Source organism: Pseudomonas sp. C1C7 (genome assembly GCF_013359595.1).
Lineage (GTDB): Bacteria > Pseudomonadota > Gammaproteobacteria > Pseudomonadales > Pseudomonadaceae > Aquipseudomonas.
The window spans coordinates 56,189-158,710 of the sequence record NZ_JABFMP010000013.1 but is presented as its reverse complement, the minus strand read 5'-3'; the positions used below and the strand labels follow the sequence as shown (position 1 = coordinate 158,710).

Below are 102,522 nucleotides of genomic sequence, written 5' to 3'. Positions count from 1 at the left end.
CAAACCCGCCCCTGACAAGCCCCCATCCCACAGCGACTGGCCAGCTTCGCCCCACGCCAATCCCCATGCCCGGCAATCGCCCCGTAGGACACATCCTCACACCGACAAACCAGCGTATCCGCTCGAGCCAGATTCTTGAGCCGAGGATCAAGCGCAAACGCACGGTTCAACGCCCGCGCAAACCCCTGCCAACGCGCCCGACGCGACCACAGCTGCCGCGCCGCATCGTTGTCACCCACCGCCACAAACCCGGCGATGGCACCTTCCACCAACGCCAGCTCGCTCCCTCCAAACCCCGTACACTCACCAGCGGCAAAGTGATTGGCCCGACTCGTCGCCTGCCACTCATCGACCGCCAGCGCCGTACCGGCCAGTTCACACCCCAGCGCCTGCCCCAACTGCGTATTGGGAATCAGCCCAAACCCACAGGCCAGTCGATCACAAGCCAGCTCGACGATTTCACCGTCCGGTTGCCGCAAGCGCACGGCCTCCAGCCGTTCAATGCCCAGCGCCTCCACCACATGAGTGCCGGTTCGGTACTGACGATCAAACAAAGTGAAGGACTGCAAAAGCTTGCCCGGCCAACGCGGCAGTTGCAGGGAGAACCCGGCGACAGCAAGCGAAGAAGCCTGCTCGGCGATGCGCACCACCTGGGCACCGTTGTGTTTCGCGGTGGCCGCGCTGGCCAGCAGCAACGGCCCGCTGCCGGCAATCAACACACGCTCACCGCGCACCGGCAAGCCCCCCTTGATCAGCGCCTGAAGCCCACCAGCGCCGGTCACCCCCGGCAATGTCCAGCCGGGAAAGGGCAGCAGCAATTCGCGAGCCCCGGTACACAGAATCAACTTGTCGTAGTCGATCAACCAGCCGCGCTCGGCATCTTCCACCAGCAACTGGTTCGGCGCGCAGCAGGCGATCACCCGCGTGCCCGAATGGTGACGGACATTTCGGCAGTCGCTCAGGCGCGAGCGCATCTGTCGTGCCTGGTCCGGCAGGCTGGCCTGCGGTCCGTCGCGCCAGATCTGCCCGCCGGGCAGCGGATTGTCGTCGAGCAGCACAATCCGCGCGCCACTGGGGGCGGCGGCGAGGGCGGCGCTCATGCCGGCGGGGCCGGCACCAATGATCAGCAGGTCGGCGTATTCGTTCATGGTCGGGTCTGCACCTGCATGTCGTCCTGGCACAGGGTCTGGCAAGCCAGTCGCCTGCGGCCGTTGATGGTCACCCGGCATTCCTGGCAGATGCCCATGCCGCACAGAGGTGCGCGTCGCTGACCGCTGACCGAGGTGCGACTGCAGCCGTCACCGCCCAGGGCCAGCGCCGCGGCGACCGTTGTGCCCTCGGCCACGCGCAGGGCGCGGCCGTCCAGGATCAATTCAGGCATAGAGCGCCTCTGCGATAAAACGTTGCGGTAGATAGGGTTGCGCCGCCAGTGGTGGCGTCTCGCCGAACAATTGCGCCACCAGCAGGTCGGCCGTGCCGGGTGCCGTGGTGACCCCGAGCCCCTCATGCCCCACCGCGAGCCACAGGCCTTTGCGGTGCGGATGCTCGCCCACCAGCGGCAGGCCGTCGGGGCTGGCGGCGCGAAAACCGGTCCAGGCACGGATGCCGTTGAGCTGGGCAAGATCGGGCATGTACTCGATGGCGCGCTTGAGCATCTTCGCCAGCATCCAGCCTTCCACCTGCGGATCGGTGGTGCCGAACTGTCGCGAAGCGCCAATGAACAGTTGCCCGGTCGGGCGCGGCTGGATATTGCAGGCGGTCGACGGCCCGGTGGCGTTGTGGGCGCTGGTGACATAACCCAGTTCCACCAGGGTGTGGGTGACCTTGCCGGGGTAGCGGTCGGTGATCAGCAGATGACCTTTTTTCGGCTCGATCGGCAACTCCGGGCACAGCTCGGTGGCCTGGATACCGTTGGCGAGAATGACCACTTCAGCGCTCAACCACTGACCGTCCTCGAGGCGCACGCGATTGCCATCCACCTCACAGACCCGCGCCCGCCGTTGTTCGATGTTGCCGTTGTCGAGCATCCAGCTGGCGGTCGCCGGGGCATACAGAATGCCGTCGCCGTTGATCAACAGACCCCCTTCAAGACCTTCACGCAACGCCGGTTCACGCTCGCGCAATGCACGAGGGGCGACCAGTTCGCAGGCAACGCCCTCGGCCTTGAGGTTCAGGTATTTGCTTTCGGCCACGGCCATTTCATCGGCGTTGGCCGCCAGCCACAGGGTGCCATTGCTGCGGTAGGCGCAACCGTCGGGCAGCTCTGGCGCCTGTTCGCGCCAGCGTTGCAGCGAGTATTGACTCAAGGCCAGTTCGGCCGGGTTGTCATCGAGCACCAGCAAGTGGCCCATGCCGGCGGCCGTCGCGCCATGCCTGCCTGCGTCCAGCACCAGCACGCGCAAGCCGCGTCGGGCCAGCGCCTGGGCGCAAGCGGCGCCGATGATGCCCGCACCGATCACGATCACATCGGCCACCCGGCCCTGGTTCATGGGCGAATGCCCCAGGCGAAGGGGTCGTCCTGTTCGATGATCAGGTTGGCCTCGGCGCTGATGAAGGCACGGCCGCGAATGGTCGGGACGATGCGCTCGCCTTGCCATTCATAGGAGCCTTCGAACTCGCTGCCGATCACGCTGGCCTGGCGCCAGATCTGCCCCGGCTGCAATTTGTCGTCGGTCGCCAGGCACGCCAGTTTGGCGCTGGTGCCGGTGCCGCAAGGGGAGCGGTCGTAGGCCTTGCCGGGGCACAGCACGAAGTTGCGGCTGTCGGCCCGGTCATCGTCGGCGAACAGTTCGACATGGTCGATCAACCCGCCGTCTTCGCCACGAATGCCCTGGTCTTCCAGCGCGTGCTGCACGGCATAGGTGTAGGCGGTCAGTGCATCGAGGTTGTCGCCGGCGACCCGCAGGCCGTGCTCGGCAATCAAGAAAAACCAGTTGCCGCCCCAGGCGATGTCACCGACCACCTGGCCAATCCCCGGCACCTGCAACGCCACGGCCTTGCGATACCGATAGGCCGGCACGTTGCGCACGCTGACCGAGTGATCCGGATGAAGGGTGGCCTGCACCGTGCCCACCGGCGTTTCGATGCTGTGCACGCCTGGACCGATCTTGCCCAGATGCGCCAGCGAAGCCACCAGACCGATGGTGCCGTGGCCGCACATGCCCAGGTAGCCGGTGTTGTTGAAAAAGATCACGCCGGCACAGGCGCTCGGGTCGACCGGCTCGCACAACAGCGCGCCGACCAGTACATCGCTGCCCCGTGGTTCGAGCACGCAGGCGGCGCGCCAGTCGTCGTGTTCTTGCGCCAGGCGTTGGCGGCGCTCGGCCATGCTGCCGGTACCCAGGTCCGGAAAACCGGCGGTCACCAGGCGGGTCGGTTCGCCGCCGGTGTGGGAGTCAATCACGGTGATGCGTTTCATGAAGGCCACGTCCGTTCAGATGAGTGAACGCAAGAGTGGCCTGTGCGGGGCGTGGGCGGCTTGATGGTTTTATCCGGTGCCGATGACGAAATCGGCACAGGGCAACCCGCTGTCAGTGATGGTGGGGCAGGTGTTCGAACAGGGTTTTGCAGACACCGGCAATGTGCTCGTCGAGCAACTTCACCGCGCGGTCGACATCACCCGCGCGGCAGGCGGCGATGATCTCGCGGTGTTCGTGGTCGGCGCGTTCCTTGCCGGCCGACAGGCTCATCTGCATGCGCAGGTAACGCTCCAGCTTGTCGTTGACCGAACGGATCAGCCCCACCAGGAACGGCCGTTGCGCCGGTTCGTAGAGGCAGGCGTGCAGTTCCCAGTTCAGCTCCGCCCAGCGCCCCACGTCATCCTCGCCGACGAACTCCTGGCAGATACGCTCGGCGCGGGCGAAGGTGGCTTCGGTCATGTTCGGGATGGCCAGGCGCAGCACCTTGTCTTCGAGCAGCATGCGCACTTCGAACATCTGCGCCAGCTCCGCATCGGACACCCGCGTGACCATCGCCCCGCGATTGCGCTGGAACATCACCAGGCCCTCGGCTTCCAGGCGCTTGAGCGCTTCACGCACGGGGATCTTGCTGACGTTGAACTGGCGGGCGATGTCGTCCTGGCGAATCGGCTCGTCCTCGGCAAAATGCCCGGCGACGATGGCGTCTCGCAGGTGGCGGGTAATGATTTCCGATGTCGAGGGGGCATTGCCCAGGTCGGGAGCGTTGAACTTGGGTAGGGTCACGGCGGCGGTCGTTCGGAGTGATTTGGCGATATGGTATACGAATTTTTCCGCGTGGCTCAGGCATCTGACGCGGGTCGCTGCACAATTGGATCATTAAGTTGTCACTTTCAGTCATTGAGGCGTCCCCGGACTGCTCATAGTCTGTAACACATGACTGAGGGACGCCGCAGAGCGCCCCCACTTTTCCGTGATCGATCGTTGTGGAGCCTACCGATGACCGCCGCTCTTTATCCGAACCTGCTGGCCCCGCTGGACCTGGGTTTCACCACGCTGCGCAACCGCACCCTGATGGGTTCGATGCACACCGGCCTTGAAGAAAAACCCGGTGGTTTCGAACGCATGGCCGCTTATTTCGCCGAGCGTGCCCGTGGCGGTGTCGGCCTGATGGTCACCGGCGGTATCGGCCCGAACGACGAGGGCGGCGTGTACTCCGGCGCCGCCAAGCTGACCACCGAGGAAGAAGCGCTCAAGCATCAGATCGTGACCCGCGCGGTGCACGAGGCGGGCGGCAAGATCTGCATGCAGATTCTCCACGCCGGTCGTTATGCCTACAGCCCCAAGCAGGTCGCGCCGAGCGCCATTCAGGCGCCGATCAACCCGTTCAAGCCCAAGGAGCTGGACGAGGAAGGCATCGAGAAGCAGATCCGCGACTTCGTCACCTGCTCGACCCTGGCGCAACAGGCCGAGTATGACGGTGTGGAAATCATGGGCTCGGAAGGTTATTTCATTAACCAGTTCCTCGCCGCCCACACCAACCACCGTACCGACCGCTGGGGCGGCAGCTACGAAAACCGCATGCGCCTGCCGGTGGAAATCGTGCGCCGGGTTCGCGAAGCGGTAGGCCCGAACTTCATCATCATCTTCCGCCTGTCGATGCTCGATCTGGTGGAAGGCGGCAGCACCTGGGAAGAAATCGTGCAACTGGCCAAGGCCATCGAGCAGGCCGGTGCGACCATCATCAACACCGGTATCGGCTGGCACGAAGCGCGGATTCCGACCATCGCCACCAAGGTGCCACGCGCCGCGTTCAGCAAGGTCACGGCCAAGCTGCGTGGTGAGATAAAAATTCCACTGATCACCACCAACCGCATCAACACCCCGGAAGTGGCCGAACAGATCCTGGCCGAAGGCGATGCCGACATGGTGTCCATGGCGCGGCCGTTCCTCGCCGACGCGGACTTCGTCAACAAGGCGGCCGAAGGTCGTGCCGACGAAATCAACACCTGCATCGGCTGCAACCAGGCGTGCCTGGACCACACCTTCGGCGGCAAGTTGACCAGCTGCCTGGTGAACCCGCGGGCCTGCCACGAAACCGAGCTCAACTACCTGCCGGTACAGCAGTTGAAGAAGATCGCCGTGGTCGGCGCCGGCCCTGCGGGTCTGGCTGCCGCGACGGTGGCCGCCGAGCGTGGCCATCAGGTGACTTTGTTCGATTCGGCGAGCGAGATCGGCGGCCAGTTCAACGTCGCCAAGCGCGTGCCGGGCAAGGAAGAGTTCTACGAAACCCTGCGTTATTTCCGTCGCAAGCTGCAGACCACCAACGTCGAGCTGTGCCTGAACACTCGTGTGGATGTGGCGAAGCTGGTCGAGGGCGGCTATGACGAAATCATCCTCGCGACCGGTATTGCCCCGCGCGTGCCGGCGATTCCCGGTGTCGAACATGCCAAGGTGCTGAGCTATCTGGACGTGCTGCTCGAGCGCAAGCCGGTGGGCAAGCGCGTGGCGGTGATCGGCGCGGGCGGTATCGGTTTCGACGTCTCCGAGTTCCTCGTTCACCAGGGCCAGGCCACCAGCCTGAACCGTGATGAGTTCTGGAAGGAGTGGGGCATCGATACGCACCTGGAAGCGCGCGGCGGTGTCGCCGGGATCAAGGCGGCGCCCCATGCACCGGCCCGTGAAGTGTTCCTGCTGCAACGCAAGAAATCCAAGGTCGGCGACGGCCTGGGCAAGACCACCGGCTGGATTCACCGCACGGGCCTGAAGAACAAGCAGGTTCAGATGCTCAACAGCGTCGAGTACCTGAAGATCGATGACGACGGCCTGCACATTCGCATCGGCGAAGCGGGCGAGCCGCAGGTGCTGCCGGTGGACAACATCGTGATCTGTGCCGGGCAGGACCCGCTGCGCGAATTGCAGGAAGGCCTGGCGGCGGCAGGGCAGAACGTGCACTTGATCGGCGGCGCGGACGTGGCGGCGGAGCTGGATGCCAAGCGGGCGATCAACCAGGGGGCGCGGTTGGCGGCTGAGTTGTAATCTGCAGGTCCAGCGTGCCGATGGCCTTCGCGGGCAAGCCTCGCTCCTACAGGGTATGCGCTATCTGTAGGAGCGAGGCTTGCCCGCGAAGAGGCCCTCAAGGCTGCTAAAATGCCGGCTCCTCACCCAGAGCCGGCATCATGCTTCTCCCTCCCAACGACTGGCTCCCCCGGGCCCCCCTCGAACTTCTGCACCTCGACTGGCTCAGCGACCTCCACGTCGCCATCCTGCGCCTGGACCGGATCGACCCGCTGATCAGCGGCAACAAATGGTTCAAGCTGATCGAACACCTCAAGGCCGCCGGGCAAGCCGGTTGCGAGGGCATCATCAGTCTGGGCGGTGCCCACTCCAACCACCTTCATGCACTGGCTGCGGCGGGCAAGCGCTTCGGTTTTGCCACGGTGGGCCTGTTGCGCGGGCACCCCCAGCAAACGCCTACGGTCGAGGATTTGCAGGCGTTCGGCATGGAGCTGCACTGGCTCGGCTATGGCGGTTATCGAGCGCGACATGAGGCGGGTTTCTGGGTGCCTTGGCGTGCACGTTATCCGACCCTGTACCCCGTGCCCGAAGGCGGTGGCGGCCTCGCGGGCGCTCGCGGTTGCGTTCCATTGAAGGCGATGGTTCAGGCTCAGCTGAAGGACCTGAACTGGAGCGACTACGACGGCTGGTGGCTGGCCTGCGGCACCGGCACCACGCTTGCCGGATTGGTGCTGGCCGAAGCCGGGGAGCGGCTGGTGTACGGCGCGCTGGCGGTGCCCGACGATCATGGGGTGGCGCAGCAGGTCGAGCGGATTCTGGGGGAGGCGGGCTCGCCTCGTTCGGCTTATGAATTGATGGACGCCAGCCGGGGTGGCTTTGCCAAGGTCGATGCGCCGTTACTCGAATTCATCGATCAGACCGAACGCGCCAGCGGCATTCCCCTGGAGCCCTTGTACACCGGCAAGGCACTGCTGGCGCTCAGGCAGCAGGTCGAAGCGGGGAAGTTCGCCCGGGGAACGCGGTTGGTCTTTGTGCATACCGGTGGCTTGCAGGGGCGGCGGGGGTTATTGCCCATCAGTCAAGGCGAAACGCGCTCCATGTAATGCGGTGGCCTTAAAGCCCCACATTGATGCTTCTGGATTTCAGGAATCGCGATTCACCCGCTTGGGCATCATCCGCAACAGGGTGTTATCACCCACCACATAATGGTGATACAGCGCCGCCACCGCATGCAGGCCAATAAGCCAATAACCGATGGTGCCGGCCAGTTCATGCCATTCCTGCAGCTGTTTGGCGAACGCCTTGTCCTCGGCCACCAGCAGCGGCAGGTCGACGCCGTAGAACATCACCTGATTGCCTTTGGCGCTGGTGGTCAGCCAGCCGAGGATCGGCGTGGCGATCATGAACAGGTACAGCGCCCAGTGCATCAGTTTGGCCAATGTCGTCTGCCACTGCGGCGAGGCCGGGAAGATCTGCGGTGCGGGGCCGAAACTGCGGGCGAACAGGCGTAGCCAGACCAGGACGAACACCGTCAGGCCGAGCATGAAATGGGACTCCACGATCAAGGTTCGACCACCACTACCCTTGGGGAACATTCCGCGCAGTTCGATACAGGCGTAAACCAGCGCCAGCAGGACCAGCATCAACCAGTGCAGCGTGATCGATACGGTGCTGTAGCGTGATTCGGAGTTTTTCCAGGGCATTTCGCGCTTCCTCACAGGTCCGGTTTAGAGCCACCGTTCTTGGTCGACGGTGTGCTTTAACTGTAATCCTGTTTCAACGGCTTTGCCTTGGGCTGTTTAACGCTGAATGCTCTGTTCAGGTAATTGACAGCAAGACGCATTTCTTACTGCAGAATCTGCCGCAGGCTGCGATCTTTTAAAGGCAAAATCAAAAGATCGCAGCCTGCGGCAGCTCCTGCACAGAGCGAGGCGGTGTGCTTTCTGTAGGAGGGGATCAGCTGGACTGTGGCATCTCGCCCTTGGCCAGGCGCTGGTTGATGTCGGCGATCACGGCGGGCAGGTCGCTGATGGTGTCGATCATGTAGTGCGGGCGCGAGTCTTCGAAGAGTGTGTGGATGCGTTTGCGCTCGCTGTCCAGCGTGGCGCTGTCCAGGGCGCGGAAGCCTTCGTAGTCCAGGCCCAGGGCGTTGCCCGAGCAGATCAGGGCCACGGTCCACATGCCGGCGCGGCGACCTTCGAGAATGCCCGGTACGGTATCGTCGATCTTCACGCAGGCGGCGACGTCGTCGATGCCCAGGGCGATCACGTTGGCCAGGGCCTGGGCCGGCCATGGACGACCGTTCGGCACTTCATCGGTGGCCACCACGTGGTCGGCCACATAACCGTTGGTGGCAGCCAGAGCCACCACCTTGTCCATGACCTGTTTCGGGTAACCGGAGCAGGAACCGATCTTGATCCCTTGCTGGCGCAGGTTGGCGATGGTGTCCAGGGCGCCCGGGATCAGCGCCGAGTGCTCGGCGATTTTTTCGATCTGCAGCGGCATGAAGCGCTGGTAGATCGCGGTGACGTCATCGTCGGTCGGGGTGCGGCCGAACACCTTGCGATAACGCTCGGCGACTTCCGGCAGGTCGCACAGGGTACGGATGTGATCCCACTTGCCCATGCCCATCGGGCCACGGGCTTCTTCGATGGAAACCTGCACGTCGAACTCGGCGAAGGCTTCGACGAAGATCTGGGTAGGGGCGAAGGAACCGAAGTCGACGACGGTGCCGGCCCAGTCGAGGATGGCGGCTTGCAGTTGGGTTGGGTTGGTGTAGTTCATGGTGATCAGATCCTGTAATGGCTGACTGAATTTGGAATTCGTTTTTTTGTGGGAGCGGGCTTGCTCGCGAATGCGGTCTGACATTCAGCAATGATGTCGACTGATACGCCGCTTTCGCGGGCAAGCCTCGCTCCTACAGGGATGGCGGTGTCTTTGAATCAGATCTCGAGCACTTCCATCTCACGCAACACTTCACCGATGGCCGCGACGGCTTCGCGCATTTCGGCAGGTTGCACGTGGCCGATGCAGCCGACGCGGAAGGTTTCGACCTGGGTCAGTTTGCCGGGGTAGAGGATGTAGCCCTTGGCCTTGACCCGCTCGTAGAACTCCTTGAACTGGTAGCGCGGGTCTTTCGGGGCGTGGAAGGTGGCGATGATCGGCGCCTGGATCGCGGCCGGCAGGAAGCTGCGCAGACCCAGTTTGCCCATCTCTTCCATCAACGCCTGGCAGTTGGCGGCGTAACGCGCGTTGCGTGCCGGCAGGCCGCCTTCTTCGTTGTATTGCAGCAGGGCTTCGTGCAGCGCCGCGACCACGTGGGTCGGCGGGGTGAAGCGCCATTGGCCGGTTTTCAGCATGTAGGTGTGCTGGTCGAACAGGTCCATCGCCAGGGAATGGGAGTTGCCGGCGGCTGCCGCCAGGGATTCCTTGTTGGCGAACACGAAGCCCATGCCCGGTACGCCTTCCAGGCATTTGCCGGAGGCGGCGATCAGCGCGTCGAACGGAATCTTTTGCGCATCGACCGGCAGGGCGCCGAAGGAACTCATGGCATCGATGATCAGGCGTTTGCCGTGCTGCTGCACGACCTGGGCGATTTCCGGCAGCGGGTTGAGGATACCGGTGCTGGTTTCGCAGTGAATCAGCGCAACGTGGGTGATGCCGGCATCGGCGCGCAGCAGACGGTCGACGTCGGCGGCGGTGGTCGGTTCGTCTTCGGCGGTTTCGAAGGTGCTGAAGGCGCGACCCAGCACTTCGCAGATTTTCGCCAGGCGTTTGCCATAGGCGCCGTTGATCAGCACCAGGACCTTGCCGTCGCGGGGCACCAGGGTGCCGATCGCTGCTTCCACGGCGAAGGTGCCGCTGCCTTGCAGAGGGACGCAGTGGTGGCTGGCGGCGCCGTTGATGATCGCCAACAGTTGTTCGCACAGGCTGGCGGTCAGTTGGTTGAAGCGGTCATCCCATGAACCCCAGTCAACCATCATCGCCTGACGGGTGCGGGCGGACGTGGTCAACGGGCCGGGGGTGAGCAGGATGGGTGCGGCAATACTCATTCTCGTGTCCTCGCAATCGATGGGATGAATCGTTGGTGCCTAAATTGCAATTTGCCGAGTTATCAATCAAATTGTTTGTTGTTATGCCAGCCATCAGTAGGACTTATTCATGAATCTGTTTCAGCTGCGTGCCTTCGATGCCGTGGCCCGCGAGGGCAGTTTCACCCGCGCCGCCGCGCGCCTGTTTATCAGCCAACCAGCGGTCACCGGGCACATCAAGGCGCTGGAGGAGCACTACCAGATCACCCTGTTGCGGCGCACCGCGCGGCGGGTGGAATTGACCGAAGAGGGCACCAAACTGGCGGCCATCACCCGGGCGATGTTCGGTCTGGCCGAGGAAGCGCAGGTGATGCTGGAGGCGAACCGGCAGTTGCTCACCGGTCGCCTGGAAGTCGCCGCGGACGGCCCGCACATGGTCATGCCGATGCTGGCGAGCCTGCGCGCGCGGTATCCGGGGATCACCGTGAACCTGCGCCTGGGCAACGCCCAGGAAACCCTCGCCGCGCTGCTGTCCGAGCATGCCGACGTGGCGGTGCTGACCGAGGTCGAGCCGCGCAAGGGTCTGCATCTGCAGGCCCTGAGCGAGTCACGGATTTGCGCGCTGGTGCCGGAAAATCATCCGTGGGCGCGCAAGACCAAGGGCGTGCCGCTCAAGGAACTGGATCAGGTGATCATGGTGTTGCGTGAACCCAGCTCGATCACCCGCCGCACCTTCGACGAAGCCTGCGCCCAGGCCAGGGTGAGCCCGCGGGTGCTGCTGGAACTGGACAGCCGCGAAGCGGTGACCGAAGCGGTGGCGGCGGAGTTGGGGGTGGGCGTGGTGTCGTCGGTGGAAGTCAGCCATGACCCGCGGGTGGCGGCGGTGCCGATCATTGGCGAGGGGTTGGTGAACCGGCACATGATGGGGTGCATGGAACGGCGGCGGGATTTGCGGTTGATACAGGCGTTTTTCGGGTTGGTGCCTGGCAAGTAGACCGAGTCGCGGCCTTCGCGGGCAAGCCTCGCTCCCACAGGGTTTGTGGTGCACATAAATTTTATGAACGGCACAAAACCCCGTAGGAGCGAGGCTTGCCCGCGAAGAGGCCGGACCTGCTTAAACCAGACTCTCGCGCACCATCTGCAGAAACGTCGCCACAATCCGCCGCGAACTCTGCTCCCTCAAACACACCAGTGTCTCGGTCAAGCGCCGCTTGCAGTCGGTAATCGGCAACGCACACACCCTGGAATCCGCACCGAACTCGGCCGCCGAAACCACCCCCACGCCAATCCCCACCACCACCGCTTCGCGCGCCGCTTCCCGGCCTTCGACCTGGATCGCCGGCCTGATGCGAAACCCGGCGCCGGCCATTTCCTCTTCCAGTGTCTGGCGCGTCACCGAGCCGATTTCCCGCAGCACCAGCGGCGTGTCGTCCAGATCCGCCAGGCAGATGGATTCGCGGTCGGCCCAAGGGTGATTGCGCGAGACGAACGCCACCATCGGGTCGTTGCGCAGTGGCAGGGAGATCAGGCGTTCGTCGCTGACCTCGCGGCCCAGCAACGCCAGGTCAGCCTGATAGTTGAACAGGCGGAACAGCGATTCGTCGGTGTTGCCGGTTTCGATCTTCACGCTGATGCCCGGATATCGCTCGCAGAACCGGGCGATCTGCGGCAACACGTGCACCGGTGCATCCACCGCCAGGATCAGGCTGCCGGTCTGCAGGGCCTGGGAGTCCTGCAACAGCTCCTGGGCTTCGGCTTCGATCACGAACAGTTTCTGGGTGACGCCAAGCAGACGTTCCCCCAGATCAGTCAAACGCACCGAACGTTTGTTGCGGTGAAACAGCAGCACCCCGTAACGTTCTTCGAGTTTGCGCACCTGATCGGAGATCGCCGGTTGCGTGAGGAACAATCGCTCGGCGGCTTTGGTGAAGCTTCCGTAGACGGCCACCGCGTGGAAAGCCTTGAGCTGAGCGTGGGAAACCGACATCGAACCTCCAGTAACAAGCAGGGCTTATTTTTGAAATACGATAAATCGATTTCACTTATTAATCAGTAATTGTTTCCATCCTCTCCAGCCCCGCTGACTGGCCAGTCGAACAGCTCGGGAGCCATGAGACTGTGCGTGCAGTACGCAGGACTCATCTGACCGGTATCCGCCGAAGGGACAGGGCGATATCGCAGTGCTCAACAATAAAAACACAGGCGTTTTCTTCCAATTCTGCCGGCACACTCACACCCTGAGGTCAGAACCACAATGAACAAGCACATCGGCACCATCAAGCGTTGGCGCGTGCAGATCTTCGCGATCACCTGGCTCGCCTACGCCGCTTTCTACTTCACCCGCAAAGCGTTTTCCGTTGCCAAGCTCGGCATCGGCGAAGACCCGACGTTCATGCTCGACAAAATGGCCATGGCCAACCTCGACGCCATCTACCTGACCGCCTACGCCGTCGGCCAATTCACCTGGGGCATCCTCGCCGACCGTTTCGGCCCGCGAGTGGTGGTGCTGGGCGGGTTGCTGATTTCCGCGGCCGCAGCCCTGGTGATGGGCAGCTTCGCCACCTTGCCGATCTTCGCCACCTGCATGTTGATCCAGGGCTTGGCGCAGTCCACTGGCTGGTCGGGGTTGTGCAAGAACCTCGGCAGTTTCTTTCCCGCCCAGCAGCGTGGGCGAGTGCTGGGGCTGTGGAGTTCCTGCTACGCGTTCGGTGGCCTGGTGGCATCGCCGTTCGCCGGATGGTGGGCCTACACGGCGATCGGCTCCTGGCACGCGGCGTTCATTTCCAGCGCGGCGGTGGTCGGTGTGGTGGCGGTGCTGTTCTTCATCTTTCAGCGCAACAAGCCTGAAGACGTCGGCCTGCCAGCGGTGGAACCGGAACCTGAACCGAGTGCCGAAGAGGCTAGCGATCAAGGTAAAACCAGCTTTCTGGCGCCGTTGAAAGACATCCTGCGCAACCGCACGGTGCTGGTCCTGGGGCTGGCGTATTTCATGCTGAAACCGGCGCGCTACGCGATTCTGCTCTGGGGCCCGGTGATCGTTTTCGAACAGATGCCTTCGGTGGGCAAGGTGGGCGCGGCGATCATTCCGACCGCTTTCGAGCTGGCCGGATTGCTCGGACCGATCCTGATCGGGCTGGCCTCGGACAAACTCTTCGGCGCGCGCCGCATGCCGGCCTGCGTGATCAGCCTGCTGGCCCTGACCGTGTCGCTGGCGTTTTTCATGGGCGCGCTGCACACCGGTAGCGTGGTGTTGGTGGTGGCACTGCTGTTTGTCATGGGCCTGACCCTGTATGGACCGGACTCAATGATCAGCGGCGCGGCCGCGATCGATTTCGGCACCGCCAAGTCCGGCGCCACGGCGGCGGGCTTCGTCAACGGCTGCGGTTCGGTCGGGGCGGTCCTGGGCGGGTTGCTGCCGGGCTATTTCGACTCCGTCACCGTGTTCATCGTTTTTGCCGGCTGCGCGATGTTCTCCGCGCTGGTGCTGATCCCGCACTGGAACAGTCGCCCCGGTGGCCTGAAAACCAATTATCCGTTCGTGCCTAACCAGCCGATGACCGTAAAACCCCTGCGTACCTGAACCCTGTCCCGCGTCGCCTGCTGCGGGTGCGGCAGGCCGGCGCGTGGATACCTGACCGGAGATCGACCCCCATGAGACCCTTTTGGCTGGACCAGGCCCTCAAGGCTGAAGCGTCCGACAGCTGCCCGCCACTGCAAGGCGATGCCCGCGCCGACGTGTGCATTGTCGGCGGCGGCTACACCGGGTTGTGGACCGCGATCATGCTCAAGCAGCAAAACCCCGAACTGGATGTGCGGCTGATCGAGGCCGACATCTGCGGCGCCGGAGCCAGCGGGCGCAACGGTGGTTGCGCCCTGTCCTGGTCGGCGAAGTATTTCACCCTCGAGCGCCTGTTCGGCGTCGAGGAAGCGGTGCGTCTGGTCAAGGAGTCCGAGCGCAGCATCCACGCCATCGGCGCGTTCTGCGAGCAGTATGGGGTGGATGCCGATTACCGGCTCGACGGCACCCTCTACACCGCGACCAATCGCGCTCAGGTCGGCTCGACCGACGCGGTGATCGCCGCCCTGGAACGCCAGGGCATCAACTCTTTCACTCAAAGGCCGCTGGCCGATGTGCAGCGCATGGCCGGTTCCAGCAAACACCTGGAGGGCTGGTTCTCCCCGGCGGCGGCCAGTGTGCAACCGGGCAAGCTGGTACGCGGTTTGCGCCGCGTGGCCCTGCAACTGGGGGTGAAGATTCATGAACACACCGCCATGACCGGGCTGGAAGAAGGCAAACCGGCGGGGATACAAACCGCCAACGGCACCATTCGCGCCGATCGTGTGGTGCTGGCGATGAACGCCTGGATGGCCCGGGCGTTCCCGCAGTTCGAGCGCAGCGTGGCGATTGTCTCCAGCGACATGCTGATCACCGAACCACGCCCGGATCTGCTCAACGAAATCGGCTTGACCAGTGGCGTCACGGTGCTCGATTCGCGGATCTTCGTGCACTACTACCACAACACGCCGGACGGCCGGATCATGCTCGGCAAGGGCGGCAATACCTTCGCCTATGGCGGGCGCATGCTGCCGGTGTTCGACCAGCCGTCGCCTTATGCCGGTCTGTTGCAGAGCAGTCTGGCGGACTTCTTCCCGGCCTTTGCCAACGTCAAGGTCGAGGCGACGTGGAACGGGCCTTCGGATCGCTCGGTCACGGGGCTGCCGTTCTTCGGGCAGATGAGTGCCAGTGGCAACGTGTTCTATGGGTTTGGATATTCGGGCAGTGGCGTCGGGCCGTGTCATATGGGCGGGCAGATTCTGGCGTCGATGGTTCAGGGGCTGGACAACCCGTGGACCCGTTCGCCGCTGGTGAATGGGCCGCTGGGGTTCTTCCCGCCGGAGCCGATTCGGTACCTGGGTTCCTTGATGGTGCGCAATGCGATTCGTCGCAAGGAACGGGCAGAGGATCATGGGCGCAGGCCACGGCATCTGGATGTGCGGTTGGCGAAGTTTGCGGCGGCGGCGGGGAAGGCTGATAAGGGATAAAGCAGCGGCAAGCTTCAAGCTTCAAGCTTCAAGCGGCAAGTTTGAGGGAAGATCCCTGTAGCAGCTGGCGAAGCCTGCGTCCGGCTGCGCAGCAGTCGCAAAACCTGAGTGCGAGGTCTGCCTGAGACACCGCGTTGCCTGATTTCACGACTGCTTCGCAGCCGGACGCAGGCTTCGCCAGCTGCTACAGGTCCTGCTGCGGTTATCTGACAGGAATCAGGGCCCCCTTATCAACCAATCAAGCAACAACCGGGTATCGCTGCGCGGCTCCGGGGTGCGGGCTGGGCGAGAGGGTTGGCGCTGGACCAGGCTGGCGCAGAACACGGGCCGGTCCGGGTCGCCGTCGAGGAAGCTGACCAGCCCGTCGCTGCCCGCCAGTGGCATTTGCGCCGGGTCTGGCAGAGTGTCCGACGCCGCCAAGGCAACCGGAATCCAGACCCCGCCACCTGTCTGGGGATCGCTCTGCGGCGTGGGCCACAAGCTGACCTGCATCCGACCCCGATCATCCAGTACCGTCGGCTCACCGGCCACGCCGCACACCCGGGCGGGTTGAAAGCCGGGAATGTTCGGCCGACTGTGAGCATGCTCGGGACGAAAGACCGTCGACCAGGGCATCGCGCTGAAGTGATTGCGATAACGCGGCCGCGGGACGGGCGCATCGGCCGCCGGACTCGAACCCTGATGCCGCGCCTGGGTTACCAGCCATTGATCGTTGAATGGCGAAAACGGGTGCTCTGCCACCTGCACGATCTGCGCACTGCGCAATTGCCCATGATTGCTCTGGCCGTGGATCTGCACCTGCTGGCATCGCAGGCGCTCCAGTTGCCGTCGGGCGAGTTGCTCGCGGTGGCGCTGTTCGATGCCGGGGCGCGGCAGCGGCGGTTTCTTCGGATTGAAGGGGTGATTGGCCGCGCTGTCGTCACTGGCCTCGGCGCCGCGTTCGCGGCTCTGCGGGTGTGCTGGACGGGCTTGTGCGTCATGACGCTGGAACAGTTCGCTGATGGTCGGCGGGCTGCCGACGACGGGCTCGTTATCGAAAGCCATCAGCAACGGTTCCTGGGGGAAGCTCAGGCAATCGTCGGCGAACACCAGTACATGGCCATCGCTTCGATGCTCGAAGTGATAGTGAATGCCTTCCTCCTCGCACAATCGGTGCAGCAGGGCCAGGTCGGTTTCCTCGTACTGAATGCAGAACGGCCGCAACGGGTAGCTTCCGGTCGACAGTTCAAAGCGGTAGCTGCTTTCGGGCAAGTCGTGTTCCGCCAGCAATTGGCGCAGGATCATCGGCACGCTTTGGCGCTCGAAGATCCGGCGGGTCTTGCGCGTGTCGAGGGCGAGCAGTTCAGGCACCAGCACCAGTTTGTAGGCGACCTGATCAGGTCCGCGGTATTCACGGCTGACGCTGTGCAGCACGCCGTGAAACCCGGCGCCGCGGCCCAGGTCCAGGTGTGCCGGCCGGTGGAACAAGGGTTCCAGGGACATGGCCGGCGCCAGGCCCAGGGCTTCGATGTCGAAGCGGTAGGGTTGATTGAGGGCTTCATGCCCGTGAAATTGCAGCACCTGCAGACTCAAATCGTGGTCGAGGAGGGTCAGGGTGAAGGGGCTTTCCTTGTCGTTATACATCGAGCGCACTTCTGCTACGGAGGACGGGCGCAGAGGGTACGAAACCCCGGCACCTTGTAGTCACCGCAAAGCGAAGATTCAGAAATGCCCTACAAGACCTGTAGAACTTGTCGACAGGACGCGAGAATTTTTGGTCGATTGCCAACTTTAGGCCGTATAAACTTGGCGCCATGCGTCGGCCAATAGATGTCTCGGCGCCTCAAGACAAGAGAGTGAGTAATGGGCGCACAGTGGAAGGTTAAACACAAAGAAGCGGCAGCCAATGCCAAGGGCAAGATCTTCGGCAAACTGGTGAAGGAAATCACCATTGCTGCGCGCAACGGCGCCGATGTTGCTACCAACGCACACCTGCGCCTGGTGGTTGAACAGGCCAAGAAGGCCTCGATGCCTCGCGAGACCCTGGAACGTGCGATCAAGAAAGGTTCCGGCCAGCTCGGCGAAACCGTGCAATACCATCGCGTGACCTACGAAGGTTTCGCGCCGCATCAGGTGCCGCTGATCATCGAATGCGTCACCGACAACATCAACCGTACCGTCGCTGAAATCCGCGTCGCTTTCCGCAAGGGCCAGCTGGGCGCTTCCGGTTCCGTGTCCTGGGATTTCAACCACGTCGGCATGATCGAAGCCTCGCCGGACACCCCGGACGCCGATCCGGAAATGGCGGCCATCGAAGCCGGTGCCCAGGATTTCGAGCCGGGCGAAGAGGGTGCGACCCTGTTCCTGACCGACCCGACTGACCTTGATGCCGTGCAGAAAGCCCTGCCTGAGCAAGGTTTCACCGTGTTGTCGGCCAAGCTGGGCTACCAGCCGAAAAACCCGGTCAGCGGCCTGAGCGACGAGCAGATGGCTGAAGTCGAGGCTTTCCTGGAAGGCCTGGATAACCACGACGACGTGCAGGAAATGTTTGTCGGTCTGGCTGGTTAAAAAAATCAAAAGATCGCCGCCTTCGGCAGCTCCTGCATTGGAATGCGTTCCCCTGTAGGAGCTGCCGCAGGCTGCGATCTTTTTTATCTGTTCAGCACCCGAACGATCTCCTCGAACCCCGGCCGCGCCAGCACATCCGGCTGACAACAGCACTGCTGCAATCCCTCCAGCTCCAGACGCTGCGCATCGCTCAATCCAGCGTCGATCCGCTCCAGCAACTCCCCCAGCAGAATTCCAAACGCCCGCACTTCGATCCGTTGCAGCGCCCGGCTTTCAGGGCTGTCCACGGTCGCGTGGAAAGACGCCGCGCCAAAGTCGCCCAGCAGGCAATCGCCCTGCGCGTTCCTAAGGATGTTGTGGCCATAGAGGTCGCCGTGGGTGATGCCTTGCGCATGCAGGTGCCCGGCCACCGACGCGATGCCACGGGCGATGCGCAGGGCGACATCGGCGCTGAAATGGGTGTCTTCGGCGTAGACGTCGCGGCTGCACGACGCAAGGCTCGGCAACCCGGCGAGGTTGCGAAACGAAGGCTCGATCAGTTGCATCACCAGCCCGGCGGTTTGCTGCGGATGATCGAAAATCTGCCCTTCGATGCGGATCAGATTGGGGTGCAGGCCGGCGCTGATGCAGGCGTTCATTTCGTGCAGGGGCGAGCCGTCGCTGGTCATTTCGCCCTTGTAGAGTTTGACGGCGACGGCTGTGGCAGGTTGCCCCGGTTTCGTCCACGTCGCGCGATGGATCACCCCTGAAGCGCCCTGGCCGAGTTGCTGTTCCAGGTGCAGTTCAGACCAGGGGATCGGTGTGGTGGCCTGCAGCGTCGCTTCGTTTTCCAGCGGGTTACCGGCGTAGGCCAGCCAGCACAGGCTCGGCAGGGACAGCAGCCATTCGGGCAATGCGCTCAGCTGGTTGGCGGCGATGCGGATCAGCTCGAGCCTGTGGCAGTTGCGCAGGCTTTCGGGCAGGCAGGTCAGGCGGTTGCCCGCGAGCATGAGTTTTTGCAGGTGCGGGCGTTCACCCAGTTCGTTGGGCAATGACTCGACGCAGTTGTCGGTCAGGATCAGCCAGCGCAACAAAGGCGGCAGCGCCGCAGCGGGTACGTGTTCGATACGGTTGGCTTTGAAGCCGACCATGGTCAGCGCTGCGCACTGGCCGATGCAGGCGGGCAGTTCGGTGAACTGGTTGTCCGAGCAGAACAGAATGCGCAGGCGGGTCAGACGGTGCAGGTCGTCCGGCAGGCGGCTCAAGGCATTGCCGCTGAGGTTGAGCACTTCCAGGGAATCGGCCAGATCGAAGATCTCCCGGGGAAACTCGGTCAGGCCGCAGCTCAGATCCAGCCGCGTAACGCCCGCCAGCGAGCCGGCGCGCAGTTGTTCAAGGGTGTGCATGAAGAGGGTTCGCCGTTGATCGAGGGAGTGGGCGGCATGATAGCGGGAATGAGGGTGGCCGTCAGACCGCTATGTAGGAGCGAGGCTTGCCCGCGAAGGCGGAGTGTCAGACACCATCAATATCGAATGGACCAGCCTCTTCGCGGGCAAGCCTCGCTCCTGCAGAGGGGTGTCGATCAGACGATCTCCCGAACCTCCACCAACTGCCCCAACCGACTGCGGGTGCGCGCCAGGTCGATCGCCTCGCCATCCAGACTTTCCCGCAGCGAACGCTGGCCCAGCAGGATCAGGTGCTTGTCCTGGTCATACAAAACATCCACCAGATTGATGAACCGCTGCTGGGCGGCCACGGAGCAGTCGGCCAGGTTGGGCAGTTCGTCGATGATCCAGTGGTCGAAGCGCCGGCACAGTTCCAGGTAATCCATCACCGCCGTGGGCTGGTCGCACAGGTCGCTGAAGGTGAAACCGACGGTGCGCCCTTCGCAGTAGCGGGCGGGCAGGTGGCGTGTGCCGACCGGCAGGGCGATGGCTGGCGCATCGACAACAGGTACGTTCGCGGCCTGACGCTGAGCCGGCGTGGCGGGCCACACGTACTGGCCCTGGGTAAACAGCTGCTGCGCATGGGTCCTGGCCTGACTGCGATAGTCATGGGGCCCGCCCACCTCCATCACCTGCATCCGCGCGTTGATCAGGTCGATCACCGGCTTGAAGCGCGCGTGGTATAGCGGATTGGGCAGCAGGCCTTCCGGCGGGTAGTTGGAGGTGACCAGCAGCAGGATGCCGCGGCGAAACAAGGCCTTGAACAGCCGCGTGATCAACATCGCATCGCCGATGTCGTGGACGTGGAATTCGTCGAAACACAGCACCCGGCAATCGTTGAGCAATTGATCGAGGGTGCTGGCCAGGGCGTCGGGCTGATCGCGATGATCGAACATGCCCTGGTGCAGGCGGGCAAAAAACTCGTGGAAGTGCAGGCGCTGTTTTTCCGCCAGGGGAACGGCCTGGAAGAAACCGTCCAGCAACCAGCTTTTGCCCCGGCCCACGGCGCCATGCAGATACAGCCCCGGCAGGGTCTTCGCCCCGGCACCCAGCAGCGACGTCGCATGCTGGGCCATGCAATCGATCACCCGTTGCTGGCTGTGGCTCAAGGTATAGCCCTGGGAATGGGCCTTGTGGTGAAAGTAATCGTGGATGACCCGACCGTTTGCGGCGCCGGGTGCCGGGGTCGTCGACGCCTTGCCGAACAGGCGGCGCAACGATGGCCAGCGCGATGCAGGTCGCGAGCGGTTTGGCGGTGGTACAGCCAATGTGATTTCACCCCGTTTTCTTCAAGCAGGCTCCCTGAGCTGCGGGGGCATAGTGTAGCCAGAGGGTTAATTTGCTTCCAGATGTGTCAACTGAAAGCGGGCGGTCATTGTACAAAATACTGCGGCATGTACAGCAAATTGCCCGTCGCAACGCCGAAATCCTCGGGCTATAGTCCGCGAAGTCCCTGTCTGGGTATGGATCCAATTTTCCTCGCCATCGCTGGCGATTTTCCGACCCGTTGCTAACCTCAGTCCTACAAGACACCCCGCAAAAAGGAATGGGGCCGTGAAGGGACGTGTGGTGTTGGCAGTCTTGGGTGCAGGACTCGGTACGCTGGTGTCGGCCGCCGAACTTCAGGTTCAGGTGCGGGTCGACGTGCAGCGCGGCTGCCAATTGGTCGGACAACAACGCGAAGCCGGCATCGAACCACTGGGCGTGCTGGACTTTGGCAGCACCGCGCGGCTGGACAACCCCGGCGGGCCGTTGGGTGCGGCGCTCACCAACGGGCGCCTGCCGCGACTCGAATGCAACCCCGACACACCCTATCAACTGCGCGTCGACGGTGGCCTGCACGGCGGTGTCGGCGACGTGCGCTACATGGCGGGCAACGCCGAACACAGCAAACCCATTCCCTATCGGCTCTTCCAGGACCCGGCGCGGCGCATTCCGCTGGCGGTGGATGTGCCGGTGAGCGGTCGGGTGCCGGACACCGGTACCGTGGATCTGCCGTTGTACGCCCGCATCGAGCCGCTGGCGGAGATTCCCCGGGTCAGCGGCTATTCAGACCTGGTGAAGGTGACGGTCATCTGGTGAATTCACAGGCAACCCGATGGATTCGGGTTGCGCAGGGAAGGGGGTGCCCGCGAGCGCCGCTTCAAGCATCCTGAAGGAGTTGGGATTGGAGTGATGAAGAGATTCAGCAAGGTGTTAGCCGCAGGTCTGCTGGCGCTGCTGGCCGGTACCGCGCAAGCGGCGGTCAGCGGGCAGATCCACGCGCGGCTGACGCTCATTGCCGGCTGCGAAGTGACCAATGCCGGCAATCCCGACAGCCCGGTCAGCGCCCTCGGCACCCTGGATTTCGGTCAGCAGGGACCGACATGGAGCGCCCCGATCAAGGCCAGTCTCGGCGATGAGGCCAGCGGCAAGCTGAACGTGGCCTGCAACCCTTCGGTCACCGGTTTCACCGTCTCCATCGATGGCGGTACTCACGGCGACGGCACCACCCGGCGCCTGAGCAACGGTCGCCAGACCATTCCCTATCAATTGTTCGTCGATGCCTCCGGCAGCCAGCGCTACAACATCGGTCGACAACACAATTTCGCCGTCACCAGCGGGGCGCAGATACCGATTCCGGTATTCGGCTCGGTGGTGGCGAACACCCGTGCGTTACCGGCCGGGGTCTACACCGACACCCTGACGGTCACGCTGGACTGGTAACCCCGTAGAGGAAGGACACCATGCGTACGTGTGCATCAAGGATAGGTTTGTCATTGCTCGGCCTGGCGCTGGCGGGCGGCGTGCAGGCGGCGACCACGGTCACCGGGCAGATCAGCTCTAGCCTGATCCTGACCAGCAGTTGCCAGGTCAACGGTGGCGGCGGCTCCACCAACCTGAACTTCGGTGCCTTGAACTTCGGCACCGCCAACAGCCTGTTCACCACCGCCAGCGGTCAGGTGCTGGGCGGTGGCGGCGGGGCGCTGTCGATCTTGTGCTCGGCGGGCACCACGCCGACGGTGAAGATTCGCGCCGGCGCCAATGACGGCAAATCCCCGGGCGGGACCCGGGCGCTGTTTGACGGGGCCGGCAACTACGTGCCCTACGATCTGTACACCGACGCCGGGCATTCGCAGTTGCTGGCCATCGACGGGGTGATCAGCCTCGCTGCCAGCACCGGCGTGGCGCAGACCGTGAACATCTACGGTCAGGCGGTGGGCAAGGCCGGGCTGCCGGCGGGCACCTACACCGACACCATCTCCGTCGAACTGACGTTCTAGTGCGATGTTGCGCCAGGGCTGTTCGGCGCTGCTGCTGATCTGCGCGGGCAGTGCGCCTGTGCCGTTGACGGCGGCCACCAGCCAGAACATCCAGGTCAGTGCCACCGTGACGGCGGGGTGCCTGGTGGTGGGCGGGGTGTCCAGCTACGGCAGCCTGAATTTCGGCAGCCGCTCGGCGTTGGCCACCGGCACCGTGCAGGTGGCGCTGACCGGTGGCGTGCAGTTGCAATGCACGCCGGGGGTGACGCTGAACATGAGCGTCGATGGCGGGCAGCACAACAGCGGCGGGCGCAACATGCAGCTCAGTACGGGCAGCAACCGGGTGGCTTACCAGCTGTTTCGCGATGCGGCGTTCAGCCAGAGCCTGGGGATCGGCCAGAGCGTGGCCGTGGCCTACAGCGACGCGAACAACATCAGCCTGCCGATTTACGGCCAGGTGCAGTTACCGGGCAATCAACCCGGGGGGACATACAGCGATGTGCTGCAGGTGCAGCTGTCGTGGTAACGCAATGACCGGATCATAAGGAGATGGCGGATGCATTTACCTTCGCTCATGCGGTATGGGCTTTTGGCCTTGCCGTGGCTGGGGGCGGCCAACGTGCAGGCGGCGAGTTCGGTGCTGATCTGGCCGATCGATCCGGTGCTGGAGGCCGATCAACAGGCCAGCGCGTTGTGGCTGGAGAACCGTGGCAACGAGACGGCCAATCTGCAGATTCGCGTATTCGCCTGGAGCCAGAGCGGCTTCAGCGATCAGTACCAGAACCAGCGCGACGTGATCGGCAGTCCGCCGGTGGCGAAGATCGAGCCGGGGCAGAAACAGCTGGTGCGCCTGACCCGCACCAAGGAAATCCCGCCGGGGCAGGAACTGGCCTACCGCATCATCATCGATGAAATCCCATCCGCGAAACCGCCTGCTGCGGACGACGGCAAGACCGCGGCGGCGATCCGCTTCCAGATGCGCTATTCGGTGCCGCTGTTTGCCTATGGCGCGGGGCTGTGGAGCAAGGAAGACACCACCCGCCCGCGCGATCCCAAGGGCATCGGCCTGCCGGACCTGAGCTGGCGCACGGTGGCGGTGGACGGCAAGCCCTATGTGGAAGTGCGCAACCAGGGCGCGGTGCATGCGCGACTGACCGACGTGGCGCTCAAGCAGGGCGGGCAGAGCAAACCGCTGGTGGAAGGGTTGTTGGGGTATGTGCTGCCCGGCGCGATCATGCGCTGGCCGGCACCGGGCCCGGTGGCTGGGGAGTCGGGGTTGCAGGTGCGGGTCAATGGGGCGGCGCAGGTGCAGAGTGTGGCGCCGGTGCGCTGATTCACTTGGTTAAGCGGGCAACACGGCCCCTTGTAGCAGCTGGCGAAGCCTGCGTTCGGCGGCGAAGCCGTCGCAAACTCAGCCACTGCGGTCTGTCAGGAAGATCCGGTGCACCGGTTTTACGGCTGCTTTGCAGCCGGACGCAGGCTTCGCCAGCTGCTACAGGACATGCGCAGGCCGAAAGGGAGAGTTGGTCCATTGATGGACAGAGCGGCAAAGAGCCAGGGTCGGGCTCGCAGTTTCCGGTGTCCGTCGTGGGCCATGGGCTGTGTGTGTTGCCTGGTGGTCATTCATCAGGTGGAGGCCGGTGATCTGCCGCCTCCGCCCAGCGGCATGGAGGCGGTTGCCGATGCGCAGTTGTTTCTGGAACTGGTGGTCAACCAGATGAACACCGGAAGGGTCGTGGCGGTGGAGCAGCGCAACGGGCAGTTCTTCCTGCCTGCCAGCGTGTTGCGTGACACCGGCATGAAACTGCCCGAGGGCACGGGCGCCGAAGTCGGCCTCGATCAGGTGCCGGGCCTGCACAGCGAGTACGACGGCAACGCCCAGCGCCTGCTGCTCGACGTGCCACCGGACTGGTTGCCCGAACAGTTCGTCGGCCGCCGCGAAGCCTATCCGCGCACGCCGGCCCTAAGCAGTTTCGGCGCCTTGCTCAACTATGACCTGTACCTCAACGACACCGACGATGCCGGCACCTACCTGGCGGCATGGAACGAAGTGCGGCTGTTCGACAGTTGGGGCACGCTGTCCAACACCGGACAATACCGCCGCACCTTGTCCGGGGAAGAGCTGGGCACGCTGAACAATCGTTACCTGCGCTACGACACCACCTGGCGCTACTCCGACGACGACCGAATGCTGACCTATGAAGCCGGCGACCTGGTCAGCGGCGCCTTGCCCTGGAGCAGTTCGGTGCGTATCGGCGGGGTGCAGCTGTCGCGGGATTTCGGCGTGCGTCCGGATCTGGTCACCTATCCCTTGCCGCAGTTCGCCGGTGAAGCCGCCGTGCCGTCTTCGGTGGATCTGTTCATCAACGGCTACAAGTCCAGCAGCGCCGAATTGCAGCCCGGTCCCTACACCCTGACCAACATTCCGTTCATCAACGGTGCCGGTGAAGCCGTGGTGGTAACCACCGACGCACTGGGGCGGCAGGTCTCCACCACCGTGCCGTTCTATGTCACCAGCAGCCTTTTGCAAAAAGGCCTGTCGGACTTTTCCGTGGCGGCCGGCACCCTGCGCCAGGACTACGGCCTGCGGGATTTCAGCTACGGTCCCGGCGTTACCTCCGGCAGTCTGCGTTATGGCCTGAGCGACAACTTCACCCTCGAAAGCCATGCCGAAGCCTCGGACTCCCTGGCCCTGGGCGGCGTCGGCGGCAACGTGCGCCTGGGCAATTTCGGCGTGCTCAACAGTGCCGTCAGCCAGAGCCGTTTCGACGGCGAAAGCGGGCAGCAACTGAGCCTGGGTTATCAGTACAGCAACCAGCGCTACAGCTTTTCGTATCAGCGTCTGCAACGGCGTGATCAATACGCGGATCTGACGCTGGTCGACACGCCCTACGTGACCCTGAGCAAGCGCAGCGAACAGGCGACCCTGAGCGTCAACCTGAACGATTGGGGCAGCCTCGGCGCCGGCTATTTCGATGTGCGCGCGGCGGACGATTCACGCACCCGTCTGCTCAACCTGACGTGGAGCAAACCTTTGTGGCGCAGCACCAGCTTCTACCTGTCGGCCAACCGCGAGATCGGCGACAGCAACTGGGCGGTGCAGGCGCAGCTGGTGATTCCGTTCGACCTGCAGGGCAGTCTCGCGATCAGCAGCGAGCGCGGCAAGAACGGCGAGAGCCTGCAGCGGGTCAACTACAGCCGTGCCGTACCGACCCAGGGCGGGGTGGGCTTCAACCTTGGTTACGCCAAGGGCGACGGGCCGGATTATCGTCAGGCCGACCTGACCTGGCGCCTGCAATCGGTGCAATTGCAGGCCGGGGTCTACGGCACCAGCGAGGCCGAAACCCGGTGGGCCGACGCCAGCGGTTCGCTGGTGTGGATGGATCGTCAGCTGTTCGCCGCCAATCGCATCGATGATGCCTTCGTGGTGGTCAGCACCGATGGCTACGCCGACGTCCCGGTGCGCTACGAAAACCAGCCCGTCGGGCAGACTGATCGCAACGGCCACCTGCTGGTGCCCTGGAGCAGTGCCTACTATCGCGGCAAGTACGAAATCGATCCGCTGAACCTGCCGGCCAACGTGCGCAGCCCGAACGTCGAACAGCGCATCGCGGTGCGGCGTGGCAGTGGTTATCTGCTGGAGTTTCCGCTGAGCCGGGTGATTGCCGCGAGTATCGTGCTGGTGGATGTCCGGCAGCAGGAATTGCCTTTGGGCAGCGGTGTGGTGCATGAGCAGAGCGGCACGCAGACCGTGGTCGGCTGGGACGGCCTGGTGTACCTGGAGAACCTGCAACGGCAGAACACTCTTGAGGTGACGCTGGCCGATGGCAAAAGCTGCCGGGTGCAGTTTGACGTCGACACGAAGCAGGATCAGATCCCGCTGATCGGGCCGTTGGTGTGTCAATGAAGGCCTTGAAGATGCTGCTGCCGTTGGTGCTGTGGCTGCCGGGTTCGGCCTGGGCGTTGTGCTCGGTGGTCACCACCACGCCGGTGGGTTTTGGCTCGCTGAGTTCGATCGCCCTGCGCACCACGGCGCAGCCTGGTTCCACGCTCAATGGCGGCTTGAGCTGCACCGGTTCGCTGTTGTCATTGCTGACCAACAATGATCACTTCTGGGCCACGGTCACCTCGTCGAAAAGCGGGCTGGTCGGGCCCACTGGCGATGTCATCGGCTACACGATCTACGCCAATAACAGCACGAGTTACCCGTTGACCCGCGGCACCGCCTACGACTTTGCGCGCAACGGCATTATCGATGCGCTTGGCTTGCTCGGCGGCACGGTGCCGAGAACCGTGCCGCTGTATTTCGGCACCACCATTGGCAGCAACGTCGCGGCCGGGATCTATACCGAAACCCTGAGTATTTTCTGGAACTGGGATTATTGCGCGGGCATCGGGGTTGGTGGTCTTTGCCTGGGGCGTGATACCAGCAGCGGTACCACGACGCTGACGGTCAATCTGACGGTGGCCAATGACTGCACGATCACTGCGCCGAACATTGCGTTTGGCAGTGCGCCGGTGGTCAGTGCCTTTGCGCCGGTGACCGGGCAGACCATTAACCTGGCTTGCACCAAGGGCAGTGCGTATACCGTTGGGCTGAGCGATGGGCAGAATCCGCTGAGTGTCGGTGGGCGGCGGCGGATGGTTTCCGGGGGGAATTATCTGGCCTATGACATTTTCAAAAGTGCCGGCACGACGCGGTGGGGCAGTGTCGGGGCTGCGCGCCGGGCGAGTTCGGATGCCGAGGTCAATCCGGGGAACGGGTTGGGGACGGGGAGTCAGGTGTTCAATTACAACGCCAGGATCTACACCGATCAGACCACGCCGCCGGCGGGGACTTATCTGGATAGTGTGGTGTTGGATGTGGGGTTTTGAGTTTGGACGATCCAGTTGGCCTACCACATCCCTTGTGGGAGCTGGCTTGCCAGCGATGGCAGCCTGACAGCCGACCTGATCTCACGGATGTCCCCCGAACCCAATGTGCGAGCCTGCTCGCGATCAGTATCCAGGCACCGCGGACATCCAGGTGCCCCGCGTCATCGTTGACCACCATGGCGAGCATGCTCGCACCTACAGAGTGAGGCTACAGGGCTGTGGGCAAGGGCCTACAAAGTTGCCGGAATCGGCTGGCTTGTGGGGATTGGCGCTGCGTTTTATCGTCTGGGTGTCGCAGCTTTTCGATATGGTGGCTGTACGTGGAAGGCCCTCGGGTCTGCCGGAATCTACCTTCCGGTTCGCCAATCTGCGTACAGCTGCCACCCTCATACTTCACGTATCGATCGTTCCCACGTGCTGCGCAGGAACGATCATCGTACGGTCAATGTACGTCGCGAAATTACCGCTCAATACTCCGATTCCACCGCGCATTCCACGCCGGGCGCTGTTCGTTGACCTGGTCCCAATCCACCGCCACCGCGGTTTCCAGATACTGCTTCATCGCCTCGACCTGCCCGCGTGTGCGGTCGGTGGTCGGGGTGTTGGGGTTGGAGGGAATCTGGTCGCCGTCTTCGAGCGCAGTGGCCTGGGCTTGGGGCGTCAGGAGAAACGCAGCCAGTTTCTGCGCCAGTTCCGGCTGGGTGTTGTTGGCGATGGTGCATTCGGCGACGTTGAGCACCACGGCGCCTTCTTTGGGTTGCGCGTATTCCACCGGCATGCCCTTGAGTTTCAGGGCGGTGACCTGGGTCGGTGTCAGCGGGAAGAGTGCGGCTTCGTCGGTCTGGAGCATTTCGGAGATTTTCGCCGAGCTCGGAATGTACTCCAGCACGTTGCGTCCGATGCTGTTCGGCCAGGCCTTGAACCCGGGCTCGACGTCGGTTTCGCTGCCGCCCTGGATCCGGTTGAACATCAGGAAACCATGCAGGCCGAAGGTGGAGGAGGCCATGGACTGGAACACGACCTTGTCCTTGAAGCGCGGGTCGGCCATGTCCATCCAGGAGGTCGGCGCGTTCCAGCCTTTTTCCTTGAACAGGCGGGTGTTGTAGGCCAGCCCGGTGACACCGAGGCTGACGGCCACTGCCTGATCCTTGATCCGTCCCTTGGCCGGGATCTGCGCCAGGGTCGGGTTGTCTTCGAGCTTGTCGCACAGGCCCATGCCGATGGCGCGGTACATGATGCCGTCGTCGAGGAACATCACGTGCATCTGCGGGTTGCCCTTGCTGGCCTGGACCTTGGCCAGGATGTCGGCGGAGGTGCCGGGCACGATCACCACTTTGACGTTGTTGGCCTTCTCGAACGCCGGCAGGACCTTGTCGGCATACAGCCGCTCCATGGTCCCGCCGTTCATGCCCAGGTACAGCGTCGGCTCGGCGTGGGCCTGGGTGACGGCGAGCAGGGCGCTCATGCAGGACAAACCGAGCAGAGCAGTGCGTTTGACGTTATTCATTGGCGCGACCTTCCTCTATCAAGCTACGGAGATGGAGTGAAAACGGGTGATGGAAAACGCATCCAGCGACGTCTTTGACGCGCCGCTACAGATGATCTCGGTGAGCGCCTGGCCCACCGCCGGACCGATCTGAAAGCCGGCGCCGGCAAAGCCGAACGCATGCAACAGACCTGGCCGGGTACGGCTGTGGCCGATCACCGGCTGGCGATCGGGCAGGTAACCTTCGGTGCCGCTCCAGGTACGGATCGCCTGGGCGCCTTCGAGAAACGGGTAGAGCTCGACCGCCTGGCGAAGGATTTCCAGCACGGCGCTTTGGCCGGGGCGGGCGCGGGTATCGTCGAGGGCAAAGCCCTGGCCGCCGCCCAACACGCAATTGCCCCGCGCGACCTGACGGGCATAGATGCCGCCGCCCTCGACGCCGGTACTGGCGTCCATCACCAGCGGCAACGGTTCGGTGACCAGCATCGCCGGGTGTCCGGAGTGCATCGGCACCGGTTCGCCGAATTGTGCCGCCAGGGTCCCGGCCCAGGCACCGGCGCAGTTCAGCAGCCAGGGCGCACGCCACTCCAGGCCGGTTTGCGTGCGTACGCGAAAGCGCTGGCCGTCGTGATCCACGGCCGTGACGGCGCATTGCTCGTGGACTTGCACGCCGTGGTGCCGTGCAGCCCGGGCAAACGCCGGAGATACCAGCCTGGGGTTGGCGTGGCCGTCGTCGGGGCAATACGAAGCGCCGACGGCCACGTCACCGACCCACGGAAAACGCGCACGCAGTTGCTTGCGGTCCAGCACCTGCAAATCGAGGCCGAAGCCTTGGCTGCGGTCGGCGTAATCCTGCAGCGAGTGCAGATCGTTGAGGCTGCGGGCGAGCTTGAGGTGACCGCTGCGCTGGTACTCGCCGTCGATCCCGATCAACTGCGGCAACTGCCCCCAGATGGCGTGGGCGTGTTGCGACAGCGGCAATTGCGACAGCGGCCGACCCTGACGGCGCACGCCGCCGTAGTTCACGCCGCTTGAGTGCGAACCGCAGAAGTCCCTTTCCAGCAGCGCCACGCGGCGCCCGGCCTTGCCAAGAAACAGCGCGGCCGAAGCACCGACGATGCCGCCGCCGATGATCACTGCGTCGAATTCGATCATGCTTCGATCTCCAGGCCAAAAGGCAGCGGCTTGATGGGCGCCTGGGCCCGCAGCCGGCCGATATCGGACACGGCGCGATGGCTCTGGCAGGCGATGATTTCCGCTGCGGCGGCTGCGCACATGCGGCCCTGGCAGCGGCCCATGCCGACCCGGCAGTGAGCCTTGACCCGATTGATTTCCCAATGACCTTCACGCACGACCTGACGAATGTCGCCGGCGCGGACTTCTTCGCAGCGGCAGACCATCACGTCGTCGGCAAGGTTGGCGGCCCAGCCTTCGGGGAAGGCAAAGGCGCGTTCCAGACCCTCCCGGAAATCGCCGATTCGTTGTAGCGACTTCTCAAGGTGTTCGGCGCGGTCGGGCGGGATCAGGTAGCCGATGTCTTCCAGCAGGGCCAGGGCGGCGCGTTCGCCGGCCATTTCCGCAGCGTCGGCGCCCATGATCCCGGCACCGTCACCGGCCAGGTAGACCTCGGCTACGGTGCTGCGCCCGGTCGAGTCCCGTTGGGGTAGCCAGGCGCGGTTGAGCGGGTTCCAGGCGAAGTCGCAGCCGAGCAGATCGGCGAGTTGGGTTTCGCTGCGCAGGCCGTGGGCGAACGCGACGGCATCGCAGTCCAGGCCGTGTTCGTCCTTCGCATCGCACCATCTCAGCGCTTGTACGCGGTCCGTGCCGTCGATGCGTTTCAAGGTTGCGCCCTGATGCACCGGGATGCCGCGGGCGGTGAGCCAGCCGCGGTAATAGATGCCTTTGGCCAGGGTGGCCGGCTGCGCCAGCAGGCTGGGCAGGGCACGGGCCTGGGCGCTGAAGGGCGAGCTGTCGAGCACCGCTACGACGTTTGCCCCGGCCTTGGCGTATTGATAGGCGACCAGGTACAGCAACGGACCGCTGCCGGCGAACACCACGCGCTCGCCGATGGCGCAGCCCTGGAATTTCAGGGCGATCTGCGCAGCGCCGAGGCTGTAGACACCGGGCAGGGTCCAGCCGGGCACCGGCAGGATCCGGTCGGTGGCGCCGGTGGCGACGATCACCCGGGAGAATTCCAGGCGGGCGGCGCGGCCGTCGTGCAAGGTATCGAGGGCGCCGTCTTCGGCGTTCCACACCAGGGTGTCGGGGCGGTAGTCGAACTGTTCGCGCAGGTCGTCAATGGTTTGGTGCAGGGCCTGGGCCTTGCGTGCCTCGAAGCCGTACAGTTTGACCGGTGAGCGCTTGAAGTTTGCCGGCTGCCGCCGATAAATCTGCCCGCCACCGCGCGCGGCTTCATCCAGCAACACCGGGCGCACACCATGAGCCACCAGGGTTTGCGCAGCACGAATACCGGCCGGGCCGGCGCCGATGATCACAACGGGCTTCATGCACACCTCGGTTGTCGAGCAAATGAATAATGGGTGGTGACCGTCCCGGCCTCATCGCGGGCAAGCCCGCTCCCACAGTGGACTGAGTCGCGCCGCCGATTTTGTGCCTGACCCAGCCCCCCTGTGGGAGCGGGCTTGCCCGCGAAGACGGCGGCACATTCAACAACTGTGTTGGCAGACAGATCGCTTTCGCGGGCAAGCCCGCTCCCACAGTTGATTGGGGATGGCACTAGTTTTTGTGCCTGGCGCCTGAGCCTCTTCATAAACACCGCCCCGGCTCGCGATTGATCTGCTGTCCGGCTTCGAGCAGGGTGGCGCAGGCGCGTACGCGGCGGCCGTCGCCCAGACGGACCCAGCAGTCCTGGCAGGCGCCCATCAGGCAGAAGCCGGCGCGGGGGGCGGCGCTGAAGTCGCTGCCGCGCAGGTGCTCGCTGTTGGTCAGCACCGCGGTCAGCAAGGTGTCGCCGAGCAGGCCGCGGGCCGGATGGCCGTCGAGGGTAAAGTCCAGGGCCGGGCGGTCGCCTTCGGCCAGTCGTTTCAGCAGTGCCATGGCGCCCTCATTGTTTGCCCACCAGGACCCGATCCAGGCCGTACACCCGATCGAGCACAATCATGGTCACCGCGGTCAGCGCGATCACCAGTGCCGACACCGCCGCCATCATCGGATCGATGGATTCGGTGGCGTACACATACATGCGCACCGGCAGGGTCTGCGTGGCCGGCGAGGTGACGAAGATCGACAGCGTGACCTCGTCGAAGCTGTTGATGAACGCCAGCAGCCAGCCACCGGCGACCCCCGGCAGAATCATCGGCAGGGTGATTTGGCGGAACAGCGTGAAGCGCCCGGCCCCCAGCGATTGCGCGGCGTGTTCGGCGCTGCGGTCCAGGCCGATGGCCGAGGCCAGTACCAGACGCAACACATACGGCGTGATCACCAGCACATGGGCGAAGATCAGCCAGGCGAAGCTGCCGTTGACTCCCATCAGGGCGAACAGGCGCAGCAGCGCCACCCCCAGCACCAGGTGCGGAATGATGATCGGCGACAGAAACAGCCCGTTGAAGAAATCCCGCCCGGGGAATTCGAATCGGGTGATCGCCAGCGCCGCCGGCACCGCAATCATCGTGGCCAACGAGGCCGCGCTGAAGGCCAGGATCAGGCTGTTGTAGAACGCATCGACAAAGTCGGCGCGCTCGAACACGGCGCGAAACCAGCGCAGGGAAAAGTCGGTGGTCGGCAGGCTCAGGGTGTTCTGCGGGGTGAAGGCGACAAGGCACACCACCACCAGCGGGGCGAGCATGAAAACCACCACCAGAGCGTGAAACAGCAGGGCGAAAGGACCGTTCCTGGACATGGCGGATTATCCCAATGACTTCTTGTAGCGGCCTTCGATCATGCGGTTCCACGACAGCATGATCAGCAGGTTGATGAGCAACAGGGCGACGGCGATGGCCGCACCCATGGGCCAGTTCAGTTCCGACAGGTACTGGTCGTAGATCAGCGTGGCGACCATCTTCAGGCGTCGTCCGCCGAGCAGACCGGGAATCGCGAAGGAACTGGCGGCCAGGCCGAACACGATCAGCGTGCCGGAGAGAATCCCCGGCATGACCTGCGGCAGCACCACCTGGCGAATCACCGTGAAGTGGCTGGCGCCCAGCGACAGCGCGGCCTGCTCACCGGCCGGATCGAGTTTCTGCAGCGAGGTCCAGACCGGAATGATCATGAACGGCAGCATCACGTGGACCAGCGCGATCACCACCGCGAACGGCGTGTACAGCAGCTTCATCGGCGAGCCGCCGAGGGCTTGCAGGACCTGATTGACCAGACCGTCGGCGCCCAGCAGTAGGCTCCAGCCGAAGGCGCGCACCACCACTGAAATCAGCAGCGGGGTGAGGATCAGGATCAGGAAGATCGAACGCCACGGGGTGCCCATGCGGCTGAGGATGTAGGCCTCGGGCACGCCGATCAGCACGCAGAGCAGGGTGGTCAGGGCGCTGATCCACAGGGTGCGCAGAAAGATCTCGTAGAAATACGGATCGCCCAGCAGGCTGCTGTAGTGTTCGGCGGTATAGGCTTCGGCGTTGATCCCCGAACCGTAGTCGAAGACGTTGAACGACAGCACCAGGGTCAGCAGCAGCGGGATCACCAGCAGGCTGACGTACAGCGCCAGGGCCGGCGCGGACAGCCAGTAACCCTGGCGCCCCTGGCGGATGGCGGCGAGGGTACTCATGCCATCACCTCGTCGACGCTCAGCACCCGCAGCAGTGCCGCGTCCCAATCCAGGCCGACCGCCGTGCCTTCGCTCAGCGGCGCCGAGCCGTCGTTGCGGCGTACCACGCAGAGCTCGCCCAGGCTCGTCGACACCCCGTACAGCCATTGGCTGCCCAGGAAGAAGCGGCTGCTGACCTTGCCTTGCAGGCGACCGTGGCCGGCGTCGCGCAGATCGATTTTTTCCGGGCGCAGGCTCAGGGTCAGTTCGCCCGGGCCGCGATTGCACACCTGCACCACGCCGGCGCTGTCGCGCTCGCCGGGCAGCAGATTGGCCTTGCCGACGAAGCCGGAAATGAACTCGGTGCGCGGGTGTTCGTAGAGGGTGTAGGGCGCGTCGATCTGGGTGATGCGCCCGGCCTGCATCACCACCACGCGGTCGCTGATCGACAGCGCTTCGGACTGATCGTGGGTGACCATCAGCGTGGTGATGCCCACTTCGCGTTGGATGCGGCGGATCTCGAATTGCATCTCTTCGCGCAAATTGGCGTCGAGGTTGGACAGCGGCTCGTCGAGCAGCAGCACCGGCGGCTGGATCACCAAGGCTCGGGCCAGGGCCACACGCTGGCGCTGACCACCGGAAAGCTCGCGTGGGTAACGCTCGGCGTGCTGGTGCAGGCGCACCAGTTTCAGCACCCGCTCAACGCGCTGCTGGATCTCGGCGTTCGGCACCTTGCGCATGCGCAGGCCGAAGGCGACGTTGTCCTTGACGGTCATGTGCGGGAACAGCGCGTAACTCTGGAACACCACGCCCAGGCCACGGCTGGCGGGCTTGGCGTGGGTGATGTCGCGACCGTCCAGCACGATGCGCCCGCTGGTGGCTTCGACGAAGCCGGCGATCATTTGCAGGGTGGTGGTCTTGCCGCATCCGGAGGGGCCGAGCAGGGACACGAATTCGCCTTTCTCGACCGAGAGGTCGGTGGCAACCACGGCGTCGATTTCACCGTAGCGCTTGCCGAGTTTCTGAAGTTGCAAAAAAGCCATGAGTGCGCCTCCACCTGAGATTGTTATGCGCAGCCTCGAGGCGCGCTTTTTTGTATGGGCAGATACGAAAAAATGTTTGCGGGGTGCGTTGGCGCTCGACGTGAGTCGGCTGCCGCTGTTGTTCGAATCGCCCCTGTCTGGACGCAGATTAGGACGAAGACTAGGATGGGCTCAATGGCCTATTTCACTGAATCGATGACTATTTTCAGTTTCATTCGGTGAGTAAATTAATCATCGGGAAAACCCATGTCAGATTCCATTGAGCGGAATGAAAGCAAAAATGAAGTCGGTGTCGGCGCCGTCTCGCGCCTGTTTGCCGTGTTGCGGGCGCTGGGTGACACCGTCGAGGGCGGCGAGCGGGTGACGCAACTGGCGCAGCAGATCGGTTTGTCGCAACCGACCACCCACCGACTGCTGCGCAGCCTGATGGACGAAGGCATGGTCGAGCAGGACGGGCGCAGCAAGCGCTATCGCCTGAGCCTGGACTTTTTCGCCCTGGCCGCGCGGGCAGGCAACAGCGGCAACCTGCGCGAACTGGTGCGCCCGTCGTTGTTGCGGCTGTCGGCTTCGCTCGGGGATTCGCTGTTTCTGCTGGCGCGCAGCGGCTTCGATGCGATCTGCCTGGACCGCAGCGAGGGGCCGTTCCCGATCCGTACCTTCACGGGTGATATCGGTGGCCGGGTGGCGTTGGGCGTGGGCCAGGGCAGCCTGGCGATCCTGGCGTTCCTGCCGGAGGAGGAGCGCGACACGGTGATCCACTACAACCTGCCGCGGCTCAAGGATTTCCATCTGTATGACGAGGTGTTCCTGCGCTCGGAGGTCGAGAACGTGCGCAAGCTCGGTTATGCCGGGCGCAACACCGGTGTGCTGCAGGGCATGGCCGGGGTGGCGGTGCCGATCCTCGATCGCGAGGGCCGGGCGGTGGCGGCGTTGAGCGTGGCCACCGTGACCGACCGCCTGGGGCCGGATCGCCTGCCCACCGTGGTGGAGATGCTCAAGCGCGAAGCGGCGTTGATCGGGCCGCGGATCAACCCGTTCGATCCGTTGTTGCGGCGGCCGTCGCAGGTGTTTGGCCAGAGCTGACTCCATCCGAGTCACTAAGCCAACACGCGATCCATGTCGCAGCTGCGGCGGCTCAATTGGCTATACCCGGTGTTCAGAAATTCACTGTCTGTCTGAGCATCCGCGCTGTCGGCGTGTCCGTCGGGCTGACCATCGCGTAGTTGTAGCCGCCCCCCGACCAGTACTCGGCCTGCAACCCGCCGTCACTGCGACTACCCCGGGGCAACATGAAATTCTTCGGCCCCGGCGGGCGGACGTAGAAGCTGATCTTGTTACCGCCCTGATTCTCGTACACCACCATCGCCGCCGGCCCCTGTTCGGTGCTGAGCAGGCGACCGCTCACCGGTTTGAACCCGGCAGCCGTGAGGTCCGGCAAGCGATTGGCCTGGGTGAAGTAACGGTCGAGCCAGCCCTGCATGTCACCGTCATCGCCCGCCTTGTAGTCCGCGGGCAACATTCCTTGTTCGGCAATCAGCCGGTAGGCCTGCATGGCATCGGCCATCGGTTGCGCTGCGCTGAGCAGGGTCATTTCCCGGGCCTGCCAGCCGCTGAAGCCGCCGATGCTGACGGCGATCAGCAACACCGCGGCGCTGGCCAGATGGCGTCGGGACTGGCTTTTCAGGCGGCGGCGGATTTGCAGCGGGTCGAGGTCCGGATTGACCGGTTGCTGCAAGGCGCCGCTCAGGGCCGCGCGCAGTTGCTGGGCGTCCTGTTGCCAGGCGCGGACCTGGGCGGCGGTTTCCGGGTGGCTGGCGAGAAAGGTCTCCACCAGCAGCCGGTCGGCGTCGCTCAGTTGGTGGTCGATGTAAGCGTGCAGGTCGCGCTCGCTGGGGGGCATGCTGATCATTTGAGTCTCCGCAGAGCTGGGCGGGTGATTTCGCCATCGCTGAGTTGGCGCAGGGCCTGGCGGGCCCGGGACAGGCGGGACATCACGGTGCCGGTGGGTACGTCGAGAATCTCGGCGACCTCTTTGTAACTCAGACCTTCGACCGACACCCACAACAGCAGCGCGCGTTGTTCGGTGGGCAGTTGATCGAAGGCGTTGAGGGTCGATTGGGCGATCACGGTGCGCTCCACCGAAGGCTGCGCGTCGTCGCGCCCGGTGAAGAATTCGAGCATCCGCGCATAACGTCGCGAGCGCCGGTGCGCATCGAGAAACTGCCGATAGAGGATCGCGAACAGCCAGGCGCGCAAATCGCCGTCGGGGCGTTTGTCGCCCCAACTGGACAGCGCGCGCTCAAGGCACGACTGCACCAGGTCGTCGGCGCTGCTCGGGTTGCGCGTCAGGGACCCGGCGAAGCGGCGCAATCTGGGAATGATTTCTCTCAGTTGTTCGTCGATATCGTTCATGAAGTTCTGGTCAATCACTACGCTGAACCAGGAAGACGCCCGGCACTCGAGGTTATTCCACGCCTGAAAAAATAAATACCGGTCGATGGAATAAACCCGAGTGGGGTTCGTCTGCCTGATTCTTCTCACTTGTGGCCGCAGGCCCTGGAGTCTCTCATGGTAGATCGCTCATCACCGCCAACCCGGCCGCCCTTGAGTGCCGCGAGCGTGACGTTGCGCCTGGCCGGCATTGCCGTGGTGGTCGCCGCTGTGGCCGGGGCTTTTGCCTACGTCAACGGCACCCTTGACCCGCAGCGCCTGACCCCGAAAAAACTGGTCAACGTGCTGGAAACCAACAACGGCGTGCACCCGGGGTTCCGCCGCAATCACGCCAAGGGCGTGTGTGTGATCGGCCACTTCGAGAGCAGTGGCGAGGCGCGCAGTTACTCTACCGCGCAGGTGTTCAATGAGGCGCGCACGCCGGTGGTCGGTCGTCTGGCCTTGCCGCCGGGCAATCCCTACGCGCCGGACAGCGCGATACCGATTCGCAGCATGGCGTTGCGTTTCACCCAGGCTAACGGCCAGCAATGGCGGACCGGGATGAACAGCATGCCGGTGTTCCCGGTGGGCACGCCCGAGGCGTTCTATCAGTTGCAGCAGGCTTCTTCACCGCTGCCCTCGACGGGCAAGCCCGATCCCGCCGCCGTGCCGGCGTTCTTCGGATCGCACCCGGAAGCCGCGCCGTTCCTGGCCTGGGTCAAGACCGCGAAACCTTCGGCCAGCTATGTGACGCAAACCTATAACAGCGTCAACGCGTTCTACCTGGTCAACGCCGCCGGGCAGAAGCAGGCCGTGCGCTGGAACATGGTACCGGTGGTTCAGGATGCGCCGGGAGCCGCCGCACCAGAGGGCAGCGATTTTCTCGAGAAAGACCTGGTGCAACGTATCGCCGCGGGCCCGCTGCGTTGGCAGCTGATGATCACCCTGGCCGACCCCGGCGATCCGGTCAACGATGCGAGCAAGCCCTGGCCCGAGGGGCGCAAGGTGTTGAACGCCGGCACTCTGGTGCTGGAGAGCGTGCAGCCGCAACTCAGTGGCGAATGCCGAGACATCAACTACGACCCGTTGGTATTGCCGTCCGGCATCGAAGGGTCCGACGACCCGTTGCTCGCCGCGCGTTCCGCCGCTTACGCCACGTCCTACCTGCGTCGCACCAGCGAAGTCAGCCAATTGCCCGCCGCCAAACAGGAGGCCCAGCAATGAGCACTCAACCTAAACACTTCGCTCCCCTGGCGCGCCTGCTGCACTGGCTGATGGCGCTGATGATCATCGCCATGCTGTTCATCGGCGCCGGCATGGTCGCCTCGGTTTCCGAACGCCATGAATGGCTGATCAACCTGCACAAGCCGTTGGGCGTGGCCATTTTGCTGCTGGCGATCGTGCGTCTGGTGGTGCGCTTTTCCACGCAACAGCCTCCGTTGCCGGCGGATATGCCGGGCTGGCAAGTGCTGGCGGCCAAGGCTTCTCATGTTTTGCTGTACGCCTTGATGCTGATTTTGCCGTTGCTGGGCTGGGCGATGATTTCCGCGTCCGGTGAGCCGGTGATGCTCAGCAGCTCGGTGCAACTGCCCTCGATCGTGGCGGCCAATGCGCAGGTGTTTGCATTTCTGCGCAAGGCCCATGGGTATCTGGCGTATTTGCTGTTCCTGACGGTGTTGCTGCATCTGGCGGCGGCGTTGTTCCATGGTTGGGTGCGGCGTGATGATGTGCTCGATAGCATGTTGCGGGGCAGGGATCGCGGCTGACCAGAGTCCGTAAAAAGATCGCAGCCTTCGGCAGCTCCTACATTGGAATGCGTCCACCTGCAGGAGCTGCCGAAGGCTGCGATCTTTTGCTTTTCAAGGGCTTTTAATCTCTCCACCTGTCAACTTTGACAGTATCGCTCCCCGAAAAAAGCTCGTTCAATGTTCAACGACTGCTGTGGCTCGCGAACAAGGCCAGTCGAAAAGCATTGAATATGTCTTTTCGGGAGATCAAACATGTTCAGCACTGCAGGCTTGTATTGCGTACGGCATGTTTTATTTGTGCTTTTGATGCTGTTGTTGGTGTGCGCTTGCGTTCATCCGCCGAAAAAAGATCCCGCTCAATCTGCCGCAGAGTTGTACGCAGACTTGATCAAGCCTGGCGTATTCGAACGATCAAGTTCGAAGACTATTGATGGCTACCTCATTGAAAGCGGCCATTTGCGGCTGCCGGATAAATCCACAGGTTCGTTGGTGTCCGTTCGATCTTCGGATGGAAGCCTGAGCGCACTGGTCAACAGGCCTGGGGCCAGTGGGCTGTTGCTGATCGATAACAAGGGCGTTGTAACTTTTCAGCCCGAACCCGTGCTGGCTATCAAGGTCGCAGACGCAGTGCCCAATCCAGGTGAAAAGGTCGCAATATCCGATCAGGGTAAAGCAGATCCCAGGGTCATTGATGTGTTGATCGGCTACTCCCGAGCGGCTGTGGCGGCGGTGGGCGGCGATGTTCGCGCCAATGCCCTGGCTCAGGTCGAAAGCGTTAACTTGTCGTTGCGCAACTTGCAGGTTTCCGACGTTTCCCTGAGGTTGGTCGGCACGCAAGTCGTTGCGGTGGATTACCCGATCAGCGTTGAAACACTGGAACAAGTGCCGGTGATTTTTGCCGAAGGCATCGCCAACTTCGAGCCGGATGTTATCTACGGAGTGTTTACTTACAAGGGCGAGCCCGTAACTGGGCAGGGTTATCTGCCGGGGCGTACGGCCATTGGCAATCCGTTTAGTCCAACTTTGTTTGCTCGTGAACTTGGTCATAACGCTGGTGCAGTAACAGCCGACTCCGCCCGTGCGTGGCGTGAAAGTACGGGGAGGCTGTCGTCTTACGCGCACTTCGCTCCCAAAATTCCTCAGAGTTTCACCTTTACCTCGGCTTCGTTTGGCACGGTCGGGTTTCGGTGGCTGCAGTCACCGCGAGCGGTGAAATACGAAGTGATGGGGAAGGAGCCGTTGTTGGAGGGATATAAAAAGCTTGGGGAAAGCACGACCCCGGATATTGTTTTGTACAACGTGCCGAACGCGAAGATGCCTTATTACGTGGTCGCGGTTTTTGGGGATGGTTCGAAGTCCGGGCCGAGTAATGTTGTTTATGCAAAGCCGTATGAGAATGTCTTGAAGAATTAGACGGCCACGGTGGCCGCTGAAAAGATCGCAGCCTGCAGTTTAGGGTTAAGCCAACCCCTGCAGGGGAACGCATTCCAATGTAGGAGCTGGCTTAACCCTAAACTGCGGGCTGCGATCTTTTGATCTTAAAGAGCAATCAACGCAGGCTATCAACCATCTCGCCAACCACCGTCAACACATCCTTGCCCAACTGCTTCGAACGCTTGCCCGACCAACCCGTGACCGGGTTCGGGTGATCGTTGTGGTCCTTGAACGGCATTTCCAGCGTCAGGGACAGGCAGTTGAACTTCTCGCCAACGGCGTTGCAGGCCAGGGTCATGTTGGCCTTGCCCGGTTCGTCGCGGGTGTAGCCGTACTTGGTCTGGAAGTCCTTGGTGGTGTGCTTCAGGCGGCTGCGGAAGTCTTCTTCGAGTTTGGCGATGCGAGGGGTGTAGCCGGGGTTGCCTTCGCAGGCGGCGGTGAAGACGTGGGGGATTTCTTCGTCGCCGTGGGCGTCGATGAACAGGTCCACGCCATACTTTTCCATCTGCTGCTGAACGAAAAAGACTTCCGGGCTGATCTCCGGGCTGGCGCTCTGCCAGGCGCGATTGAGGTCCTGGCCCATGGCGTTGGTGCGCAGGTGGCCGTGGAAGGCGCCATCGGGGTTCATGTTCGGCACCAGGTACAGGTCGGCGCTTTCCAGCAGTTTGTTCAGTACCGGGTCGTCGTGGCGCTCCAGGCGTTCGATCACGCCTTCCATGAACCATTCGGCCATGTGCTCGCCAGGGTGTTGTTGGGCAATCATCCAGATCTTGCGTCGGCCTTCGGCGCCGGTGCCTTTGCGCAGCAGTTGAATGTCACGACCTTCGACGCTCTTGCCGGTGGCCAGCAGTTCGGTGCCGGCCTTGGTCAGCGCCTGCTCGATCAGCCAGTCGTGGCGGCCACGGCTGTAGGGTTCGAAGTAGGCGAACCAGGCGTGGGTTTGCGTGGCCTCCAGGCAGAAGCGCAGGCAATCGCCTTCAAAGATGGTCGGGACCTGAAACCAGTTGACGTGATCGTAGGAGGCTCTGGCCTGATATCCATCCCAGGCCTTGTTGTAGGAAGACTGGCTGGCATTGGTCAGGCGGAACCAGTGTTCCTGGCCGACGTGCAGGCCGCTGGCCTTGAAGTGGAACCACTGGAAATGATTGCTCTTGGTGTCGGGTCGGATTGCCAGCAGTGGTTTGAGCGGGTCGCTGAGGTCGATGACCTGGATGTTGCCACTGTCGAAGTTGGCAGTGATGTCGAGGGATTTAGCCACGGTTGGAGTTTCCTGATCTGGATTTTTATGGCGGCTACTTTACACGCAAGGGCAGGGGGCTGGCAGCGAAGAAAAAACGTTTCATCTGCGTCGCCAAATACGACCCCAGGCGCAAAGTCCATCGTCACAGCATAGCCATCGGTGCTGTTACCCCTCGCACCTTTTTGTGGCGCTGCTTGTGTAACCAGGGTGACAGCATGGGGCATTTCAACTCGCCGAACTCAGGCTGCCGATCGCCGCAGCTTATCGATTAATCCAACCCAATCAATCACCTGCGCGCCAGGAACGGTATCTGGCATGCAAAGTGCTTTTTTGGCTTCATGGATAATTGGATACAAAAATACAAAAGGTGCATCTGATGAAATTCGCTCCTGCCTATACCGAGCGCCAACCGGTGACCGCCGAAGAAGAGGCCTACAACTTTCTGCTGGAGGCGATTTGCAAAGGCCGTTACCGCACCGGCGAGCGCCTGATCGCCGAGGACATCGCCGGGGAGATCGGCATGAGCCGCATGCCGGTGCGCGAAGCCTTCCGACGTCTGGATGCCGACGGCCTGGTCACGCTGCGGCCCAACCGCGGCGCCATCGTGCGCGGCCTGAACGTCGAGGAAATGCGTGAAGTGTTCGAGATGCGCAGCGCCTTGGAAGGCCTGGCCATTCGGGTCGCCGTACCGAAACTCACCGAGCGTCATTTCAGCCATCTGGAGCGTCTGCTCGACGAGATGGACGACTACCGCGAAGACGGCGCCGAGTGGGTCAGCCGCCATCGCGCCTTCCACGAATACCTGTGCAGCCTGAGTGAACGCCCGCGCCTGATGCGGCAGATTTCGGCGCTGTATTCGGTGATCGAGCCGCACATGCGCCTGTGGCTGCAGCACGCCGACAAACCCCGCAGCGCCCGGGACGAGCACGCCTCGATTGTCGAGGCGTTGCGCACGGGCGACGCGGACAAAGCCGCCACCGAGGTGTGCGAGCACATCGAAGGCACCATCCCGCGGCTCATTCAGTTCCTAGAAGCTCACCAACAGAAAGCCCATCAATAGAAGAACAACCAGCCAACTGGAGTCATGCACCATGCACAAGCCCTGCGCGTTAGTTGCCGTGTTCACCCTGAGTCTGTGTTCGCAATGGGCGCTCGCCGCCCCCGAGTTGCCCGAGCGTTTGAGCAAGAGCGAGAAAATCGTCTACTGCTCGGGCATGGATTCGCCGCCGCTGGTGTCATTCGACGCCAAGCAGAAACCGGTGGGCCTTCAGGTCGACATGGGCGAGGCGATTGCCAAGCGCCTGGGGGACAAAAAGGTGGAATGGCGCATCTCTCCCTTCGCCGGACTGATCCCGGCGCTGCTGGCGCAGCAGTGCGACATGATCGTCGACCAGCTGTTCGACAAGCCTGAGCGCCGCGAAGTGATCGACATCGTCAACTTCATGTATTCCAGTCAGTCGATCGTCGTGCCCAAAGGCAATCCGAAAGGGGTGAACACCCTGCAAGACCTGTCGGGCCTGAAGGTGGCGGTGAGCAACGGTTCGACCATCCGTCTGCTGCTGGGCAAGGAAAACGAAAAACTCGAAGCGGCCGGCAAGGCGCCGATGAAACTGGTGGTGTACAACGTCGACGCCGATGCCTTCCAGGCCTTGCGCATCAATCAGGTGGACGCCTTCGGCACCACCGTCGAATCCGCCGGCCACTATCAGCAACTGGCGCCGGACCTGTTCCAGTCCGCGGTACCGGCCTTCAACCGCATCCTCACCGGCTTCGGTGTACGCAAGAGCGATCCGCAGCTGACGGTGGCCCTGACCGAGGTCCTGCAGGGCATGCGCGCCGATGGCAGCTACACCGAGCTCCTCAGTAAATGGCATGTCGACAGCGACAAACTGGACTGAGGACAAATCGCATGAATTTCAATTGGGATGTGTTCTGGCAGTACCTGCTGCAGCCCAGCGATGTGTACCTGACGGGGCTGTGGCTGACTTGCCTGATCAGCGTGTCGGCGATGTTGCTCGGTTGCGTGCTGGGGCTGATCGCGGCCTTGATGAAGCTGTCGAGTAACCCGCTGTTGCAGTACCCGGTGCGCTTTTATGTGTGGCTGATGCGCGGCACGCCGCTGCTGGTGCAGATCGTATTTCTGTACACCGCGCTGGCGGCGGGCGGAATCTTCCGCTTCGAAGACATCGATCTGGGCTGGATCGTGGTACCCGGCAATATCCAGGCGGCGATCATCGCCCTGGGCCTCAACGAAGGCGCGTACATGGCCGAGATCATTCGCGCCGGTATCGGCGCGGTGGACAAGGGCCAATACGAAGCCGGGCGTTCCCTGGGCATGACCTTTCCCAAGCTGATGCGGCGGGTGGTGCTGCCCCAGGCGTTCCGGGTGATCGTGCCGCCGCTGGGCAACGAGTTCAACGTGATGTTGAAGAACACCACGCTGGTCAGCGTGATCGGGGTTCAGGAGCTGCTGCTCAGTACGCAGATGGTCACCTCGGCGACCTTCCGCGTGTTCGAACTGTATCTGGTGGTGGCCATCTACTTCCTGGCCCTGACCACCCTCTGGGGCTTCTTCCAGCGCTGGCTCGAAACCCGCTTCGGTCAGTCCGACCGTCCGGCGCCGGCGGCCAATCGCATGTTCGGTCGCAACACCATGAAACTGTTGAGGGGGCGTTGAGATGGCGCACATGAGTGAAGAACTGGTCATCGAGGCGCTGGACATCCACAAGTCGTTCGGCGACCTGCAGATTCTCAAGGGCATTTCCCTGCAAGTCCGGCGCGGAGAAGTGGTGGTGCTGATCGGAGCCTCCGGTTCCGGCAAGACCACGTTCATCCGCTGCATCAACCTGCTGGAGGACATTCAGGCCGGGCAGATCCGCGTCGCCGGTCAGCCGATGGGCTATCGCACCCGCGCCGACGGCAGCCTGGCCCGGGACTCGGAGCGCAACATCGCTCGGCAGCGGCGGGACATCGGCATGGTGTTCCAGAAGTTCAATCTGTTCCCGCACATGACCGCCCTGGAAAACATCATCGAGGCGCCCATCCATGTGCTGGGCGTGCCGCGCGCGACAGCCCTGGAGCAGGCGCGGGCCTTGCTCAAGCGCGTGGGGCTGGCAGAGAAGGCCGATCACTATCCGTCGATGTTGTCCGGCGGCCAGCAGCAACGGGTGGCCATCGCCCGGGCCCTGGCCATGAAACCCCAGGCGATGCTGTTCGACGAGCCCACCAGTGCCCTCGATCCGGAAACGGTGGGCGAGGTGCTGCAAGTGATGAAGGAGCTGGCCGAGGAGGGCATGACCATGGTCGTGGTCACCCACGAAATGGGCTTTGCCCGGGAAGTGGCCGACCGGGTCGTGGTGCTCGATCAGGGCGAACTGATCGAGCAGGGCCCGCCGGAACAGATCTTCAGCCAGCCCAGCCATGCCCGCACCCGGGCATTCCTCAGCCGCGTGTTGTGAGCCCATCCAATCGATTTTTGTGAGTCCTGCCATGTTCAATTTTTCTGCCCATGAATACCCCTACGCCTCACAACGTCAAAGTGTCTTCGCCAAGCGCGGCATGGTCGCGGCCTCACAGCCTCTGGCCGCTGAAGCGGGGATCGAAATCATGCGTCGCGGCGGCAATGCCATCGACGCCGCCATCGCCACGGCTGCGGCGCTGACCGTTGTCGAACCCACCGGTTGCGGCATCGGCGGCGATGCCTTTGCCCTGGTCTGGACGCAAAACAAGCTGCACGGTTTGAACGCCAACGGGGCCGCGCCGCAAGCCCTGAGCATCGAGGCGGTCAAGGCTGCCGGCCATGAGAAGATGCCGTTGCACGGCTGGACGCCGGTGACCGTGCCAGGTTGTCCATCGGCCTGGGCGGAGCTGTCGTCGCGTTTTGGCCGCTTGCCTTTTGCCGACCTGCTGCAACCGGCGATCAGCCTGGCGCGAGACGGATTTCCCGTTTCACCGGTGGTTGCCCTGCAGTGGCAAACCGCGCTGGAGAATTTCAGCAAGGATCGCAATGAAGTGCTCGAAAGCTGGTTCGAGACTTTCCTGATCGACGGCCGCGCGCCCCGTGCCGGTGAGCTGTTCCGCAACCCGGCCCAGTCGCGAACCCTGAGCGAACTGGCCGCCACCGGTTGCGAAAGCTTCTATCGTGGCGCGCTGGCACAGCGACTGGATGCGCATTCGCGCGCCACCGGCGGCTATCTGCGCGCCGGCGATTTGCAGGATTACCGCGCGCAGTGGGTCGAGCCGATCAAGGTCAACTACCGTGGCGTGGATGTCTGGGAGATTCCACCGAGCGGCCAGGGGCTGGTGGCGTTGATGACGTTGAAGATCCTCGAAGGCTTCGACTTCGATCATCGTGACAGTCAGCAGACCTGGCACCGTCAGCTCGAGGCCATGAAACTCGCCTACAGCGACGGCTTGCACTACATCACCGATCCGGAGCACATGCGGGTCGCCGTCGAAGATTTGCTGAGCGATCACTATGCCGCCCATCGTCGCTCGCAGATCGGCGAGCAGGCCGGGGCGCCGCAGCCGGGCGATCCCCATGCCAGCGGCACCGTCTACCTGGCCACCGCCGATGACGAAGGCAACATGGTGTCGTACATTCAGAGCAACTATCACGGCTTCGGCTCCGGCGTGGTCCTGCCCGACAGCGGCATCGCTCTGCAGAACCGTGGCGAGGAGTTCAGCCTTGATCCTGCGCATTCCAACTGCCTGGCGCCGGGCAAGAAGACCTTCCACACGATCATTCCGGGATTCCTCAGCAAGAGCGGTGTGGCGATGGGGCCGTTTGGCGTGATGGGCGGCTACATGCAGCCTCAAGGGCACGTGCAGATGGTGATGAACCTGGTGGATTTCGGCCTCAACCCGCAAGCGGCCCTGGATGCGCCGCGCTGGCAATGGCTGGGTGGTCTGAAGGTGGGTATCGAGCAGAACGCGTCACGGGACATGGCGGCGGCGCTGGCACGGCGTGGGCATGGGGTCGAGGTGGTGTGCGATCTGACCAGTTATGGGCGGGGGCAGATTATCTTGCGTGATCCGCAGACAGGGGTGCTGTGTGGCGGGACGGAGCCGCGGGCGGATTCGCATATTGCGGTGTATTGAAGTGCGGTGAACCGGGTAGGGGGGCGTCGTCCCTGACGCGGAGGCAGCTTAGAGTGTATGCAATTGATTCTCAAGTGCTATCTGCCATTACTTTGCCTGCGTCTTCAGAGGCGCGCCTTGCCATCCGGAAAACTTTTGATATGATCCGCGCCATCGAATTTGCGGCACCCAAAGACTTCATTAGCCTGAAGCCATAAGCCAGAAAACTGGCAAAAAAAAGACCCGGCAAAAAGCCGGGTCAAAAACCGTGATTAGCCTGATGAGGAGATAGTCCAAGAGTCCGACCTAAGGTCCCTTGGCCCATCGACTGATCTCGCGACCAGTTGGTGCAATAATAATCATTCTCGTTTGCAGGTCAAGCGGTTTGTTTGTGCTATTGGAAAATTTTTTCCCCGCCCTCTGTTTTTATCCCTCGCCTCAAATGCTCTGATGCCTCTCCAGCGCCCGATCCACCATGGCTCTGGCCATATCGATCATGTGCACCACCGATAACGCCAGGTCCCGACTCGAGCCCTGCAGTTGCTTCGCGGCTTCGTAGGCCGTGGCGCCTGCACAGCGCAACAGGTCCGTGGCATGCACCAGCGCCTCTTCGCCACTGACATTTTTGTTTACATCAAAAAAACGCACTTCGCCTGCCTCTTCCGCTGCGGCCGGTTTCAGGTAGTAGTCCAGTGCGCGCTGGGCCGCGGCGCAGCCTTGGGGGGAGGTCAGGGACGTATCAATCTGGACATCGGGTAAATGGTCGCTGGGTTGGGTCATGGTAATGGCAAGCTCCGTGATAGATTCAGATCCGTGAACGAATATTAGTACGATCTGTATTTGTGACCATATTTGAAATACTACATTTTGTGTTTTGCTGGCAGGAGCCTACCCCGTATGGTGCCGCACATGGATAAATGGATTGAATTGGTCAAAGACAAGATGGGTGAGATCAAAATCACCCAGGAAGAGCTTGGCGAACGCGTGGACATGTCCCAGGGCGGCATCGGCCACTGGCTCAACAAACGTCGCGAACCGAGCATCGAGGACATGAACAAGGTGTTGAAAGCCTTGGGCATGGATTTTCTCGAAGTGGCGATGGTGCTTCGCGAACGCCTCGACACGCCCGACGACGAAATGCCCATGGCGCAAAAGTACAACCCGTACTTTCGCTACCCGGTCAGCGACTGGCAGGAAACCGGAATCTGTGAAGACGAACCGGGGCAATACCGTTTCGAACTGACCGATTATTACGCCCGGGGCGCGGCGTTCTGGTTGACGGTGTCGGGGGATGCCATGACCGCGCCCAGCGGCCTGAGCATTTCGGAAGGGATGTTGATTCTGGTGGACCCGGACGTCGCCGCCGAGCCTGGAAAACTGGTCATCGCCCAGTGGTCGAGCAGCAGCGAGGCCGTGTTTCGCAAGCTGATCGAAGAGGGCGGGCAGCGTTATCTGGTCCCGCTCAATCCGACCTATCCCAAAGCCCTGTTCACCGACGAGTGTCGAATCATCGGTGTGGTGGTTCAGGCAACCATCAAGTTCTGACCCGAACGGTCCTCGCATTACGCAGGACCGTTCTTCGTTTTACGCCTCTTCGAATTCGACCAGCGCGCTGCCTTCGCTGACCATCTCGCCTTCCTGGCAATACAGCGCCTTGATCACCCCGGCGTGGGGCGCGCGAATGCTGTGTTCCATCTTCATCGCTTCGAGCACCACCAGTTGCGCGCCGGCCTCGACCGTTTGCCCGGCCTCCACCAGCACCCGCACGATGCTGCCGTTCATGGGCGCGGTTAGCCCGCCTTGATGGCTGTGGCTGGCTTCCACGGCGCTGATCGGGTCGTAGGACTCGATGCGGCGCAGTTCACCGTCCCATTGCAGGTACACCACCTCGCCGCGACGAATCGCCCGGTGCTGGCGGCGTACGCCCTGGTGCTCGGTCAGCAACAGCTCGCCCTTGAGCTGCCCGCCGTGGGCGTTTGGCGCGCCCAGGGTCAAGGCGCGGTCCTGACCTTCGCAGCTCAGGTGCAGGGTGATTTGCGCAGGCAGGCCGGCGCGGAAACCGTTGCCGATCGCCCATGGCGAGCTCTGGTCGTCGCTGCGTGGCGCGTTGTGCTGGCTCTGCGCGAAGGCCTGGGCGGCGGCCTGCCAGAACTCCTCGCTCAGGCCCGCGGGGGCCGGCAGCAGCTGATCCTGGAAGCGCGGGATGAAGCCGGTGTCCAGTTCGGCGGCGGCGAACGCCGGATGGGCGATGATCCGCCGCAGGAAGTTGATGTTGGTCTTGAGACCACCAATGGCGAACTCGTCGAGCATGCTCAGCAGGCGCAGGCGGGCCTGTTCACGGTCCTCTCCCCAGGCAATCAGCTTGCCGAGCATCGGGTCGTAGAACGGCGAAATCTCGTCGCCTTCCTCGACACCGCTGTCCACCCGGCGACCGGCGCCGGGTGCGGATTCGCGATACAACTCCAGGCGCCCGGTAGCCGGCAGGAAGTCATTGCCCGGATCTTCGGCGTACAGCCGTACTTCGATCGCATGGCCGACCAGCGGCACCTGATCCTGGGTCATCGGCAGCGCTTCGCCGCGAGCGACGCGGATCTGCCAGGCCACCAGATCGAGGCCGGTGATGGCTTCGGTGACCGGGTGCTCGACCTGCAGGCGGGTGTTCATCTCCATGAAGAAGAACTCGCCACGGGCGTCCAGCAGAAACTCCACGGTGCCGGCTCCGACGTAACCGATGGCCTGGGCCGAACGCACGGCGGCTTCGCCCATGGCCCGGCGCAGTTCCGGGCTCAGGCCGGGGGCCGGGGCTTCTTCGACGACTTTCTGGTGCCGGCGCTGGATCGAGCAGTCGCGTTCGTTGAGGTACAGGCAGTTGCCGTGCTGATCGGCGAACACCTGGATTTCCACATGGCGCGGTTTGAGCAGGTACTTTTCCACCAGCATCCGCGAATCGCCGAACGACGACTGGGCTTCACGCTGGGCCGAGGCCAGGGCTTCGGCCAGTTGGCTGACGTCTTCGACCACCTTCATGCCCTTGCCGCCGCCACCGGCCGTGGCCTTGAGCAGCACCGGATAGCCGATGCGTTCGCAGGCGTCGCGGAAGGTGTCGAGGTCCTGGGCTTCGCCGTGGTAACCCGGCACCAGGGGCACGCCGGCGGTTTCCATCAGGGCCTTGGCGGCGGATTTGCTGCCCATGGCGTCGATGGCCGAGGCGGGCGGGCCGAGGAAAATCAGGCCGGCGGCTTCGATGGCGCGGGCAAAACCTGCGTTTTCCGAGAGAAAGCCGTAGCCTGGGTGGATCGCCTGGGCGCCGCTGGCCTTGGCCGCGGCGATCAGTTTGTCGATCTGCAGGTAGCTTTCAGCGGCCTTGCTGCCACCCAAGTCGACACGGATATCGGCCTCGCGGCTGTGGCGGGCGTCACGGTCGGTGGCACTGTGCACGGCGACGGTGGTCAAGCCCAGGGACTTGGCGGTACGCATCACGCGGCAGGCGATCTCGCCGCGGTTGGCCACCAGCAGGGTAGTGAGGACGGGGGCGCTCATCAACGCGACTCCTTGGTGGTTTTTTCGGCTTGCCAGCCTGGCGGACGTTTTTGCAGGAAGGCCCGCAGACCTTCCTGGCCTTCGGGGCTGACGCGGATGCGGGCGATGGCGTTTTCGGTGTAGCGGCGCAGGGCCGGGAGCAGCGAACCGTCACCGACTTCGCGCAGCAGGTCCTTGCTGGCGCGCATGGCTGCCGGGCTGTTGAGCAGCAGGTTGTCGATCCACTGCTCGAGCTTCTGCTCAAGCTCGGCCGATGGATAGCTTTCCGAGAGCAGGCCCAGTGCCTGTGCCCGCTGGCCGCTGAAACGTTCGGCGGTCAGGGCGTAGCGGCGGGTGGCGCGCTCGCCCATGGCTTGCACCACGAACGGGCTGATCACCGCCGGGGCCAGGCCGATGCGCACTTCCGACAGGCAGAATTGCGCGTCGTCGGCACCGATGGCCATGTCGCAGCAGCTGATCAGGCCCAGCGCGCCGCCGAAGGCCGCGCCTTGCACCACGGCCAGGGTCGGGATCTTCAGCTTGGCCAGGTTGTACATCAACTCCGCCAGTTCACGGGCGTCGTCGAGGTTGGTCTGGTAATCGAGTTCGGCCGATTGCTGCATCCAGGCCAGGTCCGCGCCGGCACTGAAGTGCTTGCCGCGACCGCGGACCAGCAGGAAACGCAGGCTTGGATCGCTTGAGACCCGGTCGAGGGCCAGGATCAGTTCGCGGATCATTTCGGCGTTGAACGCGTTGTTCTTTTCTTCGCGGCTGAGCCACAGGGTTGCGAAGCCCCTGGGGTCGGTCAGCAGTTCGAGGGTGTTGAAGTCGCTCATGTTTGTCCGTCTCCACAACTCTGTTCTGCAGGAGCGAGGCTTGCCCGCGAAGAAAGCGCCGCGGTTTGTCGGTTGCACCGCGTCATGCCGGTTCGCGGGCGAGCCTCGCTCCTACAGGGGGTAGGATCACATCCGGAACACGCCGAAGCGGCTCGGTTCGATTGGCGCGTTCAGCGACGCCGACAAGGCCAGGCCCAGGACATCGCGGGTCTGTGCCGGGTCGATGACGCCGTCGTCCCACAAGCGAGCGCTGGAGTAGTAGGGATGGCCCTGTTCTTCGTACTGGTCGAGGATCGGTTGCTTGATCTCGGCTTCCTGCTCGGCGCTGAAACCCTGGCCACCGCGCTCGGCCTGCTCGCGCTTGACCTGCACCAGCACGCCGGCGGCCTGTTCGGCACCCATCACACCGATGCGCGCGTTCGGCCACATCCACAGGAAACGCGGATCGTAGGCCCGGCCGCACATGCCGTAGTTACCGGCACCGAAGCTGCCGCCGATGATCACGGTGAACTTCGGCACCTTGGCGCAGGCCACGGCGGTCACCAGTTTCGCACCGTGCTTGGCGATGCCGCCGGCCTCGTATTTCTGGCCGACCATGAAGCCGGTGATGTTCTGCAGGAACAGCAGCGGGATGCCGCGCTGGCAGGCCAGTTCGATGAAGTGCGCGCCTTTCTGCGCGGCTTCGGCGAACAGGATGCCGTTGTTGGCGAGGATCGCGATCGGGTAGCCGTGCAGGTAGGCGAAACCGCACACCAGCGTCGTTCCGAACAGCGCCTTGAACTCGTCGAACACCGAACCGTCCACCAGCCGTGCAATCACCTCACGCACATCGAATGGCTGCTTGGCATCGGCCGGCACCACGCCGTACAACTCGTCGCTGCTGTACAGCGGGGCGATTGGGGCGCGTTGCTGCACTTCGCCAAGCTTCTGCCAGTTGAGGTTGGCAACGCTGCGACGCGCCAGGGCCAGGGCGTGTTCGTCGGACTCGGCATAATGGTCGGCAACACCGGAGATCTTGCAGTGCACATCGGCGCCGCCGAGGTCTTCGGCGCTGACCACTTCACCGGTCGCGGCTTTTACCAGCGGCGGGCCGGCGAGGAAAATCGTTGCCTGCTCGCGGACCATGATCGCTTCGTCGGCCATCGCCGGTACGTAGGCGCCACCGGCGGTGCAGGAGCCCATCACCACGGCGATCTGCGCAATGCCCATGGCGCTCATGTTGGCCTGGTTGAAGAAGATCCGGCCGAAGTGCTCGCGGTCGGGAAACACTTCATCCTGGCGCGGCAGGTTGGCGCCACCGGAATCCACCAGATAGATGCACGGCAGGCGATTCTGCTGGGCGATGGTCTGGGCGCGCAGGTGTTTTTTCACGGTCAGCGGGTAGTAGGAACCGCCTTTCACCGTGGCGTCGTTGGCCACGATCATGCACTCGATGCCTTCCACGCGGCCGATCCCGGCAATCACGCCCGCGGCGGGAACGTCTTCGCCATACACCTCGTAGGCCGCCAGCTGGCTGATCTCGAGAAACGGCGAACCCGGATCGAGCAGGCGATTGATGCGCTCGCGCGGCAGCAATTTGCCCCGCGAGGTGTGGCGCTCTTGCGCTTTCGGACCGCCGCCTTGCTGCACCTGGGCGAGCAGGGTGTGCAGGGCGTCGACCTGTTTGAGCATCGCCGCGCTGTTGGCGGCGAACTCCGCTGAACGGGGGTTGAGCTGGGTATGCAAGATCATGGGCTACTCCGTAGCAGCTTCAAGCTTCAAGTTTCAAGCTACAAGCTACGAGCTACAAGTTGAAGCAAGAGCACTGTCCTCTTGCAGCTTGTCGCTTGCAGCTTGCAGCTGACGAAATTCATTTCGTCTCATTAAACAGTTCGCGACCGATCAGCATGCGACGGATCTCACTGGTGCCGGCGCCGATTTCGTACAGCTTGGCGTCACGCAGCAGGCGACCGGCCGGGAATTCGTTGATGTAGCCATTGCCGCCCAGGATCTGGATCGCGTCCAGCGCCATTTGCGTGGCGCGTTCGGCGCTGTAGAGGATCACGCCGGCGGCGTCCTTGCGGGTGGTTTCGCCACGCTCGCAGGCCTGGGCCACGGCATACAGATAGGCGCGACTGGCATTGAGCTGGGTGTACATGTCGGCGACCTTGCCCTGGATCAGCTGGAATTCGCCGATGCTCTGGCCGAACTGCTTGCGGTCGTGGATGTACGGCACGATCAGGTCCATGCAGGCCTGCATGATCCCGGTCGGGCCGCCGGAGAGCACCACGCGCTCGTAATCGAGGCCGCTCATCAGCACCTTCACGCCGCCGTTGAGCACGCCGAGGATGTTTTCTTCCGGCACTTCGACGTCATCGAAGAACAGCTCGCAGGTGTTCGAACCGCGCATGCCCAGCTTGTCGAACTTGTTGCTGCGGCTGAAGCCTTTCCAGTCGCGTTCCACAATAAAGGCGGTGATGCCGTGGGGCCCCTTTTCCAGGTCGGTCTTGGCGTAGATCACGTAGGTGTTGGCGTCCGGACCGTTGGTGATCCAGGTCTTGCTGCCGTTCAGAACGTAGTGGTCGCCGCGCTTGTCGGCGCGCAGTTTCATCGACACCACGTCGGAACCGGCATTCGGCTCGCTCATGGCCAGGGCGCCGATGTGCTCGCCGCTGATCAGCTTCGGCAGGTACTTGAGTTTCTGTTCGTGGGTGCCGTTGCGGTTGATCTGGTTGACGCAGAGGTTGGAGTGGGCGCCGTAGGACAGGGCCACCGAAGCCGAACCGCGGCTGATTTCTTCCATCGCCACCACGTGGGCCAGGTAACCCAGGCCGGCGCCGCCGTACTCTTCCGGTACGGTGATGCCCAGCAGACCCATGTCGCCGAATTTGCGCCACAGATCGGCGGGGAACAGGTTGTCGCTGTCGATCTGAGCGGCGCGCGGGGCGATCTCTTTGGCGACGAAGGACTTAACCTGATCGCGCAGCATGTCGATGGTTTCACCGAGGGCAAAATTCAGGGTCGGGTAGTTCATGGGTCACCTTTTGGCTTTTTTGTCGGGTGGGGAGGGCAGTGATTCAGCTCTCACCTTTACGTTAACGTAAGCCTGTGACGAATGGCTGTCAATCACCCTTTACGTTAACGTCAACTTAGGTGATTCTGTAGGAGCCGAGCTTGCTCGCGAAGGACGTTAACGATCACGGTTACCTGACTGGATAACCCGTTGCCTTGACCTCCATCGCGAGCGGGTCCGCTCCTACAGAATAAAGACAATAGGGGTCGTCATGGATCAACCCAGTGCAAACCCGCAGCGCAGCTACACCCGAGGTTCCCAGGACAAAGCCTTGCTGGCGATGACCATCGGCCAGGCGTTCGACAACACGGCCGCGCAGTACCCGGATGGCGAGGCGCTGGTCGTGCGCCATCAGCAGGTGCGCTACACCTGGCGGCAACTGGCCCAGGAGGCGGACCTGCATGCCAGGGCGATGCTGGCGCTGGGCATGCAGACCGGTGACCGGCTCGGTATCTGGGCGCCGAACTGCGCGCAGTGGTGTATCAGCCAGATCGCCAGCGCGAAAATCGGCGTGATCCTGGTCAACATCAACCCGGCCTATCGCAGCTCGGAACTGGAGTATGTGCTCAAGCAATCGGGTTGCAAGTGGCTGGTGTGTGCCGGATCGTTCAAGACTTCCAACTATCACGCCATGCTGCAGGGCCTGGCGCCTGAGCTGGCCGAACACGCCATCGGCCAATTGCACAGCGAACGCCTGCCTGAGCTGCGCGGTGTGGTCAGCCTGGATGCGCAACCGCCAGTCGGTTTCCTGCCCTGGTCGCAACTGACTGATCTGGCCGGCAGCGTGTCGGTCGAGCAACTGCGCGAGCGCCAGGACAGCCTGCATTTCGATCAGGCGGTGAACATCCAGTACACCTCCGGCACCACAGGTTTCCCCAAGGGCGCGACCCTCAGTCACTACAACATTCTCAACAACGGTTACATGGTTGGCGAAAGCCTCGGCCTGACCGCCGCCGACCGGCTGGTGATCCCGGTGCCGCTGTATCACTGTTTCGGCATGGTCATGGGCAATCTGGGTTGCATCACCCACGGCAGCACGATGATCTACCCCAACGATGCCTTCGATCCGCTGCTGACCCTGAACACCGTCGCCGATGAAAAGGCCACCGCGCTGTACGGCGTGCCGACGATGTTCATCGCCATGCTTGATCAGCCGCAACGCCCCGAATTCGACCTGTCGAGCTTGCGCACCGGGATCATGGCCGGCGCGACCTGCCCGATCGAAGTGATGCGCCGGGTCATCAATGAAATGCACATGAGCGAAGTGCAGATCGCCTACGGCATGACCGAAACCAGTCCGGTGTCGTTGCAGACCGGTCCGTCGGACGACCTGGAATTGCGTGTTACCACGGTCGGACGCACCCAGCCGCAGCTGGAAAGCAAGATCATCGACGAGGCCGGCAATCCGGTGCCGCGCGGCACCATCGGCGAGCTGTGCACCCGTGGTTACAGTGTGATGCTCGGTTACTGGAACAATCCGCAAGGCACCGCCGAAGCGATCGATCAGGCTGGCTGGATGCACACCGGCGACCTGGCGAGCATGAACGACGAGGGCTATGTGTGCATTGCCGGCCGTAACAAGGACATGATCATCCGTGGCGGCGAGAACATTTATCCCCGCGAGCTCGAGGAGTTCTTCTTCACCCACCCGGCGGTGGCCGACGTGCAGGTGATCGGCATTCCATGCTCGCGTTACGGTGAGGAGATCGTCGCCTGGATCAAGTTCCACCCCGGCCACAGCGCCACCGAGCAGGAACTGCAGGCCTGGTGCAAGGAGCGCATCGCGCACTTCAAGACGCCGCGCTACTTCAAGTTCGTGGACGAGTTCCCGATGACCGTGACCGGCAAGATCCAGAAATTCCGCATGCGGGAGATCAGTGTCGAGGAGCTCAACGCTAAACGATGAAGATCAAAAGATCGCAGCCTGCGGCAGTTCCTACAGGGTTATGTGTACACCTGTAGGAGCTGCCGCAGGCTGCGATCTTTTAAAAAACCAAATGCCAGACAGCACAAAGGGGAGCCGAAGCTCCCCTTTAATTTTCGTTGCGCGTGCTCTTTTTTATTATTGAGGGGCGGTCTGTTTTTGTTATTGGCAACCGTTGCCCTTTACCGCTGTTTTTGGCGATCCCCATCCGGGATCAAGAGCAAACGTATTTTTTTGAGCGCTGATCTACTTTCTCGCCAAGCGATCCAACCGATACGGGAGCTACCTGAAGGTAGTTTTATTGTTCTCTGCCCGGTTGCGGGTAACTCCGAAAAGCACCCTGAAAAGCACATCTTCTCCAAAAAAATCTGTTAGCTGCGTCTCTGCCGTGTTGTTTTTGTTATGTCAGAGTCGTTACGTCTTGTTTTTATTAGTGGTGTCGCATTTTTTATTCTTGTTATGCCATAGAGAAAGCAGAAGCCGTGCCAACTTTTAAAAACCCTTTAAAATCAAAAGCTTAATGTTTTGTAGGATTTTTCTCTCAGGCAAACCCTGACATTTTGTTTCCGTGTTACTCGCTTTTCCCCACGTTTTTGATGTCGCGGTAACACACGCGCGTGTCGTTGCCCTCACTGTGCGCTACGGGCCTTGGCCACGCGGGAGCCGGTTGGGCGACCCAGCACGGTGCTGATCCGCTGACCGGCCTTGATCAGTGCGTCCAGGTCGATACCGGTCTGGATGCCCAGGCCGTTGAGCAGGTACACCACGTCCTCGGTGGCGACGTTGCCGCTGGCGCCTTTGGCGTACGGGCAGCCGCCGAGACCGGCGATGGAGCTGTCGAACACCGAGATGCCTTCGAGCAGGCTGGCGTAGATGTTGGCCATGGCCTGGCCGTAGGTGTCATGGAAGTGTCCGGCCAGCTTCTCGCGCGGTACTTCGGCCGACACCACCTCGAACATTTTGCGGGTGGCGCCAGCGGTGCCGGTGCCGATGGTGTCGCCCAGGGACACCTCGTAGCAGCCCATGGCATAGAGTTCGCGGGCGACCCGGGCCACCTGCTCGGGGGCCACGTCGCCTTCATAAGGGCAACCCAGCACGCAGGACACGTAACCGCGCACCGTCACCCCGTGCTGCCGGGCCGCGTCCATGATCGGCACGAAACGCTCCAGGCTTTCGCTGATCGAGCAATTGATGTTGCGCTGGGAAAAGGCTTCGGACGCGGCGGCGAACACGGCGACCTCCTTGACTCCCGAAGCCAGGGCATCTTCAAAACCGCGCAGGTTGGGGGCGAGCGCACCGTAGGTCACGCCGGGCTTGCGCTGGATCTGCGCGAACACATCGGCGGAGCCGGCCATCTGCGGTACCCATTTGGGGGACACGAAACTGCCGACTTCTATATAGCCCAGGCCCGCGGCCGTGAGCGCATCGACCAGCTGCACCTTGTCGGCGACGCTGATGGGTTGGGCTTCGTTTTGCAGACCATCGCGTGGGCCGACTTCGACAAGGCGTACGTGGGTGGGTAGGGGCATGGGATTGGACCTGTTGTAATTGGCTGACGACGTTCCAATGTGGGAGCGGCGGTATTTGTGTAGATCTATTGAATCGCCTGCTGACTCTTGAGGGTTTGCTCCAGCGCCTGCGCGCAGCGCTCTTCGGCGGTGTCGAGTTCCAGTTTCATCTGTTCGATGTCCAGCAGTTGCTGTTCCAGCTGCGCCCGGCGTTCGCTGATTTTCGCCAGCATGCTGTGCAGTTGCTTGGTGTTACCGCTGGAGGGATCGTAGAGTTCGATCAGCTCGCGGCATTCGGCCAGGGAAAAGCCGATGCGCTTGCCCCGCAGGATCAGTTTCAGGCTGACCTTGTCACGGGGCGAATAGATGCGTTCCTGCCCCCGACGCTCGGGGCTGAGCAGGCCTTGCTCTTCATAGAAACGAATGGCCCGGGTGGTGATGTCGAGCTCGCGGGCGAGGTCGGAAATGCTGTAGGTCTGGCTGCTCATGGAAGCGCTCACGAAAGGTCATGGCGCTAAGCTAAAGGCAGGTTGACGTATACGTCAAGGGGAAGGGTTTTCTGGTGTCATTACGGGCCTCTTCGCGGGCAAGCCTCGCTCCTGCAGGTTCGCAAAAAATTGCGGACGACCGGTATCTCTGTAGGAGCGAGGCTTGCCCGCGAAGAAGGCGACGCGCTGCTGCGACCTACGCGCTCTCGAGTTTTTTCTCATGCGCCGTCACCTGCTGGCACAACTCGATCATCTGCTCGCGCATCCAACGGTTGGCCGGGTCCTGGTCGGTGCTTTCGTGCCAGTAGAGGTGGGTTTCGACCGGCGGCACGTCGTTGACCGGCAAATTGAACGCGTGCAAATCGTTACGGCGGGCGAAACGCTCCGGTACGGTCATGACCATGTCGGTCTGCTGCATCACTTGCGAGGCCATCAGGTAATGCTGGGAGCGCAGGGCGATCTTGCGCTGGATGCCCATCTTGCCCAGCGCCAGGTCGACATAACCCAGGCCGCTGCGGCGGCTGGAAATATGGATGTGGGTCAGCCCCAGGTATTCATCGAGGGTGAGCTTTTCCTTGCCCGCCAGCGGGTGCCCCTTGCGCATGGCGCAGACGTAACGGTCCTCCATCAACTTGACGTGACGCACTTGCGGGTCGGTGTTGAGCGGCGCGTCCACGGCAAAATCCAGGCGCCCGGCGGCCAGTTCCTTGGTGGTTTCGCGGCGTTTGGACAAAAAGCTTTCGATGATCACCGTGGGCGCCAGGCGGCGCAAACGTTGGAACAGCGGTGGCAGGATCACGGCCTCGGTGAGGTCGGTCATGCTGATGCGGTAGGTCTTGACCGCTTGCTGCGGATTGAAGATGCGGCTTTCCTGCACCGAGACGCGCAGCAGCGAAAGGGCGTTGCGCACCGGGCCGATGATGTTCTGCGCCATGGGCGTGGGCACCATGCCCTGGGCGGTGCGCACGAACAGCGGATCGTTGAAGGTCTCGCGCAGGCGGGCCAGGGCATTGGACACCGCGGGCTGGGTAATGCCGACGATCTGCCCGGCGCGAGTCAGGTTGGCTTCGGTGTAGATCGCGTCGAAGACGATGAAAAGGTTGAGGTCGACCTTGCTCAGATTCATGCGCTGCACTCTTTTTATAAGGTGTTATCGGGACGTCTTCTTCGGGCCCGGGAGGGCCTTGGCAATCAGCCGATCATATATCGGTGATGAATGTTAATACACGCCGAGAATAGGCTAGGTAAATTTTCGTAGCTGTTCTAGCATCGATTGCATGATCTAAACAACCTCCCCCAAGAAGGTATCTGCTCATGGATTTCGCTTATTCGCCCAAGGTCCAGGAACTGCGCGAACGCGTGACTGCGTTCATGGACACCTACGTTTATCCGGCCGAAGCCGTGTTCGAGCGCCAGGTCGCCGAGGGTGACCGCTGGCAGCCGACGGCGATCATGGAAGAACTCAAAGTCAAGGCAAAGGCCGAAGGCCTGTGGAATTTGTTTCTTCCTGAGTCCGAACTCGGCGCCGGCCTGACCAACCTCGAATACGCGCCATTGGCGGAAATCATGGGCCGCTCGCTGCTAGGGCCGGAGCCGTTCAACTGCTCGGCGCCGGACACTGGCAACATGGAAGTGCTGGTGCGCTACGCCAACGAAGAGCAGAAACAGCGCTGGCTCGAGCCGCTGCTGCGCGGCGAGATCCGCTCGGCGTTCGCCATGACCGAGCCGGACGTGGCGTCTTCCGATGCCACCAACATGGCCGCCCGTGCGGTGCGCGACGGTGACGAGTGGGTGATCAACGGCAAGAAATGGTGGACCTCCGGCGCCTGCGACCCGCGCTGCAAAATCCTGATTTTCATGGGCCTGAGCAACCCGGATGCACCGCGTCACGCCCAGCATTCGATGATTCTGGTGCCGGTCGATACTCCCGGCGTGAAGATCATCCGCCCGCTGCCAGTGTTCGGTTACGACGACGCGCCCCACGGCCACGCTGAAGTTCTGTTCGACAACGTGCGGGTGCCGTACGAAAACGTGCTCTTGGGCGAGGGTCGCGGATTCGAGATTGCCCAGGGTCGTCTTGGCCCGGGCCGGATTCACCACTGCATGCGTTCGATCGGCATGGCCGAGCGTGCGCTGGAACTGATGTGCAAGCGTTCGGTGGAGCGCACGGCGTTCGGCAAGCCGCTGGCGCGACTGGGCGGCAACGTCGACAAGATCGCCGACTCGCGGATGGAAATCGACATGGCGCGCCTGCTGACCTTGAAGGCGGCGTACATGATGGACACCGTCGGTAACAAGGTGGCCAGGAGCGAAATTGCCCAGATCAAGGTGGTGGCGCCGAACGTGGCCCTGCGGGTGATCGACCGGGCGATCCAGATCCATGGCGGGGCAGGGGTGTCGAACGATTTCCCGCTGGCCTACATGTACGCCATGCAGCGCACCCTGCGCCTGGCCGACGGCCCGGACGAAGTGCACCGCGCGGCGATTGGCAAGTTCGAAATCGGCAAGTATGTGCCGAAAGAGATGTTGCGTAGCGGGCAATAAAAAACTCTGTGGCGAGGGAGCTTGCTCCCGCTGGGTCGCGAAGCGGCCCCAAATCAGGTACGCCGGGATTAACGGGTCGCCTGAATTGCGGTTGCTGCGCAACCGAGCGGGAGCATGCTCCCTCGCCACATTGCTTGGCCATTCAACTCAGTAAACCCAAACCTCAACCCGCCGATTCTTGATCCGCCCCTCATCCTCGTTATTGGCCGCCACCGGCATCTCGGCACCAAACCCGCGCACCTCGCGCAACACCACGCCGCTTTTCACCAGTTCCCGCCGTACCGCCATGGCCCGCAGTTTCGATAGCAGGTCGGCGCGTGCCGGGTCGCTCTTGGCGTCGCCAAAGCCGACCAGGGTGATCTGCCGATCGTTTTTCTCATGCTGCTTTATATAGTCGAGCACCCGTGTCAGGTCCTGCCGGGCCTTGTTGTCCAGCGTGGCGCTGCCTTCCTCGAAACGAAAATTCACCGACAGCCGCTGGGCGTGACGGCTGAGCCCCTGATACCCCTCGGGCATCAGCGCGTTCGGCGTGACGGTCATGGCCTGCACGGTCTGGGCGATGAAACCGTTGGCCGCGACAATCGCCTGGCCCTGGCTGCTTTGGGCAAACGCCACCAGTGCCTCGGCCCATCGGTTGTTACCGGCCGGCGGCAGGTAAAAGAACAGACGGCGGGACAACGGGTAGTCTTCGGTGGCAATCAGGCTGTTGAGCGGGAGCATGGCCTGGGACTGGCCATCGACAATCGCCACCGCCTTGGCCTGGCGCACGTAGGGCAGGCCAATGAAGCCGATGCCCTGCGGGTCGAGGCTGATCGCGTCGGACAACTGCTCGCTGGATTCGAAGCGTTTCGCGGCGCCGCTCAGGGTTTTCCCGCGACCGCTGAGTACCAGTTCCTTGAAGGTGTCGTAGGTGCCGGATTGATCATCCCGCGCATACAGATGAATCGGGCCGCCGTTGCCGCCGACTTCTTCCCAGGTTTTGACGTCGCCGCTGAAAATCCGCGCCAGTTGCACAGTGTCCAGCTGGTTCAGCGGGTTTTGCGGGTGGAGGATGATCGCCAGGCCGTCGATGGCGATGACCTGTTCGGCGCCGGGGCTTTTCAGATCGCCCAGGGCTTGCAGGTCTGTCACCTCGCGGTCCTTGATCGGGCGCGATGAGGCGGCGAGGTCGGCGTTGCCGGTTTTCAGCGCGGCAAAGCCGGTGCTGGAGCCGTGGGCCGCCAGTTCCACCTCGACCCGGCGCCCCTGGGCGGTTTCGCCGACGATGCGCAGTTCGTTGGCGGTGTCCGGGGTTTCGCTGTGAATCTTGACCAGGCCCTGTTGGCGCATCAGACCCTGGACCAGCGCCGGGCCCAACGCGGCGCCGATGGTGTTGGACCCCTGGATGCGCAGCACCGGGCCGTGTTCCGGCGTCGGCAAATCACCGGCTGAAGCCGTCAGCGGCAGCCAGACGCAGAGCATCAACAGGAACAACACGCGCAGCGTCATGCCGGCACCTTATATAGCCAAAGGGAGTGCCGGGAGATTAAGTCAGTAGGATGTCGGAAATATGACAGATCAAAAGATCGCAGTCCGCGGCAGCTCCTACAGGAGTACACCTATCCAAGGTAGGAGCTGCCGCAGGCTGCGATCTTTTGCTTTTAGCTCAATTCAAGCCAGATCGGCGCATGATCCGACGGTTTTTCCATTCCGCGCAGTTCATAGTCGACACCCGCCGCCTTGACTCGAGGCAGCAAGCCGTGGGAAGCGAGGATCACGTCGATCCGCAGCCCACGCTTGGGTTCGTCCTCGAAACCGCGGCTGCGGTAGTCGAACCAGCTGAAGACGTCAGCCACTTCGGGGTTCAGGTGGCGGAAGCTGTCGGTCAGGCCCCAGTTCTTCAGGCGCGCCATCCACTCGCGTTCTTCGGGCAGGAAGCTGCATTTGCCGGTTTTCAGCCAGCGTTTCATGTTGTCCGGGCCGATGCCGATGTCGCAGTCTTCCGGGGAAATGTTCACGTCGCCCATGACCACCAGCGACTGGTCGTTCTTGAACTGGCTTTCCAGCAGCACTTGCAGATCGCTGTAGAAGCGCGCCTTGGCCGGGAATTTGGTCGGATGGTCGCGGCTTTCGCCCTGGGGGAAGTAGCCGTTCATGATGGTCACCGGCGCGCCATTGGCGTCGGCGAAGGTGCCCCAGATGAAGCGGCGCTGGGCGTCTTCGTCGTCGGTGGCAAAACCCTTGTGCACGGCAATCGGTTCCTGGCGCGAGAGCAGGGCGACGCCGTAGTGGCCTTTCTGACCGTGGAAATACACGTGGTAGCCCAGGGCCTTGACTTCATCGAGGGGGAACTGGTCGTCGTGGACCTTGGTTTCCTGCAACCCGATCACATCGGGCTGGTGCTTTTCGATCAGCGCCGCCAGCTGATGGGGACGGGCGCGCAGCCCGTTGATGTTGAAGGAGACGATCTTCATGGTCGGCAGTCCTGGCAAAAGGGCGATGCTAGCTGACCTCTAGGAATCGGGCCAGTGTTGCATCGAATCAATCCACCGCGAACCTCGCGTTCTGAGATGACTGATCGGCAGTGGGGCAAGTCTTGCTCCAAGCGTCTATACCTGTGGAGGAACTGTGTCGTCGCCCACTGCCTCATATCAAAAAGAGCGCAGCCACTCGAGCTGTGCCGGGGAGATCAACCGTCATGCCCGAAACCTCCAGCGCCATCGCCGATATCCACATGCTCGACAGCGGCTATTCCCGCGAAGCGCGTTCCCTGTTGTATCAGGCGTATCGGCACGAGCCGACGTTCAGCTACCTGTTCGAAGCCGAGCGTCCGGGCTATGAGCAGCGGGTGCGCGCCACGGTGCGCGAGCTGGTCACGCAGCACTTCATGCAGGACTTGCCGGCCATCGGCCTGCTGGTCAACGACCGCCTGATCGGCATCGCCCTGATCGCGCCACCGCAACGTCGGCTCGGTATCACCGAAAGCTGGGCCTGGCGCCTGCGCATGGTACTCAGCACCGGCTTTCGCTGCACCCGTCGTTACCTCGAATATCACGATGCGGTCGCCGCGTGCTCGCCGTCGGACTCGGTACATGTCCTGCCGTTGCTGGGGATTCACCCGCAGTTCCAGGGCAAGCACTTTGGCGAACAGCTGCTGCAGGCGGTGCACAACTGGTGCGCGGTGGATGAAACCTCCCAGGGCGTGGTGCTCGACACCGGCGATGCGCGCTATCTGGAGTTCTACAAGCGCCAGGGCTACGAGGAAATTGGCGAGGTGGCGGTGGGACCGGTGCGCGAACACGTGTTTTTTCACCCCAACCCCCAGGTGGTGCAGAGCGCGACGGCCTGAGTGGCGAACTTTCCGGGCGAGCCGGGTTCTATCACCCTCCCGATGTTTATAAGGAAGCCCGTGATAGCATCCGCGCTTATGAAGTTTCCAGGAAGAATCACCGGTGGCGTGCTCCTGCTGATCAGCAGTTGCACGGCACTGGCCCAAAGTGAATTGGATGTGCGGATCAAACCGTCCAACGATGCACTCAAAGCCAATATAGAAGGCTATATCGGCAGTCTCGGCGATCGTGACGAAGAGGCACTGTTGCGCTTCAGTCGCGGCGCCGAAGAACAGGCGCGCAAGGCCGCCCAGGCCCTGGGTTATTACCAGCCGCAGATCGACAGCAAGGTGACCGGTGGCAAAACCCCGCACCTGATCCTCGACATCGAACCCGGCGAGCCGGTGCACCTGCGCAACGTCACCATCCGCGTCGACGGTCCGGCGGCGTCCCTCAAGTCCTTTCGTGTGCCCAAGAACCATGCGCTGCAGACCGGCGCCGTGCTCAATCATGGACAATACGACGACGCCAAGCGGCTGATCCAGAACCAGGCCTCGCGTTTCGGTTTCTTCAGCGGTCGGTTCACCAGCTCGAAACTGGCAGTCGACCCGCGGGCCGGCGTGGCTGATATAGAGCTGATCTACGACAGCGGTCCGCGTTACTCCATGGGCAAGATCAGTTTCGAAGGCGACACCCCGTTCGATGAAGACCTGCTGCAACGCATGGTGCCGTTCAAGGCCGGTACGCCCTACGACTCCGAACTGATCGCCGAACTCAGCCAGGCGCTGCAATCGAGCGGATACTTCGAGGGCGTGCGGGTCGATGCCGCGCCTACGGCGGCGAAAGACAACGTGATCCCGGTCGACGTCAAGCTGGACACCCGCAAGCCGCGAACCATGGGCCTGGGGCTTGGTTATTCCACCGACGTCGGCCCGCGGGTCAAGGCCAACTGGACCCGCCACTGGGTCAATCCCCAGGGTCACAGCTATGGCTGGGAAACCGAAATCTCCGCGCCCCGGCAGAACGTCGGGCTGTTCTACGACATCCCGCTGGACCCGCCGCTGACCGACAAACTGCGTTTCGCCGGCGGTTACCAGAACGAGGAAATCGCCGACAAGGACAGCCTCAGCAAGCTGCTGACCCTGGGTCCCGAATGGCACAGCAAGTTGCCCAGCGGCTGGCAGCGCGTGGTGTCGCTCAAGTGGCAACGTGAGGAGTACCGGCTCGGTGACGACTCCGGACTCAGTACCTTGCTGATGCCCGGTGTGAGCTACACCTACCTTAAAAGCGACAACCGCATCGACCCGCACAATGGCTATCGCCTGGCGTTCGAAACCAAGGTGGCCAAGGAGGGGTTGGGTTCGGACAACAATCTGGTGTACGGCTCGGCGCTGGTCAAAGGCTTGACCACGGTGTTCGACAAACACCGGTTCCTCGGTCGGGTGCAGGTCGGCGGTAGCGCCACCAACGGCTTCAAATCGATCCCGCCTTCTCTGCGTTTCTTCGCTGGTGGCGATCAGAGCGTGCGCGGCTACGACTATCAGAGCCTGTCGCCGGAGAACAACCAGGGCGACCGCATCGGTGGCCGCTACATGGTGACAGCCAGTGCCGAGTACCAATATTCGGTGGCCGAAAAATGGCGGGTCGCAACCTTTGTCGATCAAGGCAACGCCTTCAATGACTTTGAACTGCCGAGCCTCAAGACCGGGGTCGGTATCGGTGTGCGCTGGGTGTCGCCGGTGGGGCCGATCCGCCTCGACCTGGCCCATGCGCTGGACGACGATGGCGGTATCCGATTGCACTTTTCCATGGGGCCAGAGTTGTGAAGCGTGGTTTGAAGATTGTGTCACTGGCGATTCTGGCGCTGCTGTTGCTGATCGTCGTGACATTGACCAGCGTGCTCGGCACAGCGACCGGTAGCCGCTGGGCGCTGGGGTTCGTGCCGGGCCTGACCCTGAACAATTTCCAGGGTCGTCTCGGCAGCCAGTGGAGCGCCGATCATCTGTTGTGGGAGCAGGGCAGCGACCGGGTCGAGCTGAACAAAGTGATCTTCGCCTGGCGGCCACTGTGCCTGACCCGCATGACCCTGTGCATCGATCAGCTGAAGGCCGATCAGGTCAGCCTGCAAATTCCGCCGAGCAACGACGCGCCAGACAGCGGGCCGATCAGCCTTCCGGACTTGAAGCTGCCCGTGGCCCTGGAACTGGGCGACATTCAGGTCGGCAGCCTGCTGTTCAACGGCAGTGAACAGCTCAAGGGCCTGCAACTGGCGGCGCACTGGACCGCCAACGGCTTGCAGATCGATTCGGTGCATTTGCAACGCGACGAGCTGAGCCTGGATCTCTCCGGCCTGTTGCAACCCACCGGCAGCTGGCCACTCAAGGCCGAGGGCAAACTGACCCTGCCTTCGCCCGGCACCGAGCCTTGGGCACTGGCGCTGAATGTCGACGGTGATCTGCTGAAGACCTTGAATCTGAAAGCCGACAGCAGCGGTTACCTGAACGGGCAACTGACTGGCGAGCTGCAAGCCCTGGCGGAAAATCTGCCGGCCAAGGTGCGTATCACCGCCGATAACTTCAAACCCGTCGCCGATCTGCCGGACACCCTGCAATTCAATCAACTGGTTCTCACCGCTGAAGGTGACCTGAAGAACGGTTACCAGCTAGCGGGCAACGCGACACTGCCCGCCGAAAAAGGACCGGTGGCACTGGCTCTGCAAGGCAAGATCGACGCCAATGGCGCGCAAATCGCCGCCCTGGACCTGAGCGCCAGCGACAAGCAAAGCCTGAAGCTCAGTGGCCAACTGGACTGGAGCAAGGGTTTGACCGCCGACGCGAAAGTCGACTGGTTGGACTTCCCCTGGCACAGCCTGTACCCGGTGATCGACGAACCGGAAGTCACCTTGCGCACCTTCAAGGGCGAAGTGTCCTACACCGACGGCAAGTACCTCGGCCACTTCGACGCGGCGGCGGACGGTCCGGCCGGCGCCTTTACCCTGGCCAGCCCGTTCGCCGGCGACCTGACAAAAATCTATCTGCAACAGATCCAGCTGGTGGCCGGGCAGGGCAAGGCCGAAGGGCACCTGAACCTGCAATTCGCCGATGGCATCGCCTGGGACACCGCGTTGGACCTGTCGGCAATCAACCCGGCGTATTGGGTTGCCGAGTTGCCGGGCACCCTCGCCGGACCACTGCGCAGCAAGGGCGAGTTCAAGAACGAACAGCTCAGCCTGAACGCCGACCTGGACCTGAAGGGCAAGCTGCGTGGCCAGCCGGCCGTGCTGCAAGCCAAGGCCGATGGCGCCGGCGAGCAATGGAACCTCAACGCGTTGCAGATCCGCCTCGGCGACAACAGCATCAATGGCAAGGGCAGCCTGCAACAGAAACTCGCCGGGCAGATCGACATCAAGCTGTCGCGTCTGGCCCAGCTCTGGCCGCAGTTGCGCGGGCAGATCAACGGCCGGGTCGACGTCGCCGGCACCCTCAAGGCGCCCCAGGGCAAACTCGACCTGCAAGGCACGCAACTGGCGTTCGCCGAACATCGCCTGCAAAGCCTGAACCTGGACGCCACGCTCGACAGCGCGCAACGGGCGAAAATCGACCTCAAGGGCAGCGGCATCCAGACCGGTGACACATCACTGGGCACCCTGACCGCCAGCGGCCAAGGCGACATCAAGAACCAGAAACTCAACCTCGATCTGCAAGGGCCGAAGCTGAAACTGGCCCTCGGTCTCGATGGCGCGCTGGACAAGGGCAACTGGCGCGGACGCCTGGCCAGCGGCGACATTCAGGCCGGCGGTCAGGACTGGAAGCTGCAAGGTCCGGCAAAGCTCGAGCGTCTGGCAGACGGCAAAATCAACTTCGGCGCCCATTGCTGGATGTCCGGCGCCTCGAGTCTGTGTGGTGAAGATCAGCGCCTGATGCCGGAGCCGAAGCTGCGCTACCACCTCAAGCAATTCCCGATCGAAAGCCTCGCCCAATGGCTGCCGAAGGATTTCGCCTGGAAGGGCAGCCTCAATGCCGACGTGCAACTGGACGTGCCCGCCAGTGGCCCGAACGGCCAGATCAGCATCGATGCCAGCGGCGGCACCTTGCGGGTCAAGGAAAAGGACCAGTGGCTGGACTTCCCGTACCAGACCCTGAACCTCACCAGCAAACTCACGCCCAAGCGCATCGACACCAACCTCAACTTTGTTGGCGGCAAGCTCGGCGAGCTGATGGTGCAGGCGCAGATCAATCCACTGCCGAAGGACAAACCCGTGTCCGGTTCATTCCGCCTGAGCGGCCTGGACCTGTCGGTGGCCCGTCCCTTCGTGCCGATGGTCGAGAAGCTGACCGGGCGCTTGAACGGCAGCGGCACCATTACCGGTGGCCTGCTGGCGCCGCAGATCAACGGCAATCTGCTGCTCAGCGACGGCGAAGTGTCCGGCCCGGAATTGCCCATGGAGATCCAGGCCCTGCAAGTGCGCGCGGTGATCGCCGGCGAAACCGTGCAACTCAACGGCGACTGGAAAAGCGGCAAGACCGGGCAGGGCAGTCTCAACGGCGATATCGCCTGGGGCCAGGCGCTGGCGATGAACCTGACACTCAAGGGGTCGCAGTTGCCGGTTACTGTCGAGCCTTATGCCAAGCTTGAAGTGGCGCCGGACCTGAAGATCTCGATCAAGGACGACAAGCTCGCGGTCGCCGGCAAAGTACACGTGCCCAAGGGCGAGATCACCATTCGCGAATTGCCGCCATCGACGGTCAAGGTCTCCGATGACACGGTGATCGTCGGCCAACAGACCGAAGAGGGTAAACCGCCGATGGCCACGGTCATGGACATCGATGTGGTGGTGGGCGAGGAGAAGCTGGCGTTCTCCGGGTTCGGGCTGACGGCGAACCTGCAGGGTCATGTGCACATCGGCGACAACCTCGACACCCGTGGCGAACTCTGGCTCAACGACGGCCGTTACCGCGCCTACGGCCAGCGCCTGACCGTGCGTCGTGCGCGTCTGCTGTTCGCCGGCCCCATCGACCAGCCGTATCTGGATATCGAAGCCATCCGCCAGACCGACGACGTGATCGCCGGCATTCGCCTGAGCGGCAGCGCCGAGCAGCCGACCACGCAGATCTTCTCGGAACCGGCCATGAGCCAGGAGCAGGCGCTGTCCTATCTGGTGCTGGGTCGTCCGCTGAGCACCAGCGGCGAGGACAACAACATGCTGGCTCAGGCGGCGCTCGGTCTGGGATTGATGGGCAGTTCCGGGGTGACGGGCAGCCTGGCGAAGAATCTGGGCATCGACGATTTCCAGCTCGACACCCAGGGCAGCGGCAATGCCACCAGCGTGGTAGCCAGCGGCAACCTCTCCGAGAAGCTCAGCCTGCGTTATGGCGTGGGTGTGTTCGAACCGGCCAACACCATCGCCTTGCGCTACAAGCTGAGCAAGAAGGTCTACCTGGAAGCGGCGGGCGGCGTGGCCAGTTCGCTGGATATCTTCTACAAGCGGGACTTTTAGTCCCTTCAAAAATCAAAAGATCGCAGCCTTCGGCAGCTCCTGCAGGTGTACACAAACCCCTGCAGGAGCTGCCGAAGGCTGCGATCTTTTTGCTATTGACCAAGTCCATTGGTCAACTAATTGCAAAGCAACCTAACTATTACGTTGACATTGGCTGCCTAGGCAGTAACATCTGGTCATACATTCACTGCCTAAGCAGCTAATCGGTGGTCAGATGAAACATTTCTCTCCAGACAACTTCCACAATTGCCATCTCGGCATGCTGCTCGGACGTGCCGCGCTGCTCAAGGACCGCATCCTCGACACGCACATGGAACCCCACGGTATCACCGCCGCGCAGTTCAAGGTGCTGATCATCATCGCCCAGTACGGCGTCGATTCGCCGGGCGAGCTGTGCCGCCACCTGTCCCTGGACAGCGGCTCGATGACCCGCATGCTCGATCGTCTGGAGCAGAAAGGTTTCCTCGCCCGCCAACGCTCCGAAGAAGATCGCCGTCAGGTACGGCTGGTGCTGACAGAAGAGGGCCAGTTGCTGGCCGACCGCCTGCCACACATCGGCGCCGACGCCATGAATGAACTGGCGGGCGCGGTTTCTCCCGAAGAGCTGCAAACCCTGGAAGACATCCTCAAGAAAATACTGCTGGCGGCCGGTGATTCGATCACCGTGCTGCGGTTGGGTGGCACTCATGAACAATAAAACCGTACGCATGGGCCTGAGCCTGGTGCTGCTGGCCATGACCCTGGCCGGTTGCGCCAACTACAGCGGCCTGAACCCTGAAGGCGTCAGCCTCGATGCCAAGAGCCTCAAGGCCGGACAATCCCTCAACGGTGTCACCCTGTCGCCGGCGGCCTGGCCGCAAAGCGACTGGTGGAAGACTCTCGGCGATCCGCAGCTCGACGGTCTGATCCGCGAAGCCCTGCACGACAGCCCGGATATGCAGATCGCCGACGCCCGCGCCCATCAGGCCGCTGCGGCGGCATCGGCCGCCGACGCCGAGCGGATGCCGACCCTCGATGCCAGCGCCGGCGTCAGCCGTTCGCGCTTTGCCAAGGATCAGGACCCGCAGGGGCAGGGCGATCACTACGCCACCGTGCGCAGCCTGGCAGCCACCTTCAATTACAACTTCGATCTCTGGGGCGGTCAGCGTGACGCCTGGGAGGCCGCGCTGGGCCAGGCCCGTGCCGCCGAAGTCGACCGCCAGGCCGCGCAGTTGACCCTGTCCGCCGACGTCGCGCGCGCCTACAGCGACCTGGGACTGGCGCACATTGTCTATGACCTGTCCGCCGAAGACCTCAAGCGCACCAGGCAGATGCTCGACCTGAGCCAGCGTCGCCTGGCGTCCGGAATCGACAGCCAGTACCAGTTCCAGCAGACCGAAAGCCTGGAAGCCACTTCCCAGGCCAACCTGATCGACGCCGAAAAACGCCTGAACAGCGCGAAAATCGCCCTGGCCGTGTTGCTCGGCAAGGGCCCGGACCGTGGCAATGAAATCGCCCGTCCGCAAATCCTCAAGGCCAGCGCCGTGGCCTTGCCGTCGGTATTGCCCGCCGAGTTGCTCGGCCGGCGTCCGGACCTGGTGGCCGCGCGCTGGCGGGTGGAGGCGGCGAGCAAGAACATCGATGCCGGCAAGACCCGCTTCTATCCCAACTTGAACCTCAGTGCCGCTGCCGGTGCCGAATCCTTGTTGGGCGATGCGATGTTCGGTTCGGCCAGTCGCTTCTTCAACATCGCACCGACGATTTCCGTGCCGATTTTCGACGGTGGCCGCCTGCGTGCCGACCTCGATTCCCGCGACGCCGATTACGACCTGGCGGTGGCGCAGTACAACAAAAGCCTGGTCAAGGCGCTGGGGGATGTCAGCGACAGCATCAACCAGCTGCGTGACATCGGTCGGCAGATCGCTGCCCAGCAGCACGCCACCGACATTGCCCAGCAGTCTTACAACACCGTGGTCCAGCGGTACGGTTCCGGCATCGGTAACTACCTGGACGTGCTCAGCATCGAGCAGCAATTGCTTCAGGCCCAGCGTCAGCTGGCCAGCCTGAATGCCGAGCAGATCGACCTGTCGATCCAACTGATGCAGGCGCTGGGTGGCGGATTCCAGCCCGAGGCCATCGCGGCCTCGGACGCTCGCGCCCCAGCCACGCTGACTCACTAATTCAAGGTATTTGTCATGGCCACTGCCGATACAACTCCAACCGAACGGAACCCGGGCAATCCCAACGCGGGCAAGCGCAAGTTCATGCTGCTGATTCTCTTCGTCGTGGTCGCCCTGTGCGGCGCGGGCGTCTGGGCCTATCACGAGTTTTACGGGCGCTTCAGCGAAAGCACCGACGACGCCTACGTCAACGGCAACGTGGTGGAAATCACCCCGCTGACCACCGGCACGGTGGTGAGCATCGGTGCCGATGATGGCGACCTGGTGCAGGAAGGCCAGGTGCTGGTGAACTTCGACCCCAACGATGCCGAAATCGGCCTGCAAAACGCCCAGGCTTCCCTGGCGCGCACCGTGCGTCAGGTCCGTGGCCTGTACAGCAACGTCGACGGCCAGAGAGCCCAGGTCAACGCACAACAGGCCGAAGTGCAGAAGGCCCAGGACAACTACAACCGCCGCAAGAACCTCGCCGCCGGCGGGGCGATTTCCCAGGAAGAACTGTCCCACGCCCGTGACGACCTGACCTCGGCGCAAAACGCCCTGGCCAACGCCCAGCAGAAACTCAAGACCACCAGCGCCCTGGTCGACGACACCGTGGTTTCTTCGCACCCGGACGTGATGGCGGCCGCCGCGCAATTGCGCCAGGCCTACCTGAACAATGCCCGCAGTACCCTGATCGCCCCGGTCACCGGCTATGTGGCCAAGCGCACCGTGCAACTGGGCCAGCGGGTCCAGCCGGGCGAGGCGCTGATGGCGGTGATCCCGCTCAATCAACTGTGGATCGACGCCAACTTCAAGGAAACCCAGCTGCGTGACATGCGCATCGGCCAGCCGGTGGAGATCGAAACCGACCTCTACGGCAGCAGTGTGAAATACAGCGGCACCATCGACAGCCTCGGTGCCGGGACCGGCAGCGCCTTTGCCCTGCTGCCGGCGCAGAACGCCACCGGTAACTGGATCAAGATCGTCCAGCGGGTGCCGGTGCGCATTCATGTCAATGCCGATGAGCTGGCCAAACACCCGTTGCGCGTCGGCCTGTCGACCGTGGTCGATGTCGATCTGCACGACCAGAGCGGTCCGGTGCTGGCCCAGCAACCGCCGCAAAAGGCTTCGTTCAGCACCAGCATCTACGACCGTCAGCTGGCCGAAGCCGACGCCATGATCACGCAACTGATTCACGACAACAGCGCCTCGGTCAGCAAGACCGCCAAGCGCTGATTCGCCAATCCGTCGGCCGCGCCTGTGACGGGCGCGGCGCCCACCCGGTTTCCAAGGATTCGCGATGAGCAATAACGCCTCTTTCACGCCACCCAGCCTTGTGCTCAGCACCATCGGCCTGTCGCTGGCGACCTTCATGCAGGTGCTCGACACCACCATCGCCAACGTGGCGTTGCCGACGATTTCCGGCAACCTGGGCGTGAGTGCGGAGCAGGGTACCTGGGTCATTACCTCGTTTGCCGTGAGCAACGCCATCGCCTTGCCGCTGACCGGCTGGCTCAGCCGGCGCTTTGGCGAGGTGAAGCTGTTTGTCTGGGCGACGCTGCTGTTCGTGCTGGCGTCGTTCCTCTGCGGGGTTTCCACCTCGATGCCGGAACTGGTGGGCTTTCGGGTCCTGCAAGGGGTGGTGGCGGGGCCGTTGTACCCGATGACCCAGACTCTGCTGATTGCGGTTTACCCACCGGCGAAACGGGGGATGGCCCTGGCGCTGCTGGCCATGGTTACGGTGGTGGCGCCGATTGCCGGGCCGATTCTGGGCGGCTGGATCACTGACAGTTACAGCTGGCCGTGGATTTTCTTCATCAACGTGCCGATCGGACTGTTCGCCGCCTGGGTGGTGACGCAACAGATGAAGAAGCGGCCTGTGGTTACCAGCCGTCAGCCGATGGATTACGTCGGTCTGATCGCGTTGGTCATCGGCGTCGGTGCCCTGCAGATCGTCCTGGACAAGGGCAACGACGCGGACTGGTTCGAGTCGAACTTCATCATTATCGGCTCGTTGATTTCCGTGGTGGCCCTGGCGTTCTTCGTGATCTGGGAAATGACCGACGAGCACCCGGTGGTCAACCTGCGGCTGTTCGCTCACCGCAACTTCCGCTACGGCACCATCGTGCTGATTCTGGGGTACGCCGGGTTCTTCGGGATCAACCTGATCCTGCCGCAGTGGTTGCAGACGCGGCTGGGTTACACCGCGACCTGGGCCGGATTTGCCGTGGCACCGTTGGGCATCCTGCCGGTGCTGCTGTCACCGTTTGTCGGCAAATACGCGCCGCGCTTCGACATGCGGGTGCTGGCGGGCGGGGCGTTCCTGGCCATTGGCTTGAGCTGTTTCATGCGTGCCGGGTTCACCAATGAGGTGGACTTCCAGCACATCGCCATGGTGCAGCTGTTCATGGGGATTGGCGTGGCGCTGTTCTTCATGCCGACCCTGACCATCCTGCTGTCGGATTTGCCACCGCATCAGATCGCCGACGGCTCGGGTCTGGCCACGTTCCTGCGGACCCTGGGCGGCAGCTTCGCGGCGTCGCTGACCACCTGGATCTGGATCCGCCGCGCCGACCAGCATCATGCGTACCTGACCGAAAGCATCACCCAGTACGACCCGGCCACCCGCGATGCGCTGACGCAGTTGGGCGGGGCGGGGGCCAAGGCCTATACGCAGCTGGAGCAGATGGTGGTGGGCCAGGCGTACATCATGTCCACGGTGGACTACTTCACCTTGCTGGGCTGGATGTTCATGGGGCTGATTCTGATCGTCTGGCTGGCCAAACCACCGTTCACGGCCAAAGGCGGCCCCGCGGCCTCTGCCGGCCACTAAGGCCTGCGCTGCCTCTGTAGGAGCTGCCGAAGGCTGCGATCTTTTGATTCTGTTTTTGAAGATCAAAAGATCGAAGCCTTCGGCCGCGCCTGCAGGGGGGCGTTGTTCAGGCTGTTGGCGCAGCCAATTGCGGTGGCGGGGCGAAATCGAAGGGGGCGAGGGCGTAGCCGCTGTCGTCCACTTGTAGCGCCCAACCCTGACGGTCCCAATCCCCCAGTACAATCCGCCGCGCCGCCTTGTCGCCGATCTGCAACTTGTGGATCGCCGGGCGATGGGTGTGCCCGTGGATCAGGGTTTTCACCCCGTACTCCTGCATGATCCGCGGAATTTCCTCCGGCGTGACATCGACGATGTCATTGGCCTTCATCCGCGTTTGCGCGCGGCTTTCGCTGCGCAGCTTGCGCGCCAGCTTGTGCCGGGTGCGCAGTGGCAGGTGGCGCAGGATGAACAGGGTGATCGGGTTGCGCAGGTAGCGACGCAGCTTCATATAGGCTTCGTCGCGGGTGCACAGGCTGTCGCCGTGCATCAACAGCACCGGCTCGCCGTTGAACGGCACGACACTCGGATCTTTCAGCAACGTGCAGCCGGCCTGTTTGCAGAAGACCTGGCCGAGCATGAAGTCGCGATTGCCGTGCATCAGGAAGATGGCCGTGCCACTGTCGCTCAATTCGCGCAGGGCCTGGCAGATGGAAAGCTGGAAGGGGGTCATGGCGTCGTCGCCAATCCACGCCTCGAAGAAGTCGCCCAGAATGTACAAGGCACTCGCCGAGCGGGCGCGTCCGGCGAGCAAATCCAGAAACGCCCGGGTAATGTCCGGGCGCTCCTCTTCCAGATGCAAATCTGAAATCAGCAATATCACTCAATGATCTCGGCTTTCTCGATGATCACGTCGTCTGCTGGTACGTCCTGGTGGCCGGCCTTGGAAGTGGTGGCAACACCTTTGATCTTGTCGACAACGTCGGTGCCGGCGGTCACTTTACCGAATACCGCGTAGCCCCAGCCCTGAACGTTCTTGCCGCTGTGGTTCAGGAAGCTGTTGTCGGTCACGTTGATGAAGAACTGTGCCGAAGCCGAATGCGGCTCCATGGTACGGGCCATGGCGATGGTGTATTTGTCGTTGGAAAGACCGTTGTCGGCTTCGTTCTGGATGCTCGGACGCTTGTCTTTCTTTTCTTTCATGCCTGGCTCGAAACCGCCGCCCTGGATCATGAAGTTACCGATGACACGGTGGAAAATGGTGTTTTCGTAGTGACCGGCTTTGACGTACTCGACGAAGTTGGCCACGGTGATCGGGGCTTTATCGGCGTTCAGTTCCAGAACGATTTCGCCAAAGTTGGTAGTCAGTTTGACTTGGGTCATGATCGGTACTCTTTGTAGGGAATTCGTGGGTATTGGAACATTTTGTTCCGCCACCGGTTCAGCCTGATCGGCCAAGGTGCGCAGTTTAGCGTGACAGGCGTGAATTTCGAGGCTGTTTTTTCGTTTGTCGCCGATTAAATGCGACCGTTTGCCAAGCACGCTCTGTCAGGTGCTTGACGGCATCGGCTATGATAGCGGCTTTGTTTTGTCCGGCCTCGACCCAGGCCACGCACCTCGCCAAGGATTCTATGAGCAAGCCCACTGTCGACCCTACCTCGAATGCCAAGACCGGCCCTGCCGTGCCGGTCAACTTCCTGCGGCCGATCATCCAGGCGGACCTGGACTCGGGTAAGCACACCCAGATCGTCACCCGTTTCCCGCCTGAGCCCAACGGCTACCTGCACATCGGTCACGCCAAGTCGATCTGCGTGAACTTCGGCCTGGCCCAGGAGTTTGGCGGCGTCACGCACCTGCGTTTCGACGACACCAACCCGGCCAAGGAAGACCAGGAATACATCGACGCGATCGAAAGCGACGTCAAGTGGCTGGGCTTCGAGTGGTCCGGCGAAGTGCGCTACGCCTCGCAATACTTCGACCAGTTGCACGACTGGGCGGTCGAGCTGATCAAGGCCGGCAAGGCCTATGTCGACGACCTGACCCCCGAGCAGGCCAAGGAATACCGTGGCAGCCTGACCGAGCCTGGCAAGAACAGCCCGTTCCGCGACCGCAGCGTCGAAGAGAACCTGGACTGGTTCGCCCGCATGCGCGCCGGTGAGTTCCCGGACGGCGCCCGCGTGCTGCGCGCCAAGATCGACATGACCTCGCCGAACATGAACATGCGCGACCCGATCCTGTATCGCATCCGTCACGCTCACCATCACCAGACCGGTGACAAGTGGTGCATCTACCCCAACTACGACTTCACCCACGGTCAGTCGGACGCCATCGAAGGCATCACCCACTCGATCTGCACCCTGGAGTTCGAAGGCCACCGTCCGCTGTACGACTGGTTCCTGGACAACCTGCCGGTGCCGGCGCACCCGCGCCAGTACGAGTTCAGCCGCCTGAACCTCAACTACACCATCACCAGCAAGCGCAAGCTCAAGCAGCTGGTCGATGAGAAGCACGTCAACGGCTGGGACGATCCGCGCATGTCCACGCTGTCGGGCTTCCGTCGCCGTGGCTACACGCCGAAATCGATCCGCAACTTCTGCGAAATGATCGGCACCAACCGTTCCGACGGCGTGGTCGACTTCGGCATGCTCGAATTCAGCATCCGCGACGACCTCGACCAGAGCGCCCCTCGCGCCATGTGCGTGCTGCGTCCGCTGAAAGTCGTGATCACCAACTACCCGGAAGGCCAGGTCGAGAACCTCGAACTGCCATGCCACCCGAAAGAAGACATGGGCGTGCGCGTCCTGCCGTTCGCCCGCGAGATCTACATCGACCGCGACGACTTCATGGAAGAGCCGCCAAAAGGCTACAAGCGCCTGGAACCGGCTGGCGAAGTGCGTCTGCGCGGCAGCTACGTGATCCGTGCCGACGAAGCGATCAAGGACGCCGACGGCAACATCGTCGAGCTGCGTTGCTCCTACGATCCGGACACCCTGGGCAAGAACCCTGAAGGCCGCAAGGTCAAGGGCGTGGTGCACTGGGTGCCGGCCGCCGGCAGCGTCGAGTGCGAAGTACGCCTGTACGACCGTCTGTTCCGCTCCGCCAACCCGGAGAAGGCCGAAGACGGCGCCAGCTTCCTGGACAACATCAACCCTGATTCGCTGCAGGTACTCACCGGTTGTCGTGCCGAACCGTCGCTCGGCAACGCACAGCCGGAAGACCGTTTCCAGTTCGAGCGCGAAGGCTACTTCGTCGCGGATATCAAGGACTCGAAACCGGGCGCTCCGGTATTCAACCGTACCGTGACCCTGCGTGATTCGTGGGGCCAGTGATTCAGCGTCAAGGAAATAACGTGCTTACGATCTACAACACGCTCACCAAGAGCAAAGAAGTCTTCAAGCCTCTGGATGGCAACAAGGTGCGCATGTACGTGTGCGGCATGACCGTGTACGACTACTGCCACCTGGGCCACGGCCGCAGCATGGTCGCCTTCGACCTGGTGACCCGCTGGCTGCGTTTCAGCGGCTACGACCTGACTTATGTGCGCAACATCACCGACATTGACGACAAGATCATCAATCGGGCCAACGAGAACGGCGAGTCGTTCGAAGCCCTGACCGAGCGCATGATCGCGGCGATGCACGAAGACGAAGCGCGCCTGAACATCAAGAAGCCGGACATGGAGCCGCGCGCCACGGACCACATCCCTGGCATGCACGCGATGATCCAGACCCTGATCGACAAGGGTTACGCCTACGCGCCGGGCAACGGCGACGTGTACTACCGCGTCGGCAAGTTCATGGGCTACGGCAAGCTGTCGCGCAAGAAGATCGAAGACCTGCGCATCGGCGCCCGCATCGAAGTCGACGAGTCCAAACAGGACCCGCTGGACTTCGTGTTGTGGAAAGCCGCCAAGCCGGGCGAGCCGAGCTGGGCATCGCCATGGGGCGCCGGGCGTCCGGGCTGGCACATCGAGTGCTCGGTGATGTCGACTTGCTGCCTGGGCGAGACGTTCGACATTCATGGCGGCGGCAGCGACCTTGAGTTCCCGCACCACGAGAACGAAATCGCCCAGAGCGAAGCGGCCACCGGCAAGACCTACGCCAACGCGTGGATGCATTGCGGCATGATCCGGATCAACGGCGAGAAGATGTCCAAGTCCTTGAACAACTTCTTCACCATCCGCGACGTGCTCGACAAGTACCACCCGGAAGTCGTGCGTTACCTGCTGGTGTCGAGCCACTACCGCAGCGCCATCAACTACTCGGAAGACAACCTCAAGGACGCCAAGGGCGCCCTGGAGCGTTTCTACCACGCGTTGAAAGGCCTGCCGAAAGTCGCCCCGGCTGGCGGCGAAGCCTTCGTCGAGCGCTTCACCACGGTGATGAACGACGACTTCGGCACGCCGGAAGCCTGTGCGGTGCTGTTCGAGATGGTGCGTGAGATCAACCGTCTGCGCGAGAGCGATCTCGACGCGGCGGCCGGTCTGGCGGCGCGCCTGAAGGAACTGGCTGGCGTGCTGGGTGTGTTGCAGCTCGAAGCCGAAGACTTCCTGCAAGCCGGTGCCGAAGGGCGCGTGGATGCAGCCGAAGTCGAAGCGCTGATCGCTGCGCGCCTGGCGGCACGTGCCGGCAAGGACTGGGCCGAATCCGACCGCATCCGCGACCAGCTCACCGCCATGGGCGTGGTGCTGGAAGACGGCAAGGGCGGCACGACCTGGCGCTTGGCTGACTGATTGCTGTGTTCGCTACAAACAAAACCCGCCTTGTGCGGGTTTTTGTTTTTTTGGAGGGGTGTCTGGCAGGGGATAGCTTTTCGGGTAAAAAGTTCTGTTAAAGGCTGGGCGCGATGGGCCAGGCATTAAGGGGTATTTCATAACATAAGAATATGTTTTTATTTGAGGCTCGCCGGTTGACTCCTGATTTTAGAATGGGGAGTAAGTTTTCTTTGTTGGTGTTGAATGAAGCAAGTCGCGTTATTCTAAAATTCCTTCGGGGTTTAGGTTGCTGAGTAGTATTTTAATGTTTTAGCATTTTTAAATTTTAAAGTTCTCTTTGATTCTGTTGTTGTTTCAAGAAATAAAGCGACCAATAATACAATATGCTCAGAACATTAAGAGGATGGTAATTATCCTTAGTCTAGCAACATTTTTTTGAAGTGGTGTTGGTGTTCAATATTCTATCTAAAAGATACGGCAAATCGTTAATAGTAAGTCGCCGTGCTTTATCATGATTTCGATAAGTGCATAATAAGTGAATGCCTGTGAGTCTCTTAAGACGTTAGTGTTCGTGTGCGTTGACAAAACATATTTTATTTTTTGTCGGAACTTTCCGATAGATAGGTAGGATCTTGCCTTATTCGTTGTTTTGCCAGTTGGGAAGCCGTGGTGACGTATAGGGTGTGGTTCAATAGGCAATGTTTCATAGATATTGCACAAGTCCGATCTTTAAGTGCAATCATTCGGATAGAAGGGGAGTTTTCACTTCCAGGAGGTAAAGGTGCAAGACCAGATTAGATCTATATATCCGGAAAATCTGTGCATTAACCATTTGTTTGAGGCGCAGGTTGCGCGCAACCCTGGCGCAACGGCACTGGTCTTTGAGGGGGAGGCGCTCAGCTATGGTGAACTCAACGCTAGGGCGAATCGGCTTGCGCATCGGCTGATTGCTTTGGGTGTCAAGCCTGACCAGCGCGTGGCGATCTGTGTCGAGCGGTCTGCGGCGATGGTAGTTGGCCTGATGGCAATCCTGAAGGCGGGCGGTGCCTATGTACCGCTCGATCCGGAATATTCGGGGGAACGGCTGGTGTTTATTCTTGCAGATACGGCTCCGCTCCTGGTGCTGGCTGACGCGGCAGGGCGCCAAGCGCTGGGGGCCGCTTTGCAGGCTCATACCGTCCTTGATCCCCGTGATGTCCATGCTGAAGCGGACGCGAATCCTGAAGTCATTGGGCTTACCCCGAGCAACCTCGCCTATATTATTTATACCTCGGGCTCAACCGGACAGCCTAAAGGGGTCATGGTCGAGCATGCTCAGGTGGTGCGTCTGTTCGACACGACGCATCCATTCTTTGGTTTTGAGTCCCGCGACGTTTGGTGCCTGTTCCACTCTTTTGCCTTCGACTTCTCGGTTTGGGAACTTTGGGGAGCCCTGCGTTATGGTGGCACGCTGGTGTTGGTCCCGCATGCCATTACCCGTTCTCCACAAGCGTTCTACCAGCTGATTTGTGAGCAGGGCGTCACCGTCCTGAACCAGACCCCGAGCGCCTTCACCGCCTTGATGGAATACGTACAACCGTCATCAGACCGGCTGCGTTATGTCATTTTTGGTGGTGAATCGCTGCAGCCGTCGACCCTGCGAGACTGGTATGGCGACCGTGAAGAATCTGTCCCGCAACTGGTTAACATGTATGGGATCACGGAAACCACTGTCCATGTCACCTGGTACCCGCTGACTTCATCCGATGCGCAACAAACCGACAGCGTGATCGGTCAATGTCTGCCGGATCTGAAACTCTATCTTCTGGACGCGCATGGCCAGCCTGTTCCTATGGGGGAAGTGGGTGAAATGTACGTCGGCGGCGCCGGTGTTGCGCGCGGGTATCTGAACCGGCCCGAGCTGACGGCAGAGCGTTTCCTGCACGACCCTTTTGCGGGGAAGGCTAACGCGCGGATGTACAGGTCGGGAGACTTGGCCCGTTACCTTCCGAACGGCAATCTGGCGTTTTTGGGTCGCAATGACGACCAGGTAAAGATCCGCGGTTTCCGGATCGAGCTGGGTGAGATTGCGGCTAAATTAGCCGAGCACCCTTCCATCCGCGAGGCGGTGGTCGTGGCGCAGGGCGAGGAGACCGGCAAGCGCCTGGTTGCTTATGTGTTGGCTCCGTCCGAGGTTCAGAACGCATCGATAGCTTCTGAATTTGGCTTGGCGATGGCGGGAACACTGCGAGATTACTTGAGTGAACGTCTACCCGACTACATGGTGCCGTCTGCCTTTGTGCGGATGGAAAGATTCCCCCTGACGACCAATGGTAAACTTGATCTCAAGGCTTTGCCGGTTCCGCAGGAGAGCGCTTATGCCCATGAGGCCTACGAGGCACCGCAGGGCGAGATAGAGCTCATCCTTGCCGGGATGTGGTCGGAGCTGCTCGGTGCTGAACAAATCGGTCGCCATGACAACTTCTTCGCCCTCGGCGGCCATTCGCTCATGGCTGTGCGGCTGGTCAGTCGCATAGCAGCCTTTGGGGCTGAATTGCCGCTCGCAACCTTGTTTGCCTCTCCAACGCTCAAGGCTGTGGCTTTAGCGATTGAAGCCCAGCGCGACGGCGGCGCTGTGGCGCGTGCATCGATCCGGCCCCTCTCTCGCGATGAGTCTTTGCCGCTGTCTTTTGCTCAGCAGCGACTGTGGTTTCTGGCCCAACTCGACAGTGGAATCAGCGACGCCTACCACATCCCCTTGGCCCTGAGATTGCGCGGTCAGTTGAATGTGACGGTTTTGCAGCAGGCCCTTGATGCACTTTGGTCGCGCCATGAGGTATTGCGCTCGGTCTTTGTCACCAAAGAGGGGGAGGTCGCATTGCGTCTGCTGGCCTGCGATCAGGGTTTGCCATTGCACCGGATTGATCTCCTTGGACCTGAGGCAGTATCCGATCTTGCAAGGCTTTGCACTGAAGAGACTCGTGCGCCCTTTGATCTCGCTAAAGGTCCGCTGATTCGGGCTTGCCTGATCCGGGTGCCTGTCGCCTCATCCGCAGATGAGCATGTATTGCTACTCACACAACACCACATTGTCTCGGATGGCTGGTCGCTCGGTATACTTTTGCCTGAACTTAGTGCGTTGTACACGGCGTTCAGCAATCATCAGGTCAGTCCGTTGCCGCCGCTGGCGATCCAATATCCGGACTATGCCGCCTGGCAGCGGCAATGGCTGTCGGGGGAGCGCTTGAGTGAGCAGGCGGCTTACTGGAAGCAAGCGCTGGCTGACGCGCCAACGCTGCTCGATCTGCCCACAGACCGGCGTCGGCCTGAGCAACAAGCCCTTGAGGGCGCCTCTGTGCCGATCGAACTCAGTGCAGAGCTGACAACGGCCCTCAAGCGTTTCAGCCAACAGCAGGGAGTGACGCTGTTCATGACTGTGTTGTCGGCCTGGGCGGCAGTACTGTCACGCCTGTCGGGGCAGGAAGATATTGTGATTGGCGCGCCAAGTGCCAACCGGGGCCATTGTGATATTGAGCCGCTGATCGGCTTCTTCGTCAATACACTGGCGCTGCGGATTGATTTTGGCGACAACCCAAGCGTTACCGACCTCATTGCTCAAGTACGCGACCAGGCACTCAAGGCCCAGGATCATCAGGATCTGCCGTTTGAGCAGGTGGTGGAGATAATGCAGCCGCCAAGACAATTGAGCCATACTCCAGTGTTTCAAGTGGTATTTGCCTGGCAAAACTACGATGCAGGCCAATGGGCGTTACCCGGCATTGAGGTCAGCCCGGTGGGTTCTTCCTATGAGGTTACCCGGTTCGATCTGGAGCTGAACCTGGCCGAGGCGGGCGATCGAATCGTGGGGAGGGTTGGCTATGCGACGGCATTGTTTGACGCAGCCACGATCGAGCGCCACGTGGGTTATCTGAATACTGTCCTTGCCGAGATGATCCGAGATGCCAGCCAGATGGTCGCCAAAATAGACCTGCTTGATGCATCTGAGCGCACCTTGTTGCTCAAAACGCGGAACTCGGTAGTTGAAACCTGCCCATCGCATTTGTGTATGCATCAGCTATTCGAGGAGCAGGTTGCACGCAATCCTGAGGCAGTAGCACTGGTCTTTGAGGGCGAGGTGCTCAGCTATGGCGAACTCAACGTCAGAGCCAATCGGCTGGCGCATCGGCTGATTGCTTTGGGTATCAGGCCTGACCAGCGCGTGGCGATCTGTGTCGAGCGCTCTGCGGCATTGGTTGTTGGCCTGATGGCGATCCTGAAGGCGGGCGGCGCCTATGTGCCGCTCGATCCGGAGTACTCGGGGGAGCGACTGGCGTTCATTCTTGGCGATACGGCTCCGGTTTTGGTGCTGGCTGATGCAGCCGGTCGTCAAGCGCTCGGGGACGCTTTGCTGACTCGCACCGTAATCGATCCCAATGAAGCTCACGCTGAAACGTTGATCGGGGCGGACGCCAATCCTGAAGTTCCAGGTCTTACCCCCAATAATCTCGCTTACATCATATACACCTCGGGTTCAACCGGACAGCCTAAAGGGGTGATGATCGAACATGCTCAGGTCGCACGTCTATTCGACACGACACACGCAGACTTTGGTTTTGAGGCTCGTGACGTTTGGTGCCTGTTCCACTCTTTTGCCTTCGATTTCTCGGTCTGGGAACTGTGGGGAGCCCTTCGTTATGGCGGCACGCTGGTGTTGATCCCGCACGCCATTACCCGTTCTCCGCAGGCGTTCTATCAGTTGATTTGTGAGCAGGGTGTCACCGTCCTGAACCAGACCCCAAGCGCATTCACAGCCTTGATGGAGTATGTACAACCGTCATCGGATCGGCTGCGCTATGTCATCTTTGGCGGCGAAGCGTTGCAACCATCGACCCTGCGCTACTGGTATGGCATGCGTGGAGAATTTGCCCCGCAACTGGTGAACATGTACGGAATCACCGAAACCACGGTCCATGTCTCCTATTACCCCCTGACTTCAACCGATGCGCGACAGGACGACAGTGTGATCGGTCGGCGTCTGCCCGATTTGAATCTCTATCTTCTCGACGCACATGGTCAGCCTGTTCCAATGGGGGCCGTGGGTGAAATGTACATCGGCGGCGCCGGTGTTGCGCGTGGCTATCTGAACCGCCCCGAACTGACGGCCGAGCGTTTCCTGCACGATCCCTTCGCTGGTAAACCTGAAGCGCGGATGTACAAAACGGGGGATCTGGCCCGTTACCTACCGAACGGCAATCTGGCGTTTCTGGGGCGCAATGACGACCAGGTGAAGATCCGCGGCTTCCGGATTGAACTGGGTGAAATTGCGGCCCGATTGGCCGAGCATCCTTCCATCCGCGAGGCGGTGGTGGTGGCGCAAGGCGAGGATGCCAATAAGCGCCTGGTTGCTTACGTGGTCGCGCAGTCTGAGGTGCAGTGCACGCAGGTAGATTCTGAGGCTGGTTTGGCGCTGGCGGCAGCGCTGTGTGATTACCTGAGCAGCCGTTTACCCTACTACATGGTGCCGTCTGCCTTTGTTCGGATGGAAAGCTTACCGCTGACGGGTAATGGCAAGCTAGATCGGCGGGCGTTACCGGTTCCTGAGGGCGAGGCCTTTGCCCATGCGGCCTACGAGGCGCCGTTGGGCGAGATCGAGGTCACCCTTGCCGGGATCTGGTCAGAGCTGCTTTTCGTCGAACAAGTCGGTCGCCATGACAACTTCTTCGCCCTCGGCGGCCATTCACTGTTGGCGGTACGGTTGATCGAGCGTTTGCGCCGCCAGGGCTTGAGCCTTGCAGTGCGTGATCTGTTTCAAACGCCGGTGTTGTCGGTACTGGCCATCACGCTTGGCCAAAACCACGAGGTGGTGGTGCTGCCCAATCTGATCAAGCCCGAGACGTGCAGAATCACGCCAGACCTACTGCCGTTAATAGATCTCAATCAATCGGACATCGACCTGATCGTTTCACAGGTACCTGGGGGGACAGCCAATATCCAGGATATTTATGCGCTCTCACCCATGCAGGACGGCATCCTCTTCCACCACATGCTGGCAAAGGAAGGTGACCCCTATTTGCTGGTGGCGCAGATGGCCTTCACTGATCGTGGAACATTGGAGCGGTATATCGGCGCCGTTCAAAAGGTAGTAGACCGCCACGACATTTTGCGTACCGCTTTTGTCTGGGAAGGGTTGTCTCGCGCCGCGCAAGTTGTCTGGCGACAGGCTCCACTCTCCGTCACTGATGTTGTTCTCGATCCGGCAGACGGCCCCGTTACCGAACAGCTTTCCCAGCGCTTTGATTCATGTCGGCACCGAATTGATCTGACCCAGGCGCCGATGCTGCGCTTTGTCGTTGCCCATGATCCTTTGGCAGGTCGCTTCATTCTGATGCAGCTGCAGCATCACTTGATTGACGATGCTTCTTCCTTGCAGTTTTTTTACAACGAAGTGCAGGCTTTCCTCGCTGATCGCGGTGAGAAACTGCCGTCGCCTCAGTCGTTCCGCAACCTGATTGGTCAGGTGCGGTTGGGCAAGAGTGTTGAGGAGCATGAGCGGTTCTTCAGATCGATGCTGGCTGACATAGAAGAGCCGACGTTGCCATTCGGATTGGCAGCAGTGCATCTGGACGGCGCGCAGGTGGGCCAGACCCACCGCATGGTTTCGACCGAACTCAATGATCGGTTGCGGGCGCAAGCGCGGCGATTGAATGTGAATCTCGCCAGTCTGTGTCACGTTGCATTTGCCCAGGTACTTGCACGCACCAGCGGCCAGGAAAAGGTCGTGTTTGGGACGGTGCTGTTTGGGCGCATGCACGCGGGCCATGGGGCAGATCGAGCCATGGGCATGTTCATCAACACGCTGCCGATCCGGTTTGACTCAGGCGGAATTGATACCGCTCAAAGTGTCCAGCGGGCACATTCCCGGCTGGCCGAGTTGCTTGCCCACGAACATGCCTCGTTGGCACTGGCACAAAGGTGTAGTGGGGTTGCTCCAGGCACGCCGCTGTTCAGCGCGTTGCTCAACTATCGGCACAATGATCTGACGGGTGCGGACAACATTGTCCAGACCATGGGGCAAATGCCGGGCGTTGCGTTCTTGAGTGAACAAGAGCGGACCAATTATCCGTTCACATTGTCTGTGGAAGATTTCAGTCACTCACTGGGGTTGACGACCCAAGTGGTCACGCCATTTGATTCCGATCGTGTGTGTGGCTACATGGAACAGGCGTTGGATAGTCTGGCGCAGACCCTGGAGCGCTCGCCGCAGCGCCCGGTTCGACAGCTGAACATTCTACCTGCGTCTGAACGTACCTTGCTGCTCAGGACGTGGAACGCAACGGATGCATCCAGTCCTGATCATTTGTGCATTCATCATTTGTTCGAGGCGCAGGTGGCACGCACTCCAGAGGCAATGGCACTGATATTTGAGGGCGAGGCGCTCAGTTACGGTGAACTCAATGCTAGGGCCAATCGACTGGCACATCGGCTGGTCGAGCACGGCGTTAAGCCAGATCAGCGGGTGGCGATCTGTGTCGAGCGCTCGGCGGCCATGGTTGTTGGTCTTATGGCGATCCTGAAGGCGGGTGGCGCCTATGTGCCGTTTGATCCGGCCTATCCGGGAGATCGACTGGCTTACATTCTTGCCGATACCTCTCCAGTCCTGGTGCTGGCCGATACGGTCGGGCGACAGGTGTTGGGCGAGGCGTTGCAGCCACATACCGTGCTTGATCCCAATGAAATCTTGCCGAAGACTGATGCCAATTTCCAGGTTCCCGGCCTGACACCCCGGAACCTCGCTTATCTGATCTATACCTCGGGTTCAACCGGACAGCCCAAGGGCGTCATGATCGAACACCGCGGATTAGTCGCATCGACACTGGCAAGAACCACGGTCTACAAGCCAGGTTCCGACGCTGTATTTTTACTGCTGTCATCGATGGCGTTTGATAGTTCCGTGGCAGGCATCTTCGGAACGCTAACCACCGGTGGAGCCTTGTGCTTACCCGGCAGCAAAGCCGCCGTAGATCCACTGATCATCAGCCGCCTTTTGATTGAAAATAAAGTCACCTCAGTATTGCTTGTGCCGTCTCTCGCAAGATTGGTTTTGCCGCAAGTCGCCCAGCTTGGATATGGGCAACTGCGTCAGGTGATCGTGGCGGGTGAAACATGTCCTGCGAAGCTGGTCCAGGAAGTGACTTCAGTGTTTACCAGCGTTGAGTTGTTCAATGAATATGGTCCGACCGAAGCGACTGTCTGGGCGGCAGTCCATCGCTGTTTATCCGATGACGTTGATCCAGTTCCGATTGGCCGTCCGATTTCAAACACACGCATTTACCTTCTGGACATGCATGGCGAGCCCGTTCCGCTGGGTGCGGTGGGTGAGATCTATATCGGGGGGATGAGTGTTGCACGTGGTTATCTGAACCTCGCCAAACTGACGGATGAGCGCTTCTTGCTCGATCCATATGCCGGCAAGCCTGACGCGCGTATGTATAAAACAGGGGATCTGGCCCGTTATCTGCCGAATGGAAACCTGGTGTTCCTTGGGCGCAATGACGACCAGGTCAAGATCCGCGGCTTGCGGATTGAACCGGGTGAAATTGCAGCCAGATTAACCGAGCATCCCTGCATCCACGAGGCGGTTGTTGAGGTGCAAGGCGTTGAGCCGGACAAGCGACTGGTCGCCTATATAGTGACTCAGTCAGAGGTCTCGGGAAATGCCGACTCAGAGGCGGGTCTACCACTTTCAGGACGACTGCGTGATTACTTGAGTGAGCATCTACCCGACTACATGGTGCCGTCTGCCTTTGTGCTGATTGAACGCTTGCCGCTGACCCCTAATGGCAAGCTTGATCGGCGGGCATTACCTGTTCCTGAAGGCGAGGCCTTTGTCCATGCAGCGTATGAGGCGCCGCAAGGTGAGATCGAGACGATCCTGGCAGCGCTTTGGTCAGGGTTGCTCGGGGTTGAGCGGGTCGGTCGCCATGACAACTTCTTCGCCCTCGGCGGCCATTCGCTCATGGCTGTCCAACTGATGCAAAAAATCAAGGGTTATGGTCTGGAGTGTTCGCTGACCGACATTTTTGAACACCCTCGATTGGCCAGCCTTACCACTCGGATCGCACAATCTCCTGTGTTCAAACCGCAGATCGGGGTGATGACGGTGCGCGCTGGCGGGACTGAGCCCCCAGTTTTTTTCGTACCCTCGGGATTGGCTGATTATTCGTATGCTATTTCTCTGGCCCAACAAATCCGCGTGAGCTGCCCAATCCATATATTGCCGTGGTCGGCCATTGGCGATCCTTTGCCTCACTCGATGGAGGATATGGCCGAAAGAATGATACCGCTCATCCAGGCGGTCCAGCCTGAAGGGCCTTATCGCATTGTGGGGTATTCCTCTGGCGGGATTCTCGCTTATGCCATCGCCCAGGGGCTTGTGTGCAAAGAGGCCAGCGTGGAATTTTTAGGATTTATTGATGTGCCTGCGCCGCATAAGTTGCTTTATAAAAACCAGGATATTAAGCAGTATTTTATTGAGCATGCTAATGCGGTGGCTTCCGAGACGGAGCGTCATAAGTTAGATGTGTTAAATGAGGGGGATGAGTTTGCTGAGCTGATTAAAAAAGCACAGGATTTGGGAGTCTATGATTCAAATGCAGACCTCTCACAAGAAACTGTCAAATGGCAAGCCATTTATCATTTCTCACACATTGCTGGCGCCTATAAGCCATCTCCATTGCCGATCAATTTTTATCATTTCTACGCGGCTGATCGTGAGCGTAGCACACTGCCAGAGGTTGATATGGTAGGCGGGTGGAGAGAGCTCTTGCCTGAATCGGTGATCAGTTCTGTTGCGATTCCAGGCGGACATGTGTCCATGATGGGGGACGTCAGTAATCGCAATTATTTAGCTGAAGCATTGAATCTAGCGCTTTTGTAAGAAGTGATGATTGAGCGTTTCGCTCATCTACATGCTAGTTGGTTTGTAACTGCCAACTTGCATACTTGTTAAAATAACTACACAGGCGCCGATATACCGCCCCATTAATTTGCGTTGCATGCAGCGGGCTTCTCACTCAGCGTCAAATTGTAGGAAGGAGAAATCATGGCAAATCCCTACCGCGAACTTCTCACCACCCCGGGCGTCATGGGGTTGGTGATCGCGAGTTCCATTGCCCGTCTGCCACAAGCAATGATCGGCATTGGCATCATCACCATGCTGGTGCAGCAGACGGGTCTTTATTGGCTGGCGGGCTCGGTCGCCGGTACTTTTACCTTGGCGAATGCGCTGATCGGCCCGCAAGTGTCGAAGCTCGTTGATCAGCGGGGCCAGAGTCGGGTGCTGCCCTTTGTGACGGCCTTCAGCATTGGTATGTTGTTGGCGCTGATCATTGCCGTCTATATGAGAGCACCGGCCACACTTCTGTTTATTCTTGCGGCATTGGCGGGCACGATGCCGAGCATGCCCGCCATGATAAGGGCACGCTGGACGCAGCTTTTCCGTGGCAAGCCGCAGTTACACACGGCTTTCTCCCTGGACACGGTTCTAACTGAACTTGCCTTTATCATTGGCCCACCATTTGCTATTAGTTTGAGCGTCAGCTTTTTCGCCGAAGCCGGGCCTCTTGTCGCCGTCTTGTTGCTGGTTGTCGGCGTGACGGCTTTTCTTCTGCAGCGGCAGACAGAACCGAAGGTCGTCGTGGGCGTCAGGAGGAACGCAAGCTCGACCTTACTGATACCCGGTATTCGCACCATCGTTTTGGCTCTGCTAGCGATGGGTGTGATTGGCGGATCAATTGATGTGGCTGTTGTCGCTTTTGCCAACGCACAAGGTTGGCCAACGTCTGCAAGCTTTATCCTGGCAGCTTATGCTCTTGGCTCAATGATCGCTGGCCTGACGTTCGGTGCATTGAGGTTTTCCCTGTCAATTGAAAAGCAGTTTTTTATTGGAATACTGATAACGGCATCAACAGCCGTATTGCCTATTCTCTCACCGGACGTCTACTTTTTGGCGGGGATGCTTTTTGTTGCGGGCATGTCATTCGCACCAACGATGGTTATTGTCATGAATTTAGGTACGATTATCGTTCCACCATCCAGAATCACCGAAGGATTAACGTGGATGACAACAGGTATTAGCATCGGTGTAGCTCTCGGTGGAGTACTTTCGGGTCTAATCATCGACGCTTATGGCGCACGAGCAGGGTTCGGTGTAGCTATTGGCGCAGGCCTCATAATGTTAGTAGTTGTGCTTGTTGGCCTCCGCACACTTGGTATCGCGTCAGCAGCGTACGCCCAGCCGACGTTCCGGTAAGATCTACCTTCCCCATATTGGACAAATGAATGGGGTGTTCCAGAGCGATTCAATTCAAGCAGTGAAATAGGGAACTATGCCTATTTGTGGTCGCTCATGGGCAACTGGACAGCCAGTTTGGCTTACTTGTCATTCTGCCTGACGCAACCGCTTGTAAAGGGTATTGCGGCTAACCCCCAACCGCCGCGCCAGATGGGAAATATTGCCCCCCACCGCCTGCAACTGCCGATTCAGGTCCTCGGCATCATCCAGGTCCACCGCCAGCGGCTCCGGCGTCTCGATCGGCTCCATCTCCAGATCGACAAAAAAATCATCCGGCAAATGCTCTGGCCGCACCGGCTGTTCCTCGGCCATGGCCAATGCTACCTGCATCACGCTGCTGACCTGCCGCAGGTTTCCCGGCCAGGGGTGGCGGTCGAACAGCTCCAGCACCTCACGGCTCAAACCCGCCCATTGACTGGTCTCGCGGTGTTGTTCCCACAAGCGTTTGAACAGCGCCTGCTTGTCACTGCGTTCGCGCAATGGCGGCAGTTCCAGGGTCAGGCCGCCGATGCGGTAATACAGGTCCTCGCGAAAACGCCCCAATTGCACCTGCTCGCGCAACGAACGGTTGGTCGCGGAAATGATGCGGATGTCCACCGGGAACAGCTCGCTGCTGCCCACCGGTTGCACGCAACGCTCCTGCAACACGCGCAGCAACCGCGCCTGGGTCGGCAGCGGCATGTCGCCGATCTCATCGAGGAACAGGGTGCCTTTGTCGGCCTTGCGGATCAGGCCGATGCTGCCTTTCTGGTTGGCGCCGGTGAACGCGCCTTTCTCGTAGCCGAACAGCTCGGACTCCACCAGTTCGGCGGGAATCGCCGCACAGTTGACGGCAATGAGCGACTGTTTGTTGCGCGAACTGGCTTGATGCAAGGCCTTGACGAAGACTTCCTTGCCGACCCCGGTTTCTCCGTGGATCAGCAACGGAATGTCTTTCTCCAACAGGCGTTCGGCCTGACGCACGGCTTTTTCCACGCGACTGTCGCCAAAGTGCAGGGTACTGAGGCTGATGCTGGCCGGCACCGCCGCGACGGGTTCGGCACGCTTGGTTTCAACAAACACCCTGGGCTGAATCGACGTCTGCTGCGGACGTTTGAGCAGGCACTGAAAGCGATTGCGCCCCGAGGCCTGGAGCGAGAAGGGCAGGCCTTCGGGTTGGTTGAGCAGTTCCAGTAGCGACACCTTGAACAGGCTTTCGACACTGACCCGCGACAAACGCACGCCCAACAGGTTGTCGGCGCGACGATTGGCCGACAGTACCTGGCCACTCTCATCGAAGATCAACAGCCCGGCCCACTGCGAGTCGAGGTTGTTCAGACCGGTGTTGAACGTCAGCTGGAAATGCTGGCCGTGGAACAGATTGAGGATCAGCCGGTTTTCCACGGTCTGACTCATCATCTTGACCATGCCCAGGGTGTGGGACGGCGGCAGGTAGCTGTCGCTGGACACGTCCAGCACGGCAATGACCTTGCGCTCGGCATCGAAGATCGGCGCGGCGGAGCCGGTCATGAAGCGGTTGGCCTTGAGGAAGTGTTCATCGTGCTCGATGTGCACCGCCTGCTCGCAAGCCAGCGCGGTGCCAATGGCGTTGGTCCCGCTGCAACGCTCCATCCAGCTGGCGCCGGCGGCAAACCCGCGGGCCAGGCCCGGCTCGATGAACCGCTGGGTACCCCAGGACGTCAGCACCTGGCCCTGATTGTCGGCGAGCATGATCAGGCAATTGGAATTGCTGAGGATGTTCTCGTAGTAGGGCAGCACTTCCTGGTGGGTGGTCTGCACCAGTGAATGCTGGCTCTCCAGCAAGTGCGCGATGTCGGCGGCCGGCAGCTGATCGAAGGCCGGCGTGCTCTGATGGCTCAGCCCGAACGCACGGCAACGGGACCAGGAGTCCTGGATGATGGCGTCATGGGATAACGCGGGGGCAGGTGCGGCCATGGCAGTGGATAGCTCTTATTGTTTTTATCAACGCCGCAACCCCCTACAAAGGATTAGCGAACGAGTAATAGAGTGTTGTTCACTAATGTTCATTGTCAATCGTTCAAGTGTTCAGTTGTTCAGCCTCAATTGTTCATTTGTGTTCAGCATCGAAAGCCAATCGCTCTCCATTTTCAACAATCTTCAGCTTTATCAATGACATGCGATTTCTGGCACGAATGTCGCTATTTAGCTCCGGTCGCTTGACTCCAAAAAATAAAAAAGGCCGAGCCATGTCATTAACCCTGGAGCATGTCAGCCGCACCGTCGAGGGCCAGACCTGGATTGACGATGCGTGCCTCAGTTTCGAACCCGGATCCTTCAACGTTTTGCTGGGACGTACGCTGTCCGGCAAGACCAGTCTCATGCGTCTGATGGCCGGGCTGGACAAGCCCGACAGCGGTCGCGTGCTGATGAACGGCGTCGATGTCACCCAGCGCCCGGTGCGTCTGCGCAACGTGTCGATGGTCTATCAGCAGTTCATCAACTACCCGACCATGACCGTCTTCGAGAACATCGCCTCGCCGCTGCGCCAGGCCGGTGTGTCCAACGAACAGATCCAGAGCAAGGTGCTGGAAACCGCGAAGATGTTGCGCATCGAGAAATTCCTCAAGCGCTACCCCCTGGAACTCTCCGGTGGCCAGCAACAGCGCACGGCCATGGCTCGGGCGCTGGTCAAGGATGCCGAACTGGTGCTGTTCGACGAACCGCTGGTCAACCTCGACTACAAGCTGCGCGAAGAGCTGCGCCAGGAAATGCGCGAGCTGTTCAAGGCGCGCCACACCATCGCCATATACGCCACCACCGAACCCAACGAAGCGCTGGCCCTGGGCGGCACCACCACCATTCTTCACGAAGGCCGGGTGATTCAGAGCGGCCAGTCGACGGCGGTCTACCACCAGCCACAGACCGTGCTGGCGGCCGAGCTGTTTTCCGAGCCGCCGATCAATCTGATGCCGGGGCGCATCGCCGGCAACGAAGTGAGTTTCGCCAATTTCGTGCATTTCCCGTTGAACGTCGACTTGCGGCCAGTGGGCGAGGGCGAATTCCGCTTCGGCGTGCGCCCCAGCCACATCTCGCTGGTGCCGAGCAACGACGACGACCTGGAACTGGCGGTGACCGTCGAAGTCGCCGAAATCAGCGGCTCGGAAACCTTCCTGCATGTGCGCAACGAGCATTTCCTGCTGGTGCTGCACCTGCCCGGCGTTCACGAATACGACGTCGATGCGCCAATCCGCATCTACATCCCGACCCATAAACTGTTTGTGTTCGATACGCAGGGGAGCCTGGTTCAGGCGCCGGGCCGGCGTGTCGCGAGGGTTGCCTGATGGCCGAAATCCGTTTGCAGAACCTCGCCCACAGCTACACCAGCACACCGAGCGGTCCCGAGGATTACGCGATCCGCGAGATGGACCATATCTGGGAGCAGGGCGGCGCGTTTGCCTTGCTCGGCCCGTCGGGCTGCGGCAAGTCGACCTTGCTCAACATCATTTCCGGCCTGCTCAGCCCGTCCCAGGGCCATGTGCTGTTCGACGGCAAGGCGGTCAACGACCTGACGCCGGAGAAGCGCAACATCGCCCAGGTTTTCCAGTTCCCGGTGGTCTACGACACCATGACGGTGTTCGACAACCTGGCTTTCCCGCTGCGCAACCAGGGCATGGCCGAAGCGAAAATTCATACCAAGGTGCAGGAAATCGCCGAAGTCCTCGACCTGCAGAACCTGCTCAGCAAAAAGGCCCGCAACCTCACCGCCGACGAGAAACAGAAAGTCTCCATGGGCCGTGGCTTGGTACGCGACGATGTGTCGGCGATCCTATTCGACGAGCCGCTGACGGTGATCGACCCGCACCTGAAGTGGAAGCTGCGGCGCAAGCTCAAGCAGATCCACGAGCAGTTCAACATCACCATGGTCTACGTCACCCACGATCAGCTGGAGGCTTCGACCTTCGCCGACAAGATCGCGGTGATGTACGGCGGGCAGATCGTGCAGTTCGGCACGCCGCGGGAATTGTTCGAGCGGCCGAGCCATACCTTCGTCGGCTATTTCATCGGCAGCCCTGGCATGAACCTGATCGAGGTACAGCCGCAACCGGGCGGCGTCGGTTTCGCCTCGACCCACTTGCCGCTGTCGGAGGCCATGCAGAAGCGCATCGCCGAGACCACTTGGCAAACCCTGAAGGTCGGCATTCGCCCGGAGTTCGTCCATGTGTGGGAAGAACCCTTCGATGACGCGCTGCGGGCAAAAGTCGTACATGTCGAAGACCTCGGGACCTACAAGATCGTCACCCTCAACCTGGACGGCGCGCCGCTGAAAGTGCGCCTGGCCGAAGACAAACCGGTGCCCGAAGGCACGGCCTACATCAGTTTTCCGGCGCAGTGGCTGATGGTCTATGCCGACGAGTTCCTGCTGCAAGCGCAAGCGATCGGGGAGGTGCAGCCATGAACAAGGTACAGAACAACAAGGCCTGGTGGCTGGTGTTGCCGGTGTTCCTGCTGGTGGCGTTCAGTGCGGTGATCCCGATGATGACCGTGGTCAACTATTCGGTGCAGGACATCTTCGACCAGTCCAGCCGCTACTTCGTCGGCGCCGACTGGTACAAACAGGTGCTACTCGACCCGCGCCTGCATGACTCGCTGCTGCGTCAGTTCATCTATTCGGCCTGCGTGCTGTTGATCGAAATTCCGCTGGGGATCGCCATCGCGCTGACCATGCCGACCAAGGGCCGCTGGTCATCGGTGGTGCTGATCGTCCTGGCTATCCCGCTGCTGATCCCGTGGAACGTGGTCGGCACCATCTGGCAGATTTTCGGTCGGGCCGACATCGGCCTGCTCGGTTCGGCGCTCAACGCCATGGGCATCAGCTACAACTACGCGGCCAACACCATGGACGCCTGGGTCACCGTGCTGGTGATGGATGTCTGGCACTGGACCTCGCTGGTGGCGCTGTTGTGCTTCTCGGGGCTGCGGGCCATTCCGGACGTGTACTACCAGGCGGCGCGGATTGACCGGGCCTCGGCCTGGGCGGTGTTCCGGCACATCCAGTTGCCCAAGCTCAAAAGTGTGCTGCTGATCGCGGTGATGCTGCGCTTCATGGACAGTTTCATGATCTACACCGAGCCGTTCGTGCTGACCGGCGGCGGGCCGGGCAACGCCACGACCTTCCTCAGCCAGACCCTGACACAGATGGCGGTGGGGCAATTCGACCTGGGGCCGGCGGCAGCGTTTTCGCTGGTGTACTTCCTGATCATCCTGTTGGTGTCCTGGCTGTTCTACACCGCCATGACTCACTCTGACGCCAACCGTTGAGGCCCGCGCCATGAGCAAAAGAAAGCTGATTCCACTGCTGCTGTACATCCTGTTCGTGCTGGTGCCGATCTACTGGCTGCTGAACATGTCCTTCAAGAGCAACACCGAAATCCTCGGCGGCCTGACACTTTTCCCACAGGATTTCACCCTGGCCAACTACAAGGTGATCTTCACCGATCCGAGCTGGTACACCGGTTACATCAACTCGGCGTATTACGTGACCCTCAACACGATCATTTCCCTGACCGTGGCGTTGCCGGCGGCCTATGCGTTCTCGCGCTACCGCTTCCTGGGTGACAAGCACCTGTTCTTCTGGCTGCTGACCAACCGCATGGCACCACCGGCAGTGTTCCTGCTGCCGTTCTTCCAGCTGTATTCCTCGATCGGCCTGTTCGACACCCACATCGCCGTGGCGCTGGCGCACTGCCTGTTCAACGTGCCGTTGGCGGTGTGGATTCTCGAAGGCTTCATGTCCGGTGTTCCGAAGGAGATCGACGAAACGGCCTACATCGACGGCTACAGTTTCCCCAAGTTCTTCGTGAAGATTTTCATCCCCCTGATCGGCTCCGGCATCGGCGTGACGGCGTTTTTCTGCTTCATGTTTTCCTGGGTCGAGCTGCTGCTGGCGCGCACCTTGACGTCAGTGAACGCCAAGCCGATCGCGGCGGTGATGACCCGCACCGTCTCGGCCTCCGGGATCGACTGGGGCGTGCTGGCGGCGGCGGGGGTGCTGACCATTCTGCCGGGCATGCTGGTGATCTGGTTTGTTCGCAACCATGTGGCCAAGGGCTTTGCCCTGGGCCGGGTATGAGGAACTGATGATGGAATGGATGAGCTGGACCGTCCCGACGGCGGCATTTTTCTGCGTGATCGGTTTGATCCTGGTGGTCATGACCACCTGGGAGTTGCGATCGCCGAGCGTACTTCGGCGAGGTTTTCTGCCGATTGCCACGACCCGTGGCGATCGCTTGTTTATCGGTCTTCTCGGCAGCGCCTACCTGCATTTGCTGGTAATCGGCGTGACCGACTGGAGCATCTGGGTAGCGTTCGCGTTGTCCCTGGTGTGGCTGTTGGTGGTGATGCGTTGGGGCTAGTCGAATCGCTCGGCAATGTTGCTCCGAAAATTAAACAGGAGGTCTCTATGTTCGACAAAAACAATAAGCTGCGACATAGCATTTCATTGGCAGCCCTGCTGGCACTCAGCGGTTTGAGCGCTTCGGCCTGGGCCGATGCTTACGAAGATGCTGCGAAGAAATGGATTGGAAGCGAATTCAAGCCGTCCACGCTGACGGCCGATCAACAGCTGGAAGAACTGAAGTGGTTCATCAAGGCGGCCGAGCCGTTCCGCGGGATGAACATCAAGGTGGTGTCGGAAACCATCGCCACCCACGAGTACGAGTCCAAGGTCCTGGCCAAGGCGTTCAGTGAAATCACCGGGATCAAGCTGACCCACGATCTGCTGCAGGAAGGCGACGTGGTGGAAAAGATGCAGACGGTGATGCAGTCGGACAAGAACATCTATGACGGCTGGGTCAACGACTCGGACCTGATCGGTACGCACTTCCGCTACGGCAAGACCGAATCGATCACCGACCTGATGGCCAACGAAGGCAAGAACTTCACCTCGCCGACCCTGGATATCAAGGACTTCATCGGTATTTCCTTTACCACCGCGCCCGACGGCAAGATCTATCAATTGCCTGACCAGCAGTTCGCCAACCTGTACTGGTTCCGCGCCGACTGGTTCGAACGTCCGGACCTCAAGGCCAAGTTCAAGGAGAAGTACGGCTACGAGCTGGGCGTACCGATCAACTGGTCGGCCTATGAAGACATCGCCAAGTTCTTCAGCGAAGACGTCAAGGAAATCGACGGCAAGCGTGTCTACGGGCACATGGACTACGGCAAGAAAGACCCGTCCCTGGGCTGGCGCTTCACCGATGCCTGGTTTTCCATGGCCGGTGGCGGCGACAAGGGTATCCCCAACGGCTTGCCGGTGGACGAGTGGGGCATCCGCGTCGAGGATTGCCATCCGGTGGGTTCCAGCGTGACTCGCGGTGGCGACACCAATGGTCCGGCGGCGGTGTTCGCCACTACCAAATACGTCGACTGGCTGAAGAAGTACGCGCCACCGGAAGCGGCGGGCATGACCTTCTCCGAATCGGGTCCGGTACCGTCCCAAGGCAACATCGCCCAGCAGATCTTCTGGTACACCGCGTTCACTGCCGACATGACCAAGCCTGGCCTGGCGGTCATGAATGCCGATGGCACGCCGAAATGGCGGATGGCGCCTTCGCCGAAGGGACCTTACTGGGAAGAGGGCATGAAGCTTGGGTATCAGGACGTGGGTTCCTGGACCTTCATGAAGTCCACGCCTGAGAAGCAGAAACTGGCGGCCTGGCTGTACGCGCAGTTCGTGACGTCGAAAACCGTTTCGCTGAAGAAAACCATCGTCGGCCTGACGCCGATCCGCGAGTCGGACATCAACTCCCAGGCGATGACCGACCTGGCACCGAAACTCGGTGGTCTTGTCGAGTTCTACCGCAGCCCGGCCCGCGTGCAATGGTCTCCGACCGGGACCAACGTGCCGGACTATCCGCGTCTGGCGCAACTGTGGTGGAGCCATATCGCCGAAGCTGCAAGCGGCGAGAAAACCCCGCAACAGGCACTGGACGGACTGGCCAAGGATCAGGACGCGATCATGACCCGTCTGGAACGTTCGAAGGCACAGGCCACCTGCGCACCGAAAATGAATCCGGAGCGCGATGCGCAATACTGGTTCGACCAGCCGGGCGCACCGAAGCCGAAACTGGCTAACGAGAAGCCTCAGGGCGAAACCGTGGGCTACAACGAGCTGCTGAAGTCGTGGGCGGAGGCGCGTAAGTAAAGCTCGCAGTGACAACGTTGAACGGCACCTTCGGGTGCCGTTTTCTTTAGGGGAAAATTTTGCGTTTCAGTGTCTGGCGCACGAGAGTTCGACCTGTTGGACCTCAAAAATGCAAAACGGCACCCGAAGGTGCCGTATTGTTGGTTTTGCATTAAATCAATATCGCCAACGGTGTGTATCTGGTCATGATCGTGTCGGAAGTCAGAAGCTTCATGGGTTCCGTCATGGCGGTCGCCACGATGAGTCGGTCGAACGGATCTCGATGATGGGGTTCGAGATCCTTCACCGCGATGGCGTGCTCCGACGAAACCGGCAATTCAATGAATCCACTCTCGAGGCAGTATTGGCGAATTTCTTCCAGATCAACGCTGAGCTTCCCCAGGCCAACCTTGATCGCAATTTCCCAGAAGCTCGCGGCGCTGACATAGATTTCTGCGGCGTTGTTTATGAGCATTCGCGCTTTGTCAGATAACTTCTGATCGTCGGCCAAAGCCCAGAGCAGAACATGAGTATCCAGCAAGACCCTCAAGCGTGGTGCCCTTCGAAGGCATCCAGCAAGTCGTCCGGCAGGGCCGCATCGAAGTCATCGGCAAGGACGAGTTTGCCTTTCATCGCGCCGATTCGTTGCCCGCGTGGTCGCTCCACTGGAACCAGCCGGGCAAGTGGTCGGCCGTGTTTGGCGATCGTGATGATTTTTCCGGCGGCGGCGTCATCGACGAGTTTGGATAAATTGTTTTTGGCTTCGGCCAGCGGAACAATGATCATGATTTGCCTCCCGTATTCTGGACAAATATAGCCAGAATTTTTTTGACCTGCAAAGTCGCACTGGGCCTCGGAGCAAATGAGTGACATATGGGTAGTTTTGGCGTTATAGGGTCGCGTTGAAGTCGTTTGTTGGCGCTCTTCTGCCAAAGATTCGAGGCCGTCCATCAATTCATGGAAGATGTCGCGTTTCATCATTCCCTCTCCTTTTGGGGTACTCCATTCAGTAGCCACAAACGATAAACCCAATGTTCGATTTTCCGCTGTAGGACAAAACGGGGAATCTCGCATGACCTTTCGGGAATTGCAGAAGGAGGGCAGGGCAGCGGTAACAAATCCCACAAAAACAAAAACGGCACCCGAAGGTGCCGTTTCTGTTTACTGCCAAAAGTGCCTAGACGATCAACCCGCCAGACCCGATTGCTGAACCAGGTTCAGCAGCGGTTGTGGGTACAGGCCGAGGAAGAAGGCCAGGACCGCGATGGCCAGCAGCATCACGCCGCCTGCACGTTGTTCCCAGTGCAGTTGCGCATCGTGGCGACGCAGGTTCGGTTCGATCAGGTACAGGGTGACCATGACGCGCAGGTAGTAGAACACGCCGATGGCGCTGCCCAGTACCAGGGAGCCGACCAGCCACCATTGGTGCGACTCGACACCGGTGGCGATGATGTAGAACTTGCCGATGAAGCCCGCGGTCAGCGGGATACCGGCCAGGGACAGCATCATCACGGTCAGTACGGCGGTCAGGTACGGACGGCGCCAGAACAGGCCGCGGTATTCGTACAGGGCATCCGCGTCACGACCGTTGTACGGCGAGGACATCAGGGTGATCACGCCGAAGGCGCCGAGGCTGGTGATCACGTAGGTGACCAGGTACACGCCGATGGCTTCCACGGCCAGACCCTTGCTCGCCACCAGGGCGATCAGCAGGTAACCGAAGTGAGCGATGGACGAGTAACCCAGCAGACGCTTGAGGTTGCTCTGGGTCAGGGCCAGCAGGTTACCGAACAGGATCGACGCGATGGCGATGATGGTCAGTACGTTGCTCAGCACGCCGCTGCTCGCCGCTGGCGAGATCTGGAACAGACGCACCATCACCGCGAACACTGCCACCTTCGAGGCGGTTGCCAGGAACGCCGCCACCGGTGCCGGAGCACCTTCGTAGACGTCCGGAGTCCAGAGGTGGAACGGAACCAGCGACAGTTTGAACGCCAGGCCGATCAGCATCATGCCCAGGCCCAGTTGCGCCAGCGAACTCGGCATGCCGGTGGCCGCCAGGGCCTGGCCGATGCCGACGAAGCTCAGGGAGCCGGCGTCAGCGTAGAGCAGGGCCATACCGAACAGCAGGAACGCGGAACCGGCCGCCGACAGCACCATGTACTTGATGCCGGCTTCCAGCGAACGCTTGTTGAAGAAGGCGTAGGCCACCAGACCGTAGACCGGTACCGACAGCAGCTCCAGGCCGATGAACAATCCGGCCAGGTGTTGCGCGCTGACCAGAACCAGGCCACCGGCGGCGGCCATCAGGATCAGCAGGTACAGTTCTTCACGGTTGCCCGGGTAACCCGAACCGCCATCGCCGAGGTAGGCGTGGGCGAGGGTTACACAGGCGAGGGTGGCGACCAGGATCAGCGCCATGTACAGGCAGGCGAAGGTGTCGATCTGCAGCAATGGGGTCACGGCCAGTGGCGCGACTTTCAGGGCCGGCAGGATCGACAGCAAAGCCAGGTTCAGACCCGCCACCGACAGCAGGAAGGTCTGGGAGTGGTTGCGGCGCCAGGCGATAGCCAGCATCACCACGATGATCGTGGCGCTGGTGATCAACAATGGCGCAAGCGCAATAAAGTGTTGAATCGTGAATTCCATAGCGCTCTTACCGGGCCGAAGCGAGTTGAGTGAAGGCGGTGCCGAGCCATTGCTGCACGCCATGCATCGTAGCGGCAGAGGTATCGAGGAACGGTTGCGGGTAGACGCCGATGTAGATCAGCAGCGCTGCCAGACCGACCACCATGATCATTTCGCGACCGTCCATGCCATGCAGCACCGCGTCCGATTTGGCCGGACCGAAGTACGCACGGTGGATCATGATCAGCGAGTAGACCGAACCGAACACCAGGCCGGTGGTTGCGATCACGGTGACCCACGGAGCGAACGAGAAGGTGCCGATCAGGATCAGGAACTCGCCGACGAAGTTACCGGTACCCGGCAGACCCAGGGAAGCCGCCGCGAAGAACAGGCTGAGGGCCGGCAGGTAAGCGATCTTCGACCACAGGCCACCCATCTCACGCATGTCGCGGGTGTGGGTGCGTTCGTACAGCTGGCCACTCAGGATAAAGAGTGCCGCGGCCGACAGACCGTGAGCCAGCATCTGCATCACCGCGCCCTGCAGCGCCAGTTGGCTGCCGGAGTAGATGCCGATCAGTACGAAGCCCATGTGGGAAACGGACGAGAAGGCGATCAGACGCTTGATGTCGGTTTGTGCGAACGCCAGGAACGCACCGTAGAAGATCCCGATCAGACCCAGGGTCATGGCGATCGGCGCGAACTCGGCCGAAGCGTTCGGGAACAGCGGCAGGGCGAAACGCAGCAGACCGTAGGCAGCGGTTTTCAGCAAGATACCGGCCAGGTCCACGGAACCTGCGGTCGGCGCCTGGGCGTGAGCGTCAGGCAACCAGGAGTGGAACGGTACGACCGGCAGCTTGACCGCGAAGGCGATGAAGAAGCCGAGCATCAGGATGTACTCGGTGGTCGTCGACATCTTGGTTTTCAACAGATCGGCGTAGTTGAAGGTAATCACGCCGGTGTCGTTGAAGTTGACCAGTACCAGACCCAGGATCGCCACCAGCATGATCAGGCCGGAAGCCTGAGTGAAGATGAAGAACTTGGTTGCCGCGTAGATCCGGGTTTTCTTGCCGTCCGAAGAACTGTGACCCCAGAGCGCGATGAGGAAGTACATCGGCACCAGCATCATTTCCCAGAAGAAGAAGAACATGAACAGGTCGAGGGCGAGGAATACGCCGACGACACCGCCCAGGATCCACATCAGGTTCAGGTGGAAGAAGCCAACGTGACGTTGAATCTCTTTCCACGAGCAGAGTACCGAGAGGACACCCAGCAGACCGGTCAGCAGGATCATCAGCAGCGACAGGCCGTCGAG

The 102,522-nt window shown here is 61.6% G+C and carries 81 protein-coding genes (1 of these 81 running past the window's edge); 42 read left to right on the top strand and 39 right to left on the bottom strand.

All coding sequences use genetic code 11. The annotated features are described in order from the left end of the window. From HNO86_RS13600 to HNO86_RS13580, 5 genes are all read right to left on the bottom strand, one after another. A partial coding sequence (locus HNO86_RS13600) for an FAD/NAD(P)-binding oxidoreductase (protein WP_175377467.1) occupies positions 1-1,148 on the bottom strand: 1,148 nt, incomplete at its 3' end. Continuing rightward, complete coding sequence (locus HNO86_RS13595; protein ID WP_175377466.1) at positions 1,145-1,381, bottom strand: (2Fe-2S)-binding protein; 237 nt, start codon at positions 1,379-1,381, stop codon at positions 1,145-1,147. The genes HNO86_RS13600 and HNO86_RS13595, both read right to left, overlap by 4 nt. Further along, a complete protein-coding gene (locus HNO86_RS13590) occupies positions 1,374-2,489 on the bottom strand; it encodes an FAD-binding oxidoreductase (RefSeq protein WP_175377465.1) in 1,116 nt (371 codons plus the stop codon). The genes HNO86_RS13595 and HNO86_RS13590 overlap by 8 nt, the downstream gene beginning before the upstream one ends. Beyond that, entirely contained in the window at positions 2,486-3,418 is a 933-nt protein-coding gene (locus HNO86_RS13585; protein WP_175377464.1) for a 4-hydroxyproline epimerase, read from the bottom strand. The genes HNO86_RS13590 and HNO86_RS13585 overlap by 4 nt, the downstream gene beginning before the upstream one ends. A gap of 112 nt (positions 3,419-3,530) precedes the next feature. After that, positions 3,531-4,202 carry an FCD domain-containing protein gene (locus HNO86_RS13580; protein WP_175377463.1) on the bottom strand — a complete coding sequence of 224 codons (672 nt, stop codon included), beginning with the start codon at positions 4,200-4,202 and terminating at the stop codon, positions 3,531-3,533. Between the two features lie 213 nt (positions 4,203-4,415). Here HNO86_RS13580 and HNO86_RS13575 point away from each other — a divergent pair, with 213 nt between their 5' ends. Next, positions 4,416-6,455: an NADPH-dependent 2,4-dienoyl-CoA reductase gene (locus HNO86_RS13575; protein ID WP_175377462.1), complete on the top strand. Its 2,040-nt coding sequence runs from the start codon at positions 4,416-4,418 to the stop codon at positions 6,453-6,455. 140 nt (positions 6,456-6,595) lie between these two features. Then, complete coding sequence (locus HNO86_RS13570) at positions 6,596-7,537, top strand: 1-aminocyclopropane-1-carboxylate deaminase/D-cysteine desulfhydrase (RefSeq protein ID WP_175377461.1); 942 nt, start codon at positions 6,596-6,598, stop codon at positions 7,535-7,537. Between the two features lie 39 nt (positions 7,538-7,576). Here the strand turns inward: HNO86_RS13570 and HNO86_RS13565 are convergent, their stop codons facing one another. The 3 genes from HNO86_RS13565 to HNO86_RS13555 all read right to left on the bottom strand — a co-directional run bounded on the left by HNO86_RS13565 (position 7,577) and on the right by HNO86_RS13555 (position 10,486). Continuing rightward, positions 7,577-8,137, bottom strand: coding sequence for a cytochrome b (locus HNO86_RS13565; RefSeq protein WP_175377460.1), 561 nt, complete (start codon positions 8,135-8,137; stop codon positions 7,577-7,579). A 253-nt stretch (positions 8,138-8,390) separates the two neighbouring features. Then, positions 8,391-9,218, bottom strand: a complete 828-nt coding sequence (gene phnX / locus HNO86_RS13560) for a phosphonoacetaldehyde hydrolase (protein ID WP_175377459.1) — start codon at positions 9,216-9,218, stop codon at positions 8,391-8,393. Positions 9,219-9,376: 158 nt separating this feature from the next. Continuing rightward, positions 9,377-10,486, bottom strand: a complete 1,110-nt coding sequence (locus tag HNO86_RS13555) for a 2-aminoethylphosphonate--pyruvate transaminase (RefSeq protein WP_175377458.1) — start codon at positions 10,484-10,486, stop codon at positions 9,377-9,379. 109 nt (positions 10,487-10,595) lie between these two features. Here HNO86_RS13555 and HNO86_RS13550 point away from each other — a divergent pair, with 109 nt between their 5' ends. Beyond that, a complete protein-coding gene (locus HNO86_RS13550; protein ID WP_175377457.1) occupies positions 10,596-11,459 on the top strand; it encodes a LysR substrate-binding domain-containing protein in 864 nt (287 codons plus the stop codon). Between the two features lie 120 nt (positions 11,460-11,579). Here the strand turns inward: HNO86_RS13550 and HNO86_RS13545 are convergent, their stop codons facing one another. Further along, positions 11,580-12,452, bottom strand: coding sequence for a LysR family transcriptional regulator (locus tag HNO86_RS13545; protein WP_175377456.1), 873 nt, complete (start codon positions 12,450-12,452; stop codon positions 11,580-11,582). A gap of 267 nt (positions 12,453-12,719) precedes the next feature. Between HNO86_RS13545 and HNO86_RS13540 the strand changes: the two genes are divergently transcribed. Further along, positions 12,720-14,045, top strand: a complete 1,326-nt coding sequence (locus tag HNO86_RS13540; protein WP_175377455.1) for an MFS transporter — start codon at positions 12,720-12,722, stop codon at positions 14,043-14,045. A 71-nt stretch (positions 14,046-14,116) separates the two neighbouring features. Next, entirely contained in the window at positions 14,117-15,508 is a 1,392-nt protein-coding gene (locus HNO86_RS13535) for an FAD-dependent oxidoreductase (protein WP_175377454.1), read from the top strand. 216 nt (positions 15,509-15,724) lie between these two features. On the opposite strand, the gene HNO86_RS13530 is transcribed toward HNO86_RS13535, so the two are convergent. Further along, a complete protein-coding gene (locus HNO86_RS13530) occupies positions 15,725-17,131 on the bottom strand; it encodes a type VI secretion system Vgr family protein (RefSeq protein ID WP_175377453.1) in 1,407 nt (468 codons plus the stop codon). A 219-nt stretch (positions 17,132-17,350) separates the two neighbouring features. On the opposite strand from HNO86_RS13530, the gene HNO86_RS13525 reads away from it, so the two are divergent. Next, positions 17,351-18,055, top strand: a complete 705-nt coding sequence (locus HNO86_RS13525) for a YebC/PmpR family DNA-binding transcriptional regulator (protein ID WP_175377452.1) — start codon at positions 17,351-17,353, stop codon at positions 18,053-18,055. 83 nt (positions 18,056-18,138) lie between these two features. On the opposite strand, the gene HNO86_RS13520 is transcribed toward HNO86_RS13525, so the two are convergent. Beyond that, positions 18,139-19,440, bottom strand: a complete 1,302-nt coding sequence (locus tag HNO86_RS13520) for a leucine-rich repeat-containing protein kinase family protein (RefSeq protein WP_175377451.1) — start codon at positions 19,438-19,440, stop codon at positions 18,139-18,141. Between the two features lie 176 nt (positions 19,441-19,616). After that, entirely contained in the window at positions 19,617-20,747 is a 1,131-nt protein-coding gene (gene zapE, locus HNO86_RS13515) for a cell division protein ZapE (RefSeq protein WP_175377450.1), read from the bottom strand. A gap of 286 nt (positions 20,748-21,033) precedes the next feature. Here zapE and HNO86_RS13510 point away from each other — a divergent pair, with 286 nt between their 5' ends. The 7 genes from HNO86_RS13510 (at position 21,034) to HNO86_RS13480 (ending at position 27,596) form a co-directional block, all read left to right on the top strand. Then, complete coding sequence (locus HNO86_RS13510) at positions 21,034-21,561, top strand: spore coat protein U domain-containing protein (protein ID WP_175377449.1); 528 nt, start codon at positions 21,034-21,036, stop codon at positions 21,559-21,561. A gap of 93 nt (positions 21,562-21,654) precedes the next feature. Then, positions 21,655-22,185, top strand: coding sequence for a spore coat U domain-containing protein (locus HNO86_RS13505; protein WP_175377448.1), 531 nt, complete (start codon positions 21,655-21,657; stop codon positions 22,183-22,185). A 20-nt stretch (positions 22,186-22,205) separates the two neighbouring features. Beyond that, complete coding sequence (locus tag HNO86_RS13500) at positions 22,206-22,742, top strand: spore coat protein U domain-containing protein (RefSeq protein ID WP_175377447.1); 537 nt, start codon at positions 22,206-22,208, stop codon at positions 22,740-22,742. Positions 22,743-22,746: 4 nt separating this feature from the next. Beyond that, positions 22,747-23,247: a spore coat U domain-containing protein gene (locus tag HNO86_RS13495; protein WP_175377446.1), complete on the top strand. Its 501-nt coding sequence runs from the start codon at positions 22,747-22,749 to the stop codon at positions 23,245-23,247. Between the two features lie 30 nt (positions 23,248-23,277). Beyond that, positions 23,278-24,054 carry a molecular chaperone gene (locus HNO86_RS13490; protein WP_175377445.1) on the top strand — a complete coding sequence of 259 codons (777 nt, stop codon included), beginning with the start codon at positions 23,278-23,280 and terminating at the stop codon, positions 24,052-24,054. A gap of 201 nt (positions 24,055-24,255) precedes the next feature. Continuing rightward, entirely contained in the window at positions 24,256-26,628 is a 2,373-nt protein-coding gene (locus HNO86_RS13485) for a fimbria/pilus outer membrane usher protein (RefSeq protein WP_372242527.1), read from the top strand. After that, positions 26,625-27,596 (top strand): spore coat U domain-containing protein, encoded by a 972-nt coding sequence (locus HNO86_RS13480; protein ID WP_175377444.1) that lies wholly within the window; start codon positions 26,625-26,627, stop codon positions 27,594-27,596. Before HNO86_RS13485 ends, HNO86_RS13480 begins: the two co-directional genes overlap by 4 nt. A gap of 460 nt (positions 27,597-28,056) precedes the next feature. On the opposite strand, the gene HNO86_RS13475 is transcribed toward HNO86_RS13480, so the two are convergent. The 7 genes from HNO86_RS13475 to HNO86_RS13445 form a co-directional block, all read right to left on the bottom strand. After that, the gene (locus HNO86_RS13475; protein WP_175377443.1) at positions 28,057-29,103 is read right to left on the bottom strand and encodes an ABC transporter substrate-binding protein; all 1,047 of its coding nucleotides are present in this window, start codon (positions 29,101-29,103) and stop codon (positions 28,057-28,059) included. Positions 29,104-29,121: 18 nt separating this feature from the next. Further along, positions 29,122-30,237, bottom strand: coding sequence for an FAD-binding oxidoreductase (locus HNO86_RS13470; RefSeq protein WP_175377442.1), 1,116 nt, complete (start codon positions 30,235-30,237; stop codon positions 29,122-29,124). Next, on the bottom strand, positions 30,234-31,589 hold the full coding sequence (locus tag HNO86_RS13465) for an NAD(P)/FAD-dependent oxidoreductase (RefSeq protein ID WP_175377441.1): 1,356 nt from the start codon (positions 31,587-31,589) through the stop codon (positions 30,234-30,236). Before HNO86_RS13465 ends, HNO86_RS13470 begins: the two co-directional genes overlap by 4 nt. Positions 31,590-31,848: 259 nt before the next feature. Beyond that, entirely contained in the window at positions 31,849-32,139 is a 291-nt protein-coding gene (locus tag HNO86_RS13460) for a (2Fe-2S)-binding protein (protein ID WP_175377440.1), read from the bottom strand. 7 nt (positions 32,140-32,146) lie between these two features. Next, on the bottom strand, positions 32,147-32,941 hold the full coding sequence (locus HNO86_RS13455) for an ABC transporter permease (protein WP_175377439.1): 795 nt from the start codon (positions 32,939-32,941) through the stop codon (positions 32,147-32,149). 6 nt (positions 32,942-32,947) lie between these two features. Further along, positions 32,948-33,817, bottom strand: a complete 870-nt coding sequence (locus HNO86_RS13450; RefSeq protein WP_175377438.1) for an ABC transporter permease — start codon at positions 33,815-33,817, stop codon at positions 32,948-32,950. Continuing rightward, a complete protein-coding gene (locus HNO86_RS13445; protein WP_175377437.1) occupies positions 33,814-34,839 on the bottom strand; it encodes an ABC transporter ATP-binding protein in 1,026 nt (341 codons plus the stop codon). Before HNO86_RS13445 ends, HNO86_RS13450 begins: the two co-directional genes overlap by 4 nt. Before the next feature lie 246 nt (positions 34,840-35,085). Here HNO86_RS13445 and HNO86_RS13440 point away from each other — a divergent pair, with 246 nt between their 5' ends. Continuing rightward, positions 35,086-35,922, top strand: a complete 837-nt coding sequence (locus HNO86_RS13440) for an IclR family transcriptional regulator (RefSeq protein WP_175377436.1) — start codon at positions 35,086-35,088, stop codon at positions 35,920-35,922. A 73-nt stretch (positions 35,923-35,995) separates the two neighbouring features. Here HNO86_RS13440 and HNO86_RS13435 read toward each other — a convergent pair whose 3' ends face one another. Then, positions 35,996-36,748, bottom strand: a complete 753-nt coding sequence (locus tag HNO86_RS13435; protein ID WP_175377435.1) for an anti-sigma factor — start codon at positions 36,746-36,748, stop codon at positions 35,996-35,998. Next, positions 36,745-37,251 (bottom strand): sigma-70 family RNA polymerase sigma factor, encoded by a 507-nt coding sequence (locus tag HNO86_RS13430; RefSeq protein WP_175377434.1) that lies wholly within the window; start codon positions 37,249-37,251, stop codon positions 36,745-36,747. The genes HNO86_RS13435 and HNO86_RS13430 overlap by 4 nt, the downstream gene beginning before the upstream one ends. Positions 37,252-37,407: 156 nt before the next feature. On the opposite strand from HNO86_RS13430, the gene HNO86_RS13425 reads away from it, so the two are divergent. From HNO86_RS13425 to HNO86_RS13415, 3 genes are all read left to right on the top strand, one after another. After that, positions 37,408-38,493, top strand: coding sequence for a catalase family peroxidase (locus tag HNO86_RS13425; protein ID WP_175377433.1), 1,086 nt, complete (start codon positions 37,408-37,410; stop codon positions 38,491-38,493). Further along, positions 38,490-39,035, top strand: a complete 546-nt coding sequence (locus tag HNO86_RS13420) for a cytochrome b (protein ID WP_175377432.1) — start codon at positions 38,490-38,492, stop codon at positions 39,033-39,035. The genes HNO86_RS13425 and HNO86_RS13420 overlap by 4 nt, the downstream gene beginning before the upstream one ends. 234 nt (positions 39,036-39,269) lie before the next feature. Further along, the gene (locus HNO86_RS13415) at positions 39,270-40,430 is read left to right on the top strand and encodes a hypothetical protein (RefSeq protein ID WP_175377431.1); all 1,161 of its coding nucleotides are present in this window, start codon (positions 39,270-39,272) and stop codon (positions 40,428-40,430) included. Positions 40,431-40,566: 136 nt separating this feature from the next. On the opposite strand, the gene HNO86_RS13410 is transcribed toward HNO86_RS13415, so the two are convergent. Next, complete coding sequence (locus HNO86_RS13410) at positions 40,567-41,709, bottom strand: carboxypeptidase family protein (RefSeq protein ID WP_175377430.1); 1,143 nt, start codon at positions 41,707-41,709, stop codon at positions 40,567-40,569. Between the two features lie 358 nt (positions 41,710-42,067). On the opposite strand from HNO86_RS13410, the gene HNO86_RS13405 reads away from it, so the two are divergent. The 5 genes from HNO86_RS13405 to HNO86_RS13385 are packed head-to-tail and all read left to right on the top strand — an operon-like array spanning position 42,068 to position 46,791. Beyond that, a complete protein-coding gene (locus HNO86_RS13405) occupies positions 42,068-42,751 on the top strand; it encodes a GntR family transcriptional regulator (protein ID WP_175377429.1) in 684 nt (227 codons plus the stop codon). Between the two features lie 31 nt (positions 42,752-42,782). Beyond that, on the top strand, positions 42,783-43,589 hold the full coding sequence (locus HNO86_RS13400; RefSeq protein WP_175377428.1) for an ABC transporter substrate-binding protein: 807 nt from the start codon (positions 42,783-42,785) through the stop codon (positions 43,587-43,589). 11 nt (positions 43,590-43,600) lie between these two features. Next, positions 43,601-44,368, top strand: a complete 768-nt coding sequence (locus tag HNO86_RS13395) for an amino acid ABC transporter permease (protein WP_175377427.1) — start codon at positions 43,601-43,603, stop codon at positions 44,366-44,368. Between the two features lies 1 nt (position 44,369). Continuing rightward, on the top strand, positions 44,370-45,149 hold the full coding sequence (locus HNO86_RS13390) for an amino acid ABC transporter ATP-binding protein (RefSeq protein WP_175377426.1): 780 nt from the start codon (positions 44,370-44,372) through the stop codon (positions 45,147-45,149). A gap of 31 nt (positions 45,150-45,180) precedes the next feature. After that, complete coding sequence (locus HNO86_RS13385; RefSeq protein WP_175377425.1) at positions 45,181-46,791, top strand: gamma-glutamyltransferase family protein; 1,611 nt, start codon at positions 45,181-45,183, stop codon at positions 46,789-46,791. Between the two features lie 417 nt (positions 46,792-47,208). On the opposite strand, the gene HNO86_RS13380 is transcribed toward HNO86_RS13385, so the two are convergent. Next, positions 47,209-47,550 carry a DUF6124 family protein gene (locus tag HNO86_RS13380; protein ID WP_175377424.1) on the bottom strand — a complete coding sequence of 114 codons (342 nt, stop codon included), beginning with the start codon at positions 47,548-47,550 and terminating at the stop codon, positions 47,209-47,211. 129 nt (positions 47,551-47,679) lie between these two features. On the opposite strand from HNO86_RS13380, the gene HNO86_RS13375 reads away from it, so the two are divergent. After that, positions 47,680-48,315, top strand: coding sequence for a LexA family transcriptional regulator (locus HNO86_RS13375; RefSeq protein ID WP_175377423.1), 636 nt, complete (start codon positions 47,680-47,682; stop codon positions 48,313-48,315). A gap of 39 nt (positions 48,316-48,354) precedes the next feature. On the opposite strand, the gene HNO86_RS13370 is transcribed toward HNO86_RS13375, so the two are convergent. The 4 genes from HNO86_RS13370 to HNO86_RS13355 form a co-directional block, all read right to left on the bottom strand. Then, positions 48,355-50,310 (bottom strand): acetyl/propionyl/methylcrotonyl-CoA carboxylase subunit alpha, encoded by a 1,956-nt coding sequence (locus tag HNO86_RS13370; protein WP_175377422.1) that lies wholly within the window; start codon positions 50,308-50,310, stop codon positions 48,355-48,357. Then, on the bottom strand, positions 50,310-51,125 hold the full coding sequence (locus tag HNO86_RS13365; RefSeq protein WP_175377421.1) for a gamma-carboxygeranoyl-CoA hydratase: 816 nt from the start codon (positions 51,123-51,125) through the stop codon (positions 50,310-50,312). The genes HNO86_RS13370 and HNO86_RS13365 overlap by 1 nt, the downstream gene beginning before the upstream one ends. A 126-nt stretch (positions 51,126-51,251) precedes the next feature. After that, on the bottom strand, positions 51,252-52,856 hold the full coding sequence (locus HNO86_RS13360) for a carboxyl transferase domain-containing protein (protein WP_175377420.1): 1,605 nt from the start codon (positions 52,854-52,856) through the stop codon (positions 51,252-51,254). A gap of 118 nt (positions 52,857-52,974) precedes the next feature. Further along, on the bottom strand, positions 52,975-54,138 hold the full coding sequence (locus tag HNO86_RS13355; RefSeq protein WP_175377419.1) for an isovaleryl-CoA dehydrogenase: 1,164 nt from the start codon (positions 54,136-54,138) through the stop codon (positions 52,975-52,977). 250 nt (positions 54,139-54,388) lie between these two features. Between HNO86_RS13355 and HNO86_RS13350 the strand changes: the two genes are divergently transcribed. Next, a complete protein-coding gene (locus tag HNO86_RS13350; protein ID WP_175377418.1) occupies positions 54,389-56,083 on the top strand; it encodes an AMP-binding protein in 1,695 nt (564 codons plus the stop codon). 647 nt (positions 56,084-56,730) lie between these two features. On the opposite strand, the gene HNO86_RS13345 is transcribed toward HNO86_RS13350, so the two are convergent. The 3 genes from HNO86_RS13345 to HNO86_RS13335 form a co-directional block, all read right to left on the bottom strand. Beyond that, positions 56,731-57,630, bottom strand: coding sequence for a hydroxymethylglutaryl-CoA lyase (locus HNO86_RS13345; RefSeq protein ID WP_175377417.1), 900 nt, complete (start codon positions 57,628-57,630; stop codon positions 56,731-56,733). A 65-nt stretch (positions 57,631-57,695) separates the two neighbouring features. Then, positions 57,696-58,097 carry a MerR family DNA-binding transcriptional regulator gene (locus HNO86_RS13340; RefSeq protein ID WP_175377416.1) on the bottom strand — a complete coding sequence of 134 codons (402 nt, stop codon included), beginning with the start codon at positions 58,095-58,097 and terminating at the stop codon, positions 57,696-57,698. A 196-nt stretch (positions 58,098-58,293) separates the two neighbouring features. Continuing rightward, on the bottom strand, positions 58,294-59,223 hold the full coding sequence (locus tag HNO86_RS13335) for a LysR family transcriptional regulator (protein ID WP_175377415.1): 930 nt from the start codon (positions 59,221-59,223) through the stop codon (positions 58,294-58,296). 188 nt (positions 59,224-59,411) lie between these two features. On the opposite strand from HNO86_RS13335, the gene HNO86_RS13330 reads away from it, so the two are divergent. Further along, positions 59,412-60,641: an acyl-CoA dehydrogenase gene (locus tag HNO86_RS13330; protein WP_175377414.1), complete on the top strand. Its 1,230-nt coding sequence runs from the start codon at positions 59,412-59,414 to the stop codon at positions 60,639-60,641. 147 nt (positions 60,642-60,788) lie between these two features. On the opposite strand, the gene HNO86_RS13325 is transcribed toward HNO86_RS13330, so the two are convergent. Together HNO86_RS13325 and xthA are read right to left on the bottom strand one after the other, a co-directional pair. Further along, positions 60,789-62,129: a substrate-binding domain-containing protein gene (locus HNO86_RS13325; protein WP_175377413.1), complete on the bottom strand. Its 1,341-nt coding sequence runs from the start codon at positions 62,127-62,129 to the stop codon at positions 60,789-60,791. A 152-nt stretch (positions 62,130-62,281) separates the two neighbouring features. Then, a complete protein-coding gene (xthA, locus tag HNO86_RS13320; RefSeq protein WP_175377412.1) occupies positions 62,282-63,094 on the bottom strand; it encodes an exodeoxyribonuclease III in 813 nt (270 codons plus the stop codon). A gap of 224 nt (positions 63,095-63,318) precedes the next feature. Here xthA and HNO86_RS13315 point away from each other — a divergent pair, with 224 nt between their 5' ends. From HNO86_RS13315 to HNO86_RS13285, 7 genes are all read left to right on the top strand, one after another. Beyond that, the gene (locus tag HNO86_RS13315; RefSeq protein ID WP_175377411.1) at positions 63,319-63,969 is read left to right on the top strand and encodes an N-acetyltransferase; all 651 of its coding nucleotides are present in this window, start codon (positions 63,319-63,321) and stop codon (positions 63,967-63,969) included. Positions 63,970-64,047: 78 nt separating this feature from the next. Further along, positions 64,048-65,775 carry an autotransporter assembly complex family protein gene (locus tag HNO86_RS13310; protein ID WP_175377410.1) on the top strand — a complete coding sequence of 576 codons (1,728 nt, stop codon included), beginning with the start codon at positions 64,048-64,050 and terminating at the stop codon, positions 65,773-65,775. Further along, positions 65,772-69,446: a translocation/assembly module TamB domain-containing protein gene (locus tag HNO86_RS13305; RefSeq protein ID WP_175377409.1), complete on the top strand. Its 3,675-nt coding sequence runs from the start codon at positions 65,772-65,774 to the stop codon at positions 69,444-69,446. Before HNO86_RS13310 ends, HNO86_RS13305 begins: the two co-directional genes overlap by 4 nt. Before the next feature lie 214 nt (positions 69,447-69,660). Further along, entirely contained in the window at positions 69,661-70,143 is a 483-nt protein-coding gene (locus HNO86_RS13300; RefSeq protein ID WP_175377408.1) for a MarR family winged helix-turn-helix transcriptional regulator, read from the top strand. Then, entirely contained in the window at positions 70,133-71,605 is a 1,473-nt protein-coding gene (locus HNO86_RS13295; RefSeq protein ID WP_175377407.1) for an efflux transporter outer membrane subunit, read from the top strand. Before HNO86_RS13300 ends, HNO86_RS13295 begins: the two co-directional genes overlap by 11 nt. Positions 71,606-71,620: 15 nt before the next feature. Continuing rightward, complete coding sequence (locus HNO86_RS13290; protein WP_175377406.1) at positions 71,621-72,820, top strand: HlyD family efflux transporter periplasmic adaptor subunit; 1,200 nt, start codon at positions 71,621-71,623, stop codon at positions 72,818-72,820. A 64-nt stretch (positions 72,821-72,884) separates the two neighbouring features. Then, positions 72,885-74,417 carry a DHA2 family efflux MFS transporter permease subunit gene (locus HNO86_RS13285; protein WP_175377405.1) on the top strand — a complete coding sequence of 511 codons (1,533 nt, stop codon included), beginning with the start codon at positions 72,885-72,887 and terminating at the stop codon, positions 74,415-74,417. A gap of 106 nt (positions 74,418-74,523) precedes the next feature. Here the strand turns inward: HNO86_RS13285 and lpxH are convergent, their stop codons facing one another. Next, positions 74,524-75,276: a UDP-2,3-diacylglucosamine diphosphatase gene (gene lpxH, locus HNO86_RS13280; protein ID WP_175377404.1), complete on the bottom strand. Its 753-nt coding sequence runs from the start codon at positions 75,274-75,276 to the stop codon at positions 74,524-74,526. Then, the gene (locus HNO86_RS13275; RefSeq protein ID WP_175377403.1) at positions 75,273-75,776 is read right to left on the bottom strand and encodes a peptidylprolyl isomerase; all 504 of its coding nucleotides are present in this window, start codon (positions 75,774-75,776) and stop codon (positions 75,273-75,275) included. Before HNO86_RS13275 ends, lpxH begins: the two co-directional genes overlap by 4 nt. A gap of 248 nt (positions 75,777-76,024) precedes the next feature. Here HNO86_RS13275 and HNO86_RS13270 point away from each other — a divergent pair, with 248 nt between their 5' ends. The 4 genes from HNO86_RS13270 (at position 76,025) to HNO86_RS13255 (ending at position 90,397) form a co-directional block, all read left to right on the top strand. Then, complete coding sequence (locus tag HNO86_RS13270; protein WP_175377402.1) at positions 76,025-77,722, top strand: glutamine--tRNA ligase/YqeY domain fusion protein; 1,698 nt, start codon at positions 76,025-76,027, stop codon at positions 77,720-77,722. 20 nt (positions 77,723-77,742) lie between these two features. Beyond that, positions 77,743-79,125 (top strand): cysteine--tRNA ligase, encoded by a 1,383-nt coding sequence (gene cysS / locus HNO86_RS13265; RefSeq protein WP_175377401.1) that lies wholly within the window; start codon positions 77,743-77,745, stop codon positions 79,123-79,125. Positions 79,126-79,888: 763 nt separating this feature from the next. Next, positions 79,889-89,023 (top strand): non-ribosomal peptide synthetase, encoded by a 9,135-nt coding sequence (locus tag HNO86_RS13260; RefSeq protein WP_175377400.1) that lies wholly within the window; start codon positions 79,889-79,891, stop codon positions 89,021-89,023. Between the two features lie 165 nt (positions 89,024-89,188). Next, positions 89,189-90,397: an MFS transporter gene (locus HNO86_RS13255; RefSeq protein ID WP_175377399.1), complete on the top strand. Its 1,209-nt coding sequence runs from the start codon at positions 89,189-89,191 to the stop codon at positions 90,395-90,397. Between the two features lie 129 nt (positions 90,398-90,526). On the opposite strand, the gene HNO86_RS13250 is transcribed toward HNO86_RS13255, so the two are convergent. Beyond that, entirely contained in the window at positions 90,527-92,374 is a 1,848-nt protein-coding gene (locus tag HNO86_RS13250; protein ID WP_175377398.1) for a sigma-54-dependent Fis family transcriptional regulator, read from the bottom strand. 272 nt (positions 92,375-92,646) lie between these two features. Between HNO86_RS13250 and HNO86_RS13245 the strand changes: the two genes are divergently transcribed. From HNO86_RS13245 to HNO86_RS13220, 6 genes are read left to right on the top strand one after another with little or no spacing between them, the layout of a single operon-like run. After that, positions 92,647-93,741 carry an ABC transporter ATP-binding protein gene (locus HNO86_RS13245; protein ID WP_175377397.1) on the top strand — a complete coding sequence of 365 codons (1,095 nt, stop codon included), beginning with the start codon at positions 92,647-92,649 and terminating at the stop codon, positions 93,739-93,741. After that, positions 93,741-94,856: an ABC transporter ATP-binding protein gene (locus HNO86_RS13240; RefSeq protein ID WP_175377396.1), complete on the top strand. Its 1,116-nt coding sequence runs from the start codon at positions 93,741-93,743 to the stop codon at positions 94,854-94,856. Before HNO86_RS13245 ends, HNO86_RS13240 begins: the two co-directional genes overlap by 1 nt. After that, positions 94,853-95,719 (top strand): carbohydrate ABC transporter permease, encoded by an 867-nt coding sequence (locus HNO86_RS13235; RefSeq protein ID WP_175377395.1) that lies wholly within the window; start codon positions 94,853-94,855, stop codon positions 95,717-95,719. The genes HNO86_RS13240 and HNO86_RS13235 overlap by 4 nt, the downstream gene beginning before the upstream one ends. Before the next feature lie 10 nt (positions 95,720-95,729). Continuing rightward, positions 95,730-96,530: a carbohydrate ABC transporter permease gene (locus HNO86_RS13230; protein WP_175377394.1), complete on the top strand. Its 801-nt coding sequence runs from the start codon at positions 95,730-95,732 to the stop codon at positions 96,528-96,530. Positions 96,531-96,540: 10 nt separating this feature from the next. Next, positions 96,541-96,813, top strand: a complete 273-nt coding sequence (locus HNO86_RS13225; protein WP_175377393.1) for a DUF2160 domain-containing protein — start codon at positions 96,541-96,543, stop codon at positions 96,811-96,813. Between the two features lie 47 nt (positions 96,814-96,860). Further along, on the top strand, positions 96,861-98,603 hold the full coding sequence (locus tag HNO86_RS13220) for an ABC transporter substrate-binding protein (RefSeq protein ID WP_175377392.1): 1,743 nt from the start codon (positions 96,861-96,863) through the stop codon (positions 98,601-98,603). Between the two features lie 151 nt (positions 98,604-98,754). On the opposite strand, the gene HNO86_RS13215 is transcribed toward HNO86_RS13220, so the two are convergent. The 4 genes from HNO86_RS13215 to nuoM all read right to left on the bottom strand — a co-directional run. Next, positions 98,755-99,132: a type II toxin-antitoxin system VapC family toxin gene (locus HNO86_RS13215; RefSeq protein WP_175377391.1), complete on the bottom strand. Its 378-nt coding sequence runs from the start codon at positions 99,130-99,132 to the stop codon at positions 98,755-98,757. Further along, positions 99,129-99,455: a type II toxin-antitoxin system Phd/YefM family antitoxin gene (locus HNO86_RS30275; RefSeq protein WP_372242529.1), complete on the bottom strand. Its 327-nt coding sequence runs from the start codon at positions 99,453-99,455 to the stop codon at positions 99,129-99,131. The genes HNO86_RS13215 and HNO86_RS30275 overlap by 4 nt, the downstream gene beginning before the upstream one ends. Positions 99,456-99,767: 312 nt before the next feature. Further along, positions 99,768-101,231, bottom strand: coding sequence for an NADH-quinone oxidoreductase subunit NuoN (nuoN, locus tag HNO86_RS13205; protein WP_175377390.1), 1,464 nt, complete (start codon positions 101,229-101,231; stop codon positions 99,768-99,770). 7 nt (positions 101,232-101,238) lie between these two features. Further along, a protein-coding gene (gene nuoM, locus HNO86_RS13200) for an NADH-quinone oxidoreductase subunit M (RefSeq protein ID WP_175377389.1) crosses the window boundary here: on the bottom strand, positions 101,239-102,522 show its 3' portion. 249 nt of this gene lie beyond the right edge of the window; the window shows 1,284 of its 1,533 coding nt (coding positions 250-1,533); its start codon lies beyond the right edge, outside the window; its stop codon occupies positions 101,239-101,241.

What these genes read in the sequence shown, in the direction of transcription:
- HNO86_RS13595 (WP_175377466.1), bottom strand. Translation starts at nt 1,381, where the DNA reads ATGCCTGAATTGATCCTGGACGGCCGCGCCCTGCGCGTGGCCGAGGGC.
- HNO86_RS13590 (WP_175377465.1), bottom strand. Translation starts at nt 2,489, where the DNA reads ATGAACCAGGGCCGGGTGGCCGATGTGATCGTGATCGGTGCGGGCATC.
- HNO86_RS13585 (WP_175377464.1), bottom strand. Translation starts at nt 3,418, where the DNA reads ATGAAACGCATCACCGTGATTGACTCCCACACCGGCGGCGAACCGACC.
- HNO86_RS13575 (WP_175377462.1), top strand. Translation starts at nt 4,416, where the DNA reads ATGACCGCCGCTCTTTATCCGAACCTGCTGGCCCCGCTGGACCTGGGT.
- HNO86_RS13570 (WP_175377461.1), top strand. Translation starts at nt 6,596, where the DNA reads ATGCTTCTCCCTCCCAACGACTGGCTCCCCCGGGCCCCCCTCGAACTT.
- HNO86_RS13565 (WP_175377460.1), bottom strand. Translation starts at nt 8,137, where the DNA reads ATGCCCTGGAAAAACTCCGAATCACGCTACAGCACCGTATCGATCACG.
- phnX (WP_175377459.1), bottom strand. Translation starts at nt 9,218, where the DNA reads ATGAACTACACCAACCCAACCCAACTGCAAGCCGCCATCCTCGACTGG.
- HNO86_RS13555 (WP_175377458.1), bottom strand. Translation starts at nt 10,486, where the DNA reads ATGAGTATTGCCGCACCCATCCTGCTCACCCCCGGCCCGTTGACCACG.
- HNO86_RS13550 (WP_175377457.1), top strand. Translation starts at nt 10,596, where the DNA reads ATGAATCTGTTTCAGCTGCGTGCCTTCGATGCCGTGGCCCGCGAGGGC.
- HNO86_RS13545 (WP_175377456.1), bottom strand. Translation starts at nt 12,452, where the DNA reads ATGTCGGTTTCCCACGCTCAGCTCAAGGCTTTCCACGCGGTGGCCGTC.
- HNO86_RS13540 (WP_175377455.1), top strand. Translation starts at nt 12,720, where the DNA reads ATGAACAAGCACATCGGCACCATCAAGCGTTGGCGCGTGCAGATCTTC.
- HNO86_RS13535 (WP_175377454.1), top strand. Translation starts at nt 14,117, where the DNA reads ATGAGACCCTTTTGGCTGGACCAGGCCCTCAAGGCTGAAGCGTCCGAC.
- HNO86_RS13530 (WP_175377453.1), bottom strand. Translation starts at nt 17,131, where the DNA reads ATGTATAACGACAAGGAAAGCCCCTTCACCCTGACCCTCCTCGACCAC.
- HNO86_RS13525 (WP_175377452.1), top strand. Translation starts at nt 17,351, where the DNA reads ATGGGCGCACAGTGGAAGGTTAAACACAAAGAAGCGGCAGCCAATGCC.
- HNO86_RS13520 (WP_175377451.1), bottom strand. Translation starts at nt 19,440, where the DNA reads ATGCACACCCTTGAACAACTGCGCGCCGGCTCGCTGGCGGGCGTTACG.
- HNO86_RS13505 (WP_175377448.1), top strand. Translation starts at nt 21,655, where the DNA reads ATGAAGAGATTCAGCAAGGTGTTAGCCGCAGGTCTGCTGGCGCTGCTG.
- HNO86_RS13500 (WP_175377447.1), top strand. Translation starts at nt 22,206, where the DNA reads ATGCGTACGTGTGCATCAAGGATAGGTTTGTCATTGCTCGGCCTGGCG.
- HNO86_RS13495 (WP_175377446.1), top strand. Translation starts at nt 22,747, where the DNA reads ATGTTGCGCCAGGGCTGTTCGGCGCTGCTGCTGATCTGCGCGGGCAGT.
- HNO86_RS13490 (WP_175377445.1), top strand. Translation starts at nt 23,278, where the DNA reads ATGCATTTACCTTCGCTCATGCGGTATGGGCTTTTGGCCTTGCCGTGG.
- HNO86_RS13485 (WP_372242527.1), top strand. Translation starts at nt 24,256, where the DNA reads ATGGACAGAGCGGCAAAGAGCCAGGGTCGGGCTCGCAGTTTCCGGTGT.
- HNO86_RS13480 (WP_175377444.1), top strand. Translation starts at nt 26,625, where the DNA reads ATGAAGGCCTTGAAGATGCTGCTGCCGTTGGTGCTGTGGCTGCCGGGT.
- HNO86_RS13475 (WP_175377443.1), bottom strand. Translation starts at nt 29,103, where the DNA reads ATGAATAACGTCAAACGCACTGCTCTGCTCGGTTTGTCCTGCATGAGC.
- HNO86_RS13470 (WP_175377442.1), bottom strand. Translation starts at nt 30,237, where the DNA reads ATGATCGAATTCGACGCAGTGATCATCGGCGGCGGCATCGTCGGTGCT.
- HNO86_RS13465 (WP_175377441.1), bottom strand. Translation starts at nt 31,589, where the DNA reads ATGAAGCCCGTTGTGATCATCGGCGCCGGCCCGGCCGGTATTCGTGCT.
- HNO86_RS13460 (WP_175377440.1), bottom strand. Translation starts at nt 32,139, where the DNA reads ATGGCACTGCTGAAACGACTGGCCGAAGGCGACCGCCCGGCCCTGGAC.
- HNO86_RS13455 (WP_175377439.1), bottom strand. Translation starts at nt 32,941, where the DNA reads ATGTCCAGGAACGGTCCTTTCGCCCTGCTGTTTCACGCTCTGGTGGTG.
- HNO86_RS13450 (WP_175377438.1), bottom strand. Translation starts at nt 33,817, where the DNA reads ATGAGTACCCTCGCCGCCATCCGCCAGGGGCGCCAGGGTTACTGGCTG.
- HNO86_RS13445 (WP_175377437.1), bottom strand. Translation starts at nt 34,839, where the DNA reads ATGGCTTTTTTGCAACTTCAGAAACTCGGCAAGCGCTACGGTGAAATC.
- HNO86_RS13440 (WP_175377436.1), top strand. Translation starts at nt 35,086, where the DNA reads ATGTCAGATTCCATTGAGCGGAATGAAAGCAAAAATGAAGTCGGTGTC.
- HNO86_RS13435 (WP_175377435.1), bottom strand. Translation starts at nt 36,748, where the DNA reads ATGATCAGCATGCCCCCCAGCGAGCGCGACCTGCACGCTTACATCGAC.
- HNO86_RS13430 (WP_175377434.1), bottom strand. Translation starts at nt 37,251, where the DNA reads ATGAACGATATCGACGAACAACTGAGAGAAATCATTCCCAGATTGCGC.
- HNO86_RS13425 (WP_175377433.1), top strand. Translation starts at nt 37,408, where the DNA reads ATGGTAGATCGCTCATCACCGCCAACCCGGCCGCCCTTGAGTGCCGCG.
- HNO86_RS13420 (WP_175377432.1), top strand. Translation starts at nt 38,490, where the DNA reads ATGAGCACTCAACCTAAACACTTCGCTCCCCTGGCGCGCCTGCTGCAC.
- HNO86_RS13415 (WP_175377431.1), top strand. Translation starts at nt 39,270, where the DNA reads ATGTTCAGCACTGCAGGCTTGTATTGCGTACGGCATGTTTTATTTGTG.
- HNO86_RS13405 (WP_175377429.1), top strand. Translation starts at nt 42,068, where the DNA reads ATGAAATTCGCTCCTGCCTATACCGAGCGCCAACCGGTGACCGCCGAA.
- HNO86_RS13400 (WP_175377428.1), top strand. Translation starts at nt 42,783, where the DNA reads ATGCACAAGCCCTGCGCGTTAGTTGCCGTGTTCACCCTGAGTCTGTGT.
- HNO86_RS13395 (WP_175377427.1), top strand. Translation starts at nt 43,601, where the DNA reads ATGAATTTCAATTGGGATGTGTTCTGGCAGTACCTGCTGCAGCCCAGC.
- HNO86_RS13390 (WP_175377426.1), top strand. Translation starts at nt 44,370, where the DNA reads ATGGCGCACATGAGTGAAGAACTGGTCATCGAGGCGCTGGACATCCAC.
- HNO86_RS13385 (WP_175377425.1), top strand. Translation starts at nt 45,181, where the DNA reads ATGTTCAATTTTTCTGCCCATGAATACCCCTACGCCTCACAACGTCAA.
- HNO86_RS13380 (WP_175377424.1), bottom strand. Translation starts at nt 47,550, where the DNA reads ATGACCCAACCCAGCGACCATTTACCCGATGTCCAGATTGATACGTCC.
- HNO86_RS13375 (WP_175377423.1), top strand. Translation starts at nt 47,680, where the DNA reads ATGGATAAATGGATTGAATTGGTCAAAGACAAGATGGGTGAGATCAAA.
- HNO86_RS13370 (WP_175377422.1), bottom strand. Translation starts at nt 50,310, where the DNA reads ATGAGCGCCCCCGTCCTCACTACCCTGCTGGTGGCCAACCGCGGCGAG.
- HNO86_RS13365 (WP_175377421.1), bottom strand. Translation starts at nt 51,125, where the DNA reads ATGAGCGACTTCAACACCCTCGAACTGCTGACCGACCCCAGGGGCTTC.
- HNO86_RS13360 (WP_175377420.1), bottom strand. Translation starts at nt 52,856, where the DNA reads ATGATCTTGCATACCCAGCTCAACCCCCGTTCAGCGGAGTTCGCCGCC.
- HNO86_RS13355 (WP_175377419.1), bottom strand. Translation starts at nt 54,138, where the DNA reads ATGAACTACCCGACCCTGAATTTTGCCCTCGGTGAAACCATCGACATG.
- HNO86_RS13350 (WP_175377418.1), top strand. Translation starts at nt 54,389, where the DNA reads ATGGATCAACCCAGTGCAAACCCGCAGCGCAGCTACACCCGAGGTTCC.
- HNO86_RS13345 (WP_175377417.1), bottom strand. Translation starts at nt 57,630, where the DNA reads ATGCCCCTACCCACCCACGTACGCCTTGTCGAAGTCGGCCCACGCGAT.
- HNO86_RS13340 (WP_175377416.1), bottom strand. Translation starts at nt 58,097, where the DNA reads ATGAGCAGCCAGACCTACAGCATTTCCGACCTCGCCCGCGAGCTCGAC.
- HNO86_RS13335 (WP_175377415.1), bottom strand. Translation starts at nt 59,223, where the DNA reads ATGAATCTGAGCAAGGTCGACCTCAACCTTTTCATCGTCTTCGACGCG.
- HNO86_RS13330 (WP_175377414.1), top strand. Translation starts at nt 59,412, where the DNA reads ATGGATTTCGCTTATTCGCCCAAGGTCCAGGAACTGCGCGAACGCGTG.
- HNO86_RS13325 (WP_175377413.1), bottom strand. Translation starts at nt 62,129, where the DNA reads ATGACGCTGCGCGTGTTGTTCCTGTTGATGCTCTGCGTCTGGCTGCCG.
- xthA (WP_175377412.1), bottom strand. Translation starts at nt 63,094, where the DNA reads ATGAAGATCGTCTCCTTCAACATCAACGGGCTGCGCGCCCGTCCCCAT.
- HNO86_RS13315 (WP_175377411.1), top strand. Translation starts at nt 63,319, where the DNA reads ATGCCCGAAACCTCCAGCGCCATCGCCGATATCCACATGCTCGACAGC.
- HNO86_RS13310 (WP_175377410.1), top strand. Translation starts at nt 64,048, where the DNA reads ATGAAGTTTCCAGGAAGAATCACCGGTGGCGTGCTCCTGCTGATCAGC.
- HNO86_RS13300 (WP_175377408.1), top strand. Translation starts at nt 69,661, where the DNA reads ATGAAACATTTCTCTCCAGACAACTTCCACAATTGCCATCTCGGCATG.
- HNO86_RS13295 (WP_175377407.1), top strand. Translation starts at nt 70,133, where the DNA reads ATGAACAATAAAACCGTACGCATGGGCCTGAGCCTGGTGCTGCTGGCC.
- HNO86_RS13290 (WP_175377406.1), top strand. Translation starts at nt 71,621, where the DNA reads ATGGCCACTGCCGATACAACTCCAACCGAACGGAACCCGGGCAATCCC.
- HNO86_RS13285 (WP_175377405.1), top strand. Translation starts at nt 72,885, where the DNA reads ATGAGCAATAACGCCTCTTTCACGCCACCCAGCCTTGTGCTCAGCACC.
- HNO86_RS13275 (WP_175377403.1), bottom strand. Translation starts at nt 75,776, where the DNA reads ATGACCCAAGTCAAACTGACTACCAACTTTGGCGAAATCGTTCTGGAA.
- HNO86_RS13270 (WP_175377402.1), top strand. Translation starts at nt 76,025, where the DNA reads ATGAGCAAGCCCACTGTCGACCCTACCTCGAATGCCAAGACCGGCCCT.
- HNO86_RS13255 (WP_175377399.1), top strand. Translation starts at nt 89,189, where the DNA reads ATGGCAAATCCCTACCGCGAACTTCTCACCACCCCGGGCGTCATGGGG.
- HNO86_RS13250 (WP_175377398.1), bottom strand. Translation starts at nt 92,374, where the DNA reads ATGGCCGCACCTGCCCCCGCGTTATCCCATGACGCCATCATCCAGGAC.
- HNO86_RS13245 (WP_175377397.1), top strand. Translation starts at nt 92,647, where the DNA reads ATGTCATTAACCCTGGAGCATGTCAGCCGCACCGTCGAGGGCCAGACC.
- HNO86_RS13240 (WP_175377396.1), top strand. Translation starts at nt 93,741, where the DNA reads ATGGCCGAAATCCGTTTGCAGAACCTCGCCCACAGCTACACCAGCACA.
- HNO86_RS13235 (WP_175377395.1), top strand. Translation starts at nt 94,853, where the DNA reads ATGAACAAGGTACAGAACAACAAGGCCTGGTGGCTGGTGTTGCCGGTG.
- HNO86_RS13230 (WP_175377394.1), top strand. Translation starts at nt 95,730, where the DNA reads ATGAGCAAAAGAAAGCTGATTCCACTGCTGCTGTACATCCTGTTCGTG.
- HNO86_RS13225 (WP_175377393.1), top strand. Translation starts at nt 96,541, where the DNA reads ATGGAATGGATGAGCTGGACCGTCCCGACGGCGGCATTTTTCTGCGTG.
- HNO86_RS13220 (WP_175377392.1), top strand. Translation starts at nt 96,861, where the DNA reads ATGTTCGACAAAAACAATAAGCTGCGACATAGCATTTCATTGGCAGCC.
- HNO86_RS30275 (WP_372242529.1), bottom strand. Translation starts at nt 99,455, where the DNA reads ATGTCACTCATTTGCTCCGAGGCCCAGTGCGACTTTGCAGGTCAAAAA.
- nuoN (WP_175377390.1), bottom strand. Translation starts at nt 101,231, where the DNA reads ATGGAATTCACGATTCAACACTTTATTGCGCTTGCGCCATTGTTGATC.